Here is a 115,343-nt window from a genome sequence, read left to right on the forward strand (position 1 = left end):
CGGTCAATCCGTTGTTGTCATCAAATTGATAACCCTCCCATTTCGTGTTTATACACTTATAGGGAAACGTGTCGCACTAATAGCGTTTTTATTATGATAACTTCAAATAATTACAATTACAGTAATGTTGTAATATTCATTTTCAACCTCCGAAATCCTGCAAATATAACTCGTCAAAATATGCATTGGGCAAATTAACATATATCGCCAACTTTAGACAAAGTTTATAAAGGACATTTCAGTACATATCAAGAATTAAGAATAAGAAGATATGTAAGGGAGGATGAATTATGACTGAACACGTTTTATTTTCTGTTAGTGAAAACGGCGTTGCATCAATTACTTTAAACCGCCCAAAAGCACTTAATTCTTTATCTTATGACATGTTACAACCGATTGGGCGAAAACTGAAAGAATGGGAAAATGATGAGCGAATTGCGCTTATCGTATTAAAAGGAGCTGGCACAAAAGGTTTTTGTGCAGGCGGCGACATTAAAACTCTTTATGAAGCACGTTCAAATGAAGCTGCATTGCAGCATGCGGAACGTTTTTTTGAAGAAGAGTATGAAATTGATACATATATTTATCAATATAAAAAACCGATCATTGCTTGTTTAGATGGAATTGTAATGGGCGGTGGTGTCGGTCTTACAAATGGTGCGAAATATCGAATTGTAACTGAGCGTACGAAATGGGCAATGCCAGAGATGAATATCGGCTTCTTCCCAGACGTCGGTGCTGCTTATTTCTTAAATAAAGCTCCAGGGCTTGCTGGCCGCTATGTTGCTTTAACGGCATCTATTTTAAAAGCTGCTGACGTTTTATTTATAAACGCTGCTGATTACTTTATGACATCTGATTCATTACCAAATTTCCTTACTGAATTGGAAAGTATAAATTGGCATAAAGAAGATGATGTACATACTAATTTAAAAGAAGTCATTCGTACATTTGCAACTGCTCCAAGCTTAGAGAGCCAACTTGCTCCTATATTAGAAGAAATGAATTCACATTTTGCATTCGATACAATTGAAGAAATCATCCATTCATTGGAGAAAGATCACGGTTCCTTTGCTTTAAAAACGAAAGAAATACTATTATCAAAATCCCCTATTTCGTTAAAAGTAACATTAAAACAGTTTATTGATGGACAAGATAAGTCCGTTGAAGAATGTTTCGCTACCGACCTTGTACTTGCTAAAAACTTCATGAGACATACAGATTTCTTCGAAGGAGTACGCTCTGTTGTCGTTGATAAAGATCAAAATCCGAATTATAAATATAAGCAGTTAAGTGATGTTTCAGAAGAAGATGTAAATCGATTCTTTAACTTACTTAATGCATAAAGTGAAAATTTAATAAATGGGGAACATCCCCATTCATACGGGATAAACCTGAGGCTATATAGTCGTGTGATTACGCGACTATATAGCCTCTTTCCTATTTAATAATTTTTAATAAAATTTAATTTTATTAAATCGAGATATGTGCTACACTATTTTTAATCAAATATTCTAAAAATAAAAAAGGAGGAGCGACTATGATTGAAAATTTTTTTCTTTTCATCGTTATGTCCATTTGTCTTATTATTTTACCCGGTCCAGATACAGCAATGGCCACGAAAAACACATTAGTTGCCGGTAAGATTGGTGGAGTGAAAACAGTGTTCGGTACATGTGTTGCACTTTTGATTCATACGTTAGCAGCAGTAATCGGACTCTCCGCACTTATTGTAAAGTCAGCTCTTTTATTCTCTATTTTCAAGTACGTTGGAGCTCTATATTTAATTTATATTGGTATTAAAGCCCTTTTAGCAGTAAGAAACAAAGAAGGCGTTGATACGAACGATATATCTTTGAATAATGAAAACGAGCATACTTCTTGTTTTCGCCAAGGGTTTCTTACAAATTTATTAAACCCTAAAATTGCAGTCTTCTTTTTAACTTTTTTACCGCAATTTTTAAATCCAACTCATAATACGTTTATCCAACTTCTCGTAATGGGCCTTACTTATCTCATTTTAACAGTTATATGGTTCGCTTTTTATATATTTTTAATTGATAAAATTAGTGCTTTTATGAAAAAACCGAAGACGCAACGTTATATTCAAGGGTTAACAGGAATCGTCTTAATTGGTTTTGGTATTAAACTAGCTTTTGAAAAAAGTAATTAACAAGACGAAAAACACCACATCTTCAAAGTGGTGTTTTTCATTTAACAATTTATTCGACTGGTCTAGGCTACTAATTAATTGTGAGGAAACAATCCCTCTACTCTCTATTAAAACCAGCGCTCAGTTACAACTTTTTTACGTGTATAGAATTGAACGCCATCTGTACCATTTGTACCTAAATCACCATAGAAGGAAGCTTTATTTCCTGCAAATGCGAAGAATGCCATTGGTGCTGGAACGTTTACGTTTACACCGATCATACCAGCATCGATATTATCACGGAATGTTTGTGCATGTTTACCATTTGACGTATAAATAACCGCACCATTTGCGAATTTAGATTGATTTGTCAGTTTAATACCTTCTTCTAAATCTTTAACTCTTACAATGCTTAATACTGGAGCAAAGATTTCATCTTGCCAAATTTTCATTTCTTGATTTACACCATCAAAGATTGTCGCACCTACAAAGTAACCTTCTCCAACTTCTTCCTTAATTTTACGACCATCTACTAATAAAGTTGCTCCATCTGCTACACCGCTATTAATATAGCCTAGTACACGCTCTTTATGAGATTCACGAATTAATGGTCCAACATAATTATCTTCGTGGAAACCATCACCTACTTTTAACTTCTTCGTTTCTGCTACTAGTACGTCGATGAATTCATCAGCAATTTCATCAACTACTGCTACTACTGAACATGCCATGCAGCGCTCTCCGCTGCTTGCGAATGCCGATCCAATTACACCCTGTACTGTTTTCTCAAGATTGCAATCTGGCATTACAATCGCATGGTTTTTCGCACCAGCTAACGCTTGTACACGTTTCCCATGTTTCGTACCTGTTTCATATACGTAACGAGCTACCGGCTCAGATCCAACGAACGAAACAGCTTGAATATCTTTATTTTCTAAAATGCTATTTACAACATCTTTTCCACCTTGTACTAAATTTAATACCCCTTTTGGAAAACCAGCTTCATAGAATAACTCTACAAGTCGCTCTGCTAAAAGTGGCGTTCTTTCAGATGTTTTTAATACGAATGTATTACCGCAAGCAATTGCAAGTGGGAACATCCATAATGGAATCATCATTGGGAAGTTAAATGGCGTAATACCAGCCACAACTCCAATTGGATAGCGCCAAATCGATCCATCAATGCCGCTAGCAATATTCGGTAGAGCTTGTCCCATCATTAAATTTGGTGCTGATGTTGCAAGTTCTACTGCTTCAATACCACGTTGTACTTCACCAGTTGCATCCGTTAATGTTTTACCATTTTCTAGCGTAATGATTTTTGCAAGCTCTTCTTTGTTTTCTTGTAAAAGCTGTAAATATTTATACAATTGTCTTGAACGATTCGGAACTGGTACTTTAGACCATGTTTCGTATGCTGCTTTTGCTGCTTCAACAGCTTTTTCAACATCTTCTTTCGGAGATAGCGGAACGTAAGCGATAATTTTTCCAGTCGCCGGATTTGGAACTGCTTCTACTTCTGTACCAGTAGATTCTACCCACTCACCATTAATATGATTTTTTACTCGTTTAATTTCAGTTGTAATCATTATATTCTCTCCTTTTTTATAATGTATATAAGTCTATTATTTTTGATTAGAAATTAATTGTTCACTAACTTTCTTATATAAAGCAGCCATATCGTTTTCACCATACCCAGATTCACTTGCTTCTTCATATACGTTTAATAGCATTTCACTTACTGGTAAGTGAAGTTCGCTTTCTTTCGCTAAATCTACTGCAAATCCTAAATCTTTCTTTAATAAATTCACAGTAAAGCCTGGATCGTAGTTTTCAGTTGCAATGAAACTTTTATAATTACGCTCATAAATTCTACTTTGACCGTAACTTACATTTAAAATATCAAACAATTTATCTAAATCCATATTATTCTTCTTCGCTAATGTTAAAGCTTCACTCACACCAGCTGTATAAAAACCAATTAATAAGTTATTAATTAATTTAACTGTTGTACCACTATCAATTTGCTCACTAACATGGAAAACATTCGCGCCAAGTACGCCCATGATAGATTCCGTTTTCTCATATACTTCTTTCGATCCACCAACCATAAACGTTAATGTACGATTTTCAGCTCCAATTACCCCACCACTAACAGGCGCTGCTAAAAAGTCTACTTTCTTTTCCTTTGCAGCTTCCTCTAACTGTTTGTTTAATTGTGGAGATACAGTACTTGTATCAATTAAAACTACATTCGAGTGACTATTTTCAAATAATCCTTCTTCCCCAAAATATACCGCTTCAACAGCGCGAGGTGAAGGTAAGCTTGTAAAAATCACATCGCATGTTTCTGCTAGTTTTGAGATTGATAAACCGATAATTCCTCCTTCATTTTCAAAGGAAGCTTCAGCCCCTTTATTTAAATCCACACCGTATACTGTGTAACTTGATTTAACTAAATTTTTAGACATTGGAAGGCCCATGTTACCTAAACCGATAAAGCCAATCTTTTTCATATCGCTTTCCTCCTATTTACACAATATACTTTCCACGATTTATAATAACTTTCGCAATTTCTCTCTTTTTCGTAAACACGTTCGTGTATAAAGGCACTAATAATTGACGAATTTCAGCTAAAATTACGTGTCTATCTTGTTCTTCTGTGACAGCCGCTGAAAGTATAGAAATCGCCGCTTCTTCTACTTTACGATAGCCTTCTTCACAAATAACGTCAGTTATCATTTGTTTCGTACGCTCTTTCTCTTCACCATTTTTACTAATTGCTTTACTCGTACGTAAAAATGCTGATTCCATGACGTAGACGTCCGTTAACATATTTGATAATACACGTGAATATTCTTGCTCTTGATCAATTTTTAAACCTGGAGTTTTAGAGAGCGTTTTCAAAGATTGTTTCAACAATTTTTTCGCTAATAAAATGTAACGATGGTTTCTTTCAACATTTGCTACATCAATCTCTACTTCAGTATCTTCAATTTGTTCCATTTGCTTCATTAACATTTTAGCTACTGTTAATCTATTAATTTCATTCGTTCCTTCAAAAATACGACTAATTCTAGCATCACGATATAATCGTTCTACCTCGTACTCTTGCATATAACCGTAACCACCATGAATTTGTACAGCTTCATCTACGATATGACCAAGTGTTTCAGAAGCATTTACTTTATTAAGTGCACATTCAATTGCAAATTGGGACATTTTTTTCATAAGGTCCTCATCACTCTCATGAATGGCTTCATCAATTACACCTGCTGTACGGTAAGCTGCACTTTCTGCTCCATATGTAGAAATAATCATATTGGCAATTTTCTCTTGAATCATCGTAAAGTCCACTAATTCAGTTTGGAACTGTTTTCTCTCTTTTCCATATTGAACCGACAAACCGATTGCTTGTTTTGCTGTTCCAATATTTCCAAAAGCAAGTTTTAGTCTAGCGAAGTTAAGAATATTAAGAGCTACGTGATGCCCTTTCCCAACTTCCCCTAAAACATTTTCAGCAGGGATGAAAACATCTTCTAAAATAAGCGTCGCTGTTGAAGAACCTTTAATCCCCATCTTCTTTTCTTCTAATCCTATTGATACACCTTCACATGTTCTTTCGACAATAAACGCTGTCATTCCTTTATTTGTCTTCGCAAAAACAACGTATACATCTGCCATATGAGCATTTGTAATCCACTGCTTCTCACCATTCAACTTCCAAGCAGTACCTTCTTCATTCAATACTGCACTCGTTTTTGCACTTAATGCATCAGAACCAGCATTTGGCTCAGTTAAAGCATAAGCCCCAATCCATTCTCCCGATGCGATTTTTGGTAAATATTTTTCTTTCTGTTCTTTCGTTCCGTAATATATGTAAGGCAATGTACCTACACCGGCGTGTATATTAAAAGAAACGCTAAATGCACCAGCGTAGCCCATTTTCTCTGCTACAAGACCTGAGACAGCCTTTCCTAACTCGAACCCGCCATAATCTTCTGGTACCTCAATGCCTAATAATCCAAGTTCCCCAGCTTTCTCAAATAATTGACGAGAAACTTTATAGTTATGTTGTTCAATGTTCTCAATTTGTGGAACAATTTCTTGTTTAACGAATTGTTCTGTCGTTTTTGCAATTAAATCTTCATCACCTGAAAAATCTTCTGGCGTAAAGAAAGCATGATTCACATCTTTATTAAGTGAAAAAAATTCATCCCACGGTAACTTCGTTTTCTCCATCTGAATCCCCCTATCATTTCGGCCTTACTTGCTACTACGTATGCTCGTCTACGATGAGTGGAATTTCTTATTTTTGAAAACAGAAGGCGATGAATTTTCACATCAAGCAGTTCGTTTTGCCAAAGATGTATTCTCATCGCCTTAGTTGTTTTATCTATTGATCCTCTGATAATACTGTTTTTGCAATTCCAGTATCTAATTCTTCAAAGTCATGATATGAAATTGTTTCATATAACTCACTTCTCGTTTGCATACTTGAAAGTGCATCTTTTTGAGAACCTGTTTCCTTAATTAAAGTAAACACATTCTCATATGCTTTCGCTGCAACACGAAGTGAAGTTACAGGATAAATAACCATTTGGAAGCCCATATTTGCAAATTCCTCTGCACTATAATACGGCGTTTTTCCGAACTCAGTCATATTCGCAAGTAAAGGCGCATTTACTTTACTATTAAATAGACGGAACTCTTCTTCTGATTGAAGCGCTTCAGGGAATATTGCATCTGCACCTGCTTTTACATAAGCGTTCGCTCTTTCGATTGCTTCATCTAAGCCTTCTACACCGCGAGCATCTGTACGTGCTACAATATATAAGCTTGGTGCAACTTCTTTAATCGCTTTAATCTTTTGAACTAATTCTTCTGTCGTAACAAGTTTCTTACCATTTAAATGTCCACATTTCTTTGGTAATTGTTGATCTTCAATTTGAACAGCTGCTACTTTCGATTCCACCATTTCTACCGCTGTTCTCGCTACGTTTAATACACCGCCAAATCCTGTATCAATATCGACAAGAACTGGTAAATCTGTAGCTCTTACTAAATCTCTTGCTCTCTCTGCTACTTCAGTAGACGTCACGATTCCTAAATCTGGTAGCCCTTTACTTGCAGTGTAAGCAGCTCCCGATAAATATAGTGCTGAAAAACCTGTATTTTTCGCAACAAGAGCTGCCATTGCATCATGAGCACCTGGAATTTGCAAAATTTCATTTGCTTCTACTAAAGCTCGGAAGCGATTCGCAAGCTCTTCTTGTGTTGACTGTTTATTCACAACCCAAGCCATTCTAGATTCCCCCTATTATTAAATTAAGAATAGATCTACAAATTCGTTTACATTCATATTTTCTAGTTTTTCTTCATTTAAACAAACTTCATGAATTTGTTCTTGTTGCTTACTAGAATAATGACCTGCCATATTTGCAGTGAATTTTTGAACAACTTTTGGAATCGCTTCGTCTCTACGGAAACGGTGACCAAGTGGGTATTCACATTCCACATTTTCTGTTACAGTACCATCTTTAAAGTGAACTTGAACAGCGTTGGCGATTGAGCGCTTGTTCGGGTCAAGATAATCTAAACTGTACTGCTTGTTTTCAACAACAACCATCTTATTACGTAATTCATCTACACGTGAATCATTTGCTACTACATCCTCATAATCGTCTGCAACGATATCTCCTTTTAATAAACCGATTGCCGTAATATATTGTAAGCAATGATCACGATCAGCTGGGTTATTTAATGGACCTTCTTTATCGATAATACGAATTGCTGATTCATGAGTTGTAATTGTAATACGATCAATTTCATCTAATCTTTCTTTAATTTCAGGATGCAACTTCACAGCACACTCTGCAGCTGTTTGTGCATGGAATTCTGCTGGATATGACACTTTAAATAATACATTTTCCATTACATATGACTCTAGTGGTCTTGCTAACTTTAACTCTTGTTTATTGAATAATACATCTTGGAATCCCCAACCTGGTGCAGATAATGCTGTTGGATAACCCATTTCACCTTTTAGAGCAGTCATTGCAAGATGAACACCGCGACTCGTCGCATCACCTGCTGCCCATGATTTACGTGATCCAGTATTTGGAGCATGACGATATGTACGAAGACTAGAATTATCAATCCACGCATGTGATAATGCATTAAAGATTTCTTCACGTGTTCCGCCAAGCATTTTCGCAACTACAGCAGTTGTTGCTACTTTTACGTATAATACGTGGTCAAGACCAACACGGTTTAAACTATTTTCTAAAGCTAATACACCTTGAATTTCATGTGCTTTAATCATCATTTCTAATACTTCACGTACTTTTAATGGTTCTTTTCCTTCTGAAATACGAACACGGCTAATATAATCTGCAACTGCTAAAATTCCGCCTAAGTTATCAGATGGATGTCCCCACTCTGCTGCAAGCCAAGTATCGTTATAGTCTAACCAACGGATCATACATCCAATATTAAATGCACCTTTCACTGGATCAAGCACATATGACGTACCTGGTACACGTGTACCATTTGGCACGATTGTTCCTGGTACAACTGGTCCTAGTAATTTCGTACACTCTGGATATTGTAGTGCTAGAATTCCGCATCCAAGCGTATCAAGTAATACGTAACGAGCAGTACTGAATGCTTCTGCGCTAGTTACCTCTTTATTTAATACATAATCCGCAATTTCTTCTAATAATGCATCTTTTTGTTTAATTTCATTTGTTTTAATCATGCTATTCTTCCCTTTCTGTCGAAAATTCGTTATTATTAATGATGGGTGTCGGTCAAACACCCATCTGGCGGGCGGCGCTAACAACTCCCCAGTTGTTCTTACTTACTAAGTACATGTCGCTCGCCAATATAATTTACACGCGGACGGAACAAACGATTATTTGCATGTTGCTCAATAACGTGCGCACATAATCCCACTGTTCTAGAGCTAAAGAAGATTGGTGTGTAAAGTTGAATTGGAATACCTAGCATCCAATATACTGGAGCTGCATAATAATCAAGGTTTGGATAAATTCCTTTTTCCTTCTCCATAATCTTTTCTCCAGCTTCACACATTTCATATAGTGTATAATCACCTTTTACATCACATAACTGTTTTAAAGCTTCCTTCATCATAAGTGCTCTTGGATCCATCTTCTTCATATACACACGATGTCCAAAGCCCATAATTTTTTCTTTGTTATATAGTTTCTTCTGTAACAACTCTTCAAACTTCTCAACATTACCAGCTTCTAAAAGCATGTACATAACCGCTTCGTTTGCTCCGCCGTGTAAGCTACCTTTTAAAGATGCAACTGCACCTGTTAAAGCACCATATAAGTCGGATTGAGTTGATGCAATAACGCGTGCTGTAAATGTAGAGTTTGGCATTTCATGTTCACTATATAAAACAAGGGAACGATCAAAGATCTTCTCCTCAAGTTCAGTTGGTTTTTTACCTGTTAACATATAGAAGAAATTCGCGCTATATGTTAATTCTTTAAGAGGCTCGATTGGGTCTTCATTATTTAAAATATGATAGCTATTCGCTACAATGTTTGGTACTTTACTCAATAATTTGTACCCGCGGCTTTTGTTTACTTCTAACGAGCGGTTTTCGATATCATTATCGTAACCAGCTAATGCGGACACACCTGTACGCAATCCATCCATCGGGTGCGTTTCTTTCGGTAATGCCTGTAATACGTTGAATACACCTTCTGGTACCGCGTATTCTTCTTTTAATTTCTTTTCAAGTTTTGCTTTTTCATCCTCATTTGGTAGATGTTCTTCCAATAAAAGGTGCACAATGTCTAAATACTCTTTTGTTTTTGAGAGTTCGATTAAATCATACCCTTGAATTACAATTTCACCTTTCACTGTGTCAAGAAACGAGATCTTCGTCTCCGCTGCCACTATACCATCTAATCCCGGGGAAAATTTTTCTTCAGCTTTCATCATTATTTCCTCCAATCCTAATAGATCTTCGTGCACATAACTGTAAGCCTTTACAATATCGTGAAACTACATTTCTATTTCAATGTATCAGAGTTTTTAGAAGATTTCAATTTATTTTATAATGATAAGTTTCCTATACTTTTTCCGATGTAACAATACAATTTTTTAAGAATAATTTTCATATTTTATAAAGAAAGGACAGACTTCTTTTTGTTTTTATTAAAACGAAATATAAGGATGATTCAAAAAATCCCACTAAATATATCATTCTTCCAATTTTTTTAAGAAAATAAAAAAAACGAGTTGTATACATCTACAACTCGTTTCCACATGATATTTATTTCACTATCTCTTCAATATGATTTTTATATAAAACTTATTTATTTTTAAAAAAGTTATTATTTTACATAATTAAATTGAATTTCTTCCGTTTCCTCATAGTAACATTTAACTAAATGATAGTTTTTAAAGTACCAAAGATTATAAACATCCCCAAAAAATAGAATGTCTTCTTTCTCAACTGATACGATTTCCCCATCTGATTTCTCAGAAACTATCCCTAAAGAATAGTCCGGTTGAATTGAACTATTAATACGTTATCCTTTAACCATTGCAAATCGTTAAGTTCAATTGAAATTTTCATCTTTGTTACTCCCGCTTACGCAAATTCTTTTTTACCTAATCGCTGTTTTACAAAAACGACAAAAATAATTAAAGCAAGTAATCCTGAAATTGCACTACCTGCAAATAAAATACGGTAACCAAACATTTGCGAAACAACTCCAAGTAAAATCGCACCAAGTCCAATCCCTAGATCAAATGCGGTAAAGAACGAAGCGTTAGCAACTCCTCTTTTACTCCGGTCAACAATTGTAATCATCGCTGCTTGCAATGCCGGTTGCGCTGAACCGAACCCAACACCGTATAATGCAGCGGCGATAATTACACCCATTAAACTATTTGAAAGTGTTAATACAACTATTGCGATAATAGTAATACATAGTGCTGGGAGTATGATAAATACTTCGCCATACTTATCTAATAGTTTTCCTGAAATTGGTCGTACAATTGTTAAAGCAACTGCATATACAAGAAAGAATGTCCCAGGATTCACATCAATTGACGATGCAAATAGCGGTAAAAACGTCGTAATCCCTCCATATGCAAATGATAAAAAGAAAACAACAATCGTAATGGATAGAACCGATTTTTCAAACAACTGCATTTTCCCTTTTTCTTTTTGGGGTGTGAATGGCATTTTCGTCATGAACGATAATAGGACTGCCATAAAGGATAAAAGAGTTGCTAACAAGAATAGGCCGTGAAATGAATAATGTTGTACAACCGATAATCCAATCATTGGGCCGATGGCCATTGCAATTGTCATGGCCATCCCGTACCACCCCATCCCTTCACCACGGCGTGAATCTGGAATAATATCAGTTATCGCTGTTCCAACAGCTGTTGTAGAAACAGCCCATGTTACTCCATGAATAACCCGCAAAACAGCTAAAAGGACAATAGTCGACGCTAAATTATAAGAATACATCGTTAACCCAAAAAAGATGAGTCCGAAAATAATAAAAGATTTTCTACCATATTGATCTAACATTCCTCCGATAATTGGTCGTATTACAACTGCTGCTATTGTAAACATCCCCATCATAAGTCCAACTTGTGATTCATTCCCACCTATCTCTTTAATAAAGAGAGGGAGCGTTGGTACAAGTAAATAAAATCCTGTAAATAAAAATAACATTGCGAAAGTCATTTGAATAAATGATTTCGTCCATAATCGTTCCATTAAAATTCCTCCATAAACACGTAAGTTATTGCAATTAACACCTCCATTTTACATTTTCTTAACCCCTTTGCCCTCCGTAAATAGACGTATCTTTTTATAATAAATAGTCCATCATCCATTTAAATTAGTCTTACAACTTTATACGTATACCTTAGCCTAAAGTCCTATCTAGAATGTACCTTTATACGTGTGAAAAGAATATACTACTTTATTATCACAACTTAGGAGTGATTATTTTTATGTGGATATCATCAAGAGTTACTGCCGTGGTTGTTCCTTCGATTCCCGAAATACACGCTCCCGCCGTTCATACAGCTAGTTCTGATGTCGGTATTGAACTTCCCGCAACTTGGCAACAATATCAAATTCCCGGTCAAGTTACTCCCTCATTTTGGCATCATGGCGCACATCCAAGTAGTACTACCTTTTACAATCCCAGTTATACTCCATTGCCTCAGGCTCAAGTTTTTTATCATTTTCCATCAATTTATTTTCAAAATTTCTACGGTACTTTTAACATTTAAATTCATCATTGCATTGCTTCATTTTAACGAAAATAATATGTCAATTTATTTTCAATATACAAAAAGTCGAACTCCTAATAACTCGGAATTCGACTTTTTATGTAATTTACATACATAAATACACTGTTAATAAAATACATGAATCAAAGATTTAACTACAAATCTTACTGTTTCAAAGATTTATGTGATCCATCACAATTAGTCCCTTTTTGAGACAGTCCGCACGTACAATCATTTAGTCCCTTACCATCCAAAATCCTCTCCATATATTTTTCTATTCTGGATGTTCGAGTTTTAGTTTGTTTAGCTTGCGAAAAATAAAGGATGTATGCTCTTTGGCGTCCCGGTGTAAGCGACTGAAAGGCAACTTTAAAAGTAGGTATTTCATCAAATTTATTTTGAAGCTCTTCTGGAATTATAGTTTCTTTATGCTCTTTCTTTTCTATTTTCAAACCTCTTTTTTCAACTTCAATAGCTTCAGTAATATATTTCTTCAAAATGGATTCCATTTCAATGATTTCTTGTATATTAGTAAACCGAATCTGACGCGCCGCTTGTGTATTTTCCGTTTGTTGGACTAAAATCCTATGAGTATCCTGCAACAATGCACCTTTATGAAACTGAAGCGCACAATATTCTTTAAATCCATGAATTAAAACTATGTTTTTTTTCGCAAACGTGTAACAAGGATGCATCCACTTAAAATCTTCCGTTAATTCACAGTCAAGAACAATACTTCTTAACTTCTCGTATTCTTCTCTCCATTTTTTTGCGCCATTTAAAAATTCATCAACTTTAGGATTCATTCTGCTATTTGTCAATATGAAACGCCCCTCTATCTTTTCAAATCATTTAAAACTTTGTATACTAGCTTTTTCAACATATATGTAATAAGGCAATTCTCTTTTTCAGCTGAAATTCACATATCCAAGTGTAAAAGAACATATAAAGCTCGTCAACTAATAGTATGGAAACTATTTAGCGATTTCACATAACAACTATTTATTCCTTATCCCACATACAGGACTTACTATAGAGTTTTCTGTAGTAAAGCGCTAATTAACATTTTGATTTTAACGATAAAAAAGCACTTAAGATCGTAATTCTTACAAATCTTAAATGCTTTTTTATATTTTTCACAAATTTTTCTTATTGTACATTATTAGCAGGAGCTTCTCCTGTATTCCCGCCAGCATCTGGTTGTGTGGTCGCTGGTGGAGTTGTATTCCCTTGACCTCCTCCATTATTTGCTGGAGGTGTCGTATTTCCTTGACCTCCTCCATTATTTGCTGGAGGTGTCGTATTTCCTTGGCCTCCTCCGTTATTTGCTGGAGGTGTTGTATTTCCTTGGCCTCCTCCGTTATTTGCTGGAGGTGTTGTATTCCCTTGGCCTCCTCCGTTATTTGCTGGAGGCGTCGTTCCTTGGCCATTTCCGTTATTTTGTTTCTTTTCTTCTTCTTGTTTCTTTTGCTCTTCTAGTTTCTTTTGTTCTTCTTGCTTCTTCAGTTCCTCTTGTTGCTTTTGTTCTTCTTGTTTTTTAAGTTCTTCCTGTTTTTTTAATTCTTCTTGCTTTTGCTCTTCTTCAGTTTTTTGCTGCTGATCTTGTTTTGGTTGCTCTGTTGTATCCGGTACGCTCGTATTTGGAGAAGAATCACGTTTTTCACCTTTTATACGTAGCTCACTACCTTCTTGAATAACACTACTTGGCATTTTAAATCTTGATTTGTCAGTAGCAAACTCACTCATCATTTCTTTGAAGATCAACTGTGCAACTTTCGTATTTTTACTACTAATATACTCGTCTTTACCATCTTTCATATATCCAGTCCATACTGCCATCGTATATTGTGGTGTATAACCCGCAAACCAACTATCACGAGTTGCACTTTCTGGAATGTTATATTTCGCCAATTGTTTTGAATCATAGTTTGTTGTACCCGTTTTACCAGCTACATCTAAAGAACTAATATTTGCCGCTGTACCAGTACCTGATGTCACTACTGAACGAAGCATATCAGTAATCATATATGCTGTAGAATCAGCTATAACTTGTTTTGGTTTTTGCCCAAAACTTTGTGACTTGCCGTCTGGATAAACTACTTTCTTAACAAAATGCGGTTTCGTATACTTACCACCATTACCAAATGTCGCATAAGCACCCGCCATTTCAGTTGGTGATACTTCGTTCGTACCAATAGCTGTAGATTCTGCCGGTGGTTTATTAAATGTAATACCTAATTTCTCAGAGAATTCCTTTGATTTATTAAGTCCTACTTCTTTTGCAGTTTTAACTGCCGGAACGTTACGCGACATTTTTAACGCTTCGCGCATAGTAATTGGGCCTAAATGATTTCTGTCCGCATTTCGAAGTTCTTGTCCCGTTGAATATTTAAATGGAGAGTCATCAATTTGATGATACGTAGCCCATTTTAAATATTCAATTGCAGGACCGTAATCAAAGATTGGCTTCATAGTTGAACCAGCTGCACGATCTAATTCAATTGCCATATTATGCCCTTTAAATACTGCTTTATTTTCACCGCGCCCACTACCTATAGCACGAATCTCACCTGTTTTCGTATCCATAAATGTGAAAGCACTTTGGAATTTATCATTTGGATAATTAATAATATTTTCATCTAATATCCTATCAGCAGCCTTTTGTGCTTCTATATCTAAAGTTGTATAAATTTCTAAACCGTCAGAACCAATGTTAGCATCTGGCAATTCTTTTTCAACTTCTTTCACAACCGCATCCATAAATGCAGGATATGGCATTGCTTGTACAGTTGCAGTTTTAAGTCCATCTGTTACTTTGACTTTCGAAGCTTCTTCCATTTCTGTCTTCGTAATATAACCATGTCGATTCATTAATTTTAGTACAACATCTCTTCTTTCTGTTGCTCTTTGAATATTTTCTGTTTTCGTTGGATCATAGTTATTCGGTGCTTTCGGTAAACCTGCAAGCATCGCAACTTCTGGTAATGTTAAATCTTTCAATTCTTTACCATAGTAGTTTTGTGCTGCTGTTGCGATACCATATGAACGGTTTCCTAAATTAATTTTATTTAAATACATTTCTAAAATTTCATGTTTTGAATACTGTTGTTCTAACTTATACGCTAAATATATTTCCTGAACCTTACGTTTTGATGTTTTTTCCATCGATAAGAAGTAGTTTTTAATAACCTGTTGCGTTATTGTACTTCCACCTTGTGAACCATAATCTCCTTTAAGACTCACCAAAACAGCACGAGCAGTACCTTTAAAGTCTACTCCACTATGCTCATAAAAACGTGCATCCTCTGTTGCTAAAAATGCATTTTCTACTAATTTAGGAATTTGATCATACGTAACATTCGTCCGTTTTTCTTTCCCGTATTCATATACCAAATCGCCATTTTTATCATAAATTTTTGAGGATAACGGATTAACAAGTTTTGCTTTCTCAAGTTTTGGTGCATCCTTAATCATTACGAAAAAGGTAGCAACCCCCGCCACTAAACCAACAATGCCAAGTAATAAACATGTAATTAAAAACTTACGAAAGAATGATGTTTTACCTTTTGGTTTTTTTGCTTTAGAAGCTGGTTGTTTTTTCTTTTTAACTTGTCGTCGCTCCTCTCGAGAACGATAATTTTCTGACATGTTACTTTCTCCTGCCTTTCAATTCTCCCGTTGATTTACTTAAAAATATTGAGGTCACTTTCTAAACTGAAGTTAATTAAGAAAGTATATTGACCTGGAGCATTCAATATTTTCCTAATTCACAGATTATAAATTTTAGAATACTTCTTATACAAACTATTTTCACTTCTATTTTTCCTAATAATGCTGCCCCTTTAAGCATAGAATGTAAAAAGTGAATTTTTCATACCTCGTATAAATAATATACCTTTTTTTCAAATGGTCAATATTTTCTTATTTATAAATCAAAGGTGAAATAAAAATAGCACAACGATATGTACTTCGTGTGAACTTCCTTATAATTACGTATAACGAACATTTAATATATTGCATATAAATATAATACCTCTTTAATTATAGGGATTTCAACACCACAACCTCAACATTTACAAGAAATTATTAAAAATAAAAAGTGAGGCGTTGCGTAATGATGAAGCTATCTCCCGTGATTTCAAAAAATATAGTTGCTGTTGGCTATAATCCTTTTTCTATGATTTTACGCATTCAATTAAAGAATGGAATGTATGATTTCTTTAACGTGCCTGAAAATATTTACACCGGTTTATTAAACGCACATTCTAAAACTAATTATCACAATACTTATATTAAAAATTCTTACCGCTATACTAAAATTTAAACTTAAACAGCATAAAAAAAGAAAGGAGGTAGTCCCCCTTTCTTTTTACAATCATTTCACGACTTAGCTATCTTCTATTCCTCTTATTAATTTCATCATATGCTTGAATTTGTTTTTTTAATCTCCGGTCTGCTTTTTTATCATGTACAACTAATATCGCATGAATAACTCCTGGAACCCAAAATATTAATGTTAATATGAAGTTAATTATTGCTTGAAATGGCTTTCCGCAAATTAATACGGCTACAGGTGGTAGTAGAATTGCCAATAAATACATCATCTCTTGAAAACTCCTTGTTTTGTATTTTTTTATCTCTCTTCTCTTCGTACACTAATAAAACCAATTATTTTTATTTTCCACTAATATCTTTTCTACTGCTATACATTCTATTCTAATACCAAAAAACCTACCACTTCAACTTTTCTACTTATGTAAAATTGAAATTTTACATACCTCCTTTACATGAACAATTTCATACTTTTATTTTTTTCTACTCTTTCTTCTTTTTCTATTATAGTTAATCCAATCGCAGAAATAGCAGTGCCTATCGCTTGTATCCAAACACCAATGAGCGCTATTATTCTCTCATTCTTCTTATCAACCATACTGTCTTCATGTTCTATTTCGTTCTTTGATACATTAATAATCCCTTGATACGCTTGAAGTCCAGCGCCTAAACTTTGCAAAGAATTGCCTAGTATTATAATTCTTTGTATTGCTTTCATCTGAAGAAAAGCTGCTTCTACTCCTAAAAAAGCACCTATCGATTGTAAACTGTTCCCGACAATAATGAGATAATCATTCTCTTTCAATTGTTCATTTATATTAAAATATGTTCCTATTACATTCGATATATTTCCTAAGGCTAATAACTCAATGCCCATTTTATCGAGCATTTCACTTTTATTCTCCAAACACATATTTTGATTTTCATCCTCTTCCTCGGTATCATTACTCGCTATAATTTGCAATATATACCCAAGGGCTTGTAATGAGCCTCCTACAATTACAAGATCTGATTCAATTTTCTCTTCCCCAATAAATCCTCTTGTCGTCCCAATAGCCGCCGTAAGATTCCCTCCTACTTGAAACCATGCTCCCGTCACTTTTAAACCACTTGGATTCATTCTTATCACCTATTTAGAAATTTTCTACTGCTTTCGAAATACATAAATGGCATCCTCTTTCTCATATTTATTTTCTATATGTAATTTTGTGCATTCTATAATGTGTTAAAAATACAAAAAAGCACCTTTAAGCTACTTTTTTAGACAAAGTGTGTATCACTAAAAATATGCCCAGAATGTATATTTACATACATTCTGGGCATGTCAATGAAGCTCCATTTTTATCTATTGTTATATTTAATATATATTTAATCGCATTACGCGACCACATTTCAGGTGTGGGTGATTCATTTACATACTGTGGTGCACATGAATACAGCATTGGAGTGCTAATGCTGCCGCCTGGATCTAAAGCGACAACAGCCATGCCATAGGGCAATTCAAGTGCCATAGATTTCGTGATACCTTCAATTGCAAACTTTGAGGCACAATATGGCGCCAGCTCAGCTTCTCCCTCTCGGCCCCAACTAGAACTCATATTAATAATCATTCCTTCTTTCCTAGCTACCATCGCTGGGACAAATGCTCTAATTACATTTACTACACCATTTACGTTTACATTCATTACATTTTCGAATTCTTGAGCTGTTACTTTCCACAGCGGCGCATTTTTATTAACAATCGATGCATTATTTATTAACAAATCAGGTGCTCTATATCTATGAAGTATATAATTTGCCCAATTACTTACTTGATGGGAGTCTGAAACATCAAGTATTTGAAAATCATGTATATTACCGTAATATTTTTTCAATTCTTCGATTTTATCTTTTGAACGTCCACAGCCATATATATTCCATCCCAATTCATGAAATCGATCAACCATTGCACGACCTAATCCTTGCGTCACTCCTGTGATCATTACAATTTTTCCAGTTTCGTTTTGCTTCATATACCTCTCCTCCTTTATAAAATTTTACACTCTTCCTTTTCGTTCAGCCATTTACTAAAGTATCAACTCATTTCATACTTTAGTAGGAATTTTTATGTAAGCAAAAAGAGTAACCATAACAGTTACTCTTGCTTATATATCAAAAAAATCATTATTTATTTCGTTATTGCTTTTATATTTCAGCTTCTTTTTTCCGCATTTCTAACACCGATACATATAAGCTACACCTAGATTACCTACTTTTATTTAAATTCTCAATCTCATTTTGCAACTTTTTGAATTGTTCAAAATGCATAGTGATAGATTGACTGTTACCATAATCAACACTATGCTTCACAAATAAAACACCAGTGTCATGAAAAATTGCTTCCAATTCTTTTCTGATGGATACTTTCATTATATGTGCTGTTTTAATTGCCGATAAAATTGCAATTTCATTAAACTTTAATTTTATTTCATTTGGACAAAATGCTTCTTCAACCAATATAACTTCATTGCTATAAATAATTGCAACAAGATTACTTGATTTTGCATCTGTTAAATCTACTTTTTTTATAACATTATTCATTACATTTTGCCTCCTTTGCTTTCGCATATATTAATTATACAATAATTATTTTTAATTACTCAACCTTACATTAATTTTAACATACTTTTATTGCGGGATTGGATTAAACTACACTTCAAACGTTTTACTATTCCACAATTTTTATTCCATGAACCATTTGGACTATAACACCATATAGTAGTGTTAACAAATGATTGTAAAGCGGGTGAAAACTATGCCATCAGTTGTAGGGAATTTAGTTGTACAAAATAGTAACGGTTCATTTAACTTAGGTGATTTCTACAACGTTTCTCCGAAAGAAAATACGAAGGCTTATAATGGATCTGGTGCTTCAAACGTTGGTTTTGTTGTTAATACTTTTAGTGGCGTGAGCGCGACTAATACATTTGATTCTGACCTTGCAGATCAAAACCAAGTTGGTACCGCCTAGTCCTATTTTTTCATCGTTCTGTTTAGGAATTTTAAATTTGTCTATACTATAATCAGGCTGTTACACAGCTATTGTTGATTTTTTGAGTACCCTATCTTTTTCTCCCTTTCCCTGGGGCTTAGCAGCTAGTATGAAGCTAGCTGCTTTTTCGTTTCAATTTTTCTCTTCCTCATCTAACAAAAATAAAAAGCTAAAATTTAAATTTCAGCTTCCTTTACGTTATTTCAATAATATCCGAAGTATTAAATACGTAAGTTTTATAAAATGCGTCAGTACATATTACAATGCGCTTTAGCGGGTTTATATGCACAACTGTCATATAGCTTGTAAGTATGTAGCCCTCTTCAAAATATGTCACTAATATTTCTTTCTCAGACAATAACGACGTTAATAATTTATCAGAAATTCTCTCTTTTGCTTCTTTTGTTAAGAGTGGTTTTTGTACTTTAAACTTTTCTCCAACAATCTTTTGCATACTTAACAACTGTTCCGACATTGCTGTAAATGGAACCCATTCTTTTTCTGCTTTCTGCACCTTTACATCATTCATTTCTTTATCTCCTTGATCATTTATCCATTCTATTTCACATATATTGTTCCTTGATTATTCTTTCATAATACTAGGCATATTTACCCCGCATTAACAGGTAGTAAAGCTCCCATCTCAAAATTCGGCACATGTGAGGTATATAAGTCGAGAATCATCCGCCCGTAAACGCCCGATTGGTGAAAGCTCATAATCACTGGACGATGAACACCCCTACTGATTAAAGTTTCACTTTATTTCTAAATCGTATACTATCTGCACCAAAAGGAACATTCGTTCTAATTATACACGAACATATATTCTTTTGAGAAGAGATATAATTATATTTTCAACAAAATATAATTCAAATCATTTCCTTATACATTTATCCACCATTGATTTTCTTCTTCATCAAATGAGCTTTTCACTTCCTATTTAAAAGGAAGTTCACATATCTACTAAAAAAGCGACTTCATACAAAGTGAAGTCGCTTTTTTCTAATAACGTAAATTTCTATATTTATTTTTCTATCCTGACAAGTGTTCTTTCCGGAATACAAATTTCATCTATATTAAAATGATTTATTTTTAATTTTAATTCTCCTACTCGTTCCTTATCTTCATCACCAACCCAACAACTGAATAATTCAAAATAATCCCCATCATTTAAATACCCTTCCATAATCGAGCATAAAGCTAATAGCTTTTTCTTAGCTTCTTTCTTCTCCTTTTCATTTTGCCACTCATCAAGTTCAATGCCCCACATTGTTGAAATTTCATACGTGTAACTTGTTTGAAATTGAAACTCTTGTACAATGTTAAGCATACTTTCATCTGAAAAACACGGTCCAAAAACAATTACACCATTAGAATCTGGATCCGTTAACGGAATTTCTATATTACACCCTATATAACTTGCTAAACTCATTTTTACTCCTCCAATATCCGTATACAAAATACCTTATATGAACATTTATCTACTCAAATATAAAATCCCTGCCTAAACTAAAAAGTTTTAATTTTTCGAGTTTATTAACCATCTATAAATGAAAGCATATATTATAAAGAACGAACTCACAAAATTTAAGGGATTTATAACAGAACACAATGCGTTCCTTATGAATTTCTATGAAAAGAGAGCAATTTAAACACTCTCTTTTCGTACATACTGTATAAAACTATTTATAAATAATTGTCCCTTATTATTACATATATTTTGGTTGTACTATTATATGTAACTCCCTCTCTGTTACTGCTTTTTTCGGGTTACGAAAATACTCTAATTCGTATTTTAATACTTCATATTCAACCATCCCAATCTTAATCCCTTTCGTTTCTTTTAAAATAGCTAATAAGTTGCTTATATCTTCATCATACGATTCAAAAACCTTCCCTCCACTTTCTCTTTGAAAAATTACTTTCATATTTTCTCCTCCTACGTAATATATTTATCTATTAAATAATTTGTTTAAAAGCATTCTTTCTTTATTCTAAAAATTTCATACTAAAAAGAACATCCCTTTTAGTAGAATGCTCTGCTTTTCACTTCATTTAGCATCAATATTTTTTCAATAATATTGTATGTTTCATTCTGCAAATTATGCTTATCCAATTCAATAAAGTAAAATTTAAATCAATTAGGATTTTGTTCATTCTCGACTAATAATTAGCCTACACCAATCAAATTGCCTGCAAATAGTGGGATGGAATTAATAAATTTGCTTTATATTTAATGAAATTAAGCAAACAAAACATTATAATATCAATATTCTATGAAGTATTGATCATTCCACTTTGATAAATTACATAATTTTCTATTGTAATTCTTAATATTTAAATGTAATATTGTATTGTCTTACTATCTATTTATAACTCACACACTAATTAGAAAAAGGGAACCTATATAGGTTCCCTTTTTCTAATTACAATCATTATTTCTTTTCTAAAAATTCAAATGTGTTTTTAAAATCCTTATCATTCACCTTAATATCAGCATCTTTCAATAAATCATTGACTACTTGTTGTTTCCATTTACCTGTCGTATCTTGTAGTCTTTGCTGTTCTAAATCTTTACGAATTTGATCTTTTACTTCATCAAATGGCTTCAATTCTTTTTTATCCGTCACTTTAATAATATGGTAACCGTAAGTTGTTTTTACTGGCTCACTTACTTGTCCTGCATCTAATTTATATGCAGTTTCCTCAAATTCTTTCACCGTTTGCCCTGGAGCAAAGCCAGTTATTTCCCCGCCTTGTTCCTTTGAACCAGTGTCCTCTGAATATTGCTTCGCCAAAGCCGCAAAATCTTCACCATTATTTACTTTCTCTTTCACTTCTTTAGCAGTCTTTTCATCTTTCACTAAAATGTGACTTACCTTCATCTCTGGTTTATAGTTATCTTTTACATCTTTTTCTGTGACAGTCGCTTTAATCGCTTTCTCAAATGCAATTTCGGGTTTCATTTTTTCTTTTAATTCATCTTCATTTTTCAATCCAACTTGTTCTAAAGTCGATTTGAAGTTGTCACCCATTTTATCTTTTGCTTCTTCTACTTGTTTTTTGGCTTCCTCATCTGAAACTTTATATTTATCTAGCAACGCCTTACTTAACACCATTTGGTATAAAGTACTTTCTCCATATTTTTGTCTTAATTCTTTACTTAATTCTTTCTCTGTAACATTTCCTACTTTTGATGTTACTACGTTGTCTGAGGAACCACATGCAGATAATGCCAGTACTACGCATGAAATAATTGTTCCTAAAAATAGCTTGTTTTTTTTCAATTCAAAATACCTCACTTTTATTATTATACAAGAATAACTATACAGTGTACTTGTGTAAACAGTGTGTTTTCCACATGTAATTCATTTCATTTGAAAAACTATGTATCATGTTCTTTTGTTCAAAAAGTAAAAGGTCATCTTACTATGTATCAGTAAGATGACCTTTTACTTTTTTCTAAAAACATGTAACTACTTATAGATACTTAATAGTTACATGTTCTTCCGGTATCCAATTATTTTGCCCGATATCTACCGCATTTTTCGCTCTGCCCCACACACGAAAAGATTTTGATCCATCAATATTCCCTTTATAATTTATACATTCAGGCTCTGCATAATAATTTACTCCATACCCATCAGGATATTTTGAGGATGCATAAAACCATTTCACATCAAAATGTTTTACATATACCCACTGTTTATCATTTCCTAAGCAAATCATATCTTTATCTGCGCCTCCCCAATAACCATGTAAGACTGAATATGGAGTTTTTTGAGTGATTGTACCTGTAAACTGAGGATTCGCAGGATGTTCATATAAGTTTATAGCATACCCATCAGGATATTTTGAAACTGCAATACCAATACCATTCGATTGCTGTGTATTTTCTTTGTTAAATTGAATAGATTGATTTACTTGATCCGAACCTATAAACCAAGAAAGCGCCTTATTTCCTATTAATTGATTTAAATCACATTTCCCAATACCAGGAACATATCCCGAATCAGTATATTGCCAAATATCACATGGATATGCTGGCTTATTCCCACCGTAACGAGGAATCCATACAAAATCAACTTCAATATTACGTGCTCCAAATGATACATACGTGTGATGTCCCACATATAGCCCTACTTTTTTCGCACCTAAACGGCGTAATTCGTCTATAAATGTTTGTGTCCCCCCTTGCATATCCATCATCGTTTGAATTTCTACGTCCACCACCCAAAACTTAGCAGATTTATCGCCGCGACTCCAAAAATCTTGTGCCTCTTTCCTTGCATCAGCAATAGATATAAAACGACAAAATGCATAATTACCAAATGGAATACTGCGTTTCTTCATTTCATTCACATAATTTTGATACATAAAATCTACCGTATTCGAACCATCTTGAACTCTAGCAATAACTAAATCTAGCTGAGATGCTGCAATATCCCAATTAATCGTTCCATTCCATTTTGAAATATCGATAATATACCCCAATACAATTCAACCCCTTTTTATTATCATATTCAAAGCTAGCTTTATTGAAAGCCCCTTATGCCTAACACTAGCTAGCTATAATATAAATAAAGAGAATCTATATTATTTTTTCAAAACATATAATCTTTTAATTAAACTTCCACTAATTTTATTTATATTTCATACGGTTCATTCACAAATTCGAAATATGCACTAACATCCATTAGTAAATAATATCAGTTAATCAATCTTCCATTAGCGCTAATATTAGAAATGTTTTCAATATTACTACTCATCGGTATTCACCTTCTTTAGACTAAGAAACATATGTATGACTGCTAACTTACTGTGTTTCTTGCGATTATTCTATATTCACGAAAATGATTTCCCTCTCATTTCTTATATATTTTCAATTCAAACAGACTACCTTTACATGCTATACAAGATCCAGTAACACTTTTATTAGTGGAAGTTTCGTTCATCACCCGCAATTTGCTCGACAAAGTAACGTTAATGCATACAAAAAAGACATTTTCTATTAATGAAAATGTCTACTTACAATCTAGTAAAACAGTTTTGGTGTTAAATCTGCATTTTGTAATTGTGCACTCTCACCGCTCAGAACACAGCTTGTGGAGAATAAAATTGGGATATCACAAACGTCATCGTTCATTACATCATGAAATACATTTGCAGCAACACCAGTAAATGTTTGACATAAATTTGAAATATCATCGTTAAAAAATTGAATTACTTGCGCTGCAAAAACTGGAAAGACAACATTTGATCCACCAGGGAGCTGCGGCTGTACAACAACTTGTTCAAAATAAGGATTATTTTCTAACGCCACTTGAAATAAATGAGCAATTTCAAATGCATCTAGTGGGCATGGAAGTGGGTTTACAATGTTATTTTCATTATTCGTTACAATAACCGTTACACTTACATTCCCAAATTCTACAAAAGATTTTAAAAGCGTCGCTAACGCTATCGCTTTTTCATTACTTAACGCGTGCACCAAAATAATATAATTCCCGCCAACTGGAATCAGCGGACCAACTGTAACAGTTGGATCAGCACCAATTGAATTTTTCAACTCATTGAAATATGTGACCCATGGTGGTGAAAGCTGAGGTTGAGCTTGTACATTTTCTTGCACTCTTTCATTACCTCCTAATACAATTCTTACTATTATAATATGCAGTAAGGAAAAAAGTGTATTAGATAAATTACTTATTTTTCACTTTTACCTATTATATCGATTAAACATTTATAGAACATTCTCAGCTTCTACTGTATTTCCACATTTTTACCACACCATAAAATTCCATATCATTATCAACTCAACTAAAATTTCATATTATATTAATACGTCTTTATCATCTGAACGAAAAAACGCAGTATACGATACTGCATATTAGGAGCTGATTTTATGGAAAAAAAACCTATCGTGTTCAAAGTTCCACCAAATTCAAAACTAAAAGTTACATTTTTCGGTCCTTGTAACGAGGTAATTACAAATGTTTCTATAATTAATCAACTTTCCACAACTAAGTGTCATACTATTACGCAATATCCAGACTATAAGAAATACGAAATTGAAGTGCGATCATTATCCAGTTGTTAATCTGTTCTATTTACAATCCTTACAATTTGGTTAATTAGACGACCTCGGTAATAGACTAAAATTACTCATTTCATGATATTCCATTGATAATCTATTGATTTTTCACACGTTTTTATTAACCGAGCATATATTATCGTATGGAGATTATCCACTCATAAAACCTATCTTTCTTTAGAGCGTACTTTTTATGTATGCTCTTTTTTTATTTATCTCTCATTCTGTGCACATAAACCTGTTTACTTTTATATTTCATGAGTGGTAAACCCCTCTGGTACTTATACACAACCTAATCAATGTGTATTCAGCAATGCTCCCTTATTTATTATACGTTCACTATTCTGTTAAATTAGTGTATCGATTCAATCATCATTCATTCATATATTCCCCTTCTAAATTGACCAAATATGCATTAAAATTCTTTATATACTCAAGGAGGTCAAATATGTTCAAGTTGCATCCCATACTACTCATCTTAGTATTTATTTTATTTTTATATAGTGTAATCACCTTAATGTTATTCCTTTCCATACATTAGCAATACCTACATATACCTATGTTAAATATGTAATTTTTATATAGCAAAGAAAAAGCCCGTAAAACAACTAGCAAATGTGATGCTAAAGAACTTTCACCACCATATTACTTATTTTCGTTGTACTCTTTTTATTATCTGTAGAAGATCAAATAGCCCTTTCAATCTCAAAAACTACAAAAAATAATTTTGAAACTTTATCTTTTATTTTATATGTTATACCTCATTGCTGTTTTTATTTTCACTTTCATCATTACATCCTAGCATGCGAAATGCTCCTGAAATAAACTACATTTAACCTATTTACTTATATATTTTAGAAAAGCAATAACAATCCCCCACCATTTGGTGAAGGGGATTAACTAAACCTACTGAAAAGTACTTTATTGTCTTCGTTATTTAATTGGAGACGGAAATCTTGCAGCTTCAAAGTGAACCGTATTTAAACCATTAACATTTTGAACAATCACTCCAGCAACACTACTCTCAGCAAAAATTTCAACTGAATCCCCTGCTTCTAATTGAAGAATAGAAGTTACTGAAACATCATTATTAAAAAATACCCCAGTCCCAAAGAAATCATTATCTATTGCTATTGCTGGATTTCCATTCACACGAATTTCTACTCGAGCTCTGTAATTTACATTAAAATCATTTGGAGAGAACGTTATATTCCCTAATACACTATATACTCCTTTAGTCTTCGGAATAAAAATAGATGTTACTGGATTATATTCATTCGCTAAATCAAACTGTTCGGCTTGGAACAATACTTTAACAGAAGTATTTTCCGGAACAGGTTGATTCATTGTATTAACAGCTCTAAATGCAGACGCCCTAACAAGCTTTTCTTTCTTATCCTCACAACATTTCACTTTTACATACTTTCTATCACATTGACTATTTTTTCTAAAGCAATCATGACTTTTCTTTTTATAATCCTTACAATACTTACAGTAATAATAAGACGTAGTAAGTCCCCCTTTAAACTTATTATTACATACTATGTAACTTGGATAAGAATAGTTTGGACAAACTATTCCTATTTTCAATAGAATAAAATATCCCCACCATTTTGGTGAGGATTATCCTTTAGCTTCCATATATTCATAGTTTACCAAATTTATTTAATTGGAGAAGGGAATCTTGCAGCTTCAAAATGTGAGCCATCTTCCGAAGAACTTAAAACTCCATCTATGCTACTTTGTGCATAAACCTCAACTTGGTCTCCTTCATCCAATTGAACGATCGTCGAAACACTTACTACATTTCCAAAACTTATTGGACCAAAAAAGTCATTATCTATAGCTATTGCTGCGTTTCCATTCACACGAATTTCTACACGAGCTCTATAATTTAAGTTAAAATCATTTGGAAAAAAACCAATCGTTCCAATAATAGAGTAAACCCCTCTAGTCTTCGGAATAAAGATAGACGTTGCTGGATTATACTCATTTGCTAAATCAAATTGTTCATCTTGGAACAATACCTTTACAAAAGTATTGGCAGGAACCGTTTGATCCACCGTATTTCTAGCCCTAAATGCTGATGCCCTAACAAGCTTATCCTTGTTGTCATTACACTTACTCGTGTTCTTACAACAGTCATGCTGTTTCTTTTTATACTCTTTACAATACTTACAGTAGTTATAGCAAGACATACTAGTTCCCCTTTCATGCTTATTACTACATATTATGTAAGAGAGATTCTCAATGTTTGGACGAGTTATTGCTTTAGCCCTATACTTGTCGCCTATTTATATACACATAAGGGGAAAACATATCAATAAAAACACAACCTAGATGTATAGTACACTCCATTAAAAGTTGATAGATTCTTCTCTTATCTATTTTACTTTCAATACATAAAAAAAGAGCGAATCTACATTCGCTCTTTCCCACATATTTATGGCCCAAAGCTTATCATCCAACCTAACATAAATCCAAATACAGCAAACAGTAGTATAAAAACAAATAAACTACATGCCCACAATGCATATTTTCGACTTTTGCTTTTTGTGATCATACCTAAGACTGAGCACACCACTCCAATCCCAACTATTTGCAGAAAACCTTTACCTATAAATGTTTCTTGAATAAGCAATATAATGTTCAAATACAATAGCGCTAAAAAGGCAATAATTAATGAAATAGTCCCCATCCAGGTTTCCTGTTTATACATATGATTCTTTCTTTTTTTTAAGAATGCCAATTCCATAACCTCGCTTCACCTACTTTCAATTTTCTAACTTTTTCGTGACTCATCATTTTTTCAACTTCTACTTTAGGTCCAGTTACAACTGCCCCATATGTTTTTACCCCATTTTTTTCAAGGAAAGAAATGCGCTTTGACAACTCTAATACTTTCGCTCTAGATAGTTTCACTGCTAAATTTTCATGCTTCTGTAATGACTTTAAAACATCAATAAATTGTTCCTCATGGGGTGAATCACTTAAAAAAGCACCACTTGGACTTGAAATCATATCTGCTGGAAAGCCAATCGGGGCAACATACATACCCTCATCATTCTTTTGCTTCTCCTCTAATCCGGTATTAACTGCATACCAAACGATATCAATAGTAGGAAACATATCCGTTACCTCTTGTACACTTAATAATTCCCTAAAAGATACAAATGCTTCTACAACAGATTCTTGCGGAAGACCCTTTAATATCTGTGCTTCTTCGCCACTATTATAGGTCGCATTATAATTATTAGGATGAGACAATACTTCGTTATCTATATACGGGATTTCTGGAATTTTTTCATCTGTTGTATATTCACGGCTTACTTTCGTGGCTTTACTTAATAAATAATCTGTTTTCTCTTCTCCTATTCGAATATCTTTCTTTCCTACCCTTTTATACAAATCAAAATGCAATTGTAAACTAAGCGGTAACAATGTTTGCTCCATGTCCCTTTCTTTCATAAATACATTTGGTTCTGTTACACTTAACGTTTGATTTACTACATTCCGTATCTCCATCGCGTTTGTAGGTGCCAATGTATAATATAAAAGTGTAGATATATATAAAATAGGTTGAATAAGTAATAAAAAAGTAAATACAATCAAAACATTCGTAATGCGCGCTCTTTTTTTACCTATTTTCAACACTTGCTCCTGTTTTCCATCAGGAAGAGAGGCTGGTCTTTGATGAAGAGCTTCTTGTAACAATTCTTTATAATCATCTTGTTCAGAATGAGGTTTATCATTTGTCATTTTGACTCTTTTCCTCCTTTAACATTTTTTTTAATCTCTTTCTCCCGCGAAATATGTGACTTTTATAAGTATTTACCTTTAAATCTAATACAGTAGCACCCTCTTCGTACGTTAATTGATGTACGTCACATAATAAAATAGCTTGTGCCTCTACCACTGGTAAAGTATGAATAATCTGAATTAATTTTTCATAACTATTTTTTGCGACTACATACTCTTCTGTAGATTCCCCTGCCTGTATTGTCTCTAATTCTTCCGTTCCTACAAAGGTTACTTTTTTCTCTTTCCTAACAAAGTCAATAAACGTATGATATGCCACTTTAAAAAGCCATGATTTTACCTTTTGGTTTTCATAGTCTTCCAAATAAAGATACGCACGATAAAAAGTCTCCTGCATCAAGTCCTCCGCTACATGATGGCTACGAGAAAGGGAAAATAAATACCGGTACACATCGTTTATATAAACTTTATATATTTCTTCAATCTCCATTCCCCTCCTCCTTTCATATATAACACGAATAAACAAATTAAAAAGTTGCATTATTTTTCCTTTTTTATTTATAAAAAAAATTTATACATTTTAATAACTATTTACAATTATAAACAAAATATGTGATGTTATGTCTGTAAATATCCTTCAAAACCAGTTAAAAGACAGTTCGGATCTTCTCCTATTCTTGTAAGCTGATAGTCATAGGAAAATAGCCCTATACAATATAACCACAGATAGGATTTCGTTGCTGCATATCGACCTGGTTCGTGTAAGTAAATGTTCATGTATCCCCTTTCATACAAAGCCACTAACCATCATTTATCATGATACGGTAATTCCCATTCTTTCTTTAATCGGTGTCTTCTCACAAAAAAACGCCACTTGTAGTATGTACGAAGATTGTCTCATGGATTATTTACAAATTATATGTGGGGACTATTTGACGCTTACATAAACACAATTTCATCCCCCTCAATTGTGCCCGCCATTTGTAAGCAATAAGACTCACACCTCAAAACTCGGCACATACGCGAAAGTTAGGTGGGAGCCTTGCTGCCCGATTGGTAAGAGCTAATAATCGATTTGGAACCCGCTCCCAACTAATAAAAATTTTTCTTTATAGATTAAATACAGTTCCATATGGAATCGTAAGAAAAGAACTTCCATATGGTGTAATTGTTTGCATTGGATAAAAATACTCCATAGATGAATAATACGGTTGAATACCTTGTTGCTGCATTTGCATTTGTTGTTGCATTTGTAACGCTTGTTGAACAGCTTGAACTGTACTTTGTGCTCCGCTATACGTTATAGATGTACCATACGCTGGTCGCATACCAGCTTGAGAAGCAAAATATGAATAAAACATTCTCCCCACTCATTTCTATTTCATTTATTAAAAACTGTTAAGCTACTTTACATTCGTTTTATCCCCAAGAGAAATGATAAATATATTCTCCCGTTACACTTTGATTAATCCCAGTAATTCTAGCAAACCTCATTAAGTCCGCACCCTGAAGAAAATACATCGCAAGCATTACTGGCACTTGTGACCACATAAACTGATAAAGCTCCTCGATTCTCAGGTTTGTTGAAACAATTAAATCATTTACAGGTCCTTGATTCCATACAGAAGTTCGAACTGAACGAAACGGAAGATCCTTCCCATTAACCACTATTCGTGCCATACTTTGAGTTATGTCCACAACAATTCCCTCCATCATTACAAAAATCAGACCTGTGTATTTACTCCTTTCGTTATAAATATTCTTAACCTTCATAAATGTCTAAGGCAAACCTCTATTTTTCGCTTCTATTCAAATGAATTTATTTCATCCAGTAAACAGATAAACGGAAATTTTAGTATTACTCTCCCTTAACTTCCGTATCATTTAGGTCATTTACACCCTTATTCAGCTTTTACAATCCGGTATGTAAAATTACATATCTTATTATCTCAATATCACTTTATTTACTACAAGTTAACAGAAAAACATTCAAACCAATTGATAAATCAACATTTGTAATTTAATTCCTTATTTTAAATCCCACCTTTTTATTTTTAAACACTATATTCAAATAATTATATCGGAATGTCTTGTTGTATATACATCTATCTTTTTCAGGTATTATATACGAGAAGAGTAAGGTAAGAGTTACTCTTTGCCATTTTAGGAAAGGTCCTGTTGGAAACAACAGGACCTTTTTTCGTATTAGCAAAAACAATATTGATTTACTCATTCAACCCACTCATCACTTCCAAAAATATATTTTCAACCATTTCACCTTTCAATTCTCGGATTTACAATGCTACACGTTCTCTTCTATGAAATCGGCTACTCGTACTATGCATGCCTCTTTTTACATACCCAGCTTCCCGTACAGCTTGTTTCCCTTTAAAGTATTTCACGTAATATAAACAAAAGAGCCGTTCTTGTTCCTTCAGCTCTTCATCATCTAGCATCTAGTTCACCTCCTTAAAAATGCAGGATTTCCCTTTTCAATATCGAATTAGTAATGTTTGGAAAGGGGGTGTAACATGGCGGAAATTAAGGTGGGACTTACACAATTTTTAGACTTCACACTGAAAAGTAGTGCAGCAAAAACAAATTTTGTAAAGAATCTAAAATCTCAACCTGAATATCACCCAGTTTTTGATTACTGGAAACAATTACGAGAAACTGTTATTAAATTTCATAAAAACGAACTACCTTTTGAATGTTTTGAAACATTAGTACAAACTGTTGACCAGAAGAAAAAACAAAACTATATTGATGTTATAAAGCAGTACAAAAAATTCATTAAAAACAAAGACGTCTCTTGGTTTGATCCAGGTAAATCACATTGGTTATCAGATCATTTAATCGTCCGCTCATCACCTGAACTCGGTTTACTCATTAATGATGAGCCGCATCTTATTAAACTGTTTTTCAAAGGAAAAAAAGAGCGAATTGATAAATATAACATCAACTCCACACTGACATTATTAAATGAATCAACATTTTCCAATGAATATAACAATGTGAATTATACGGTCCTTAACATCCAAAAGAATAGAATGTATACGAATAACTCTATTAATAATGATCATTTAATAGCTCTTGAATCAGAAGCTCACCAGCTTTGTTATTTATGGAATAAGGTGTAAAAGGGTATAGCTATCTATTTCAATATCTTGTTCTTGCGTAATTCGGGCACAATTTTCACAAATCCAATTCGTTTCTTTTAAGTGAAGCCCATCCTGCATTGTTTCTCACAAACAATGCAGGGTGGGCGTTTTTTGAAAACAGTTTCTTTTCCCATTTCAACATCCTAATTCTCCCTCTGAAAGAATAATATAATGATCTCCTTCTACCACATCTATAATTCCCTCCTCACTTATTAACCGCTGAATAACTCCTAAGATGTTCTTACGATTTCTTTCGCTCTATACAGGACAGCAATTCCCCCTCTTGTTAGCCGCGCTTCTCTTACAACTTCACGAACAAGTTCTTATAACGATTCCTCTAAATTCATACATGTATCCCCTACATCATTTTTGGAATTCCCTGCTTGTTGTTCAATTCACTCACCCCATTTATAAGTAATGATCATCCACCGTTTTCCTTCTCTAAGTACCGGAAAAAGATTGCTTGCTTTATCCGACATTACATTACAGGTGCTTCATAAAACATCTCATAAAAATATTTGTGGAAAAGAACGTGATAGCAATGGCTATCATGAATACAATTTAATTTCCCCCACTTATAATAGTAACCTTACAATTTCAGAAGTTTGACACAGCTCACGAAAAAGCTTATAAAGAAAAGTGAGGTTCCTAATACTCATTTCTAGATTTAAGATGCATATCTGAAAATAGCAAATGAACGACTAGGACATAAAAGAGTAGAATCACACTGGATATCTACTCACATGTTATACCAGAACTTCAAGAAACTGCGGTGAATCAATTTGCAAACGAATTATTTGGAAAGAAAACTTTCGTCAGAAGTTTTCGTTTCATAGCAAATACACCAACTAAACAACCAAAAATATGAATAGTGAAAAAGGAGAAACAAAACATGAAAGAAATCAAATCTGAACAGGAATTCAAAGACATCATCGCAAGCGAGGAGCCAGTAGTTGTTAAGTTCTTTACTACATGGTGCCCAGATTGTGTTCGTATGGACAACTTTATCGGAGATGTGATGGAAGAGTTCAATAAGTTTGAATGGTATTCTATTAATAAAGATGAGTTCCCAAGTATCGCTGAAGAGTATCAAGTAATGGGTATTCCAAGTTTACTTGTATATCAAAATGGCGAGAAGCTAGGCCACTTACATAGTGCTAACGCAAAAACTGAAGAGCAAGTTACTGAGTTTTTAGAAGCATACTAGGATGAAAACCCTCTGAAAAATATTTTCTAGAGGGTTTTTATTTTGCCCAATCATCTTTCAGTTGTGTAGTATACGGATTCATCATAATAAATGTATCCCTTCCCCTATCCCCTCGATCCAAATCGCGTTTATACTCTAACTTTGCACTTTACAACATATTTTTCCTTAGCGAAACTTTGTTATCCCCTTCTTAAAAAGCTAAAAAACGTCAACAATGTTTGTATAGACCCACACGAGTTTCGTTTGGTACTCTATTTATAGAAAGAAATTCCTTGTAGAAAGGTGAGTGATTAAAATGGATACTCTTTCTCATAAAGAAGCTGATAAAGGTGCAATTGTCAGCATTATGGCCTACATATTTTTATCCTCTATGAAAATCATCATCAGTTATATTACCCTCTCTAGCGCATTACGTGCTGACGGTTTAAATAACTTAACGGATATCGGTGCTTCTTTAGCGATATTAATTGGTCTAAAAATCTCTCGTAAACCTCGTGACCCAGATCATCCTTATGGGCATTCGCGCGCAGAACAAATTGCATCACTTGTTGCTTCTTTTATTATGGCAACGGTCGGTTTAGAAGTTGTTATTAGTGCCATTCAATCTTTTTTTAATCCGAAACAAGCAGCGCCTAATGTACTTGCTGCATGGGTAGCCTTATTTTCTGCTGGCGTTATGTATTTTGTGTATTTGTATACGAAAAAGATTGCAGCACGCACAAATAGTAAATCATTAGAAGCCGCTGCGAAGGATAATTTATCAGATGCTCTCGTGAGTATCGGTACAGTAGTAGGTATTGTCGGTTCGCAGTTCCAAATGCCCATTTTAGATCCTATTGCCGCTTTAATTGTCGGCCTTATTATTTGTAAAACTGCATGGGAGATTTTCGTAGAAGCTTCTCATATGTTAACGGATGGAATCGATCCAGATAAGATGGAAGAGTACGCTGATGCTATTGAACATATTGGTGGCGTGGAAAACATCGTAGATATTCGCGCTCGTATGTATGGGAATCAAACGTACGTTGATATTACAATCGAGGTAGATGCTCGTATGGATGTTGGTGAAAGTCATTGTATTACTGACAACATCGAGGCTATGCTTCGGAAAAAGTTTGGCATTTACCATGCACACATTCATGTTGAACCAATGGAAAAAGAACCTATTATGACATAGGTTCTTTTTTAATGAACGTTTTATGAAATATAACACATAAAACGAGCCAGCTACCCCCAGCTGCCCATCCTGCTAATATGTCTGATGGATAGTGCACGCCAAGATATATTCGGCTAACTGAAATAGATAATACAACAAAGCTCGCTATAAAAATAATCAACAATTTTTTATGCAATGTAATTCGTTCTTCAGTAATGGTGACGTATGCAATAAATCCTAAAAAAGCAGTAGCATTCATCGTATGACCGCTCGGAAAACTATATCCAGTTGCCGTAACAAGCTGCGTTACATCAGGTCTTGCTCGTTCGTACCATAGTTTAAGCATACTGTTTAAATAACGAGATCCATAATAATTAATTGTTAGAAGTAATGCACTAAGCAACTTTTTTCTAACGAGAAAATACATTACAAGAATAATGAGTAAAGGAAAGTATATTCTTTTGGAACCGATAAAAGACACCCAAGTAAAGTAGGCTGTCAAGTAATCGTTTCGAAAACTTTGAATAAAATGCGCGACTATATTGTCAAATTTCTCAATACAAGCGGTATGATACGAAAGTGATAATACGACAAAACAAATGAGTAGCGTAAAACTTAACAAGTATAAATGTCGATATCGTTTCACATACATAACCTCACTATGCAAAAAAATGGAGCGGTTGTTTTAGTTTTCCTCTCCATTTCTTTTTTATGCATAGTTTATTAAAAAATATAATTGTTAATTTTTTCTTTCATCGCTGGAATATCTTCATTCGTTACTGTAAAGCGAATCACTTTCTCGTCAAGATCAAGCGCTTCTGCAAATAAACCTGCTAATCCACGAGATTTTCTGTCTACTTCCATAATAATCTCTAAGCGATCGTAAGCGCTTGGCAAGATTAATAATTCTAGTTCATCTAATTTCCCATAATACTCTCCGGAAACAGGCACAAACTCAAACTCTTGTGCAAATGGAACTTGCTTACGTAATCGATACGGTAATTCTTCACATTCTATATGACGCACTTTAAAACCTAATTGATTTACACTCTCTAACACACTATTTAATAATACATTTGGCAACACTTGAATGTAATCACGATCACTTGGATCTATACTGCGTTTAATATCAAGGCCTGTATGCACCCAAACTGTTTTCATTCCAAGTGTAAGCGGCGTTTCAACTGGCATTATAAATGAAAATGGAATTTCTTTTTTTTCATTCGGCTCAACAGAAAAAGGTTCTGTTAAACGAACTCGCTCTAAATCATATGTTGCTGTTACTTTTTTATCATCCACTTCTCGTACATATGATGTTGATAACGTTAAGTAAATGCTTTCAATTTGTTGGCTAACTGAACCACCAGTTATATGAACCTTCCCTAGTATCTCTTCTCCAACAATATACTCATCTTTTTCAAGAACTGTATCCACTTTTGCATTACCAATACCAACGCTTGCTAAAAACTTTTGAAACATGGAACCTCCATCCTTTCTAAAACAAAAGCTACATCTTTTTTTAAATCTTGTACATTCTCATAGTACGGCGTTTTTATTTGTAACATTCGCATAAGCATTTCACGGTTATACTTTTCCAAAGTTAATTCTTCATACCATGGTTTTTCATGTTTTTCATTAGATTCATAGCCTGCATATAATAAAAATAACGAGAAATGACCAAGCGCATAAAAATCGCTACGAAAGTGAACTTCTCGCATCAAAGCTTGTTCACCTTCATAAGTTGTAGCTCGTTCATCACTCTCACCCTTCAATTTAGCTAATCCAAAATCAATGATACTAATTTGATTTTCTTTCATTAATATATTCGGAATACGTAAATCTCGGTGAATGATACCTTTACTATGAAACACCGATACAATCTCTAATATTTCGTATAAAATTTTAAAAACTTCACGTTCTGTATATACATACCTATCTAGGAAAATATAATCTTCGAAATTTTTACCAGGCATATATTTCATCACAAAAAAGCTTTTTTTCTCCCATACGAAATGATCATATAAACTAGGAATTGCATGATGATTTAATGTTTGTAAAATCATTTTCTCTTGTTCAAATGATTTTCTACCAGACTCATACCTTTGTTTACTCTGCCTTAATTGCTTTAAGACTTTATATCTATTTATTTGTAAATCATTAACGACATATGTAACCCCATAACTGCCCATTCCAATTACTGATTCAATTTTATAACGTTCTGCAACGATTGTATTTTTTCGCAGTGGTCTATCAAATAAAGCTAGTATACGACGCCATTTCATCAGCTACTTGAAAAGAAGCTGCGGCTTTTACGTTTTCTTTTATAATGTTGGTGTCCATAACCAGATGAACGTCGCTTATAGTCACTACTTGAATAAGAGCGCCCTCTATGGCGATAATCACTACTCGAATACGAACGATATTTTTTCCTACCTAATAAAGAATCAATAATTTTTTTGAACATCCCTTCACCTCTTGAGTAAAATTTTCTTTTAATTATACCAACTATTTCCGACTATATTTGTGACAAGTTTGTAAAGAGTAAAAAACGACGAGTTAAGCCCGTCGTTACTTTCACTCATCCTCTTCATCAAAAACTTCATCAATCATACATTTCTCTAATAAATACTCGAATGTAATATCTGCGAGATCTTCAATTTCTTCTCGTTTTGGGACGTATCCTCTTTCAATTAGTTGCTCATAAAAAAACTCCGCAATCTCTTCCGTATCAATTACGACTTCAATTTCCTTCATGAGCATCACTCCTTTATTTCTGTTTTATGAAAAAATCTCAAAAATATGTATATGAGATTAGAAAAATAGTTTTTCTTTTTTTATAGGTCATATCCTTTGGACAAGACGCATACGATGGTAGTACAAGCTATCAAAAAGGGGGATTTAATTATGGAATACCAATATGAGGTAGAACAAGAAGTTGGGCAAACAAAAGAAGAGTTCATGCATGAAGATCAATGGGCAGACTCTCTTATCAAATGGCTTTTTATTTTTTTAATAATTGTAGGCATACCTTATACTGCATATGTTGTTGTTCAATTCGTTCTCTCTTTCTAGTTAACTATTTTTTCTCTGTCAATTTAACTAAATAATTATGAACAACATCCATAACAATTTTGTATTCTTCATCTTTAAATGTATCAAATAACAATTGATAATCGTTATAAATATCAAGTAATCCATCAATGATTTCTTGACGATTTGTCTTAACACTCACTTTTTTTGAGTTGTTAATTGACTTTAATTTTCCTAAATCTAATTTATTCATACCAGCTTTGTCTTGTTTCATTTTTTTCAAAATTGCATTTGCCGTTTGAGCATTGGCAAGTAACGTTAAATCTGATTCATCTGCTTCTAACCATTCACCGTCCGTAATTCGTGACAATTCGTATATTGTATCTTCCCATGCGTCATTTTTATATCTCCATACTTCTGTACGAAAACCAACAATTCGAAAAACATCTTTATCATATCCTGTTACTTGCACGAGATCACCAAAAGTAAAATTATAGTTTAATTCAATCCACTCAGTTTCACCTTTTTTCATATCTTGCTCTGAAACGTGCTGCAATGTTTGCTCTACGTAAAACCCATCGTGATTATTGACTTCGTATACGTAAACTCCATCCAAAACCTTCATATTTGTGATTTTCCCAACGGTTCCATATAGCGTAATCACGACTATGTCCCCTACGTTATATTTAGGTTGCTTTTTTCTTGCCATCTATATCTCTCCTTTTTTTGACGTCGTGATTTTGATAACAGTATATGCAACCTACTTAAAAACGCTTATCACAGAAGCGTATATTCATAAATTTTTTCAATAAAAAATATCACTATATAAAAAATTTATTTACAACGTAAAAAAGCTAGCAAATAGACTAGCTTCACTTCCAAAAATTCATATAGTTTTCATCTCTCTTGTATGTATAAATCCCAAGCTTCATCAAATATAGACATACTTTCTAGCATTCCGCTCAATTCTAAGTATGAACTAATTTCATCATAGTCTTCAGATTGCTTCGGAAAACTTAAATCATCATACATCGCCTCTGCTAAATCTGAAATTTCATTTCTAAATAAAGCTGCACGATGCTTCATCATATAGTGGTAAAATGTCTTTTTCAAAAATATTCCCTACCTTTCTAACTTGGATACATTATACAAGGCAAAAAAGAAAAAAACCAGCATAAAAGCTGGTTAAAAATCGAAATAATTTCTTTTTAATAGACGTGGTCTTCCCATTAATTCTTCATATGTTAGTTGTTTTGGTAAATCTTTCGTATAAATTAGAAACAATTGATCTTCTATTTCTTTCACTGTTTGATCTGCTTGATAGTCCATACCACATGAGGAACAAGAAATGCATGGTGTCTCTTGGATTTCAATGGCTTTCGTACCATCTGGTAATTCCCAATATACAGTATTCAAGCTTTCTTTCGCTTCTGTACTGTCACACCACATACAATTCATACTGCATCACCCTCATTTTTTTTGTCATTTTCCTCTAATTTAGCCATTTGCGATTGATACTTTTTATCTTTAAGTTGATCGCGCTTATCACGTTTATCTTTTAGTGATGCATGAGTGTCATTATCTTCATAGTCTTTACGACGGCTCATACGCTGTAAGTCGTCTGGAACAAGGTTAAATTTCTTATCGCTCATAAGACCTGCGATACCAACATCTGAACGTTTTTCTTCGTAGTTTGGATAGATTTCTTTAAAGTACCCTTCCGCTCTTCCTGGAATATAGCTCTCTGGCTCTGGATACGTTGTAATAACACCTTCAAAGTTACGAAGCACAACTTTATCTGCACTTTGCGAAATTAAATAGTTTGGTTGAAGCGCAATTTTGCCGCCGCCTCCTGGTGCATCAACAACGAATGTTGGAACCGCATAACCAGATGTATGACCGCGTAAACCTTCAATAATTTCAAGGCCTTTAGATACTGGTGCACGGAAATGACCAATACCTTCAGATAAGTCACATTGATAAATGTAGTATGGACGTACACGGATTTTTACTAAGTCATGCATCAGTTTTTTCATAATTGGAACGCTGTCGTTAATACCAGCTAAAATTACTGCTTGGTTTCCGATCGGAACACCAGCATTCGCTAGCATTTCACATGCTTTTTTCGACTCTTCTGTAATTTCAATAGAAGTATTGAAATGTGTATTCAGCCATACTGGATGGTATTTTTTAATAATGTTACATAAGTTTTCTGTAATACGCTGCGGGAATACTACCGGCGCTCTTGTTCCGATACGAATAATCTCGACATGCGGAATCTCTCGTAAATTTTTTAATACATATTCTAAAATTTTATCGTTAATAAGAAGACCGTCACCACCAGAAATTAATACATCTCGTACTTGTGGTGTATCACGAATGTAACCAATTGCATCATCTAATTGTTTCTTCGGCACACCCATTCCAATTTGTCCACTAAAACGACGGCGTGTACAGTAACGACAATACATAGAACATTGATTCGTTACTAAGAATAATACACGGTCTGGATAACGATGCGTTAGCCCTGGAACTGGTGAATCTTCATCTTCATGAAGCGGATCTTCTAAATCATATTTTGTTTTATATAACTCTTCCGAGATCGGTACAGATTGCATCCGAATCGGACAGCGTGGATCATCAGGATTCATTAGCCAAGCATAGTACGGTGTAATGTTTAACGGGATCGTTTTCGTTGAAATTTTAACGCCCTCTTCTTCTTCAGGTGTTAAGTTAATCACTTTCTTTAAGTCATCTAACGTTTTGATCGTATTCGTTAATTGCCAAACCCAATCATTCCATTGCTCTTCAGTAACATCTTTCCATAATTCGATATCCTTCCAGTGACGATTTGGTTTGTATACATCATGTAACATTGCTATTCCCCCTTTTTATACGCTCATCCTTTATATAAGCAATAGTTATGCCAACTTTACATTATTGATAAGTAAATGTACGGAGAACGCTATTACATAAACGAAAAAATATTTGTAAGCACTGTATGAAATCCATACATACTATCATATTCATTACTTTTTATATATGTAAACGCTCTTTTATTGGTGCAAACACACAAAAACCGCCAATTATTCGGCGGTTTTGTCGTACTTACTCAGTTTATATTGCAGCGTTTGGCGAGGGATACCTAACATTTTTGCAGCTTGTAATATATTCCCTTCCGTTTCAATTAACGCTTGATCTATTAATTCCTTTTCCGTTTGATGAAGTGCTTCTCTAAGTGGCAATATGCTCTTCTTCTTTGGCAGCTTCTCTTTCCGAAATGTACGCGGTAAACAATCGGCTGTTAGTGTATCCCCTTCTGCAATAATGACGGCATGTTCAATCGTATGTTTTAGCTCCCGAACATTGCCAGGCCATTGATAAGCTTGTAGTCTTTCTTTCGCTTCCTTATCCATTTGAAGTACACCTTTTTTATAACTTTTATTATATTCGTTCAAAAAATAAGACGCTAATAATAAGACATCCTCAGTTCTTTCACGTAGCGGCGGAATATATAATGAAAAGACATTTAATCGATAATATAAATCAGTACGAATTTTATTCTCTCTTAAACATACTTCTGGTGGCTGATTCATTGCGGTAATAACGCGAACATCTACTTTTCTCGTCTTATTATCACCAATTCGACGAATAACACCATCTTCTAATACACGTAGCATTTTCGCTTGTAAATCGAGAGGCATTGAATTCAGTTCGTCTAAAAACAATGTCCCACCATCTACAAGTTCAAATAATCCCGCTCGTTCAATTGCCCCAGTATAGCTACCTTTCGTCGTTCCGAACAATAAACTTTCTAATAGCGACTCTGGCAAAGCTGCGCAGTTTTGTGCAATAAATGGCTTGTTCTTCCGTTTAGAAGCTTCATGAATCGCTTGTACAAATAACTCTTTCCCTGTCCCTGTTTCCCCATATATTAAAACATTTGCATCAGTTGGCGCTACTTTTTGTGCTAATTCTTTCGTCTGTTTAAACCGAGCGTCATCCGTCACGATCGTCTCAAATGCAACATGCTTTTTGATTGCTTTTTTTCTAGATGACCGCTTTATTTTTGACTGCAAATCTACAATTGTATCCGTAAGTTTTTGAACTGTGGAATAATCTTTTGCAATTTCAACAGCTCCAGCAATATTTCCATCTATAAAAATAGGTAACGTCGTATTTACTGTACAAATGTCTTCCCCATTTAAATTTTGATAATGCTGAACTTGATGAACAATTGGTTTTTTTGTATCTAACACTTTCATTAACGTACTTGTTTCCCTAGATAAAGAGGGAAACGCTTCTAACAAATGTTTACCTAACACTTTTTCAATTTTTGATCCATCGTGTTTTGCAGCTACAGTATTATAGAAAATTGAAATACCATTTTCATCTACTGCGTGTATAGCCTCATCAATACTGCCCAAAATCGCTTCAATGACTTCTTGTGTCGAAACTGCTAGCAATGTCATCCCCCCTTTTGCCGAAAATCCAGCAATCATATGCCGGATTTCCGGCATACCTATGTGCGATTATAAGCATGACGATTCCGTTCTATTTTTATACTGTACTATTTAGACAAATCTTTCACCCATATATTCATATCTTCCAACTTATCGAAAATGTAGCAATTGTTCGCCAGTCTTCCTGTATACGTATAACCTAACTGATGAAAGACCGCATTCATTCCGAAAGAAAGCGATCGAGCAATTGTATAGGAGCAGAAAATCGATTTTTCTTGCAGTTCTTCTTCTAACTTAATTAGTAAACTTTTCATAAACCCATGCTTACGATATTCGGGTAAAGTAGCACAATTCGTTAATTCTGCATTTCCTTCTTTTATATTCATTTCTGCAGATGCTGTACTAATTATTTTCCCCTCGAATTCGTACACATAGTATATTGTATCGTCTTCCTTCATCGTTTGTTTTACATAACTCGCTTCGTTTAAAGGTGTCGGATACACTTCAAATACTTTTCCAAAGACAGCTGCTAATTCTTCCGCATCCTCTTCTGTCGCTTTTCTTAATAGAAATTTCTCTGGGACTATGTTTCCCTTTACTTCTTTTGCTTTAACACCGCTTAAAATAGTATCTTCCTCAGTCCAATGAATACTATTTCGTCTTTCATCATTAATAAATTTCACGAAGAAGTATGCATCGTGACCTTGAAAATAATGCGGTATTGTTGCTTCAAATAAAAAACCGAAAGAGAGCCATGTAGAAACATGCTCTCCCTTTCCTTTAATAATACATTTAGTGAAAGAATGTTTCTCTGCTAATTCGTCAATTGTTTGGATAATCCTCTCAATATTCCCTGTGTAGTGGTCTACTCGAATACGTTTATTAAAATAATCTAAAACGCCTTCTACTGTATAGCCATTCGTCTGTTCTCTAAAAGATTCATAGTATTTCATTTTTTCACCTCACACCAATCTAGTAATGTGCATGCAATAATTTTTGCGGCAGCTATCATTTTATCAACTTCTATATATTCGTTTGGATAATGTGCTACTTTTGTCTCTCCTGGACCAAATACTATCGTTGGTACACCTGCGATTTGTGTAAATAAACCTCCATCAGTCCCCCAAGGAGATGCTTCAATAATTGGTTCGTTCCCTTCGATTTCAACAAAGTTATGCTCGAGTGTTGTGATTAACTCATGATTTTCTTCTAGTTCACCAGGAACCCATCTCGCTCCAAACCATTCTACTTCTACGGGATTTTCAACAAACCAATTGTCCACATTATTTAATTCAGCGATCCAATTTTCGAACTCTTCTTTTGCTGCCTCTATAGTCTCATTCGGCGCAATACCACATCTTCCTTCTAAAATTAACGAATCAGGAACAGAACTTGGCCAGCTCCCGCCTTCAATTTTCCCAATATTAATTGGAATTGGAATCGGGATTCCTTTAAATAACGGGTCTGTAATTCGGTCATTTCTCTTCTCTTCCAATTTTCTCAAATGATCTACAACAAACATGCTTTTTTCAATTGCACTTACTCCTTCATAACGTGTACCACCGTGTGCTGCTTTTCCTTTCACATGTAGACGAAACCACATGGACCCTTGTTGTTTCGGGAAAAACTTCATATTTGTCGGTTCTGGAATAATGACACCATCTGCTTTATATCCTCGTAATATAGTCGCTAATGTTCCTGCCCCGCCGCTTTCTTCTTCAATTACACTTTGAAAATAAATATCTCCTTTTAATTCAATACCAGATTCAATAATGGCTTCCATCGCAAGCATTAGTGCGACATTGCCGCCTTTCATATCCGTTGTTCCACGACCATATATACGATTCCCTATTTGCTCACCGCTATAAGGGTGATGGTCCCACTGATTCACATCTCCTTCTGGTACGACATCAATATGCCCGTTTAGTATCATAGATTTCCCGTCGCCACTTCCTTTTAAAGTTGCCACTATGTTCGGGCTATCTGAAAAACTTGTACGCGGTGATACAAAATAAGGATGATCTTTCATTTTAGAAAATGAAGGTTCCCAAATATCAAGATCTAAACCTAGCTCACGTAATTTTTCAATCACAATTGCCTGCGCACCACTTTCATCACCAGATACGCTTTTTTCTTGAATTAATCGTTTTAAAAATTTTACGCTTTCCTCTTCATGGCTCTCGATATAATCACAAATTTTCTTTTTTAATTGCTCCATATATTCCATCTCCCCTCATTCGATTACTAGTAAGTTAGAGCCAATTTTAAAATCAGCTTCTGTATGTTGTTTTATATCTTCCACTGTGTATGGGCTCATTAATTCTTGTAAAACGAGTCCACCCTGCGTCACTTCCATAACTGCCATATCCGTAATAATTAAATCTACACATTTCTTTGAAGTTAATGGTAATGTACACTCCGAAACAATTTTTGCATTTCCGTATTTATCGACATGATTCATCACAACAACGACACGCTTCGCTTTTTGTGCCAAATCCATCGCTCCCCCAATTCCTGGAACTCGTTTTCCTGGTACAATCCAGTTCGCTAAATCACCATTCTCACTTACTTGTAATGAACCAAGAATCGTTATGTCTAATAAACCTTTTCGAATCATTCCAAACGCTGTGCAACTATCAAAATAACTCGCTCCTGTAATAAGAGAAGTCGGTAAACCTGCTGCGTTACATAAATTTTCGTCTTCATTCCCTTTTCTTGGCGTAGGTCCCATACCTACAATTCCATTTTCCGCATGAAACATAACGTTTATATCGTCAGGAAGATGATTCGGTACAAGCGATGGTATACCAATACCTAAATTTACAATCATACCATTTTGTATTTCTTTCGCCGCGCGCCTAGCAATCTTATCTCTCACTTCTACGCCCATACCCATTTCCAATTCACTCCTTCCGACGGTACGATATAATTTACAAATACTCCTGGGACAACAATTTCTTCTGGATCTAAACTCCCAAGTGGGACGATTTCTTCGGCTTCTACAATCGTTATATTCCCTGCCATAGCTACGTGAGGATTCATGTTACGAGCGCTTTTATCAAACACAAGATTACCAAATGGATCCGCTTTTTTCGCATATACAATCGCAACCTCAGCAGTTAATGCTGTTTCAACTAAATACGTCTTACCATTCATTTCAACTGTACGCTTTCCCTCTTCTACAATCGTATCAACACCTACATCAACTAATACGCCTCCAAGTCCTACACCACCAGCGCGAATACGCTCTGCTAATGTTCCTTGAGGAGAAAACTCGATTTGTAACCTTCCTTCGTTTAGCTGTCTTCCTGCATTTGGATTTGAACCAATATGTGAAGTAATTAATGATTTTACTCTTTCATTCGTAACAAGACGACCGATTCCTACATCAGGAAATCCCGTGTCATTTCCTATTAAATTTAAATTTGTAACTCCTTTTTCTAAAATCGCCTGTATTAAAGTTGGAGGGGATCCAATCCCTCCAAATCCTCCAAACATTAATGTCATATCATCGTGGAACAAAGAAATTACTTCCTCTATCTCTTTTAATTTACCGAATGTATTCGTAATAGTTGTCATGCGATACTATGCCCTCCTTTTTGCATCATTTCTTCTACACTTTTTGCAAAGATTGAAAGTAATTCATCTAACTCGGAATATGTAGTTGTCATTGGCGGTGCCACAAGCAGTGCACTATCTTCTTTTCCTGCTTGCCCTGAAACAGCTTGGTATAAAAGAAGACCATTTTTAGCTGCAACCGAAATAAGTTCTGACGCTTTTGTAAACGGTTGCAATTCTACTCCGATCAGCAACCCTTTTCCGCGCACATCAGCAATGATTGTCGATTGTTGCTGAACTTTCTGTAGTCCTTTTATTAAATACTCTCCCTTTTCTGCTGTTTTTTCAGGTAGATTATGTTTCTCCATATATTCAATCACAGCTAGAGCTGTTGCTGCAGATAATGGATTTGCACTTAACGTATGCCCACTCATTACAGAACGCGACCCACGTAATATCGGCTCCATAACACGGTCACTTACAATCGTCGCTGCCATCGGTGTATATCCAGCTCCTAAACCTTTACCAAGAGTCATAATATCCGGTTCTACCCCCCAATGCTCCATCGCAAACCATGCCCCAGTACGCCCAAGCCCTGTCATTACTTCATCAGCAATAAATAAAATATCGTAATGACTACAAATATCTTTAATGACTTTATAATATTCTTTCGGCGGAACGACTGCGCCTCCAGCTGCCCCGATAATCGGTTCAGCGATAAAAGCTGCGATATGTTCTGCACCAATTCTTTCAATTGACCTTTCTAGTTCAGTTGCACAAGCAAGCTGACAAGTTGGATATACCTTTTGCACCGGACATCTAAAACAATATGGAGCTGGAATAGTTGGATAATCTTCTAAAATTGACACGAAACGTTGTCTGCGCAGTGGATGCCCAGACATTGATAAGGCTCCCATCGTAATACCGTGATAACTCATCCATCGTGACAAAATTTTATGCTTCCCTTGAATACCTCGCTCTTGAAAATGCTGGATTGCAATTTTCATAGCTGTTTCATTTGCTTCCGTACCACTATTCACAAAAAAGCTCCAGTTCAAATCTCCTACACTTAAATCGCTTAATTTCTTCGCTAATTTTTCAGCTGGTTCACTCGTAAACTGTGATCTATAAACGAAAGCAATCTCCTCTGCTTGCTTTTTTATAACATCTGCAATCTCCTTTACGCCATGCCCAATACCTGCCGTAATTGCCCCTGACGAGCCATCAAAATATTTATTTCCGTTTTGATCATACAAATACACACCTTTTCCATGTGAAATCATTGGATACGGCTGACCAACAAGTGGTTTAATTAAGTAATCGCGCATAGCGCTCCCCCATTTCTCCAATTTGTATATATATATGAAGAAAATTGACGTTTCTTTCATAAAAAAGAACCCTCTGCGAAAGCAGTGATTTTATCAAAAAACTATTATAAAATATACAAATGAGTGCTAAATATTAATTTCAAAAACAGAAAATTCAGAACTTAAAACGAAGACCAACCCTTATCTATACGCTCAAATAACCCTCCTTTATATAAAATAAACGCTTCACTACATATTTTCTTAACATAATATCAGCTTCCCTCAATTGCCGACATTGTGTAAACTTCGACGAAACTCCCTTTAAACTCCTTCCTATTCTCCTACTTTATATTGCATATTTTCAAACAAATCTCGACAATTAATCCTACTAAATGCATAGAAATTATTTTATAGAAACCAATATTTCACATACATTCTCCTCCGTTTTATACAATAAAAAAAGAACCGATTAACCGCATTAATCAGTTCGGCACGACGCTCTTTTATTGGTTAATACTTCCCCTTGCTAACGTAAATAGAAAAAATAATGTTACAAATTCAAAATTCATCCTACATCCTAAAGCACAAAATCGTCCATAACTCCATTCACAATTCCTTTCGGGATATCCCCATCCCAATATTCCATTCCTTTCCTTATATTTAAACTACCTTTCCTTTATAATTTATGTAGGACAATTATCACTTTGTATGTGTATTTGCCCATTATTAAAAAAATCCCTAGTTTGCTAAGGATTTTTGGACATGTTTTCGATATGTCACTTGATACGCTCTTAAGGTTTTTTATTTCGAAATATAGATTGTAATCAGTACATCATCACCAAACATATATGATATATTGCTATACACTCTAGAAAACTATAGCGCTCTTTCACCTAAACTACACTTATCCATAAGCCATACTTTTTATTAATTTTCAACTTTTCTCCTTCAAAAAACAATTTTTTCGCATAACCTCTTTCTTACTTTGCATATAGTTTTAATGATGACAAAGGAGGAATGTTCATGTCTCAATCTGAAATCGAAAAATATGGACAAGAAGCTGCACGTTACGAACAGCTCGCTCGTTACTATCAATTTAATAATCCGAAAAAATATGTAGAACTATATATGAAATATTACGATACGCTTACAAAACTTGTACAGGCGTATGAAAAAAGAGATTCGCAAGAAGCTGCTTTACCGTCACACATAAGATTTTTTCACTCTGCTTCATATATACCTGCAGTTAACATTTTAGTAAACGGGCAAAAAATTATTAAAAATATTTCTTTTAAACAATTTAGTCCCTATTTAACATTAGTGCAAGGGAAATATCGTATAGATATTGTTCCTGTAGGAAATGAAACTCCCATCTTTTCAGCTTTAGTACCAATAATGGGGAATCACACTTATACTTTTGTCGCAATAAATAGTGACAATCATCTACAATTACAACCTATGCTTGATAATACACATTTACCAGCTGGTCAAGCAAAAATACGTTTTGCACATTTTTCTCCAGATACCCCTGTTGTAAATGTAGATTTAAAAGGTGGAGATCATTTATTTGAAAATGTACTCTTTAAACAAATTACAGATTTTTTAGAAGTTAGCCCTGGTACAGCAGATATTGAAGTTTCACTCGCAGATAATTCAAGTGTCTTGCTAACTTTACCGAATTTCAAAGTCGAACCGAACATCATTTATACCATTTCACTTTTAGGTTATTCAACGAAAGATCCTAAATTAGAAGCCGTTATACTTACGAATTAAAACAGTCTACACCATTCATTTGGTGTAGACTGTTTATTTTTGAAATACAATTTGAAATTCTGTCCACTCGTTATCTGAACGACACATGATGGACCCATTATGTTTTTCTACAATTTGTTTACATACAAATAAGCCAATACCAGTTCCTAACTTTTTAGTAGTTACAAATGGTTCAAAAATCGTTTCTACATTTTCAGCTGGAATCATTGGTCCATTATTTTTTATTACAATTCGAATTGCTTGATCTTCTTCAAACACATCAACGATAATTTTTCGTTCTTCTTTTATCGATTCAAGAGCGTCAATTGAGTTCATTAATATATTTAAAAATACTTGTCTCACTTCACTCCGATAACCAACAAGCGGAATTGGGTACGGCAAATTCTTTTCAATCGAAACATTTGCATTGACCAAACTCGGATATAAGAACTGTATAATATCTTGAAACAAATCATTAAGCCAAAATTGTTCTGATTCAGTCCACATTTCTTTTTTCGATACGAGTAAAAATTGCGAAATACGAAAATTTAATTGGTCTAATTCATGCGAAATAATATCTAAATACGATAAACTAGGATGATCTGCCTTTAATAATTTGACGAATCCCATAATGGAAGTAAGTGGGTTACGAAATTCATGTACAAAACTAGCTGACATTTGTCCTAAAATCGTCAGCCTTTCTTTATGTGTTTCGTTAATATATTGCTGTTTTTCCTCTAAATTTTTTGATATAATTTCCGAGTATTTTAAAACAGTATAATAGATCAATTTGTCAAAACAAGTATGTATTTGAGCCATAATTGGTTTCAATTCACGTGCGCTAACCTCTAATTCACACATCGCTTCAAAAAGCTCATTTCTTCCCACGTTTGCATTATAAACAAAATCTCCAATATTCGCATCTGCTCCTGCACGTTCAATAGCAATTTTCTCGCATAATGGCTGAAGATAATCTATATCTTTTTCTTCCATAGTAAGTTCGATAATTAACTGTAATAAATCTTCTCCATTTTGAACTGCTTCTAGTTTAAATGGATCTTTATCGGAAATTATCATTTTGTTTTTCCAGTTCTCAACGAATTGGTGCCTGTTGTTTTTCAAGTGCGAACAAAATACTTCTTTAATATCCTTATCGATTGGAAAAACCCCCATTCCCTCCATTTCCATACGACGAACACCCTTTATATTTTGAATATTAACACAAAAAGTACGATTCGTTAATAGATTATTGTCACATTTTGTTAATATGTGTTGATAAAATTTTTAATGTCTTTATTAATTGGTTAGATTGATACATTCTATTTTCCTTCTTTTTATTCAATTTTTTTAATATTCGATGCGACTTTTTTTGCATCCTGCTTCATTCTTTCGTACAATAGAAAATGAAAGGTGTGAAAAATATGGTAAATAAAAATGTGGAAGATTATCTCCAAGAAGGCATTTATGGCCAAAAGCAGAACAAACCAGAAGAACGTAATATGTATTTAACTACATTACGTGAGCGTGTAGAAATCGCTTTAACTATCGGTCAAGTAATGCAAAGTAATGTATATTCTGAAGTAGCTAGTAGTATGCGCTCTTCTCAATCATTACAAATATTCCTAAATGGTGGCATTGCTTACCCACATTTATCAAAATACATTAAATTAGCAAATGAAAAAAATGTTCCTTTTACAATTGTTCAAAATAAAGGCATAGAAACACCCATCGGTTTAGTATTATCCCATAGTACTGCTGTTGACAAAGAACAAATTTATGTAGAAGATGCTATTTTTAAACAAGAAATGAAGTAAAAGGTACACTTGATTAAATGAAATCGTATCGAGAAATGTGAAACAAACAACAAAAAACGAGTATGGAATCGTAAACATCTCCTGCTCGTTTTTTATTATGATATTTAAGCTTGATCTACTTTATTTTTTAATACACACTAATTTCATTTCTGTCATCTCTTCTATTGCATATTTAATTCCTTCACGCCCCGTGCCGCTTTCTTTCACACCACCGTAAGGCATATGATCTACCCTAAACGTTGGAATGTCATTAATCATGACACCACCAACTTCTAGCTCATCAATTGCACGCATTGCTTTAAACAAATTATTTGTAAATACACCTGCTTGTAGACCGTAACGTGAATTATTTACTTGCTCTATTGCCTCATCAAATTCTTTAAATGTATTTACTGTCATAAGTGGACCAAATACTTCTTGGCACTGAACAGATACATACTCTGGAACATTTGTTAATACAGTTGGTTCAAAAATCCTTGCATCATGTTTCTTGCCACCATATAAAACAGCTGCACCTTCCTTGACTGCTTCTTGCACCCACATTTCAATACGCTCTACATCTTTTTTCGAAATTAAAGCCGATACATCCGTATTTTCAAGCAATGGATCCCCGATAACAACTGTTTCCATCGCTTTCTTTAACTTTGAAAGAAATTCATCCATTCTCTTTTCATGTACAAAAACACGTTGTACCGAAATACAAACTTGTCCATTATTAACAAATGCTCCCCATTTTACACGTTCAATTAATTCATCTGTTAATTCTACATCTTCATCAATAATAACAGCAGCATTTGATCCTAGCTCTAACGTAACTCGCTTTAACCCAGCCTTTGTCTTAATTCCAATTCCAACTTTCGGACTTCCCGTAAAAGTAATGGAAGCAACATCATCATTTGTAACTATCGCCTCACCTACAGTTGAACCAGGACCAGAAATAATATTTAAAGCTCCTTTTGGCAATCCTGCCTCTTCAAATAATTCAACTAATGCGTAAGACGATAATGGCGTTTGATCAGCTGGTTTTAACACAACTGTATTTCCGGCAGCAATTGCAGGACCGACTTTATGTGCCACTAAATTTAATGGGAAATTAAATGGTGTAATAGCTCCTATAACCCCAATTGGTTTTCGTATTGTGTATGCAATACGCCCATCTGCACCAGGTGCTGCATCAAGTGGCAGTGTCTCGCCGTATATACGCTTCGCTTCTTCCGCTGCAAATTTGTATGTCTGAACGGTACGATCTACTTCTCCCCTCGCAGCACGAATTGGTTTTGCAGCCTCTTTTGCAATAATCTCTGCAAATTCTTCTCTTCTTTCATCCATTTTTTGTGCAACCTTCTCTAAAATAGTCGCACGATCATATGCAGATAATGTATTCATTTTTTTCATTGCATTTTTTGCAGCAGTAACAGCCTCTTGTACATCTTCTTCCGTTCCTTGTGCAATTTCCGCTAGCGTTTCTTCAGAATATGGTGCGTATAATGGTTTATAAATGTTTACAGGCTTCCAATCTCCATTTATATATAAATGCTTTTTCATAATTCTTCTCCTTCCAAACATATGCATACAATAATATTTCACCTAGTGAAAGGTCTGACTTATGTCATTGTATCATAGCCCTTATTCTGCCAAAAACATTATGCTCAAAAAAACCCTGCCATATAGCAGAGTCTACGAACTAATTTGTTCTTGAAATGGAATTTGTTTTTCATCTTCTAAAATAACAATTGATTCTACAGTTTTTGTAACTTCTAATCTCTTTATATAGTGTCCATCTAATTCTTTTACACAGAACTTATAATTTTCAATTTCAATGAAATCCTCTTCAGCAATTTCTATATTCTTCGTTAAAATCCAACCACCGATTGTATCAACACCATTATCATCAATCGTTAAACCTAATAACGTATTCACTTCACTAACAAGTACTTTTCCCTCTAGTATTGTTTTCGTCTCACTAACTTGTTGAATTTCTGGCTGTTCATCCGTATCAAACTCATCTTGAATATCTCCCACTATTTCTTCTAAAATGTCTTCAACTGTAACAAGTCCAGACGTACCACCATATTCATCTATCAATATAGCAATATGCGTTCTTTCTGTTTGCATTTTTAAAAATAAGTCGTGTATTGGGATAGAGTCGATAACTAAAATGATTGGCCTAATATATTGCTCTACTTTCTTATTACTGACTGCATTATGCTGCACAAAATCTGTGAAAATATCTTTAAAGTTTACAAAGCCTATTACGTGATCTTTGTCTCCATCTACAACTGGATATCTCGTATATTTTTCCCGAGACATTTTTTGCAAAGCTTCTTCAGCAGGCATTTCTTTACTTATAATATGCATCTCAGTTCGGGGTACCATTATTTCTTTCGCTATACGATCATCAAATTCAAAAATTTTATTTACATATTTATATTCAGACTGATTAATCTCTCCGTTTTTGTAACTTTCTGAAACTAACAACCGTAATTCTTCTTCTGAATGAACCTCATCGTGCCCTTTCGGTGGTTTCAACCCTAACAACTTCGTAATAATTCGGGCTGATCCATTTAGGATCCAAATAAATGGAAACGCCATACGATAAAAGAAAATTAACGGTTTAGCAACAAACAAACTCACTTGTTCAGCTTTTTGAATCGCGAATGTTTTTGGGGCCAATTCCCCTATTACAACATGTAAAAATGTAATAAACAAAAACACTAAAATTACAGCAAAAATGTCTGCTAGTTGAGTAGAAATGTTCAAATTTACAAAAAGCGTGTCAAACATTTGCTTTAACGCAGGTTTACCAAACCACCCAATCCCCAGAGCTGTAACTGTTATACCTAGCTGACAAGCAGATAAATATTCGTCTAAGTTTGTAATGACTGTTTTGACAGATGTTGCGCGATTATTTCCTTCTGCAATTAAATAGTCAATTCGTGAACTTCGCACTTTAACAATTGCAAATTCTGCTGCAACGAAAAATGCCGTTAAGGCAATTAAAACAATCACTATACTTATACTATATATGTCCAAATACTTCTCCTTACTTACATTGTAAGCAAGGAAGCCACCTCCTACTTAATTTTATTCAAGTGAAGTAAGCATTCTAATACTCTAACAAAATTCTACATTAGCAACCACCTTTTTATATATTATATGCATACATAAAAAAGATATTTATCATTATGATAATCTAATTCATTTCCCTTAGTCAAATAGTTCTAAATCTTAAGATAAAACATTTTATATAAACGATATATTCTTCACAGCTTCATTTCGTGAAAAAACACTTTCTTTGCCGATTCCACACTTCTTTTGTCACACTAGAAGGGAACTTCCTTCATAGATCGAAATCATTTAACAGGATATATATAGGAGGGATTATTTTGGAATATAAAACACCATTTATCGCAAAAAAATTAGGTGTTAGCCCAAAGGCTGTTGTCCGGATTGCACAACAATTAAATCTTACGATAGAAAAAAATAAATATGGTCATTTTATTTTCACACAAGGAGATTTAGATCAAATGTTAGAATTCCATCTCTCACAAATAGAGCAGTCTCAAAACTCTCACCCTACTCAAAAAACATCATCAAATGATGTTGAAGAATTAAAAACTCAAATAAATACAATTGTTCAAAACAAATCATCACATGAATTTGAGCAATTAGCAGCTCAATTAAACACTATTACGAGAAGGCTAGATCGAATGGAAGAACAAATGCAAGATAAGGCAAATGATGTAGTTACGTACCAACTTTTACAACATCGCCGTGAAATGGAGGAAATGTTAGAGCGAATTCAAAAGCTAGAAGCTGCCCTCAAGAAAGAAGAACCAATATATATCACTCCCGATACTAAACCAACATATGAACGTGAAAAGAAACCGAAGCGCCGCAAAATGATTTTTAGTATATTTGGATTATAAATTTTAGACCCTTATTAAAATAATAAGGGTCTTTTTTTCATGAAGAATGATTTCATATTAAAATAGCATTCTCTTTATTATACATATTCATTCCGCTTTATTTTGTTAACATAATGTTTTTACTGTATTCTGCAATTAATGCCTGTGCATGAGCATTCCCTTGAATCACATCTCGAAATTCCTTTAAAGAATACAAATGCGTAGCCCCTTTTCGGGCATGAATTCGTACTGGTACACCTTGTAAAGTATCATGAAACTGAAATGGCTTATCTATCGGTTCAATTGGGAAACCGAGTGTTAATAAATACATATACATTCTTTTTGTAACTGCTGCAATATACCATTCTGCTTTCGTTTCTAATGCATGCATAAATAAAATAGCTGTTAGTCTTTTGAAGTGTCCTCTCCCACGAGACGTTTTCGCAATACTTAACTTGCCTATTTCATACACATTTTTCAAATCTTTCACTAAATCATTTTTAGAAAACGGATAGAAAAACTCAGAATTTGATTGCTCTGGTTCCGTATACTTAATACATTCTACTGTACCGATATGATGTTCATCTTCTATTAATAAAAATCGTGATGGATTTAAATTACGTTCTACAAACATTAAGTTTCTTTCTTCACAAAAATCTCCCCATAGTTGCTCGAACCAAAAATGTTCTTCCTTTGTTTGAACACGCTGGAACATATTTACCCGCCTTTCCCATCGCCGCTCTGTTTTTGACAACGCTTTCACTATCTATCATATAAGAACAAATCTTCGTATGCAACTAAAAATATTTATGACTTATTATATTCTGTAAAACGAATTAAATTCCATCTTAATCGTCTTTTATCTCTCATGTACCGTTCTTCTAACAACATATTTATATTACTTTCAAATTCAAATCGCATGAAGCTGTCTTCCCTACAGCATATAATTCTTCTTAATCTAAAGAAATCCTTTATAAAAAAGGATTTCTTTTACTTCTTCATGCTTTTTAACCACTTCTCAAAAATTTGTACCATTCCATGTTTTCCAGCTAATTTCTCTTCCCCTTGTTTCGTTTTATATGGATATAATTGCAAGAACACACCACATCCAGACTCAATTTTTTTACTATGCATATGACTTCCTGGATATACACAAATGACTTCATAAATGGCCCTTCTATAATAGACTCGCTTTCCATTCTGTTCTTCTACATATTTTATAGACCAATACTTATACATTTGCTCAGTTGCTTTCGTATTTCCAACGTGCTGAAAAATATTGTACATGGGGCTATACTTGACTTCAATAATAATAGAAGATTGGTATACATATTTCCCCTCTTCTTTTACATAACAATCTAAGCGAATATCTGGCTTCTTCGTGTCTTCTCCATTATAAAAATTACTCCCTTTACTTAAAGCAATAAGCGGATGTGTTTCAATTAAATCATTAAATGCGACATGTACTCTAATATCATCTCGATGTACAACTACTGTCGTTCCATCCTGTAATCCATCTACATAAAAATGTTCTTGGATTTGTTCACGAATGGAATTTTTCGCCTCAAAACCCATTTGCTCTAACATGGAAATAACGATAAAAAAAGCGTAATATTCATACACTAAAAATGTTGGCTTATAAACAAATAATAATGATGGAGATTGATCTGTATATTGTGGAAGTACATCTAAATGCTGTAGTAGTTGTTGATGTGGTATCGGTAAATTATGTGAGTTCATGTTAACCGTTTCAACAACTTCTCTCCAAAATGGAGAATGCATTAAAGTTTGAAAATATTGTACACTATCATGTACAAAATGCGCTAATATTTTATATTCTTGTATCTTCATGGAACTTTTTCGTAAGTCCGCCTCTTTTAGTAAATGTATATTTTTATATTTTTGTTTCTCTCTATCCGTCACTGATCCATTACGCTCAATTGTTTGTATAATCGTTTTTACAGCTTGAAACTCTTCTGATTTCTTCTTTTTTGCTCTTTCTAATATTTCAATTGTTTGACGTAAAAAACTTTCAGCTTCAAGTAAATAGAAATAAAATTGCATCGCTTTAAATTTAAGAAATGCATTTTCCTTACTATTTTTTTGTTCTATAAACTTACGATTATAATATTTTGCATACGGTTTTCTTTCTGCCACTATGGCTCCTTTTCTCGTTGCTTTCCGCTCTTTTTCTTCCCATTTATATTCATGTATAAATTTTGAACTTGATTCTATTTTCTTAAAAATTTGCTTTATCTTTTTCATTTTTTGTGGCAACTTTCTAAGTAACACTAGATAAGAAGAATCTTCAATATCACTGAGTGCAGAGAAAGTCTTTTTATAATAACCTCTATCTAAAATCAACTCATTTAATATTGACTTTACATAGTTTTGAATCATTTCAAATTGATCATCAAAAAAATTTTTGGGAACGACTTGAAAAGCGCCATAATACGTTTTATCTTCTATATTCACTTCAAAATGATATAAGCCACAACGCCATGGATAAAAGAATTCCGTTTTTCCATGTTCATATATTAATACCTTTTGTTTTTTTTCATTTATTTCATATTTTGACTCTTTTATATTTTTCTGTCCCTCATATACTTTATTCCATATAAAAGTAATATTCATTGGACTTTCATAATGGTAATGCAATCTGATTGGTTTTAATTCTTGTACTTTATAAATACATTGAACTAATGCTGTAGTAGATGTACAAAGACGATTTAATAAAATATATTCCCCTTTTGCCTCAGTTCCAATGATTAACTTTAATACAAAAGGGAGTGTTTCTTTCGTATCAACGATTTCTGTTTCGTATCGCCCTTCATTTTGCATAGCCATACAACTCCAGTTCTCTACGCTTTTCTCTTATATATGCTAAAGAGTGTTCAAATGTAGATACTCTGTTTGCAAGTGGCGATTGCAAAAGAGGTAGTAATGTTGCCCCCCTTTTTACGTCTTCAGAAAGTAAAGACCCAACCATCATTTCTGTTCCTCTTATTTTCGTCAATACACGCTGCTTGATTTGTAAATCAAATCCTTCTTCTCTACTAATCATATAGGCATGATTATTTTGAAACGGTATATTTTGCAAATAAGTAGCTATTGCGTTTGCACATCGAAATGAAATTCCTTTTGACATATCGTGTGATGACAATACAACATGTAACTTATCTAATAGTTCTAACTCTTCTTCAGAAAACACCTCAATCATCGCTTTATTTCTGACCCAGCTTATACGAAATTCTCCTGCAGTTACTTTCAGAGGTGGTTGTAATACAATTTTCTCTTGTTCCATACACATCTCACAAAACGGAATCTTTTGTAACGTTATTAAATTCGTCCGATCTAATAATCGATCTGAGAGCTCTTTCGTTGTTTCATCAAAATTTACTGTACCTACAAATATAATATTTTCACCAATTTCAATTGTTGATGGAATTGGATTTTCTTTTTCTTGTACACCTTCATACAAATTTAGAATACGGTTTTGCTTTTCAAGTTGAAGAACAGATAGAAATGGAGTAAACCAATGCTCAATATGTGACATATTCATTTCATCAAAAACGATTATATATAGCTGATTTTGATTTTCTTTTGCCTTCATTAACGCCCTAACTAATTTTGTTTCACTTTCAATAAAAGTACCATTTGGGTGAAGGTAACCAAGTAAATCATGTGGTTCTTGATACGATGGTGAAATCGGAATCCAAACCAATTCTTCCCCATACTGTAATCCAAGTGCTTCTGCATAAGCTTGCACAAATCGGGATTTCCCAGCGCCTGGTATACCACCTAGAATCGTCAACATATTTGTTTTCGCACTTATATGGAAATTATAAATGTCCGTTTCATCCAAATATAGCCCTTTATTACGTACAAAACTTTTTACATACTGTAAAAAGACGGATTCACGCTCATCCCATTCCCATTCATCCTTGTGCACTTTTATTTCCTCTACTTCTACACGCTTACCTTCTTCAGTCATTCGTTTTTTTAATTGCTCATACATGTGATTACTTACAAAATACAATTGATCTTCTACCGCTATTTCTACATGCTTCCCCCAGTCATTAAAGTCTATATACTTACATTCTCGCTGCTGTTCAAAATAGGCAATTGAACTAATTGATGATGACTTTAAAGATATATTTCCATATAACCTTCCATCGTGCCACAATAATTCAGGAGGCTCAAAGTCTTTCGGATATTTTGGCATTAGAAATGACAAATAGCCATTTCCAAGTTTTCTTTCTAAAGACTCTCCTTTTTTGTATTCGGAAACTTTAGGTACTGGAATCATTTTATAGCCATTTGCTATTTCTCGCGGTTCTTCTGCATAAATTAACTCCACATATATATGTCCTCTCTCGTAATAGAGACGAAACATAACCAGTTGCTTTTCTAATTTTCGTTTCTTTAATTCCGAAAAGACTTTTTCATTCTTTTTATTGCTACATAAACCTTCAAATACATATGGTTCATTTTTTAATTGCTCTTGTAACGTGAATGGTATTGGCGATAGGCATTGTACAAAGAAGTTCTCTCCATTCTTTTCTCTCTCTGCTTTTGTGAACTTTCCGACAAACCTCATATAGTACATTCTTTTTATAAAACTTGGCTGAAGAGCTTTATGTAATTTCACCTTCGTCACCTTCTTTTTTTCATACTATTCTTAGTGTATGAAAGAAACGAAAAACTAGAAACAAAAAACCTGACGTTATCCGCCAGGTTCATAATGAAAACGTATATTAATGAGATGGAAATGCTTTTTTCTCTTGTAAAATGGCATTATGTGCAATTTTCATTTTAGCAAGTACATATCGTAATCGATCTTCAGCGTTTTCATCTGTATTTTGCTGTAATTCCGCCAAATTCTCTACAGCACTCGCTAAATTTTCAATTACTCCTCGTAGTTCAGGATGATGATTAAAAAAGGATTCTTGCACTAATACTTTCCTTACTTCACTCGCTAAATCAACAATTCTGGTTAACTGTTCTTTTTCTTCCATTTTCATCCCTCCTGAATATCTTATGTATTAAATATTCTCTAGACAAAGAAAAAAGCCCTTTATTTAAAAGGACTTTTACATTTTTATATTTCCAGTCAATAACATATAGATTGATGTGATAGCTGCAATAACAATTGCCCACATTACATATCTCTCAATACCTCTAAAACAACGATTTCCTTTTTCTTTTCTTGCATACATGTAAACAATAATCCCGATTCCATATACGATTGAAACAAGTAATAAATTTTTCAAACCTGCTGCATATAGAAGCCATACAGAATAAATAGAAGCCATTAAAGCTAACGAGCCATTTTTTACTTTTGCATCTTTTAGTTCGTTTGTAATAACTAATTTGAATTGGAATAACGCTGATAATAAATATGGTACTAAAATTGATGTTGACGCTATGAAATACATAATTTGATATGTTGATTCTGAAAACAGAACGATTATAAATATAATTTGGGCAACGCCATTTGAGATCCATAATGCCATATGTGGCGTTTGTTTTTTATTTGTTTTCGTAAAGACTTTCGGAAACACGCCATCTTTTCCTGCTACGTGGGAAATTTCAGAAACAAGTAAAAACCAGCCTATTAATGTACCTACAAGTGAAGCAACTAACCCGATGTTAATCGCAACTGCGCCCCATGTCCCAACAACATGCTCTAATACATGTCCCATTGACGGAGTTTCTAATACGGAAAGCTCTCCTCTTGTCATCGCTCCCATTGACAAGACAGAAATTAAAATATAAATAGACATTACTAAAATAAGTCCAAGTACTGTCGCTTTACCAACATCTCGGCTATTTTTCGCTCTACCAGATAAAACAACCGCTCCTTCAACCCCAATGAAAACCCAAAGAGTTACAAGCATTGTATTTTTCACTTGACCGAGTATAGAGGAAACTGATATAGTTCCTTCTCCCCAAAAATCATGTGTAAACGTATCCCAGCGAAACGCTGTTACCATTACAACAATAAATAATACGATTGGAACCAATTTCCCTATCGTTGCAATAACATTCATAATAGATGCTTCACGAATTCCAAATAAAATTAGAAAATGAAGTGTCCATAATAAAAGTGATGCTCCTACGATAGATGCAACATTATTTCCTCCTTTAAAAATAGGGAAGAAATAACCTAATGTACTAAACAGTAACATGATTGTTGCAACGTTTCCTAAAATTCCTGCTAGCCAATATCCCCAAGCGCTGTTAAATCCGATATATTCTCCGAAACCAGCACGTGCATAACTATAAATTCCGCCCTCAAGCTCCGGTTTTTGTCTTGCTAACGTTTGATATACGAGCGCGAGTGGAATCATTCCCATCGCTGTAATACACCAACCAATTATTATAGAGCCACTATTTGCTCCTACTGCTAAATCATGCGGTAAACTAAAAACACCGCCACCAACCATTGTTCCGACTACTAATGCAATTAATGGAAAAAAACCTAACTTCTTTTCTATTTGTACCACCCCATCTGTCATTCTAGGTGTTATGTTCGTTCAACTATTAAAGTCACCTTTTTCTCTAATAGACGTTTCTCTTATATTTTTTCAGGAAAACATTACTTATTCTAAAAGAAAATGAAGAAAAATGGAATACTTTTTTGAAAAAATGTATAAGTATGCACAAAAAAACCGTTCATTTTGTAATGAACGGTCATTTCATACATATAAATTTGTATATTTCTTGTAAAATTAACGAAGTAAATTCTCTTTTTGTAAAAATTGTTTTGCTACTTCTTCACTACTTTTACCATTCACATTTACTTCATAATTCATTTTTCGCATTTCTTCATCTGTAATCTTCCCAGATAATGTATTTAATACTTTTTCAAGTTCAGGATATTTCTGTAACGTCTCTTTTCTTAATAACGGTGCACCTTGGTATGGTGGGAATAATCCTTTATCATCTTTTAACACTTTAAGTCCGTATTGCTCAAGTTCACTATCAGTTGAATATGCATCAATTACGTTAACATCTCCTGATTGAATTGCACTATAACGTAGTTTCGGTTCCATCGTTTTCACATTTGAAAACTTATAGTTATATAATTTTTGCATTCCTTTATAACCGTCTTCACGATCAGCAAATTCTAATGTGAATCCTACTTTCGCATCCTGTGCAATTTTTCCTAAATCAGAAATTGTATTTATGTTATTTAGATCTGCTATTTTTTTCGGCATAGCTAGTGCATATGTATTGTTATACTCCATCGGCTTCAACATCACCATATTATATTTCTTTTCCATTCCAGCGCGAGCTTGCTCATATACTTCATCCCGATTTGTACTTTTTGGCTCTTCTTTCACGAAAGTAGATAAAGCTGTTCCCGAAAATTCAGGGTATATATCTACTTCACCTGATTTCAATGCTTCAAATACAAATGCTGTTTTTCCAAGACCTGGTTTTAATTCTACGTGTAAATCGGTATCTTGTTCAATAAGCTGCTTATACATTTGAATTAAAATTTCAGGTTCTGATCCAAGTTTGCCAGCAATAACAATATCTTTCTTTTGTGTATTCCAAAGAAATGGAGAAGCAATCATTATACAAACAATACATATCGTCAATATAACACGCTTAGAAGAGCGTTTGGGACTCTCAAGTACTCGAAGTACTACATCAAAGAATAAAGCGAGTAACGCGGCTGGTACGGCCCCTAAAATGATAAGCGCATGATCATTTCGATCGATACCAAGTAATATGAGTTTACCGAGCCCACCAGCACCTATAAGAGCTGCTAATGTAGCCGTTCCAACAATTAATACCATCGCCGTACGAATACCGGCCATAATAATTGGTAATGCAAGAGGGAGCTCTACCTTCCACAGTCTTCTCCAGCTATTCATCCCCATAGCTCTCGCTGCTTCGATTAAAGATTCATCCAACTCCCTTATTCCTGTATATGTATTTCGTAAAATAGGTAATAGTGCATACACAACTAATGCAATAATGGCTGGAAGTTTTCCAATTCCTACTAATGGAATTAAAAGTCCGAGTAATGCCAGTGATGGGACCGTCTGCATAACTGCAGAAGTTCCTATAATAAACTCAGCCATTCGTTCTTTTCTCGTTAATAAAATGCCAAGCGGTACTGCAATAATTACTGCAAAAAATAATGAAATAAGTGATATTTGTAAATGCTCACTTAATGCAGTTAGTAATTCTATTTTTCGTTCTTGGAACGTTTGTATAAAATCAGTCACTGTTTAGCCTCTTTCCTTCATTTGTTCAACAATATAATTGACAATATGACGACTTGTTAAAGCTCCAACATATTGACCATTTTCTTCAACTGGAACGACTTCGTCAGCTCGCACACGAACTAATGCTTCTTGTAAAGAAGAATGTAATGATAGTGCATCCCCTTCTATCCGCATACTTTCATCAAGTGGCAATACATCTTCTATACTTTTCCCCTCATACCAAGGTCGTCCACGATTTCCAATGAACTCCTCTACAAATTCATTTTTCGGATTATGTATAATTCCTTCTGGTGTATCTAATTGGACAACTTTTCCTTCTTTCATAATACAAATGCGATCTCCAAGCGATAATGCTTCTTGCATATCATGTGTTACGAATACAATTGTTTTTTGAATCTTTTTTTGCAGTTGTACGATATCCTTCTGAAGTTGTTCCCTACTTAACGGATCTAACGCACTAAACGGTTCGTCCATAAGAACGATTTTCGGATTTGCGGCTAATGCCCTTACGACACCAACGCGCTGCTTTTGCCCTCCTGACAATTCATCCGGCATACGATCGCGATATACGTCTGGATCTAGCCCAACCATCTGTAGTAACTCATCGACACGAGCTTTTATTTTTTCTTTACTCCATTTTCTCATTTCAGGAACAACTGCAATATTTTCGGCAATTGTCATATGCGGAAACAAAGCGATTTGCTGTAATACGTATCCTATATTCCAACGCAATTCATTAATATTATATTGTTGAATATCTTTTCCATCGATTAAAATAGATCCTTCAGTCGTTTCAATTAAACGGTTGATCATTTTCATTGTCGTTGTTTTCCCGCAACCACTCGGACCAATGAGAACAAAAAATTCTCCCTTTTTAATTTCTAAATGCAATGAATCCACTGCTTTCGTGCCATCTTCATACGCTTTTGACACATGATTAAATTGAATCACAAATACAACTCCTTTAATGTTGTTTCCTTTATTTTGATGGAATATGGAATTCATTTCAAATGATACGCATTATTGTACAAAAAAAGAGCTCACATTTGAGCTCTAACGGTCGAACAATATGGTTTTCATTATTGCAGCATATTCACGTACATACATTTTTTTCTTAGAGCGCATTGGTGTTTCAGCAGCTAGCGCCTCCATCTTCATACCTAAACGCTTTGCAATTATTTTCGTTCTATATAAATGATACGTATTACTTACAACTACCGCATGTTTCACATCATATAAATCCATGCTAAACTTTACATTCTCATACGTATTTGTAGATTGATCTTCTATTAAAATACGACTCTCATCTATACCATGTACCATTAAATAGTTTCTCATACTATGAGCTTCCGGTATATCTTCATCTTCCCCTTGACCACCTGAAACAATTACTTTCGCTTCAGGATGGGAATATAAATATTCCAACGCTACATCCAAACGGTTTTGAAGAGATACAGACGGTCTATCTCCAAATAACTTCGCGCCTAATATAAGAACGTACGGAGAGTGATTACTCAATTTTTCACGAGCAACATTCTTCATTCGAAACGTCATATAAAGAATGTATAGTGGTGGTAATAATAAGATTATAAGCAAGATCCATTTGTTCATAAATAAGTTTGCACTCCCTTTCTTTATATTATATAGAAAAAGATAGGAAGGCAGAAGTACTTTTTATACGATTGATTTATTAGAAACGTTCGTCCCTACTTTACGTTGTGAAAGTACATAATAAATAGCAATTCCTAATGAAAAGATCAATATGCAGCTTAATACGTAAAAAGGAAGCATTACCCCAGCTTTAGATACACCAGCTGTAAACAGCATTAATAATACAATTCGTATTCCTGTACCAATTAATCGAAATAAGCTGTCTACACGTCCCATTACTTCGTTTGGAATTTCCTCCATCATCAATACATTTCTCGCTACTCTTGTACCCGCATTTCCAATCGCATGAAAAATTGCAAGTCCATATAACAACATTACGGAAGGTTCAATAATCATTGCGGTAATTGAAATTACATAAATGAACATCGTCATAACGATTGAAACTTCTGTTTTCACATATTTCATTATGAGTGGTATGCAGATTCCTGCAACAACCGCTCCGACACCGTACATCATGCCCTCTATTGCATATACAGAGGCATTAGCTTTGAGTATATCCGAAATATAAACTGGTATTAAATAATTTGCCATCATGACACCGATAAACGGCATATAAGTGGCAAGTAAGAACCAAAAGAGCTTAGGACGTTTTTTCATAAAGTGAATTCCTTCGAACAATTGCTTCTTAAATGTTCCTTTCTTTTTTACTTCCTTTTTCTTTACATATGGTATACATAAGAACAGGAAAAATGCTCCTACAAAAGTTAACATATCTACTAACAAAATCCACTTCAAAGACACAATTTCAATTAGGAAGCTCGCGGCTGCTCCTGAAATAACTTGTGTTAACTGTCCTTGTATTTCCATCGTCCCACTTAAACTTTTATAATGTTCAGCTTGAAAAATTTCTTGGTTAAATGCAAAAATTGTAGGATAAAATAACAGATAGTAAAAAGATCCTGCTATATAAATAAGAATATAGTGAATAGAATAATAAGATTGCCCAGCAAATCCCCATATAACCATTATTCCGATTACGGCTATCCCGATTCCTTCGTTACATAACAATAAAGATTTTCTTGAGAAGCGATCAATACTTTGCCCAATAAACGGCGTTAATAAAAACATAATTAGAGTTGATATGATGGAAACATAGCCAAACGTTGTCTCCCCTCCACTTTCTTTAATTAACAACCACGGAATCGTTATCATTACAATTCCAGAACCAATAGCTGATAGACTATTGGCCCCCAGAATGAAATACAAGCGTGAATCTCTATACAGAGATGGCATATCACTCAACTCCTAGTTGTTTTTTCACCTCTTTATATACGCTCATATATGCTTTTAATTCTTTAACTAAATCATGAATTAATGGTTTTGCATCTTCTCCCAGTTCACCGTCTTGTACATGAAGTCCATCAAGCACAACTTGTTTTGGGATTGCATTTGCATATACCCCTCTAGCAACAGTGCGCATACTGTTTAATGCGTTAATTCCACCTTTACCGCCTCCAGCAATTGCTAATAATGCGACAGGTTTATGAACAAATTCACTGCTACTTAAGTAATCTAACGAATTTTTCAATGCCCCACTCATTGCATTATGATATTCAGGTGTACATAGTACTACCCCATCAGCAGCTTTCACTAACGCCTTTAATTTTTTTACCGCTTCTAATTCACGTTGTGATTCTTCTCCGTTATATAATGGTAACTCTTCTATCGCTAAATCATAAAATTCCCCTTCAAATTGATCTGCAATATATTTTGCCACTACGCGAGTTCTACCGAATTTTCTTGGTGTACCGTTAATAACAACTAGTTTCATCATTATTTCTCCCCTTTGTTTTCAAGTTACATTTATATATTATCAGAAATTTCTATACAAAACACAATATAAAGAGGGAACTAGCTTGATAAAATAGTATGATAGACGAAAAAAGAACTCATACTTTCGTATGAGTTCTTCACAATTACTTTTTCTCCCCTTTAGAACTCAGTATGCCTATACTACCTTTAGCTTCAAAATGGTTATACGCTTTTTCTGCTAATTTGATACGTTCTTCTGGTAAGTCTACATATTTCATTATATTGTCTATTATTTTTTCGTACGAAGTAAATACAATTCCTGGCCACTCTATCTCGTCTTCGGGATTACTATTTTCTGAAATAATAAACTTCTTATTTGCCACTGCATAAGAAACACGAGGTGTCTCAAGAATTCCTGATAAGTAAAAATGAATATTTAAAATAATTTTAGACCTAGCAATTAACTCATTTCTAGCAATTCCCCAAGCATTATTTTTAAAAACAATATTTAAATTGGGGGCAACTGCTTTTAATTGATCCAAAATAGCTTGCCGCCTCGGATTAAGAGCACCTATAAACAGTATATCAATGTCTTCAGTAATTTCATCTTCAAATGCATCTTTTTTTATTTCTAAAGTTGGTGCATAGTTCATTCCTACATGTTTTATTTCTTTTCCTATTCCTTTTTGTTTTAACCATTCTATATTTTGTTTACTATAATCCCAAATTTCCTTATCTTTTAATAATATTAAATAAAGTGGGTGCGCATAAGGGCTTCCTTCATATAGCTGTTCTAAATTATAAATAATTGCATTCTTCGGAAGTAAATTTGGATTAAATGCATATGTGTGCGCTCCAAATACAATTGTTTTTTTTACATTTTCTAATATTGTTTCTGATATAATTGCTGTATTTCCTTCCTGCTCCAATCGCCATTTCAAAGCTCGTGCAACATCTATAAAACTACCATACGTCTTTGGGCATATAAAAAGACAATAATCATATTCTTTATTCAAATAAGCTTCCATTAACCTTAAATTATTTTTATATAAATCCACATCCGGGTATTTAAGTAAAAGCTCATTTGCATGTTTTTTTGCTACTTTATATAATCCAGCATAATAAGCAGCAATGCACCTTCTTAATTCGATTCTTTGTCGATGCTCATCTGGGGCGTCCATGTTTAAAAGAAGGTTTGCGACACAATACGCTTTTAAATGATCACGATCATAATAGTAGTCTAGTAGTGGCATCAATTCTTCATACGTATTTCCATGCACAGATTCACCTAGTTCAAGCGCCCATCGTATTAACTCCATGATTACTCCACTACTCCTTTAACCAAAATTGTATTTAATAAAATTTCGCATTACTTTCTACCATATTTGCTATATGAAACGGTAACTCTTCTTTTTTCGATTCCAAATATTTTTGTGATACTGCACCTAAATGTTTTTTATGCGGTATATAAAAAGCACTTATAGAAATCTCATAGTCAAATAAGTAATCATACACATGATAATCTACAAATAGAAGATCATCTTTTGGAAAAGGAACTTCCTTCCCTTGTAAGGCATACATCAAAGCAATATTATTTTCGGATTTTAATCGATACATTCTTGCAAGTTGGTATAATGGCTCAGCCCTAGTTGGTCTATATTCCCACGCTTTTTGAAAATAAAGAACAGCTAATGCTGTATATTGCTCTTCTTGTTTCTTAGCATTTTCTTTTTCATCCGCTTCTGTTACTTCATATTGTTTATTTGCTGAACGGTTTGCTAATTGTTCATAACAAAATCCTATTCGCAATAACGAATAGAACACCTCTTCAACCCATCCCCCTGCTTCCACTCGTTTTTTATACCATTTAATAGAATCTTCAAATTGACTTAAATGAAAATAAGTTTGGGCTAAATAAAATAAATATCTTATATGCAAATCTGGCGTTGTTTCTGGATCATTTAATCCTTGTAACAACAGCCTCTCATCTCTCTCAAACTTATCAGCTTTACTACCACCATCCCCAGGATCGTTAACGACAAGCGTCTCTAGCCTTGCTACTCTTGCAATGTAGTTCGCATCAACTTTGGAACGATCTATATCCCAATACTCATGAGTAACACCTACTGATTTCCATGGTAAAGAAGCTTTTAAAAGGCGTGTAAGCCAATATTTAATATGAATATCATATTGCAATGTAAGATAATGGTCTTCCGTTAAACTAGTCTTATCAAAATCAGGATCAACTTCTAATATCATATCCGCATCTAATATTAATAAATAATCTGCTTCTGGATATGTTTTTTGTGCCAATGAAACAGCTAAACTTCTGTTATAACCAAAGTTTTGAAATGGTTCATGATGAACTGTTCCAGGGATTTCATTTTCTTTACACCAATTTTCAATAATTTCAGGTGTATGATCAGTTGATCCCGTATCGCAAATAGAAACAAAATCTACAATTGATTTTGTAGCATTTAAACACCTTTCCATAATTCTAGACTCGTTTTTAACAATCATACAAAGACATAACTTCTTTTCTTTCCCCACATTCTTCACTTGCTCATTTCCCATTTAACCACCTCATATTTTATTAACACGCTCTTCTCGTATGTAACACTATTTCATAGCTACACTGATGACATAACCATCCTTTTACTATTTATGAAAACTTCATTTTATTTATTCTTATTTTTATGTTAGGACATCTTTCATGCTTCCCTTTATATTTGATACAATCAGTACAAATAAAAAATGATTGATTGCTATTTTTAAACTATAAAAAAAGAAACTTGCGTTTATACACAAGTTTCTTTTCAAACACCATTTCCTATTTTTTCACAACTTCATGTCCACCGAACTGATTACGAAGAGCTGAAACTACTTTTCCGTGGAATGTATCATCTTCTTGAGAACGGTAACGCATAAATAATGACATTGCGATTACCGGTGCTGCCGCTTGAAGTTCAAGTGCCGTTTCAACAGTCCATTTGCCTTCACCTGAAGAGTTCATTACCCCTTTAATGCCATCTAGTTTAGGATCATCTGCAAATGCCTTTTCAGTTAAGTCCATTAACCAACCGCGGATAACTGATCCATTTGCCCATACTTTTGCAACATCTTCATAATTGAAATCAAAATCACTTTTATCTAACACTTCAAAGCCTTCAGCGATTGCTTGCATCATACCGTATTCAATACCGTTATGAACCATTTTTAAGAAATGACCACTTCCAACGCGGCCAGCATAAGAATAGCCATTCTCTACTGCTAAATCTTTAAATAAAGGTTCTAATTGATCGTAAATTTCTTTTTCTCCACCAACCATTAAGCAAGCACCGTATCTAGCTCCTTCTACACCGCCTGATGTTCCGATATCTACGTAATGTAAACCAAAGCTTTTCGCTTCTTCCGCACGGCGTAACGTATCTTTATAGAATGAATTTCCACCTTCAATAACGATATCGCCTTCCTCTAATAATGGATATACATCTTTTAATACTGACTCAACAACTTCTCCCGCAGGTACCATTACCCAAATTGTACGAGGAGCTTCTAGTTCAGCAATCATTTCTTTTAATGTATGGCGAGCAGTAATCCCTAAAGCCCCAGCCTTTTCAACAAGCTCTTTATTTACATCGTATACAACTACTTCATGCTTGTCTTCATATAAATGTTCTGCTAATGGGAATCCCATTTTTCCTAATCCAATTAAACCTAGTTTCATATTAATCAATCTCCCATTCTATACAAATATATTTAATAACGAAATTAATCCAAGTGCTACAACAGATAATATCGTCTCCATTGCAGTCCATGTTAATAATGTTTCTTTCACAGTCATTCCAAAATACTCTTTAATCATCCAAAATCCAGAATCATTTACATGCGATAAAATTAATGACCCTGCACCTGTTGCAAGTGCCAGTAACTCTACATTTACTCCTGGTGTACTTGCCGCAATCGGTGCTACAATTCCAGCTGCTGTCATCATAGAAACTGTAGCAGATCCAGTCGCGATTCGGATAAGTGCCGCAATTCCCCACCCTAATAATATCGGTGAAATATGAGATTCTTTCGCCATTTCTGCGATTGTCGTTCCAATTCCAGAATCTAATAATACTTTATTAAACGCACCGCCTGCACCAATAACTAACAGTATGTTCGCAATAGGTCCTAAGCAATCATTTGTAAATTGTAATACTTTATCTTTTGAAAAACCTTTTGCATAACCAAGACTAAAGAAAGAATATATCGTTGCAATTAATAATGCGACGATCGGATCTCCAATAAAGTGTAATACTTGTGCAAGTTGACTTGTTTTGTTTAGCCCTACTTCCGCAATCGACGCACCTAGCATTAGAAATACTGGAAGTAAAATCGTAAACAATGTATTTCCGAAACTAGGAAGTTCCTTCTTCTTATCTCTTTCAATAAATTGTTCCGCTATATCTAACGGTACTTCTTTATGTATACGAGCACCGATCCATTTCCCGTAAAGCGGACCTGAAATGATTGCAGTTGGAAGTCCGACAATTAATGCATATAAAATTGTCTTCCCTACATCTGCTTTAAAAATCCCTACCGCTGCCATCGCTGCTGGATGCGGTGGCACGAGTCCGTGTACAACGGATAGTCCTGCTACTAGCGGAATACCAATTGTAATAAGTGATACCCCAGTTTCTAACGCAATTGTAAATACTAATGGAATTAGTAGTACAAATCCAACTTGGAAAAACACCGGAATTCCTACTAAAAATGCAACGAACATCATTGCCCAGTGAACACGTTTCTTCCCAAAACGATCAATTAATGTGGTAGCAATTCGTTCAGCACCGCCAGATTCGGCCATCATTTTTCCAAGCATCGTTCCTAATGCTAAAACTATCGCTAAAAACCCTAACGTATTACCAAGCCCTAATTTAATAGAATCGATAATCCCTGGATCTTTTGGTGAAGTTCCAATCAATGGCATTCCCATTGCTAACCCTACACCAATTGCTGTTAAAATTAACGCGACAAATGGATGCCATTTTACTACCGTAATAAGTAAAAGTAGTATGACAACTGCCGCTAGTACGATTCCAACTACCATTTCTCCCAATCCCCCTATTGTTTACGTTGGAAAGCAGCTATACAATCAAATTCTTCTTTCAAGCGATTGTAAAGTCGTTCATACATATAAAACATTTCTAAATATATTGCCGTATTTTCTTTATTCGGTACATGGTGATGAACAATGTCAATCCAATCCTTTACCTCTTCAAGAGAATCAATTTTTCCTACAGCATATAAAGCAAGTGCCGCTGCCCCAAGCGCAGATGCTTCATGACTTTCAGGAACAAGCAATTCTTTTCCCATCATATCGGATAACATTTGTCTCCAAAATGCAGATTTCGCAAATCCTCCTGAAACGCGTATTTCAGTAAGTGGCCCTGTACAATCCCTGATTGCGAGTGCAACAGAGTATACGCTCATACAAACACCTTCCATGACTGCTCGTATAAAATGTTCTCGTTTATGCTGAAGGTTTATTCCAAAGAATGTACCACGAGCATTTGCATTCCAGTAAGGTGCACGTTCTCCAGATAGAAACGGTAAAAATAGCAATCCACCCGCTCCAGCTGGTACACTTTCCGCATATTTAATTAATAGATCATACGGATCAATTCCAAGCTTCCTCGCAACTTCTTGCTCCGGACTACCAAATTCATCACGTAACCATCTCAGTAAAATTCCGCCGTTATTCGTTGGTCCGCCGATCACCCAGTGCTCGTCTGTTAATGCATAACAAAACGTTCTTCCTTTTTCATCTGTATTAACACTTGATGAAATTGTTCGAACTGCACCACTTGTTCCAATCGTAATTGCAGCTGAGCCAGGCGATATTGCTCCAACGCCTACATTCGCAAGAACTCCATCACTTGCACCAATAACAACTGGAGTATCTTCACGAATGCCCATCTTTTGTGCTAATTCAGGTTTCATACCCGATAAAATATATGTAGTTGGCACAGGTGTTGATAATTGTTCTGGTGACATATGTAACATCGTTAAAACATCTTCATCCCAGTTTAATGTTTCTAAATTAAATAACCCAGTAGCTGATGCTATCGAATAATCCACTACGTAACGTGAAAACAATTGATAAATAACATATTCCTTAATGGAAATAAATTTATAAGCACTTGCATATAATTCTGGCTCTTCCTCTTTCATCCACAATAATTTAGAAAGTGGCGACATCGGATGAATTGGTGTACCCGTTCGTCTATAAATTTCATGCCCATTCATATGTTGTAATAATTTTTCCGATTGTTTCGTACTTCTATTATCTGCCCAAATAATAGAACGTGTTAATGGTGCACCGTTTTCATCTACTGCAATTAATGCGTGCATTGCTGTACTAATACCGATTGAAGAAATATCTTCTGGTAACACATTACCCTCTTCGATGGCAACGCTTACAGTTTTGTATACAGCAGCGCATATTACATCAGGATCTTGCTCAGCCCATCCGACGTTCGGTTGTATAATTGGATAATCCACTGCATGTGATGCAACGACTTTTCCTCTTTCTGTGAACACAACCGTTTTTGTACTTGTGGTACCGATATCAATCCCGATTACTCTCCCCCTTGTTTCCATGCGAATCTTCCCTTCGTTTCTAGCAAAATACGATTTAGTAAACCGTTTACATGAATTAGTATATAAAATATTTTTTCTTTAATCAAGTTTTAAGAAGAAAATTTTTTTCAAACCCAAAAAATAGGAGCTGTACAACAACTACCTCCGCAATGGAAATTTTGTGCAATTTGCTCGTTTTTATTGTATTAAGTTCACTCGTCCTTTTATCTTAATAGTCTTAGAGTGCGGATCCTACTATCACTTTATTAACTTGTAAATATATGTTCCATGCTATAAAATCTAATAGTATTTATATTTTTCAGAAAAATAAAACAATACTTTAGGCTTTATTGTATAATGTTGTAAAAAGATGTCGGAGGGATTTAATGTTACATAAAATATCTCAATTCACAATTAAGCTTTCATCAATTCTTTTATCACTGTTACTATTATTAAATTTACCTTATTTATTTATCACTCAACAAGGATTCACCTTTCAACCCATTTATTTTTTTAACCAGATCGTTACTATGTTAAAACAGGTTTTCTCACCTGAATCATTGTTGGTTATAGGATCAGACCCAAAGTTTGGTCATTTAAAAACAACACCATTATTCCCAACTGTTTTAGAACCTTACCTATATTCATTTACTATATTATTTGTAGCCTTTTTAGTTGCGCTCTTTCTATCATCTAGCATGGCATTTTTTTATTTTTTAGCAAAAGATTATATAAAAAAATGGATAAACCGAATTGTGTTCATATTAGAAGCTGTCCCCGATATGATGATAATGATTTGTTTGCAAATATTTTTCATATGGGTACTTCAGAAATTCGGGGAAGCCCCTTTCACCATTATTTCTTTTAATGAAAATCGAGCTTATTTACTCCCTATTTTATCTTTAGCTGTCTTACCTACATTACAAATGTTTCGGATGATGGTGTTATACATAAAAGAAGAACATGGAAAACATTACGTAGAGGTTGCATATGGAAAAGGCCTTTCATCAAGTTATATACTGTGCATTCATTTATTCAAAAATATATCTATCCACTTTTTCCACCATTTAAAAACGATTTTTGTTTTTTTACTTTCTAACTTATTCATTTTAGAATTTGTTTTTAATATGCAAGGCATTATTCAATTTTTATTTAAGAAGGCGTTTATTTCACCTCCAGCTGCATTTATCATACTTGTCATGATTATTTTACCGTTTTATGCCATTTTTCAAATAATTTCTCTCATGATGATTAGATGGCAAAAGCAATTGAAAGGAGCAGCTTTATGAAATCTATTTGGAAATCAAAACGCTTTTTAATCGGCTTTACTTATTTATTCATACTTGTTTCAGCTAGTTTTATTTATAGCTGGTTCTTTAAAGATAACATCCCAAAACCTCCTCAGTTACTTTACAATGACAATAACGAATTACTTGGAAAGGCCCCCTTTCCGCCATCGTTAATACCGCCTTTTGGATCTGATCGTTTTGGAGAGTCTGTTTTCTTACAAATTATAGAAGGAGCAAAATTCACTATATTATTAGCCGTGGCAATTAGCTTCTTTCGAATTTTATTCGGAACATGTATAGGAATTCTCTTAAGTTTATATGCTCCAAAATTCAAGAGATTTTTCCAGGCATGCTCAGAAGTTTTTTACTATATTCCTACTTTATTTATCGCATTTATACTCATCACGCCCGTTAATATTGTAATCATATCAAATGCTGATAGATTAGATCCAAATATTTCATTTGCGTTTTATCAAGTACTCGTACTTATTTTCGTCGCTCTGCCTACACTTTCTTTATATATATCCTCAGAGGTTGATGAGTTTATGAAACAAGATTACATTTTAAGTTCACAATTACTGGGTGCCAGCCGTTTTCATATTATCAAAAAACACTTACGAGTCTTATTACTTGACCGCTTATTTGTGTTATTCATGGAACATATCGTCCAAACACTCATACTCGTTATCCATTTAGCATTGCTTGACATTGTAATTGGCGGGATACAAATGCGGGAACTCTATGACGGAGTGCTCAAACCTGTTTCTTTATCTAATGATTGGGCAGGCCTTATTGGATTAAATCGTTATGAAATGAATCTTTCATGGTGGATTATTTTTTATACTCTCATTTCATTCTTTATTACGATTCTTTTTATTAAACTTATGACAATCGGGATTCAAGATGCACTGAAAGCACGAGATTCGCAAGCTGTAGCAATTCAAACCGTTCCGGATCATAAAAAATTTGTTAAAAATAAAGATTCTTTTTCGTTTGCAAATAAATTAAATCTTTAATCATTTCTCATTAATCGGCATTGATAAAAAAGAAGCTGATCCCTGTTGAATACAGGGATCAGCTTCTTTTTGCCGTCTAACTTTTTTACATGTCCTTTGCTAGACTCATGTTTTGTATATTTAAAGTGAATTATTTACAATCACAATTATGCTGTTTAAAATCGATTACCATACGTCCTTGAATTCTACCTTCTTCCATTTCTTCGAATACATTTTGTACTTTATCTAGAGAACACGTTTGAACAACCGGCACTACTTTTCCTTCTGCCCCAAACATGAATGCCTCCTCTAAGTCCTTACGAGTACCGACTAAAGAACCAACTACTTCAATTCCATCTAATACAAGTCGCGGAATGTTTAAATCCATAGTTTCTACTGGTAAACCTACCGCAACGACTTTACCACACGCACGTACTGCGTCAACTGCTGAGTTGAATGCTACTTTAGAAACGGCTGTTACTACAGCAGCATAAGCACCACCAAACTCATCTTGAACAATCTTATCAGCAGGACCTTGTGAAATTGGATTGATAGTCATATCCGCACCAACCTCTTTTGCTAAGGCTAATTTATCGTCATTAATATCTACTGCAATTACCTTTGCACCAAATACGTTTTTAGCATATTGAATAGCTAAGTTACCTAATCCACCACAACCATAGATGACGATAGGTTGACCAGGTTTAATATCTGATACTTTTATTGCTTTATATGTAGTTACGCCCGCACATGTGATTGATGATGCTTGAGCAGGATCTAATCCTTCTGGTACTTTCACCGCATAATCAGCTGTAACAATACATTGTTCCGCCATACCACCATCTACTGAATAACCAGCATTCTTAACTTCACGGCAAAATGTTTCTCTACCAGTTACGCAATATTCACAACGTCCACAAGATTGGAACATCCATGCAATACTTACACGATCACCTATCTTTAGTGAAGTAACATCATCAGCAATTTTCGTAACAATACCTACACCCTCATGACCAAGAATACGGCCATCTGTGTTTCCAAAATCATGATTTGCAACGTGTAAATCAGTATGACAAACCCCACAATACTCTACATCTACTAACGCTTCACCTGAGTGTAACGGACGTAATTCCTTTTCAATAACTTCAATGTTTGCTTTACTATTTTTATTAACTACTACTGCTTTCATATGTGATCTCCCCTTTAGTGTTTTAGAATTTTAATGAGTACATCTCACAACTTCTGTCTTCACTGATTTGGCTAATCATTATGCCAAATTTAAATGTTCAATCATCATTACACGTTCATCATAACATGTAATTTTAAAAGCTTATTGCTAAATATTGAACAATATTTGAATTATTAACCAAATATTTTCTTACTATATTTAAAGAAATGCAAAAAAATATAGAGGTTAAAAATATTGTTTTAAACTTTGGGAGATTAAAAGTAGTATATTTCTATAGACTATTAGAACCTTTACATTTAGCAAATATATCAACAATTATTCACCATTACCAAAAGCCTTCTATTACTATATTTAGGTCATACACTTTAAACGCAATAAAATCAAAGACAGGAACTTATTTGTTCCTATCTTTTTATAACGTGGTGAGGCTCTACATCCATCTATTTAAGAAATCCCGCCCGCCTATAATCCCTAGTATAGAAACGGAATAATTCGCCAAGTCTTGGACTGATATTGCTTATATTGTTCACCAAATAGCGTAATAAGGACTCTCTCCTCAATTTTTATACGATACGAATACACAAGGAAAAATAATATGATATTTATGATAACAGCAATGAATGAAGATGAAGATATAGCAAATCCTAAAAAGGTCAAAAAAGAGCCTAAATAACCAGGATGACGAACATATTTATAAAGACCGTTTTGAATTAACTTATGTCTCCCTTGCATTCCGACATTCCTACTGTAAAATCTACCTAAAATTTTCATTGAAGAAAATCTTATCCATACACCGATTAGCGCGATAATAACACCGAAAAACAGCAATGAATTAAGCTTATTTACTGTAAAGAAATACATAATCTCTGGAATGGTTAACATCAATGCAAATACTACTCCGATAAAAAAACTAGAACCACGATTTTGTTTTTCTTCTTTAATAGGTGAACTTCTATAAAACTCTAATAATAAATACAGAAGAATAGGTAAATAAGCTATGAGAAACATAATTATTTATCCTTTCAATACAAATATTTTATAACTAACTCTCTTTTTACCCCAATCTGATTTGTCAGTTTGTCGTTCTATTTACCAATGTTTATTTCTCTAACCCTCATTAAACATCCTCCAAGGCTTTGTCTTCCTCCCATATGCCAAACAAACGATTCAAATTTCATATCTACATTATACGAATTGAGTTGAATATTCATTCTTTTTATTCATTATGCAAACAAAAAAGGATAATCAGCCCCATAACGGACTAACTATCCTATAAGTGATTTTCTAAATTTAACATTTGAAGGACTTTTTATATTCGTTTCATCGAAATTGTTTCACGTATGCTTTGTAAATTTTGCAATGTTTCTTCTTGGCGTTGTAACGATAATCCAACATATAAAGTATCTAATAAACTTAACTGTGCTAATCTTGATGAACTAGCTTCTGTACGGAATTCCGTCTCGCGTGTAGAAGTATAAAGTGTTATATCAGCAAGTTGACTTAATGCTGATTTCTGATAGCTCGTAATCGCAATAATGCGAGCTCCCCTTGCTTTTGCTACTTCTAACGCTTCCAGTAACCCTTTATTGCTACCAGAATGAGAAATTGCAATGACCACTGCTTCTTTAGTTAGTAAACCCGCACCCATAATTTGAAAATGTGAATCTGTATGAGCAATACAAGAAATACCAGTTCTCATAAATTTATGATATGCATCCATCGCAATAATACCGGAACCACCATTTCCATAAAACTCAATACGGCTTGTATCTTGCAATACTTTTACAGCTTGCTCTAGTGCTGTATCGTTTAGCAAATGCAATGTATCTTGCAGTCCTGTAATATGCGAATGAAAAACTTTTTTAGCAACAGTTACCATACTATCTTCCGCCGATACTTCTTCATGAATATTTTGCATTGGAGTATGTACAATTTCACGAGCTAATGTAATCTTTAAATCTTGAAACCCTTGAAAACCAAGGTGCTTACATAAGCGGAATATCGTAGCTTCGGAGCTATTCGTAACTTCAGCTAATTCTGTAATAGATTTATGTACAACATCTTGTGGATGTTCCAATATATGTTCAGCAATACTTCGCAATTTCGGTGATAAACCGTTTAACGAAGCCTGAATCTTTCCAAGCCCACTTCTTGTACCTGGCATAGCATATCTTCCCCTTCCATCGTAGCTTTATCCCGTAAAAACCCAATTGTTGCGGGATAATAATCAGTGGGAATGCCCCACTGATTAAAGTTTCACTTTATTGTACCTAATTATTGAAAGAAGAAAAACCTTTATTCAAAATCACTATACATTTTTAATTACTTCTATGTATTCTGTCATAACATATGACTATATTATTCATACTTAATATTATTTCTTCTCATGCTTCACCGCATATAATGCAGCTTGCGTACGATCATCTACTTCCAATTTAGCTAAAACATTTGAAACATGTGTTTTCACAGTTTGTTCTGTAATATGAAGCTCTGCTGCAATTTCCTTATTACTTCTTCCTTTCGCAATTTCACGAAGTACCTCTTGCTCTCTTTTCGTTAACATGGAAAAAGGGTTTTCTTGTTCTTTCTTGACTGCTGATCGTCCTAATAGTGCTGGTGTTACTTTCGGATGAAAATTCGCATTTCCTTCATGTACTGCAATGATAGAAGCTACAAGTTGCTCAGGTTGTACTTCTTTTAATTGATAACCATCTGCTCCAGCTTCTAGTGCTGGTAAAACATAATCTTGCTCTGAAAAACTGCTTAATATAAGTATCTTAATTGTCTCATCATATTGTTTTATTCGTTTTGTTGCTTCAATACCATCCATCTTCGGCATTGATAGATCCATTAATACTATATCTGGCCTTTCTGCTTGGACAAATGTTAATGCCTCTTCACCATTTTCTGCTTCCCCAACAATTTCAAATTCTTCTCTCGTTTTCAAAAAGAATACAAGTCCTCTTCGAACGATATGATGATCCTCAACTAATAGTAATTTAATCTTCAATCTTCTTCTCCCCTTCAAACCGGCAATTGAATTTCAATTTTCGTACCCTTTTTTAGCTCCGTTTTTATTTGAAACGATCCCCTCATTAACTGAATACGTTCCTTCATACTTTTTAAACCGAGCGCTGTCTCTCTTACGTGATCTTGTATAAATCCTATTCCGTTATCCTCTATGTAAAAATATAGCTGGTTATTTTCTATTTTTAAAAGAATATTTACCTTTTCGCATGAAGCATGTTTTTTACAATTATGTATTGCTTCTTGACTAATACGCCATAAAACTTCTTCTATTTCATCTCCAATTGAAACCATTCCATCAATTCGAACTTCCACATGAATCCCTAACAACTTTCCGTAAGTTTTAATTGCTTCTGCTAAACCTTTCTCTAATCCTTCTGGTCTTAATTGCCAAATCAAAAGTGTCATCTCTTGTAATGCTTCCTGTGATAATTCTCCAATATAGCTCAACATCTCTTGCAAGTCTCTATCTTGCGTCATATTTAGAGTACCTTTTGCTGTTAGCATAATAGAAAATAGCAATTGTTTTACTGAATCATGTAAATCACGAGCTAATCGATTTCGTTCTGCTACAACCACGTATTTACGCTCTCTTTCCACTAACTGAATACGCTGTATTGTCGTTCCAATTTGAAATGCAATTGATTCTAATAATGCTAATTCTTCCTCTGAAAAATGTGTTTTTTGAGGAGAGGCGACATTTAATAGACCGAACTTCTCCGATCCAGATCTAAGGGGAATTGTCGCATGATGCGTAACATCTTCGGTATCTCCCCAATTACATTCAATCGCATCCTCTATTCGCTTACATTCAATAATATTTGTCGCTTTTTCCAATCTGCCATTCACAAAACGCTCTACACACCAGCAATCTCCTTCACACATCGGCTTCTTTTCTTGCCACGTAAGAGCTGGCGGTAAGTTTTGATCTACAAGCATACGGTGCTTTCCACTTTCATCAATAAAAAAGATCCACCCTGTTTGTAAATTCATAACTTGTAACAATGTATGTAACACTTTTTCTAACATGTCCTGTAAGTCTGTTGCTTCATTTAATAATTCAGCAATTGCTTTTAATGCTTCTAAACGATGCATCTCTTTTTCTTCAAAGTTCATTTTCATCACCAACTACCATTATAACATTAAGAAATTTCTAAATTCTACAAATTAAAAAGAACTGAATTCCTTCAGCTCTTTCTTTATATCAATCATTTTATTATTATTTTTCTATCCAATATTGAAAGCAAAATTCTCGTTAATAAACTGTTCTACTTTAGCTGTCCGATAAAGATTGTCCACCATGGTTATGTAAACTTTCAGTAGTAACGAACATATTGGACGCTGGCATTTGTACTTGATTCTTATGGAACATAGACATTAATTCAAATCTTACTTGTCTAGAAGTTTCAAAATAATCTTCTGGCTTTATTAAACCTGTCATACAAAATTCATATCCAACGTATTTCAGGTTCGGGTTTAAATCTGTAACACCAACATATTTAAATGGTTCAACAGCTTCATCATCTACTTTATAAAGACTTGGAGCCAATTTTTCATTACAATTCACACAAACCTCTTCTAACAATTCCTTTACTCTTGTAGGATCTTCCTGATAACTTACCGTAATCCGTTCAATTACTCGCATCCAGCCTTTATTAAAATTTTGTATCGTTCTAATCTCTCCATGTGGTATGGTAAGGAGTTTTCCTGACCATTCACGAATTTGCATAAAACGAATACTAATTTCCTCAATCGTTCCTGAGTTTGTTCCGTTAAAAGTAACAAAATCGCCAACACGAAACTCTTTGTCCGCTAATCTCGCAAAGCCTAATATAACATCTTTCAGCATCTGTTGTGCAGCAAAACCGATAACAACCCCCGCTATCCCTGCACCTGCAATGATACTTTTTATATCTACAAATTGGCTAATTAAATATATGATTAGACTGATGATAATGATGTATCTAAAAATAGATCGAATCACACTTTGAATCGTTTGCTCTACCTCTTCATCAAAAAAGCTTGATTTCCTAAAAAACCAATCAATAATACGGTTGATCACAAATGAGATAATGATTAGAACTAAAGCAAATAGTAAAAATCTTAAAAGTAAAAACTCTCTTACATAATTAAAAAATTCTTCAGTATACGTTAATACACTCATCCATCCACTTCCTTAACTAATGAAAATTTCATGCAAAACTAATTTATTTTCATAATTTTTGTTTTTTTAAAACATGTGACACACTCTTCTATAAATATACCCTTTTTCATTATCTAAAGGGAGCTGACAATTAAAATTTTTTAAATGACTTTACTTTAAGATTACACTACTCATCTTAATAAAAGGAAAACATTTACATGACATTGAATAGTTCATTTGAAAATATTTTGACTTGCGGAGGTTAGTAACAATGGGCTATATCGAAGAACTAAGAGAAGTTATTGGATCAAGACCAATCTAGCTGGCGTTGCTGTAGCTGTTTTCAATGAACAAGGACAAATATTACTTCAACAAAGACGAAGTGGTACTTGGGCTGTCCCTGGTGGATTCGTTGAACTTGGTGAATCAACAGAAGAAGCCGGAAGACGAGAAGTGCTTGAAGAAACAGGGATTGAAATAGGAACTTTACAGTTAATAAACGTATTTTCTGGACAAGAATTTTTTGTAAAATTACCGAACGGACATGAATTTTACCCTATAACAATCGCATATCTTTGCAAAGACATTACAGGCGGTACGTTAAAAGCTGATGGAATTGAATCATTACATGTACAATTTTTTGATTTAAATGAGTTACCTGAAAAAATTAGTCCGTTCATAAAAAACTAATCGAGCAAAACCTCGTCTCAATTTAAACGTAAAAAGAGGCCTTTTTAAAGGCCTCTTTTTTACTTTACTTCTGCATGTAAGCATGACTTAAAATGTCCAAGTGCAAATTCATGTCCTTGCTCATTAAAAGATGCAACCGCCTTTTCATAAACTACAATTTTAAATCCTTTATTATAAGCGTCTACTGCTGTGTGGAGAACACAAATATCAGTACAAACACCAACAAGATGAACCTCTTCTATTCCTCTTTCTCTTAACTTCATCTCTAAGTCTGTTCCTGCAAATGCACTATATCGTGTTTTATCCATATAATATACATTCTCTGCATTTTTATATGTTTCGTACACATCTTGTAATTCACCAAACAAACCTCTTCCATTAGTACCTGCTATATTATGAGGCGGGAATAACTTTGATTCTGGATGATATACATCGTTTTCTTCATGTTTATCAATCGCAAAGACAACGTAATCTCCATTTTCAATATATTGCTTCGTTATATGTACAATTTCCTTCTCAATTTCTTGTCCTGGTTTCCCACATGTTAAAGCACCTTTTTCAGCTACAAAATCATATGTATAATCAATATTAATAAGAGCTCGTTTCATAACTACTCTCTCCCCTTCTTCTGTTTCACAGTAAACAATAGAAAATTTGTTATTACGACACCATATGTTTTATTCGACATATTAAATATAAATCCTACATTTTTCTTACAAAAATTTATCTTAATCTGAGTTTATCATAGAACAGGTACACAATTGTAAAACATACAGCTCCAATTAACAAATCATAAATTTGATAATTGAGCGTAACTTCTATTGTCTCTTGTAAAGTAAACCAAATTATCGACATTATTATAATGAATAAGAAAATACGAATACATCGCTTCAAGCTTTCAATTCCTTTCTCTTATATAATAAAGAATAACAGCTTCCTATTCATACTAGAAAGTGAAACAAAGTATTCTCTATTATATTGTTCAATCCAAACAAAAAAGCACACTACTTTTTGAGTAATGTGCTTTTTATTCTTATTAAGACGCAGGTTTTGTCTCAAATGTTGCTTGATTAAAACTAATAACCTTTCCTTTTGGGTCATTGTTTTCATACTGAACTGCAGTAACCGTATGATTACCTGTCTCAAGCGTCTTGTCTTTTAATTGTACTGTTGTCTGTGTTGTACTAGTGACTTGATGTTTATCTGCATATACTTGATCTACAAATATAAATGTTTCTTTATCGTTTTGAAAATTAGAAAGCTCTAATTCAACTTGCTGAATTAAAGTATCCTTTTTGATAAACACAGCCGGGATATTTCCATTTTCAGAGGTGCCATCTGGAGTAATAACTTTCACTTTGCCTTCTCCGACTGGCACCGCTCCTTCAGGAAATACAACTATATTCTCATTACTTGCGTTTACAACTTTTTCTTCCTGCTTTGATTGTGTATCCCCTTTTTCCTGTGGAGTACCGCAACCAACTAGTAACAATACAGACAATCCAGTGATTATGAATTTTTTCAAAATTCATCCCCCCTGTCATTTCATTATAATTTATTATACAAAAATAACTTTTACATTTTAAGACTACTTTCAACACTTTCATGAACAAATAGAATATTGCTCACGATTAATGTATCATACTTTCCTTAATAGAACATTAATTTTTTTTATGAAATAAATAGTAATTCCCTCTTATCTATCATTTTAGCCCAACAAATTAATTACATACCTGTCCAAAATAAAAAGACATTGTTCATTCAATGTCTTTTTATTTTGGGCTTTAAAAAACAAATGTTGTAATCTCATCTACTTCTTTTCTTGGAAGTTTCTTCGGCTTATCTTTCGGAAAACCAAGTGAAACAACCATGTTTATTTGTTTTTCAGGCTCAATCTGTAAATATTGTCGTAGTTCATCTTGAGCTAACAATACTGGTCCTGTCATCGGACAAGTACCAAGCCCCTTCGCATGTGCAGCCAACATTAAATTTTGTGCTGCTAAACAGCTACTCTTAATTCCTTCTTCTTCCCAAACTGAATCTGGAACAAAAGCAATTGGATCAAATATCTTTTCACGAAACTTTGATTCATATGGCGTTGCCAAACATACGATTAATACTGGCGCCTCCGAGAAAGCTGTTGCATATGGTCCGAAAGAACGTGTAAGTAATTTCCCTGCTTTCTCTTCTCCGTTTTCTGCCGCTTTTGCCGCAAGTTTATGTAATGCATCCCATGTCATTTGTTCAATTTCTTTAATTTTCTCTCGGTTCATAATGACCAAGAACTCCCACGTTTGTGAGTTCGTATCACTTGGTGCATAACGAGCACAATCAATAATTTCTTTTATATCACTAGTGGATACTTCTTGTTCTGTAAACTTTCTAACACTTCGTCTACCGTGAATTACTTCTTTAAAATCTTCATAATTCATACATTAAATCCCCTTTTTACAGCGTTTTCAAAACTTGTCCTATGCTTGAATTATATCATGAAAAAAAGCTGGCGGAATACCAGCTTTTTTCTTCAATATTAATTCGTTACTTTAAACAAACGAATACTTTCTTCATATGCAATTTGAAGTTTCTTTGTAATTAGTCCTCTTTCGCCGGTTCCAAACTGTTCATCACCAATTTGAACGACTGGGAATATTTCAAGTGGTGTCGCTGTAAAGAAGCACTCATCAGCCTCATAAACTTCTTGTAGTGAAAATTCTCGTTCTTCTACTTCAATATGTAACTCTTTCGCTAATGTAATAACGAAGTGACGTGTAATGCCGTGGAGAATGAAATTGTCAGCCGGATGTGTAATCAATTTATTATTTTTCACCATAAAGAAATTTGAATGACACCCTTCAGTTACAATTCCATCTCGTACTAATATCGCTTCTTGATAGCCTTGTTCGTTTATTTTATTTTTAATCATAATATTAGGTAGCAGGTTTAAAGATTTTATATGGCAGAACTTCCAGCGTATATCCTCTTCTACAGTAACTTTTATTCCTCGTTCCATAGCAGCAATTGGTCTTGGAAACGAAACAATATTTGCAAAATATGTTGGTTGCATATTAGACTCATATACATGATTACGTGCTTGAGCACCTCTTGATATTTGTAAATATACATTCCCATCTTCTTGAAATTGATTTTTTTCAATCATTTGATGTAACTCTTCCACTAACTCCTCCTTTGTAAACGGCGGAATTAGTTTTATTTCTTCCATAGAATTAAAGAATCGTTCCAAATGTAAATCTAATAAATGTGGCTTCCCATCATATAGTCTGAATACCTCGTATATACCATCACCAAATTGAAATCCTCTCTCCTCTAATGGAATCATCGGCTGTTCTTCCTTCGTGTTTACAATTCTTCCGTTAAACAAAATCCAATCTTTATGAGTAGCTTTCATTTATTCCCACTCCTTTATTCCATGATTGGTTTAATTGTACAACTTATCCACACCTAAAAGAAGGAATTTTCTGTATTTTTATAAATAAAAAAGTACATCACCTATTTCCAGTGATGTACTCGACCATTCATTTACTTTAGAAAATATTTTTCAATATCATCTAACATAAGGTTTGCAGCTACAATACCACCTGCGGTATTCCAAATCACTTCATCTACTTGGAATACTTTATTATCTTTAGAAGCCTGTAACTGTTTAAATAGTGGATCTTCTGTCCATTCTTTCGCTAACGTGTTTCCTTCATTATTCTTATCCGCATCTTTATCCGATGTGAAATAGAATAAATAATCCCCGTCCATATTTGGAATTTGCTCTTTTGTAATTCCTTTTATCGCAAATTCATCTTTATCTTGTAATGGTGGTCGTTTAAATCCGATATCATTTAATACAACGCCTGAGAATGAATTTTTTTGATAAATACGAACATCACCAGGGACGAAGCGAATAATTGAAACTTTAGAGTTAACTTTATCACCTAATTGTTCTTTTATTCCCGCAATACGCTTTTTATAATCATTAAGAGCATTTTGCCCTTCTTTTTCTTTATTTACAGCTTTAGTATAAAGTGTAAAGTTTTCTTTCCAATCACCGCGTAATGTTTCAGCATATACTGTTGGTGCGATTTCTTTTAACTGCTCGTATATTTTTTCGTGACGCATTTTATTTCCGATAATTAAATCCGGCTGAAGCTTCATTACTGCTTCTAAATTAATGTCACGCTCAGTTCCTACTACTTTCGTATTTTTTAACTCTTTTGCTACATGAGGATACCATTCATCACCAGCTCGTGGTTTTGTCGTTCCAACTGGCGTTACCCCAACAGTTAAAAGTGCCTCAGCACCCTCATTTGTTAAAACAACAACTCTTTTTGGTGTACCACTTACTGTCGTTTCGCCCATTGCATGCTTTACACTATATGAATCTTTTGCCTTTACAGATGTATCTTTATCTTTCTTCTCTTCTTCTTTACCGCACCCTGCGATTACGACCATTAGTAACATAACGCAAAGTATAAGAATATTTTTAGTGCGTGTCATAAGTCCTCCAAGTTGAAATTGATTATCATTTACATTTAAAGACTAATGTATATCTCATACATTGTCAATAGATATATCAGAAAACTTTTTCAATATATATAATTTAGATCTCATTTTTATTCAAAATATTTTTGTACTTATTTGCTACTCACATTTTTCAACCGTAACATGTGAAAAAGAAATGGACATAAGAAAGTAATTGTAATTCCAGTCAATACATAACGTACATAATACATATCAGGTATTACTTTTTTTAGTATGAGCTGTATCATGAACATGAAACTAAGACCTAATACTGTTTTTACTACTTGTATTTTAAAATCATTATTTTCATTCATTTTAATAAAATGATTTTCTAACATGATACCCATCGTAGAACCTGTCAAAACTCCAAGTAATTTAAAATTATCTATTTGGTCTGTTATAAAATACATAATGAGTGAAACTGCCAATACAATTCGCTGTAACAATATAAATTTCCTATCACTTAATTCCCCTGTTACTCTCGTATATAAATAAACAACTATGACACTAATTAAAATGGCACCTATTATATCACTGAGCCAATGGACACGTAAATATAGACGAGAAGTAGCAACCAATATTATAAAAATAATTCCAATGATCCAAATGATTCTCTTTGTGCATATCATCATAAAAGAGCCCCAAAATGTTGTCGCTAACTGGACGTGTGTACTTGGAAAAGAATAACCTGCGGCTGATTTTTCATATAAAGCCTGAATTCCGTCGTATGTATACGGTCGCGGGATTTTCATGAATTCTTTTACCACTAGCCCTATATACCCAGAGAAACAAAGCATAACAATCATATGAAATGCTTTTCTTTTAGAGACGCACCAATATAACATTGAAATAATGACTAAATACAACGTTTCATTTGCAATATTAGATATAAGTTTAAAAAGTATTGTAAGCACACTTCCCTCCAGACTGGTCATCCATTCAAGAAATAAAATATCAAAATTAAACATACAAAAACGATACCTCCCAAAAATTTAATCCTGCTATTTGCAAGCATTTAATATAGAGTAGTTGATTCACATTTCAAATTTACACACCTACTTACGTTACAGATTAAGAATATATATTACCACATACTAATAACAGATAATATGTTGAATCATCTAATCATTTTTATAAATTCTAATAAATTTTTGAGCTTTATATACAAAAATATCTGTATCTTGTTATCCATTTATTTATATTTCATGTCAAATTGCACCTCGTTGTTTTTTGATCTATGGAACTACTATTAAATAAAGCAATATACATATGACTTTCAAAGCCATTACAATTACAAATAAAAAAACCGCCTTATGTAAGGCGGTTTCTATCATTTTGCTTTAACCAATTTAAAATAAATATATACGATTGATAGTGAATATAACGTATGCAAAATAAAAGAAATAAAAGGGCTATTCCAGTGCTACTATACAGCAAACCGAACTTCAAAAAAATATTTAAAAGCGGCGGGAAGTTCGTTATGTTTTGTAATGTAATCAGCATACAAAATAAAAAGAAAAATACAGGGGCATATTGTAATTCATACGGCTTTTTCTTCTTATTCATTCTTTTTCGAATGAACATATGGATTAGCTCTGCTACTAGAAAACACCCTCCAATTAATACAAGACCAGAAGTCATCGTCATATATCCACCTGCCTTATATTTATCTCGCGTAACTACCCATCGTTATATTTTTTTCACATATATTCCATCTTCTTCATTAAAACCAAAGCTCTCTATAAAAGATTTAGCTTGTTCCGTTAATTCCGTTTGTATTACTTTTATCTCTTTCACATTTCTTTCTTTCATCATCGTTTCAAATGTAAAATACGTATTCGTCCCATAACCATAACTTTGATAATCAAAGTGAATAATTAACTGAGATAAAACCGCACTCTCCTCTTGAACACGATAATCTATTACACCAATATATGTATCATCAACTTTCACACAATACTGTACCTGATTCTCACTTAAACTATGTGAGCGAAACATTTCATTAACAACGTTTTCATTTTCTACATTTACTTTTTCAAACGTAATCATATGTTGTCCATCCTTTTACTATTATTGTATCAATAATTCGTTCTATTTATGAAAAAAACCTTAAGATCGTATGCGATCTTAAGGTTTTTCTAATTAAACTAAGCTATACGCACGTTTCGTTTCTTCGTGGAACTTATTCGTATCGTATTTATGCTCAACATAAATTTGATGCCATACCATAAACGCAAGTACAGTCCAAATTTTACGGCTATAATCGCCTTTATCTGCACAATGTGCTTCCAGTAAGTTTAATACATACTGTTTGTCGATTAAATGCTCTGTTTTACTCTCGTTTATAATATTGATAGCCCAATCATGCATTTCGTCTTTTAACCAGTGACGAATTGGTACTGGGAATCCAAGTTTTTTACGATCTAATACGTGATCTGGAACGATTCCGCGTGCTGCTTCACGTAAAATAGCTTTCGTAGTTCCGTTAGCAATCTTAAATTCAGTTGGAATTTTAGATGCAACATCAAATACTTCTTTATCTAAGAACGGTACACGAAGTTCTAATGAGTTTGCCATTGTCATTTTATCAGCTTTTAATAAAATGTCACCGCGTAACCATGTGAACATGTCAATGTACTGCATTTTGCTTACATCATCATAATCTTTAATTTCGTTATACAATGGTTTCGTGATATCCATATAGTTAACACTTTCATTGTAATACTTCATTAATTCAACTTTCTCTTCTTCACGGAAGATTTTCGCGTTTCCGTAGTAACGCTCTTCAATTGGCGTACATCCACGCTCTAGGAAGCTCTTTCCTTTAAAGCCTTCTTTAAGAGCACCACTTAATGCTTTTAGAACGCTCTTACCTGGGCTAGGAATGTAAGAGAACATTTTTAGTGAGTTTGGCTCACGATAAATATTATAACCACCAAATAGCTCGTCTGCACCTTCACCTGAAAGAACAACTGTTACATGCTTACGTGCTTCTTTTGCAACGAAGTACAATGGTACAGCTGCTGGATCTGCTAAAGGATCATCCATATGCCAAATGATTTTTGGGAACTCATCCATAAACTCTTTCGCTGAAATGAATACGTTATGATTTTTAACGCCTAATTTCTCAGCAGTTTCTTTGGCAACATCAACTTCACTGAAACCACGTTGTTCAAAACCAATAGAGAATGTTAAAAGATTTGGATTCATTTCTCTTGCGATAGAAGCGATAATAGATGAATCGATACCACCAGATAAGAATGAACCTACTGGTACATCACTGCGCATATGCACTTTTACTGAATCATATAACACATCACGAATTGCTTGGATATGCTCCTCTTTCGTTGCGCTTGAAGCATTGAAATAAGGTTTCCAGTAGCGATGGATTTCCATCTCTTTACCGATTTCTTTTACGAAATAATGACCAGGCTCGATTTTATTAACATCAATTGTTAATGTTTCTGGCTCTGGACCATATTGGTACGTAAAGTAATGTTGTAGTGACGTTGGATTAACGCCTTTATCTTCCATCACATGCATAATACTTTTCTTCTCAGATGCGAAGAATGTAGTATCACCTTGTTGTGCGACGTATAAAGGTTTAATACCGAAGTGGTCACGTGCACCGAAAAGTTTCTTCTCTTCACGATCCCAAATCATAAATGCAAACATACCACGAAGATAGTCTACACATTTTTCTTTCATATGCGCATACAATGCAATGATAACTTCTGTATCCGATTGTGTTGCAAACGTTGCACCTTTTTCAAGTAACATTTCACGTAATTCTACATAGTTGTAAATTTCACCATTAAAAATAATTACATATCGATCATTTTCATAAGTTAGCGGCTGATGTCCTGCCTCTAAGTCAATGATGCTTAAACGGCGGAAGCCAAATTGTACATGTTCATCACGAAAATATCCTTCGTCATCTGGACCGCGGTGGAAAATCATCGTGTTCATATTTTCAAATTGATGTTTTTCTGTTTCTGAAAACTCTCTAGGGTTTTCACATAAACATCCTACAAAACCACACATACTTCTTACCCTCTTTCAGTTTTCATTCTGTCTATATACTACTATATCAACCCTATTTATACTAGCATAATCAATTGAATATGGCGACCAAAAACTATAAAAAAATCACTCCATTTCACATTTTTAACAATTTTTTATGAAAACATGAAAACTAGGCAATCACCTTTCTCCGCTTTTGTCATATGATATTGCAAATTGATTTCTAGGAGGGAATACCATGAGTGAAGAAAAAAAAGACTCTTCTCGCCCACCGGTTCGCAATTATTTAAAACAAATTGATGATTTCTTCGAGCAAACACCACTTCGCAATGTAATCGCTGATTTAAATCATTTTTTCCAAAAAGGAAACCGTTTATTAACATTCCCTGTAGATTTATATGAAGTTGGTGAAGAACTCGTTGTTACAGCTGAACTACCAGGTATACAAAAAGAACAAATTCAAATTGAAATACAAAGTGAATACTTTAAGGTCTCTGTAAAAGAAGAGATTCTAGAAGAAGCAGAGGAAGAAACATCTCATAACTATTATCGCCGAGAACGTTCTATTTCAGAAGCATCCAGATTAATTAAATTACCGTACTCAATTAATAAAAAAGCAGCGAAAGCTTCGTATCGAAATGGCGTGTTAGAAATTCGTGCACCAAAACTTCCACAACAGCATGACATTTTATCCATAGACTAATGTAAAAAAAAGAAGGGTGCTATGCACCCTTCTTTTTAATCCGCTAATCGCTTCATATCACGTATAATGTCTTCGTACGGCGTATTACTAATACCACTATACTTTTTCATTACTTTTCCATTTTGATCAATTAAATAAAATGATGTACCATGCATAACTTGACCATTCTCAGGTTTATCTACAAGTGATTGGAAATTATCTTTTGCAAACTTTGTAATATCTTCTAACGAATAACCCGTTAATAAATTCCAGTTACTAGTATCCTCTGTGAACTTTTGAATGAAAGCCTTCAAATTCTCCGGCTTATCAAGGTCTGGATCTACACTAAATGAAACAAACTGAACGTCTAATTTCTCTTCTTTTGCCATCTTTTGCAGTTTTGCCATATTAGCAGTCATTGGCGGACAAACTGTTTGACAGTTTGTGAACATAAAATCTGCAACCCAAACTTTCCCTTTTAAATCTTTTGTACCAAATGACTTTCCATCTTGATTTGTAAATTGGAAAGTTTCTAAATCCCAATTCAATGGTTTACGAAGCTTTGAACCTGATTCACTACATCCAGCAAGTACAAAGAGACAAAATACAACCATAAGACCAATTATTTTTTGATAACGCTTCATTTATAAACAAACCTCTTTTCTCTATCCTAAATTTAAATAGGTTATGTTTATCATAACAAAAGTTAACACTATGAGAAAATTGTTTACTACATTTGTTCACGAAATCGTACGAATTTACGTATGTTACTTCTTTATTTCAAGCCAATTACTAGACAAAATTTATTTTTTACTATTATTTCTCTAAATAGAAGTTGCAAACGAATTTAATTGTTACTTTTGTAAATGCATCCCCCTATTTTTTAACAATTCTTTAAACATTCATCCATGTTATACACTGTATTCCTTAACAACATTTCGGTACAATACAATTACAACGATTTTAAATGAGGTGATGTTCATGACAAAACGTTATGAAAATATGGATAATATAAGCACAAAAAAATCAATTCGTTCCTTCCTACGTTGGCGAAAAGAGCGAAAACAAAATAAAAAGGATTTTTCTTTTTTAGTAGAACAATCACCTGTTAAACAAAGTAAATTCCTACAAAACAACTTTGAAAAGACGACTGTAACTTGGATTGGTCATTCAACATTCCTTATCCAAATGAATGGATTAAATATATTAACAGATCCAGTATGGGCTTCAAAATTAAAATTAGTTCCTAGACTTACAGAACCTGGTCTTTCTTTACAAGAACTACCTAAAATTGATATTGTCCTCATTTCGCACGGTCATTATGATCATTTAGATTTTTCAACGCTTCGCCAGCTAAATGATGATGTTTTATACCTAGTACCTATTGGGCTGAAAAAATTATTTACTCGCAAAAAATTTACTAACGTAGAAGAGTATAATTGGTGGGAAAATACAACAATTAGTGCGGTTTCCTTTCACTTTGTCCCTGCCCAGCACTGGACGAGAAGATCCTTATTTGATATGAATACATCTCACTGGGGTGGATGGATTATTAATAATGAAACAACGAAAGAAACCATTTATTTTTGTGGTGACAGTGGCTATTTCCAAGGTTTCAAAGAAATTGGCAAACGCTTTTCAATTGATATTGCCCTTATGCCAATTGGTGCTTATGAACCAGAATGGTTTATGAAAGTATCTCATGTTTCACCTGAAGAGGCAGTGCAAGCTTATTTAGATTTAAACGCTACACACTTTATACCAATGCATTACGGAGCTTTTGCCCTCGCCGATGAAACACCCCGCGAGGCAGTAACAAGGCTTCGAAATAATTGGAATTTACGTATGTTACCGTGGGAACAACTGCATGTACTCTTTTTAGGCCAAACTTTCACTTATAATAGCGTAACAAATGATAAGCAAACAAATGATAAGCAAACAAATGAAAAAATTGAAACATTACAAGTATAACGTAACTACTTATTTTCAATATCCAACATATACTATAGAAAGTCATAAAGTGAAACTTTAATTAGTAGGTGTTTTCTATGAATGAATATTTGCAGACTCGCTATATCATTAGCGGTAGTGCCTGTATAGCCCTTCTTATTTCTTACTTTCTATTCACATAAAAAAGCTACTTGAAATAAGTTTCAAGTAGCTTTTTATTACTCTGCTAAATACATAAATCCGATTGCACCTGGACCTGTATGAGTACTAATAATAGGTGTTGTATAGAAAATTTCTGATTGAGTAAATCCACTCACTTTTTCAACCGCTGCTTTTACACTTTCAGCTAATGGAATTGCTTTTGCATGCGGAATTGCAACAGCTTTTATAGACTTTCCTGCTGTATCTTGTTCAAATATTTTTGTTAGTGTCTTTACAATCTGTCCTTGACTACGAACTTTTGTCACTGGATTGTATGCTCCACCTTCAAGGTTAGCAATTGGTTTGATGTTCAGTAAAGAACCGATAAATGCTTTTCCTTTACCAATACGTCCACCTTTCACTAAGTTCTCCAATGTATCTACAACTACATATAAGCGAGTATTTTTTCTCACTTCATCAATTCGCTTTATAATATCTTCTAGTGAGCGCCCTTCATTTGCCATTTTTGCAGCTTCAATTACTTGATATGCTAAAGCATGTGTAATAAATTGAGAATCAACAACTGTTACTTTTGTATCAGTCATCGTTGCAGCACTATTCGCAGTTGCAACAGTACCACTCATTCCACTTGTCATATGAATGGAAAGTACTTCACTTCCATCTTCGCCTAACTTGTCATACATTTCTACAAATGTACCCATTGCCGGTTGTGATGTTTTTGGTAATTCCTCTGATTTGATCATTTCTTCAATAAATTCATCAGGTTGTAAATCAACGCGATCTAAATATGTTTGTCCATTTACAGAGATTGATAATGGTAGCACATGAATGCCATACTTTTCGATTACATCCTGCGTTAAATCTGCAGTTGAATCTGTTACAATTTTAATTTTTTGCATATTATATTCTTCCCTTTCCAATACGCTCTCCTTGTTATTATACTAGCATTCCCTGTGCTTTCAACAATTTCGAACAAATTTCACCAAATTAATTATATTTTTATACCTAAAATGAAAAAGACAGAGTTTACTAACCCTGTCCATATTCTGTATCATGCATTTTTTTCAAGGGTATTTGTTTTATATACATTTAAATAATCATTCCACTTCAAACAATTTTGCAAATATTCACGGAAAGAATACGAAAATCTTGGATGCTTTTGTTTTTGAATTTTTGCAATAAATAATTGAAGACGAGACTGAATTAGAAACGATAATGGATGCTGTGCCTGTAGGACAGGGATTTCGAATATTTTAATACAATCCCCTGTTGAATGAGTGAAATAAAAACTTTTCGTAATCACAATATCAATCCTCTTTTTCCTTGGATTTTTGAACTTCCTCTACTTTACGCTGTAACACGTTGTTTAAAGTGGAGACTTCTATGAATACAAAAGTATCCTTAGTCAATCCCTGTAGCCCTTTTGGTTAGAAGATTTATACTCTATTCATCCTCCGTCCTAAATATCCAATAAGACAGGAATCCCGTTATCCGTATATTGCTTAATAATTTTAGTATAAACTTAGCAAAGCGCAAAGTTTGTCTAAATTTTGGAGATTCTATAATTTTTTTCTTCTATATATTGTATACGTTTATGTCTAAAGTATAACAAATATATAAAAAAAGTGCCTTTATAACGAGGCACTTTTCGACTGTATTTCTTCTTCTCTTTTCTTTTTTCGTTTATTAACAATCTTTGATAAAGCGATACTAATTTCATAAATACAAATAAGCGGTACCGCTACTAAACTATGAGATAAAAAATCAGGCGGTGATATACACGATGCAATGATAATCAATGCTACGTAAGCATACCTTCTTATTTTTATTAGAAATTCCGACGTTAACAGTCCAATACTCGTTAAAAACATGACAACTACAGGTAATTCAAAAATTACAGCAAATGGAACTGTTAAATTAAGAACAAAATGAAAATACTTTTCTGTCGTAAACATCGTATTAAACATTTCATTACCTATCGTAGTTAAAAAATGAAATAAAAACGGCATTACAACGAAATATCCAAAGCATAAACCTGCAATAAATAATATAGACAATACCGGTATATACATTACTGTCATCTTTTGTTCATTTGGATGTAAACCCGGTTTTACAAATAACCAAATTTGTATAGCAGCAAAAGGAATTGTACAAACGATAGCAAATACTGTAGCAATCGAGAAAAAAATCCACAATACATCACTTGGACCGAGAACAGTTAATTTCATTGGTAAATCTTTTACAAGCCAAAAATAAATATCCTTTGTAAAAGTAAATCCAATAATTAAAAATAGTACAAAGGATAACACCGTATATATTACTCGTTTTCGAAGCTCAACAATATGTTCTACTACGCTCATTTCCCGATCTTCCATCTCGTTCACCACACTTTATTTATCCATTACAAGGAAAATACATTACAGTTTTTCTTTCTTTTCCTTTTCTTGAAATGCGTCATCTGTCAATTCTTTCGTTGATTTTTTAAACTCTTTTAACGTTTCCCCTAAAGCCTTCCCGATTTCCGGCAATTTTTTAGGTCCAAATAAAATGAGTACTGCTACTAAAATTAAAATTAACCCTGGAAAGCCAATATTTGAAAACATTTCCCCATCCCCTTTATTAGTAGTTTCCTTGTCCTACTATTACATAATTTTATTTTGTCAAAAAAGTTTGAAAACGTCAACAAATCCATTGCCTTTTGTCAAAAAAATTCAAAAATATAATCAATTATACAAATTTCATTTTCTATTGCTCTTGTGTATGATATGGTAAGGGAAATGACATATTATTTTATGATAGTAGAAAGGATTTGCATTATGACTGAAAAAATGACACGAATGACCCAATTTGTAAAAGAAGAAATTGCAAATGCAATTACACATGGTATCGGTGCCATTTTAAGCATCCCTGCCTTAATCATATTGATTATTCATGCTTCTAAGCACGGTACCTCATCAGCTGTAGTCGCATTTACTGTTTATGGTGTAAGCATGTTCTTACTGTACTTGTTTTCAACATTGCTACATAGCATTCATCATCCTAAAGTAGAAAAAATATTTACTATTTTAGATCATTCAGCCATTTACTTATTGATTGCTGGCACGTATACTCCTTTTCTACTTATTACACTTCGTGGCCCATTAGGATGGACGTTGCTTGCTATAATTTGGACACTTGCAATCGGAGGTATCGTCTTCAAAATCTTCTTTGTACGTCGCTTTATAAAGGCATCAACTTTATGTTACATCATTATGGGCTGGCTCATAATCGTTGCCATTAAACCACTTTATGAAAATCTAACTGGACATGGTTTTTCACTGCTTTTAGCAGGTGGAATTTTATATTCTGTCGGAGCTATATTCTTCCTTTGGGAAAAGCTACCTTTCAACCATGCCATATGGCACCTGTTCGTTTTAGGTGGTAGTGCGATGATGTTCTTCTGTGTACTCTTTTACGTCTTACCTACAGCATAATAAAAAAGGTTTCAGCTTATAGTAAGCTGAAACCTTTTTTATTACTTATGTAATTGTGATGCGATAACTTCCTGTGTATGCTTCGTTAATTCTTTAATATCCATATTCGCATACTCTTCAGGTGTAATCGGCTTAGAAATTGTTACTGTTGCATGAGCTGACTTCATACGATTTCCATTCGCTTCAAACATTTTATATGTACCATCTAACGTTACAGGTAAAATTGCTACACCTGACTTTACTGCAAGATGGAAACTACCAGCCTTAAACTCTCCAACTTCGCCACCTTTACTTCTCGTTCCTTCTGGGAAAATTACGATAGAATGTCCATTCTTTAATAGTTCGATTCCATCTTTAATTGCTTTAAGAGATTGACGACGATCGCTACGATCCATAAATACACAATTCATAAGTTCCATCCAAGTTGGTACAACTGGGAACTTTTTAATCTCTGCTTTTGACACGAATCCAATTGGTTTATTTAAGTAACCTAGTAAAACAGGGATATCCATATTACTTTGGTGATTACTTACAACTAGTACCGGCTTGTCTTTCGGAACATTTTCAAGCCCTTTCACTTCTACTGTCCCTCCAGCTACACGTACCATTTTCTTACCAAACCAATTTGTCGTTTTGTACACAGCATTATCTTTTTCTTTTGGCGCCATCGTATTTACTTGTCTTTTAAGACGCCACATTCTCGGTGTAATCGCAATTACAATTAAAATTAAATAAAAGATTTTAAAAAACGTTTGAATCATACAGAACCCCCACCTATTATCATTCCGACCTTCATTATACTAGACAAACGAAGGAAAAAGAAGAAAAAAAGTCCAAACATCAAGTGTTCGGACTTTTTAAGCATTCTATATTAGAAACGTTTTGCTAATTCACGAGCATTAGCAATTGCCGCTTCTTTAATTTCTTGTGCTTTTTCAGGGTTTGCATTCATACCTTCAACTGCAATATAATCAGTATCATTTACACCGACAAATCCTAATACAGTTTTTAAGTGATTGCGTCCGAAGTCTACAGCTGCGTATGCTCCTTCAGAATATACGCCACCTGTTGCTTGAATGTGAAGTGCTTTTTTACCTTCTAATAAGCCAACTGGACCATTTTCAGTATATTTGAATGTTTTACCTGCGATTGCTACGTTATCTAAGTATGCTTTTACTACTGGTGGATAGCTAAAGTTCCACATTGGAGTTACGAATACATAACGATCTGCATGCATAAATGTTTCTAAGTTTGTGTTCATTGCTGCTACTTTTTGTTGTTGAGCTTCCGTTAAAGTTTCAAAGCCTTCACCTGCTGCAAATTTACCCCAAGCAGCAAATACATCTGCATCGATTGCTGGTACAGTAGTATTGAATAGATCAATTGTTACAACTTCGTCTTGTGGATGCTCGTTTTTATAAGCCTCGATGAAAGCTTCCCCTACTGCCATTCCGAAAGAACCTTCTGCTGAATTTGGATTTGCTGTGATAAATAGTACTTTTGTCATTGTATTCTCTCCCTTTTCTCTCTTTATCTTTAATTCAAGATTTGTTTTTTAAAAGTTAATAACTTACCTTATGTAAGTATAATACAAAAAGTTTTAATCAATGTCAATAAAAAATAGCTACTTTTTTTTCGTAAGTTAATGATTTATTTTGTTTCTCTAAAATTTAGTATACAGATATTAAGAATTCTCATACAAAAAGGCTACCTCTATAAATTATAGAGGTAGCCTTTTATTACATATTATTTTTGAAAAACATGTTTTACTTTTTCAGCTGGAATGTTACTTCCGCCTCTACCTTTTACATCTTCAATCATCATTGTAATGACCATATCTGGCGAATTCAAATCAAATGCAGCGAACCAGCCTAGTTCTTTTCCTTCGGCTTCTTTAGATACTTTTAATTCCGCTGTACCTGTTTTTCCAGCAAGAGTCATTCCATCAATCTTAGCAATTTTCCCTGTACCATCCGGATCATTAATTACTTTCGTCATAGCAGTTTTTAATATATCCTGATTTCCTTTAGAAATTACATTTTCTTTCCAAGCTTTTGGTTGTTTATCTGTTTTAATAATATACGGTGATGGAATCGTTCCATCATTTACAATTGGCGCATACGTTAAAGCTAAATGAAGAGGAGTCATTAATACTTGTCCTTGTCCATATCCTGTATCTGCCATTTGAATATCATTTTTAATACCGTCATTTGCAATTTTAGAAGCAGGGAATCCATATTCAATTGGTAATTTCTCATCGAATCCGAATTTTTTCGCTTCACTCATAAACTTGTCTTTTCCGATTTTCAACGCTTCTTGTGCGAAGTAAATATTATCCGAGTATTTCATCGCCTTATCAAAATCAATCGGATTTGCATCTTTCACACGCGTTACATAATAATTACCCCAAGAAGAATCTTTTGTCCATTTTAACCCTTCAATTTTTAACTCTTCTTTTGGATCGATCGTTTTCGTTTCAAGACCAATTGCAGCTGTAATTGGTTTAAATACAGAACCTGGTACCGATAATTGTGTAAAGCGATTCGTCATCGGTTTTTTCGGATCATTATTCCAAGCTTCGCGTTGCGCTTTCGATGTTCCTCGTGCAATTAAATTAGGATCATATGCTGGACTACTTACTAGTGCAATTGTTTCTCCACTTTTCGGATTAATTGCTGCACTTGAACCAGCTTCGCCCTTCATTTCATTGTAAGTTTTTTCTTGAACAGCACTATCAATAGTTAAAGTTATGTTTTCTCCATCAACAGCATCTGTTTTTGCCAAGTTTTTAATTTCTTTTCCTTGTGCATCTTCTACAAAGACACGGCCACCTTTTTTACCGCGTAGCTTTTCCTCTAATACTTGCTCTAAACCAGCTTTACCGACTGGATCATCAGCTTGATAGCCTTTCTTTTGAAGCGTTTTTAAATCTTCAGCATTCACTTTTCCAATATAACCGGTAAGATGTGCTGCTGCTTCTCCTAACGGATATGAACGAACATTTACTGGTTTTGTTGCAACACCTGGTAAATCAATGTACGTATTTTGCGTTGCTCCTTCAGGTAAAATCCCAATTGGTACGAGATATCCTGGTTTTACCCATTTAGCAGCTAATTTTTGATCAATTTCTTCTACAGTCATATTTAACAACTTGGCTACTGTTTCTTTCGTTTGCGGAGCAGCATCGCCTAAATTTTCAGGAACCAATCCGATTTCAGAAGCTTTCCCATTCGTTGCAAGACCTTTTCCATTACGATCGTATATTTCACCACGTTTTGGTTGTGTCGTTTGCATACGTACTTTACTATCTTTCGTCATACCTGGGAATATAAAGTCAGGAGTCCAATCTATTTTCCAAGATTCTTTATCTCCATCTTTTTCTTTCACCATTTTTGCTTCATAACCAAAAGTGATTTTACCACCAACTGTGTCCATGCTTACTTTAAAAGGAACAGGACCTTCATCTTTTTTATCTTCTTTTACTTCCCCTGTTTCTACTTTTAAATCTTTCACTTCAATACCAGAATAAATCTTTTCATATTTCTCAGTGAATTCTTTCTTTGAAATATCTTTTTTTGCCTTTTCTGACAATTGATCATACATATCTGCAAATTTTTGTTTATTCCATGCTTTTGTATATGTATCAAACGCTTCTTGTGGTTTTTCTTCTTTACCGCATCCAACTAACATGAACGTTAAGCAAAGAAAAAGAATCCCCCATATCTTTCTCAATCGATTCTCCTCCTCTTTCTATAGGAATACTTTTGAAAATTTTAGCATTTTTACATGCTAGATTTCATTATAGCACTATTGAATATCATCTATAAACTTATATTAATGAATACAAATAAAAAGATTGATGTGAATACCACATCAATCCTTATTATTATTGTTGCTTCTCATATACATGATAATAGTACGTATACGGATTCTTTTCATCCGTTAAACCTTTTTCAACAAAAACTTCTTTCCAATTTGTCATATCCATTTCTGGGAAGAATGTATCTCCTTCAAATGCATGATGGATTTTTGTTATATATAACTTGTCTACGTAAGGTAAAAAGAGGTCATAAATTTGCGCTCCACCAAAAATAAAAATCTCCTCTTCATTTTTGCATAATTCAAACACTTCTTCTACAGAATGTGCTACTTCACAACCTTCAACATGATACCCTTCATTACGAGTTACAATAATATTACGTCTTCCAGGCAGTGGTCTACCAATCGCTTCGTAGTTCTTTCTGCCCATAATAAGTGAATGGCCCATCGTTGTTTTCTTTACATACTGCAATTCACTTGGTAAACGCCAAGGTAAATTATTATCTTTGCCAATTACTCTATTCTCGTCCATTGCGACCATAAATGAAACAATCATTTTTTCATCTCCTCTACAATTATACTGCAACCGGTGCTTTAATTGCTGGGTGTGGATCATATCCTTCAATCGTTAAATCTTCCATTTCAAAATCAAACACAGATTTCACATCTGGATTTAATGTAAGTTTCGGGAATGGACGTGGTTCACGTGCCAATTGCTTTTCTACTTGTTCAAAATGATTCGTATAAATGTGTGCATCTCCAATTGTATGAACAAATTCTCCCACTTCAAGACCACATTCATGTGCAATTAAATGTGTTAGTAAAGAGTAACTTGCAATGTTAAATGGAATTCCAAGGAATATGTCACCACTTCTTTGATATAACTGACAAGAAAGTTTGCCGTCCGCTACATAAAACTGGAATAGCGTATGACAAGGTGGTAATGCCATACTTGGTACATCTTCAGGATTCCAGGCAGAAACAATTAGGCGACGGGAGTCTGGCGTTTTTTTAATCATTTCAATTACATCTTTTAATTGATCAAGCGTCTCACCAGCCGTCGTTTTCCAGGCACGCCACTGCTTTCCGTATACATCTCCTAAATAACCATATTTATTCGAGAAATCATCATTTTCTAAAACGTTCTTTTTAAACAATTCCATTTGCTCATCGTACTGCACTTTAAATTCCTCATCTTGTTGTGAGCGAAGACCGAAATCAGTCATATCGGGACCAGTATACTCATCGCTTTCTACCCAGCTCTTAAACGCCCATTCATTCCAAATATTATTATTATGCTGCAATAAATAACGAATATTTGTATCACCTTTCATAAACCAAAGCAGTTCACTTGCTACAAGGCGAAACGGCACTCTCTTTGTCGTTAATAAAGGAAAACCTTTACTTAGATCAAAACGCATTTGATATCCAAATACAGATACAGTGCCTGTCCCTGTACGATCTTCTTTCTTCGTACCATGCTCCATTACATGGCGGCATAAATTTAAGTATTCATATTCAGCATGTTTCATATGTAGTAAAACCTTCTTTCAATCTTATATGAAATTTATCATAACATGAAAAACAGTGAATTAAATAATCCTAATGAATAAAAAATATTTCTATATAAACAGAATTCTACTTCAATATATTTTTACAAAATGTAAATTTATAATCGCCTGACCCTAAATCCCTTCCAACGTCATATTCTACTTTCCAATTTGTTTCGTCTATCCGTAATGTAGCGCTTGTATTAGGTGGTACAGAAATATGTAAAAAGGCTTGTTCCTTTTCTACCCGCCACTCAATCTTAATTTCTCCATAAGCTGTCTCACGTTTTACTTTAACCCATTCTATATTCGAATCAAAATGTGGTTGTACATAAAAATGTTTATATGCAGGTTTTGTCTCATCCATTTCTAATCCAATAATATATCGGTATATCCATTCAACAATAGAGCCATATGCGTAATGATTATAAGAATTCATACTATCATTCCACAGTGTTCCATCCTCTTTCACGCCATCCCAATGTTCCCAAATCGTTGTGGCACCTTTTTTCACTTGGTATAGCCATGATGGATAATCTTCATAAAATAGAAGATTACAAGCAAGGTCATGCCGGTCAAACTTGCTTAATATTAAATTCAAATACGGTGTTCCTATAAAACCTGTTGTTAAATGATTTTTATTTTCTTTTAATAACTCAATTAAGCGATTAAATACTTTCGCCTTCACATCATCTTTCACTAGTTCAAAAAGAAGTACTAATATGTGGGCTGTTTGTGTATTTGAAATTAACCTACCATTTGGTGTAACGAATTCATTTTGAAATGCTTGAACAATATTCCCATGTAACTCTGCATAAAACTTAGCATCTGTATTTTCACCTAAAATTTCAGCAATCCTTCGTAAAAGTGATGTAGAATACGCATAATAAGCTGTCGCAATAAAATGCTTGTCTGTTCCGCCTTCATATACATCTGGTTTCGTATCTAATGCGAGCCAATCCCCTAAATGATAGCCTGTATCCCATAAATACTCGTTCTCACCTTGTGAACGTATGTAATCTATATACTTCTTCATGCTGTCATATTGTTCTTTTAAAATCGATACATCTCCGTAATGTAAATAATGAACCCACGGACATATAATTGCTGCATCGCCCCAACCACCAGAAGTATGTACATCAAAATCCGCTCTTTTCCCAAAAGCATCTGGAATGACTAAAGGCACAGCTCCATTAACATTTTGATCTAATGATAAATCTTGGAGCCACTTTTTAAAGAACAATTGTACATTCATAATTTGCGTAGCTGTCCCAATGAACATTTGTGCATCTCCGGTCCATCCAAGTCGATCATCTCGCTGCGGACAATCTGTTGGCACATCAAAAAAGTTCCCTCTTTGAGACCATTCCACATTATGATGAAGTTGATTGATTAATGGATTAGACGTTTCAAATTCAGTTGCTTTTTCCATATCCGTATGTAATACAATCCCTTCAAAATCTGCTATTTGAGGCGGCTGGGTTAATCCACTTATTTTCACATACCTAAAGCCTTGATATGTAAAATGAGGTTCAAACGTTTCCTCTTCTTCTCCTTTTGCTATATACACTATTTTTTGTTTTGCCTTTCGGAGATTTCCGGTGTAAAAACTACCGTCTTTATTCAAGATTTCAGCATGATGCAATTCTATCTTTTGGCCAATATAAACATGACGGACTGTAAATTGAACCCAACCTACCATATTTTGCCCCATATCAATGAGCCATTCGTGATTCGGTAGTTTTGAAATAGAAATCGGTTTAATAATTTTCATTTTACGAATCGCTTCGTTTTCTTGCGCAACAATTATTTGTTTGGAATGCTCAATTACTTCAACACCTTCTAGCCCTTGCCCACTTTCTTCTAGCCTAGCGTCGTAAACCTCCCCTTCATAAATTTCTGAATACAAAATTGGGCTTGGAGTTACCTTCCATGCTTCGTCTGTTACAATTTTTTCTTTCGTTCCATCTTCATACGTTATATGCACTTGAGCAATTATCATACGTCTTCTACCGTAATAATTACGTACATGATGCATGGTAAGTGGCCCCTTATACCAGCCATTACCTACCAGAACCGAAATAGTATTGTGCTCACCCTTTAATAAATGCGTTATATCATACGTTTGATACAGTACCCTCTTATCATAACTTGTCCATCCAGGGGTAAAATAACAATCTCCAATACGCTCTCCATTTATAGAAGCCTCGTATAATCCTAAACTTGTGATATATAAACGCGCTTTTTTAACTACTTTTTTAATAGTAAAATTTTTATTAAAGGACATAACTTGCGCTCGTTCTTTTTTCACAGCGATCCAGTTTCCACTCCAATTATCTTGCCCTTGTAACCCAGTCTCCCAAAATGCTACTTCTGACCAAGATGATTCTTCTCCGTAATTATCCCATACCTTTATCCGGTAAAAATAACGCGTTTCTGCTCTGTATGAAAATGAATTGATTGGTATATGTAAACTTTGATCTGTTTCTACTTTTTGCGAATCAAACATTATAATCTCAAAATCTCTATCCTTCGCAACCTGCAATTGATAAGCAAGTTGTTTTACATTTCGGTTACTCGACTCAAGTATCCAACTCATTTTAACAACTTTTGAATCTATACCAATCGGATTTTTTTTATTATCGCAAAGCAATTTCTTTATTGTTAGCATACTTCTTCACCATCTTTTCTAAATCTTAATTTAAATTAATTATAATAAAAATAAAATTCTAAATAAATAATAATTTCATTCATTCTTACAAAATTATTAACTTTCCACATTTAAAAAGGTTTTCATTTTCTATTACCGAAAGTATAGTGCGGTAGGGAAAAATTTATAGTTGGAGGTTAGATGTATGTCTAAAATTGAAACGCCTGTTATGAATTCTTTACAAACGACAGTTGAAAAAATGATGAAGGATTTAAATGTTCCTGGAGCTGCTGTGGCTGTTATAAAAGACGGTGAAGTCATTATTTCAGAAGGATTTGGCTATCGAAATCTAGAGACAAAAGACGAGGTTACACCGAGTACTCGATTTGCAATCGGTTCCTCAACGAAAGCTTTTGGCACACTTTCATTAAGTTTGTTAGCACAGCAAAAAAATTTTAATTGGGATACTCCTGTTCAGTCTTATATACCTAACTTCTCTTTATCTGAACTACTTGCTAGCTCACAAGTTACAGGACGAGATTTAGCTTCTCATCGTACTGGGGTAAGTCGTCATGATGCTCTTTGGTACAGCTCTTCCTTATCTCGAAAAGATCTCGTTGAAAAAATAAAACATTTACCACTTGATGCACCGTTCCGCACAGCATTTCTATATAACAACTTAATGTATGCGACAATTAGCTATATTGTAGAAAACATCACGAATCAAACGTGGGAACAATATGCTACAGAACATATTTTAGAACCTTTAAATATGAGGCATACAAACTTCTCTGTTACAGATTCACAAACTACAAATGATTATGCTTTACCTTACATCGAAAATGACGGTGAAATAAAAGAAGTTCCATTCCGCAACATCGATACGGTTGGCGCTGCTGGTTGTATCAATTCTACAATTGAAGATATGGCAAATTGGGTCCTTCTTCACTTAAAACAAGGAAAGTTTGGAGATCATGAATTAATTTCTCCAGAATTATTACAACAAATGTATACACCACACAATTCAATTCCAGATCAACCAGCTTTATCACTTCCTGAATCGCCATTAAATAGTTATGGGCTTGGTTGGTTTATTAGCGCTTATCGTGGTTATAAAATGATTCATCACGGTGGTAATATCGATGGATTTTCAGCGTTTGTTTCATTTATGCCAAATGAAAATGTAGGTCTTGTCATATTAACAAATGCTGGAGGTACATTACTTCCTATTTATCTAGCAAACCAAATTTACGACGAACTACTCGGATTAGAGTCTATCGACTGGCATAAACGTGCTGTAGAAGATAGTGAAAAAATGAAAGAAATGATGAAAGAAGCAACTGAATCCATTCCAGAACAAATTAAAGGGACTACACCTTCTCATAAATTAGAGGATTATACTGGTACTTTCGAACACCCTGCATACGGAACATTACAAGTATACAAACGAGATGATTCATTATTTGTACAATTTATGGAGATGGACATTCAATTAACGCATCATCATTACGACATCTTCTCTGCAAAAGTTGACTTATTCCGAATGAAAATGAGCTTATTATTCGCTTATGAAATGAGTGTGAGTGGTGAATTTCTATCCCTTCAGTTACATGTGCCAGCTACGCTAAGTACTCAGCCACTTGTTTTTAAGAAAGTTAAATGAATTTTTAATAGAGGGATGATAACACTTCCCTCTATTTTTCATTACAATCTCCATCCAAATAAAGGATAATACGGAAAGGATACAGAATTCTATTATTCAACTAATTAAATTACCAGGAGGAAAAGCCGTGTATACAGGAATTTTCAAAGAAATTGTTTCAATTACTCATCACGATTATTCAGGCTGTATAGATAAGAAAGGATGGGACGATCCTGCTACTTATTTACAAACAGTTGCGAAACTAGAGAAACTCGGAAAACTAACACCAATACAATTTACTGAAATTGTACGTGATTACTTACTAGACTTTAAAGATAATCATATGTTTTTCAAAATTCTCACTAACAATCAACCTCTTAACAGTGTTGGCTTCCAAGTGAAAAGGTACGAAGACCGCCTATATATTACATCCACTTCACAAGAAATAAGAGTGAAAAAAGGGCAGTCTATTCTGGCATTAGATAATATGAAAATTCCTGAGTTATTAATAAAATATAGTAAGTATTTAAATGCGAATACATATGAACGTGAAAAATGGGATTTTGTTTTATTACAATCATCAACTTGTACACTTATAGATGAAGACGGCGTAACCGAAACCATTACTTTACAACAGTATAAACAAAATGAATACACGCCTATTTATTCATTTAAACAGCATAATAAAGACACACTCTTACTTACTTTGACTGATTTTGCAAATACTGAAGCTATTAATAAATTATTAGACTCACACAAAAATGAGCTCAATTCTTTTCCGAACTTAATTATTGATGTGCGTTTGAATCGTGGTGGAAGTGATGATGCATTTTTCAAATTACTTCCTTACTTATTTGAAGACAAAGAGATCTCTCTTTTAGATTCTTCAGATACAATGCAATTGAATCATACAGAACGAAACTTTCATTTACGTATGAAAGACATCGAAATGGAAGATTATGATTCTTTAGACGAACTTTCCAAATTATTCACTGATATATTTATTCAAGATTTAAAAAGGAATTATAAAAAAGGATTCGTTACATTTGATACTTCTGAGTTACCAACAGAACTTCAATCATTAAAAATACACGGAAGCAAATCACCTAATAGAGTAGTTATATTAACAGATGTTACATGTGGAAGTTCTGGTGATTCTTTTGTAGAAGTTGCAAAAAAATCATTGAAAGTAAAAATAATAGGTCGTCCTACTGCTGGTTTAAATGATTATTCTAATTTAGCGGTAATGGAATGGGCTGATACATTCGCTCTTTACTATCCTACTTCACGGCTTTCCATTATAGATAAAGGCGAAGGAATGTCCGGAATTGGTATACAACCGCATATACATATCCCGTGGACTCCGGAACATATACAAGAAGATATAGATTTAAAATTAGCATTACAACTGCTTCAAAACGAAGAATGGTAAAAAAATAAAGGTAGATGTGAATCACACCTACCTTTTCTATTTCATATCAATCTTTTCTGGTTGAAACCAGATTGGCTTTAATAACTCAAAGTTTTTATGGTCCTCTAAAACGATAGTAAGACGTTCTAACGTATCATCTAACATATGTGGTGCTGCTCGTAATGACCAGACAACTGATGAGAATACTGTCATGCCAACGTACACCGCATATAATTTCCAGAACTCCTCTGGTATGCTCCCACTAAAGTATCCTTCTATTTGTCCAATTGAATACGGAATACTAATGTCCCTTGCAAACAGTGCAATTTTTACGAAATCATGAAGTGGATCGCCCCAGTCATAGCCATTAAAATCAACAACACCTACATATTTCCCATCTCGCACAATTATATTTTCTAAATGAAAATCATCATGTTGAAATCGATTTGGGCGGTTCTTTAAATATATTTCATTTTCATCTATAAACTTTATGATTTTATCATCATTTTTTATTTTTATTCCACATGTTTTATATGCCTCTACATATTTTTGATGTTTTTTCATTGCTCTTTCATACCATGGTAGAATATCATCAGGAGCTTCATATGTATGCATTTTTGCTAAATCTTTTCCTGCCTCTATACCAATCTCATATTGTTCTTTTGGTGAATACGTAGGCAATAGCTTCTTCGCATCTTCCCCTTCTAAATATGAAAAAATCCCATAACATAAACCTTCTTCTGCCAACAAATCCATTTCAATTGGCTTTTGCGCTTGCACACTACGGTTTTGCATTTCATTTAAAATTTGAAACTCTATTTTCTTTCTTTCATACTCTTTTATATCGCCTGTCCGCAATAAATATTTTTCTTTATTCGCATTCGTAATTACATATTTCTTATCAGGAGAGAAACCTTTAGAAATTTCTTCAATATTTGCTGCATCTTTTATTATTTGTATATTGTTTTGCCATGCTGTAACTGTTTTCATTTTTATTCCCCTTACATTTCTACATTTGGTGTATACGCTACTTCTCTATTAACAGCTTGTTATTTAGGCCCTAACGTTCTTACGATTTCTTCGTCTACTTCTTTAAAGTATATTTCGCTTTCTCCTGAACTATAAGATACTTCCTTTAACTTTCCCCATCCAATTATGGAAAATAAAATATCGTAAAAAGAAATGGATTCCTCTAAATTTGCTACTCAAAATTCAATATGATCAATACCTGCTCGAAGTGTATGCATATTAAGAATACGCCCCTTGCACTACTTGCACAATTTCCATCGGTGTATTGACCATATAATCCGGTGCATCTTTTTTCACTGTTTCAATAACATCATATCCCCAAGATACCCAAATTACATTCACCCCAGCTTTTTTACATGCTGCTACGTCTCGCTGTTCGTCACCAACATATAACATATCTTTCTCTGTTATCTTTTTAGATTTTAAAAACCGTTTTATCATTTTATCTTTCCCGAACAAATTTTTTGAACAATACACTTCTTGAATATTTTCTATATCATTATTGTGTAAAAATGCTCGAATATGCTCTTCCGAGTTCGATGATATGACTGCGATTCCGTAGCCTTTCTTATGTAGTTCATCTAATACATCCTTCATCCCATGGAACAAAATGAGATCTTTTATAGCAGGTTGATACAATTTATAAAACTCCAATGCTAATATAGGTAGTTTATACAGTGGTACATCGAGTTGTTTACATCTCTCCGGCATCGTTAATTTACGTAAATACTCAATTTCTTCTTCTCTTACGGTTTTATATCCATGCTTTTCAGCAAGTTGATTATAAATTGGTACAAATATATTTTGTGAATCTACTAATGTGCCATCAAAGTCAAAAACAATATATTTTTGCATTCCCATTCTCCCTTTGCTTCTTTTTTCTAAACCTATCTTATTCAACAACATAGTTGTCTTACCCTTCTATAAGCATAAAAAAGAACAAGATTTTCTCTTGTTCTTTTTAAGAAAGCCATTTCGGCGGTACATTCGTATTCCAATAAATATTTCCTAGCTCATGGTGTCCTGAGTACCCATCATCAAATCGATGATAGTGGAAATTAAAATAGTAACCATCTTGCGGTGGATGATCTCGTCTTACATGAAATCGTAATAAATCATTTCCTGATTTCGTGTCATAAACGTGAAAAATCTTTTCGTTATTTCCACCAGCTGGTCTTTGAGAAATCGCTAATGATTGCAGCGAATCTTCTGGTACATCATTGGCAAGCTCAGCAATTGCCTCTTCAATTTTCGGTAATATTACATCTTTAAACTCATCTTCGATTACTGGACCAATTTTAGTTCCAAACTTTTGCATCGACTGCTTCTCTGCTTCTAGCATTGCATAAGTAATAAAAGTATCGGTGGTTAACCTGTCATTCGTTTCTTCATATGTATAGGACGTACTCTCCAAATTTTGTTGCCCAGCTGTACTCGTAGGCTTGTCCGCAGCTTTGGCATTATCAAGCAATATGGAAGGAGGCGTCACTAAACCAAATGTAAATACGGTAATTAATGCGACTAAGGTTTTTCTAAACCAATTTGGCATCTATGTTCCCTCCCTTTCACTCATTATATTTTATATAACGATTGTTTCTTCTATTATACAAAATGATTGTAATTTTTGCACTTTACAATTTTGTTAACGTTCACATATTTTTCACTTGAATATGAAATTGTAAGGTTTCATACAATAAAAATACAACAACAATGAGGAGGCAACCAGATGACTTTAGATGTCTTGTATTCCGCCGCAAGTATACTCGTTTTAGTATATTTTATTTATCAATGTGTGACAGATTAGAAAAAGAGCCGTCATTGGCTCTTTTTTAATGGTAAAAATACAATCCACACAATTAATAAAATAAAAACAACGCCGCTGACCACAGCTGCTAATAAATAAAAATGAGAAAGTATAACTATTCCATACAAAAGTATTACTGGAAGCAATAAATAGCGATTTGCCTTCCATCTTAACAGTAGTAATTTTCCTTCAGCACAATATAAATGAAGAAACATTTTTTTCGTAAATTCATTCCAATAATCACGTGCATAGCGAGAAATTGCAACTAAAGCAAATACAAGAATAATAGCTGCAATCCACCTTGGACTCATAATAATACTTACAGTGCTTATACATACAATTTGAATATAAAATATTCGCGCACTACTTGTACGGAAAAATTCTTTTAAAAAGGATTCAACAATACGAGAATCAGTTTTCTTCCCTAAAAACTTTTTAGAACGAGGAAACATCCACGGTTTTTTATTCGAACTACTCGGTTTCGACGCATGACCACCAACTTGCATAATCCCACTCGTCCAGCGCATACTTTCTTCTTTCTCTTTCTCAACTTCTTTAAAAAAGCAATTTTTATAGTTTAGTTTTTCTTTTATCAATACGAGAATTAGAAAAGCTGCTAGTCCAATACATAGTATAGAATAGAATGGATTTTTATAAATAAGAAACAGGCTCAATCCAAAAAAGGATAGACTTATAGAAAATATTACATTTTTTATTATCCATAGTAGCCAGCGTTTCCCCACACGTACATGAATAAATCTCGTTAATAACGACATCATAAATCGAAATGCAGTAAAGAATAGCCAAAATAATACGATTTGTACCTTCGTCACTCCAATACTTTTCATCAACACTGGTAACATAGAAACTACTACCACTGCATTCGTTATCGCTATTCGAATAAACGTATATGTCATACCATACTGGATTAACTTTTGCATGTGAGCGGGATACGAAATTAAAAATAAACTATCCGCTTGTTCAAAAAATGAACGAACTCCTCTCGAATATGTAATCATATAAAATGCGAATAGACCTAACCCGAAATAAACTGTCTCTCCCATCGATAATTCTTCTATCCATAGCGAGCGATAATAAATCCCCATAAATATAAGTGCTGGAATTATAATATATAGCGCAACTGTCCAGTCAGTTATAGAACGTATGGACTTCCATTTACGTCTCAGTTCATGACGCAATCTTTTATAAAATTGTTGTTTAATCATGCTGTTCACGCCTTACGATTACATCAAAACAGTCTAATAGTGAACTCCCTGGCATTTCCGCTAACGTTTGGATAGATTCTAAATGTCCATCTGCGACTAATGTACCCTGTGAAATGAGTAAAAATCTCTCACAAATTCTTTCAGCTGTATCTAATACGTGCGTACAAAGTAAAATTCCTGCCCCACGTTCTTTCTCTTTATATAAATAACTTAAAAACTCTTTCGTAGCTACTGGATCTAAGCCGATAAAAGGTTCATCAATGATATAAAAATCTGGTTCAGTTAAAAACGCCAAAATGAGCATCGATTTTTGTTTCATTCCTTTTGAAAACTTTGATAAATACTCATGTTTATGTTTATCCATTCGAAACATATGTAATAATTCTTCCGCTTTCCTTTCCCAGCTTCCTATCTCATTCTCACGAGCAGCCATTAATAGTTCAATATGTTCCCAAAGCGTTAAATAATCATAATATGTCGGATGCTCCGGCACATATGCATATGGGTTCTTTTTTTCACCGAATGATATTTCACCATTCATATTTACAAGTAAACCGAGCATCGTTTTAATCGTCGTACTTTTCCCGGCACCATTTGCACCAATAAGAGCAACTAATTCACCTTTTCCAATAGAAAAAGCGATATCATAAATTGTTTTTTCTCCTATTTCATATCCAGCAGAGCAGATATTTACTTCTAACATACATTCCCCTTCTTTCCATTCCCAATACAAACAAGGAAAAGAATAACATATAACTATCTATATATCATTATAAAATATTTATTTTCATAGCAGGAATAAATATTTTTTAACAGAATACTTAATGTTTGATTACATTTTATTGGAGTGGATAATATGTCTTTTCAAATTCGTGAAGCTACGATAGACGATATAGATGCACTTTGTTCTTTAACCACAGAATTAAAAGGTTCCTCTATTTCTTATGAAGATATGAACAACCGGTTGCAATTCGTACAAATGAGTCCTTTTGATTTTTTATATGTTTATGAGGAAGAAGAAACTATATGTGGATTACTTGGGTTTCGTATACGTGAAAATTTAGAAGATGTAACTCGGTATGGAGAAATTTCAATTATTAGCGTTGATTCTACAATACGACGAAAAGGCATTGGACAAGTATTAATGGATTATGCAGAGCAATTAGCAAAGAAGCATAATTGCATTGGCACATGGCTAGTTAGTGGAACAAAAAGAGTAGAAGCTCATCCTTTTTACAAAAAATTAGGATATGAAGTAAATGGTTATCGATTTGTAAAACATTTTTAAACTACTTTTTAATTGAAAGGACTATAAATATGACAAACATTAAAGCAATTTTCATTGATCGTGACGGTACAATTGGCGGCGACACTACTATACATTATCCAGGAGCATTTACATTATTTCCTTTTACAAAAACATCCTTACAAAAACTAAAAGCTAATAATATAAAAATTTTCTCTTTCACAAATCAACCAGGTATTGCGGATGGAATAGCGACTATAGCCGATTTTTCACAAGAATTAGAAGGCTTCGGTTTTGATGATATTTACGTATGTCCTCATAAACATGGTGATGGTTGTGAATGCCGGAAACCAAGTACAGGTATGCTTCTGCAAGCAGCGGAAAAACATGGACTTGATTTAACACAATGTGCTGTAGTTGGTGATCGCTGGACTGATATCGTTGCAGGAGCAAAAGTAAACGCGACAACGATTTTAGTACGAACAGGCGCTGGATATGATGCTTTACATACACACCGAGACAAATGGGCTCATATTGAACCAAACTACATTGCAGAGAACTTTGAAGATGCCACAAATTGGGTTCTAAAACAACTATAATACAAATTAAAAAAGACGTTTTCACAATGAAAAAGTCTTTTTTAATCTTATATTTTTTTAAAATGTTAATTCATAATGGAAATAACGATTATCTCTCAAATAACCATTTTCAGCATATAATCGCTGTGCTGATAAATTATCAATCTCTGTTTGTAATTTTACACCTTTTGCACCATTTTCTAATGCAAATTCTTTAGCAGCTTCTAATAATTTTTTACCTGTTCCTGCTCCGCGCTTAGTTGCTTGTACAAATAAATCATTTAAAATCCATAATTCTTTCATCGAAATGGAAGAAAATGATGGATATAATTGTGTGAATCCAATATATTCACCGTCTTCAACTGCCACAAAAATAACGGATTCTTTTCTCTCAATTCGATTTCGTAAAAATACTTTTGCTCCTTCTATATCGGAATCTTGTCTATAAAACATACGATAGTTATTAAAAACTGATGCTAGTCCATCTAAATCTGCAATTGTTGCCTCATATATTCTCATTTTACTCCATTCCCCTTCCAATACTGTCTCATTATATCTGTTGCCCATTTAGGCTGTAGAATTGCTTCTTTCGGCATAAACTCTTTCATTATCGGCTTTATATCCAATATAGGTGTGCCATCAATGGCATCTAACCCCTCAACAATAATTGATTTTCCTTCTCTTTTGATTACCTTTACAATTGTTGCTCCTATGCGATTCGGACGATTTTTCCCGCGTTGTGCAAAAATGCCTACTTTAGGATAATCATTATTATTTCTAGGATGTCTAGCAAAATATTGAATTTGTTCATCAGTTACTTTATGAAAATAAAAAACAACTTCAATATGAGAAAAATCTTCAATCCCTTGTATACTTTCCTCTGTATACATTTCAGTTAAAGTAATATAGGATC

The 115,343-nt window shown here is 34.0% G+C and carries 116 protein-coding genes and 5 pseudogenes (1 of these 121 running past the window's edge); 24 read left to right on the plus strand and 97 right to left on the minus strand.

From position 1 onward, the window contains the following. Nucleotides 1-290 precede the first annotated feature (290 nt). Nucleotides 291-1,346 (plus strand): enoyl-CoA hydratase/isomerase family protein, encoded by a 1,056-nt coding sequence (locus KVT31_RS04985; RefSeq protein ID WP_088096358.1) that lies wholly within the window; start codon nucleotides 291-293, stop codon nucleotides 1,344-1,346. A gap of 194 nt (nucleotides 1,347-1,540) precedes the next feature. After that, nucleotides 1,541-2,173: a LysE family translocator gene (locus KVT31_RS04990; RefSeq protein ID WP_088096357.1), complete on the plus strand. Its 633-nt coding sequence runs from the start codon at nucleotides 1,541-1,543 to the stop codon at nucleotides 2,171-2,173. Nucleotides 2,174-2,280: 107 nt separating this feature from the next. Here KVT31_RS04990 and KVT31_RS04995 read toward each other — a convergent pair whose 3' ends face one another. The 8 genes and pseudogenes from KVT31_RS04995 to KVT31_RS05030 all read right to left on the minus strand — a co-directional run bounded on the left by KVT31_RS04995 (nucleotide 2,281) and on the right by KVT31_RS05030 (nucleotide 11,933). Further along, the gene (locus KVT31_RS04995; protein ID WP_088096356.1) at nucleotides 2,281-3,741 is read right to left on the minus strand and encodes a CoA-acylating methylmalonate-semialdehyde dehydrogenase; all 1,461 of its coding nucleotides are present in this window, start codon (nucleotides 3,739-3,741) and stop codon (nucleotides 2,281-2,283) included. 36 nt (nucleotides 3,742-3,777) lie between these two features. Next, nucleotides 3,778-4,668, minus strand: a complete 891-nt coding sequence (locus tag KVT31_RS05000) for an NAD(P)-dependent oxidoreductase (protein ID WP_088096355.1) — start codon at nucleotides 4,666-4,668, stop codon at nucleotides 3,778-3,780. Nucleotides 4,669-4,684: 16 nt separating this feature from the next. After that, nucleotides 4,685-6,394, minus strand: a complete 1,710-nt coding sequence (locus KVT31_RS05005) for an acyl-CoA dehydrogenase family protein (protein WP_088096354.1) — start codon at nucleotides 6,392-6,394, stop codon at nucleotides 4,685-4,687. A 154-nt stretch (nucleotides 6,395-6,548) separates the two neighbouring features. Continuing rightward, nucleotides 6,549-7,457, minus strand: coding sequence for a methylisocitrate lyase (gene prpB / locus KVT31_RS05010; protein ID WP_088096353.1), 909 nt, complete (start codon nucleotides 7,455-7,457; stop codon nucleotides 6,549-6,551). Nucleotides 7,458-7,475: 18 nt separating this feature from the next. Further along, a complete protein-coding gene (gene prpD / locus KVT31_RS05015; protein ID WP_088096352.1) occupies nucleotides 7,476-8,912 on the minus strand; it encodes a 2-methylcitrate dehydratase in 1,437 nt (478 codons plus the stop codon). 98 nt (nucleotides 8,913-9,010) lie between these two features. After that, complete coding sequence (mmgD, locus tag KVT31_RS05020) at nucleotides 9,011-10,132, minus strand: citrate synthase (protein WP_140392451.1); 1,122 nt, start codon at nucleotides 10,130-10,132, stop codon at nucleotides 9,011-9,013. Between the two features lie 395 nt (nucleotides 10,133-10,527). Further along, nucleotides 10,528-10,719: pseudogene (locus KVT31_RS05025) on the minus strand (hypothetical protein); the annotation flags it as partial. Nucleotides 10,720-10,787: 68 nt separating this feature from the next. Next, nucleotides 10,788-11,933: an MFS transporter gene (locus tag KVT31_RS05030; protein ID WP_088096350.1), complete on the minus strand. Its 1,146-nt coding sequence runs from the start codon at nucleotides 11,931-11,933 to the stop codon at nucleotides 10,788-10,790. A 239-nt stretch (nucleotides 11,934-12,172) separates the two neighbouring features. Here KVT31_RS05030 and KVT31_RS05035 point away from each other — a divergent pair, with 239 nt between their 5' ends. After that, nucleotides 12,173-12,457, plus strand: a complete 285-nt coding sequence (locus KVT31_RS05035) for a hypothetical protein (RefSeq protein ID WP_088096349.1) — start codon at nucleotides 12,173-12,175, stop codon at nucleotides 12,455-12,457. A 164-nt stretch (nucleotides 12,458-12,621) separates the two neighbouring features. Here KVT31_RS05035 and KVT31_RS05040 read toward each other — a convergent pair whose 3' ends face one another. Then, on the minus strand, nucleotides 12,622-13,278 hold the full coding sequence (locus KVT31_RS05040; RefSeq protein ID WP_088096348.1) for a DUF1801 domain-containing protein: 657 nt from the start codon (nucleotides 13,276-13,278) through the stop codon (nucleotides 12,622-12,624). 328 nt (nucleotides 13,279-13,606) lie between these two features. Continuing rightward, nucleotides 13,607-16,105, minus strand: coding sequence for a PBP1A family penicillin-binding protein (locus tag KVT31_RS05045; protein ID WP_088096347.1), 2,499 nt, complete (start codon nucleotides 16,103-16,105; stop codon nucleotides 13,607-13,609). Between the two features lie 466 nt (nucleotides 16,106-16,571). Between KVT31_RS05045 and KVT31_RS05050 the strand changes: the two genes are divergently transcribed. Further along, complete coding sequence (locus tag KVT31_RS05050; RefSeq protein WP_140392450.1) at nucleotides 16,572-16,781, plus strand: KTSC domain-containing protein; 210 nt, start codon at nucleotides 16,572-16,574, stop codon at nucleotides 16,779-16,781. A 67-nt stretch (nucleotides 16,782-16,848) separates the two neighbouring features. Here the strand turns inward: KVT31_RS05050 and KVT31_RS05055 are convergent, their stop codons facing one another. From KVT31_RS05055 to KVT31_RS05070, 4 genes are all read right to left on the minus strand, one after another. After that, entirely contained in the window at nucleotides 16,849-17,061 is a 213-nt protein-coding gene (locus KVT31_RS05055; protein WP_088096346.1) for a YqaE/Pmp3 family membrane protein, read from the minus strand. Nucleotides 17,062-17,240: 179 nt separating this feature from the next. Beyond that, a complete protein-coding gene (locus tag KVT31_RS05060; RefSeq protein WP_088096345.1) occupies nucleotides 17,241-17,909 on the minus strand; it encodes a DUF6944 family repetitive protein in 669 nt (222 codons plus the stop codon). 184 nt (nucleotides 17,910-18,093) lie between these two features. Beyond that, nucleotides 18,094-18,801 carry an SDR family oxidoreductase gene (locus KVT31_RS05065; protein ID WP_088096344.1) on the minus strand — a complete coding sequence of 236 codons (708 nt, stop codon included), beginning with the start codon at nucleotides 18,799-18,801 and terminating at the stop codon, nucleotides 18,094-18,096. A 232-nt stretch (nucleotides 18,802-19,033) separates the two neighbouring features. Next, nucleotides 19,034-19,369, minus strand: coding sequence for a hypothetical protein (locus KVT31_RS05070; RefSeq protein ID WP_088096343.1), 336 nt, complete (start codon nucleotides 19,367-19,369; stop codon nucleotides 19,034-19,036). Nucleotides 19,370-19,583: 214 nt separating this feature from the next. On the opposite strand from KVT31_RS05070, the gene gerPF reads away from it, so the two are divergent. Next, nucleotides 19,584-19,799 (plus strand): spore germination protein GerPF, encoded by a 216-nt coding sequence (gerPF, locus tag KVT31_RS05075; protein ID WP_001141569.1) that lies wholly within the window; start codon nucleotides 19,584-19,586, stop codon nucleotides 19,797-19,799. A gap of 214 nt (nucleotides 19,800-20,013) precedes the next feature. On the opposite strand, the gene KVT31_RS05080 is transcribed toward gerPF, so the two are convergent. The 6 genes from KVT31_RS05080 to KVT31_RS05105 form a co-directional block, all read right to left on the minus strand. Next, entirely contained in the window at nucleotides 20,014-20,349 is a 336-nt protein-coding gene (locus tag KVT31_RS05080; protein ID WP_088096342.1) for a YolD-like family protein, read from the minus strand. A gap of 495 nt (nucleotides 20,350-20,844) precedes the next feature. Continuing rightward, nucleotides 20,845-21,252 (minus strand): hypothetical protein, encoded by a 408-nt coding sequence (locus tag KVT31_RS05085; protein ID WP_088096341.1) that lies wholly within the window; start codon nucleotides 21,250-21,252, stop codon nucleotides 20,845-20,847. A gap of 277 nt (nucleotides 21,253-21,529) precedes the next feature. Then, the gene (locus tag KVT31_RS05090; RefSeq protein ID WP_088096340.1) at nucleotides 21,530-21,748 is read right to left on the minus strand and encodes a hypothetical protein; all 219 of its coding nucleotides are present in this window, start codon (nucleotides 21,746-21,748) and stop codon (nucleotides 21,530-21,532) included. A gap of 507 nt (nucleotides 21,749-22,255) precedes the next feature. After that, complete coding sequence (locus tag KVT31_RS05095; protein WP_088096339.1) at nucleotides 22,256-23,107, minus strand: peptidylprolyl isomerase PrsA; 852 nt, start codon at nucleotides 23,105-23,107, stop codon at nucleotides 22,256-22,258. A gap of 193 nt (nucleotides 23,108-23,300) precedes the next feature. Then, complete coding sequence (locus tag KVT31_RS05100; protein WP_088096338.1) at nucleotides 23,301-24,314, minus strand: glycoside hydrolase family 25 protein; 1,014 nt, start codon at nucleotides 24,312-24,314, stop codon at nucleotides 23,301-23,303. Between the two features lie 541 nt (nucleotides 24,315-24,855). Beyond that, on the minus strand, nucleotides 24,856-25,452 hold the full coding sequence (locus KVT31_RS05105) for a hypothetical protein (RefSeq protein ID WP_088096337.1): 597 nt from the start codon (nucleotides 25,450-25,452) through the stop codon (nucleotides 24,856-24,858). 273 nt (nucleotides 25,453-25,725) lie between these two features. Here KVT31_RS05105 and KVT31_RS05110 point away from each other — a divergent pair, with 273 nt between their 5' ends. After that, entirely contained in the window at nucleotides 25,726-25,920 is a 195-nt protein-coding gene (locus KVT31_RS05110) for a hypothetical protein (RefSeq protein WP_088096336.1), read from the plus strand. 927 nt (nucleotides 25,921-26,847) lie between these two features. Here KVT31_RS05110 and KVT31_RS05115 read toward each other — a convergent pair. From KVT31_RS05115 to KVT31_RS05155, 9 genes and pseudogenes are all read right to left on the minus strand, one after another. After that, nucleotides 26,848-27,459, minus strand: coding sequence for a hypothetical protein (locus tag KVT31_RS05115; RefSeq protein ID WP_088096363.1), 612 nt, complete (start codon nucleotides 27,457-27,459; stop codon nucleotides 26,848-26,850). Nucleotides 27,460-27,575: 116 nt separating this feature from the next. Next, nucleotides 27,576-28,112 (minus strand): C1q-like domain-containing protein, encoded by a 537-nt coding sequence (locus tag KVT31_RS05120; protein ID WP_088096335.1) that lies wholly within the window; start codon nucleotides 28,110-28,112, stop codon nucleotides 27,576-27,578. Nucleotides 28,113-28,357: 245 nt separating this feature from the next. Next, nucleotides 28,358-28,669, minus strand: coding sequence for a hypothetical protein (locus KVT31_RS05125; protein ID WP_088096333.1), 312 nt, complete (start codon nucleotides 28,667-28,669; stop codon nucleotides 28,358-28,360). Continuing rightward, a complete protein-coding gene (locus KVT31_RS05130; RefSeq protein ID WP_088096332.1) occupies nucleotides 28,651-29,673 on the minus strand; it encodes an anti-sigma factor in 1,023 nt (340 codons plus the stop codon). The genes KVT31_RS05125 and KVT31_RS05130 overlap by 19 nt, the downstream gene beginning before the upstream one ends. Then, entirely contained in the window at nucleotides 29,663-30,163 is a 501-nt protein-coding gene (locus tag KVT31_RS05135) for a sigma-70 family RNA polymerase sigma factor (RefSeq protein ID WP_088096331.1), read from the minus strand. The genes KVT31_RS05130 and KVT31_RS05135 overlap by 11 nt, the downstream gene beginning before the upstream one ends. 128 nt (nucleotides 30,164-30,291) lie before the next feature. Then, entirely contained in the window at nucleotides 30,292-30,450 is a 159-nt protein-coding gene (locus KVT31_RS05140; RefSeq protein WP_140392449.1) for a transposase, read from the minus strand. 332 nt (nucleotides 30,451-30,782) lie between these two features. After that, on the minus strand, nucleotides 30,783-31,034 hold the full coding sequence (locus KVT31_RS05145; RefSeq protein WP_088096330.1) for a DUF3947 family protein: 252 nt from the start codon (nucleotides 31,032-31,034) through the stop codon (nucleotides 30,783-30,785). A 58-nt stretch (nucleotides 31,035-31,092) separates the two neighbouring features. Further along, nucleotides 31,093-31,446: a hypothetical protein gene (locus KVT31_RS05150; protein ID WP_088096329.1), complete on the minus strand. Its 354-nt coding sequence runs from the start codon at nucleotides 31,444-31,446 to the stop codon at nucleotides 31,093-31,095. A 455-nt stretch (nucleotides 31,447-31,901) separates the two neighbouring features. After that, nucleotides 31,902-32,129, minus strand: a pseudogene (locus tag KVT31_RS05155) (terminase small subunit); the annotation flags it as partial. Between the two features lie 75 nt (nucleotides 32,130-32,204). Between KVT31_RS05155 and KVT31_RS05160 the strand changes: the two are divergent. The 4 genes and pseudogenes from KVT31_RS05160 to KVT31_RS05170 all read left to right on the plus strand — a co-directional run bounded on the left by KVT31_RS05160 (nucleotide 32,205) and on the right by KVT31_RS05170 (nucleotide 35,218). Continuing rightward, nucleotides 32,205-32,813, plus strand: a complete 609-nt coding sequence (locus tag KVT31_RS05160) for a hypothetical protein (RefSeq protein ID WP_088096328.1) — start codon at nucleotides 32,205-32,207, stop codon at nucleotides 32,811-32,813. A 480-nt stretch (nucleotides 32,814-33,293) separates the two neighbouring features. Next, a pseudogene (locus KVT31_RS30180) lies at nucleotides 33,294-33,702 on the plus strand (site-specific integrase). Between the two features lie 24 nt (nucleotides 33,703-33,726). Beyond that, nucleotides 33,727-34,041: a thioredoxin family protein gene (locus KVT31_RS05165; RefSeq protein ID WP_000658777.1), complete on the plus strand. Its 315-nt coding sequence runs from the start codon at nucleotides 33,727-33,729 to the stop codon at nucleotides 34,039-34,041. Between the two features lie 295 nt (nucleotides 34,042-34,336). Beyond that, entirely contained in the window at nucleotides 34,337-35,218 is an 882-nt protein-coding gene (locus tag KVT31_RS05170) for a cation diffusion facilitator family transporter (RefSeq protein WP_140392448.1), read from the plus strand. Here KVT31_RS05170 and KVT31_RS05175 read toward each other — a convergent pair. The 5 genes from KVT31_RS05175 to KVT31_RS05195 form a co-directional block, all read right to left on the minus strand. Beyond that, complete coding sequence (locus KVT31_RS05175; protein WP_000833365.1) at nucleotides 35,208-35,843, minus strand: phosphatase PAP2 family protein; 636 nt, start codon at nucleotides 35,841-35,843, stop codon at nucleotides 35,208-35,210. The two genes, KVT31_RS05170 and KVT31_RS05175, sit on opposite strands and share 11 nt — an antisense overlap. 77 nt (nucleotides 35,844-35,920) lie before the next feature. Beyond that, the gene (locus KVT31_RS05180; protein WP_088096326.1) at nucleotides 35,921-36,676 is read right to left on the minus strand and encodes a sporulation protein; all 756 of its coding nucleotides are present in this window, start codon (nucleotides 36,674-36,676) and stop codon (nucleotides 35,921-35,923) included. Further along, nucleotides 36,658-37,479 (minus strand): serine/threonine protein kinase, encoded by an 822-nt coding sequence (locus tag KVT31_RS05185; protein ID WP_088096325.1) that lies wholly within the window; start codon nucleotides 37,477-37,479, stop codon nucleotides 36,658-36,660. The genes KVT31_RS05180 and KVT31_RS05185 overlap by 19 nt, the downstream gene beginning before the upstream one ends. Next, nucleotides 37,479-37,661, minus strand: a complete 183-nt coding sequence (locus tag KVT31_RS05190; RefSeq protein ID WP_000473374.1) for a hypothetical protein — start codon at nucleotides 37,659-37,661, stop codon at nucleotides 37,479-37,481. Before KVT31_RS05190 ends, KVT31_RS05185 begins: the two co-directional genes overlap by 1 nt. A 110-nt stretch (nucleotides 37,662-37,771) precedes the next feature. Then, entirely contained in the window at nucleotides 37,772-37,951 is a 180-nt protein-coding gene (locus tag KVT31_RS05195; RefSeq protein ID WP_000658451.1) for a YozD family protein, read from the minus strand. A 150-nt stretch (nucleotides 37,952-38,101) separates the two neighbouring features. Between KVT31_RS05195 and KVT31_RS05200 the strand changes: the two genes are divergently transcribed. Next, nucleotides 38,102-38,269 (plus strand): DUF3930 family protein, encoded by a 168-nt coding sequence (locus KVT31_RS05200; protein WP_088096324.1) that lies wholly within the window; start codon nucleotides 38,102-38,104, stop codon nucleotides 38,267-38,269. Nucleotides 38,270-38,273: 4 nt separating this feature from the next. Here the strand turns inward: KVT31_RS05200 and KVT31_RS05205 are convergent, their stop codons facing one another. The 10 genes from KVT31_RS05205 to KVT31_RS05250 form a co-directional block, all read right to left on the minus strand. Further along, nucleotides 38,274-38,936 carry a hypothetical protein gene (locus tag KVT31_RS05205; RefSeq protein ID WP_000101496.1) on the minus strand — a complete coding sequence of 221 codons (663 nt, stop codon included), beginning with the start codon at nucleotides 38,934-38,936 and terminating at the stop codon, nucleotides 38,274-38,276. A 188-nt stretch (nucleotides 38,937-39,124) separates the two neighbouring features. Then, nucleotides 39,125-39,340 carry a YozE family protein gene (locus KVT31_RS05210; RefSeq protein ID WP_002171816.1) on the minus strand — a complete coding sequence of 72 codons (216 nt, stop codon included), beginning with the start codon at nucleotides 39,338-39,340 and terminating at the stop codon, nucleotides 39,125-39,127. Nucleotides 39,341-39,412: 72 nt separating this feature from the next. Further along, nucleotides 39,413-39,685 carry a YokU family protein gene (locus tag KVT31_RS05215; RefSeq protein WP_000995761.1) on the minus strand — a complete coding sequence of 91 codons (273 nt, stop codon included), beginning with the start codon at nucleotides 39,683-39,685 and terminating at the stop codon, nucleotides 39,413-39,415. Then, nucleotides 39,682-41,103, minus strand: a complete 1,422-nt coding sequence (gene kamA, locus KVT31_RS05220; RefSeq protein ID WP_088096323.1) for a lysine 2,3-aminomutase — start codon at nucleotides 41,101-41,103, stop codon at nucleotides 39,682-39,684. Before kamA ends, KVT31_RS05215 begins: the two co-directional genes overlap by 4 nt. A 210-nt stretch (nucleotides 41,104-41,313) precedes the next feature. Then, a complete protein-coding gene (rocR, locus tag KVT31_RS05225; protein ID WP_088096362.1) occupies nucleotides 41,314-42,699 on the minus strand; it encodes an arginine utilization transcriptional regulator RocR in 1,386 nt (461 codons plus the stop codon). Between the two features lie 98 nt (nucleotides 42,700-42,797). Beyond that, nucleotides 42,798-43,643, minus strand: a complete 846-nt coding sequence (ablB, locus tag KVT31_RS05230) for a putative beta-lysine N-acetyltransferase (RefSeq protein WP_088096322.1) — start codon at nucleotides 43,641-43,643, stop codon at nucleotides 42,798-42,800. Further along, entirely contained in the window at nucleotides 43,640-44,908 is a 1,269-nt protein-coding gene (locus KVT31_RS05235; RefSeq protein ID WP_088096321.1) for a peptidase, read from the minus strand. The genes ablB and KVT31_RS05235 overlap by 4 nt, the downstream gene beginning before the upstream one ends. A gap of 15 nt (nucleotides 44,909-44,923) precedes the next feature. Continuing rightward, the gene (locus tag KVT31_RS05240; RefSeq protein WP_000525267.1) at nucleotides 44,924-45,586 is read right to left on the minus strand and encodes a CoA transferase subunit B; all 663 of its coding nucleotides are present in this window, start codon (nucleotides 45,584-45,586) and stop codon (nucleotides 44,924-44,926) included. Beyond that, a complete protein-coding gene (atoD, locus tag KVT31_RS05245; protein WP_088096320.1) occupies nucleotides 45,571-46,269 on the minus strand; it encodes an acetate CoA-transferase subunit alpha in 699 nt (232 codons plus the stop codon). The genes KVT31_RS05240 and atoD overlap by 16 nt, the downstream gene beginning before the upstream one ends. Beyond that, nucleotides 46,266-47,576 carry an aspartate aminotransferase family protein gene (locus KVT31_RS05250; protein ID WP_001205889.1) on the minus strand — a complete coding sequence of 437 codons (1,311 nt, stop codon included), beginning with the start codon at nucleotides 47,574-47,576 and terminating at the stop codon, nucleotides 46,266-46,268. Before KVT31_RS05250 ends, atoD begins: the two co-directional genes overlap by 4 nt. 1,002 nt (nucleotides 47,577-48,578) lie before the next feature. Here KVT31_RS05250 and KVT31_RS05255 point away from each other — a divergent pair. Continuing rightward, on the plus strand, nucleotides 48,579-49,328 hold the full coding sequence (locus KVT31_RS05255) for a DUF4397 domain-containing protein (RefSeq protein WP_088096319.1): 750 nt from the start codon (nucleotides 48,579-48,581) through the stop codon (nucleotides 49,326-49,328). A 33-nt stretch (nucleotides 49,329-49,361) separates the two neighbouring features. Here the strand turns inward: KVT31_RS05255 and KVT31_RS05260 are convergent, their stop codons facing one another. Next, nucleotides 49,362-50,495 (minus strand): BA2291 family sporulation histidine kinase, encoded by a 1,134-nt coding sequence (locus KVT31_RS05260; RefSeq protein ID WP_088096318.1) that lies wholly within the window; start codon nucleotides 50,493-50,495, stop codon nucleotides 49,362-49,364. 233 nt (nucleotides 50,496-50,728) lie between these two features. Between KVT31_RS05260 and KVT31_RS05265 the strand changes: the two genes are divergently transcribed. Further along, nucleotides 50,729-51,121, plus strand: coding sequence for a YueI family protein (locus KVT31_RS05265; RefSeq protein WP_000247570.1), 393 nt, complete (start codon nucleotides 50,729-50,731; stop codon nucleotides 51,119-51,121). A gap of 120 nt (nucleotides 51,122-51,241) precedes the next feature. On the opposite strand, the gene KVT31_RS05270 is transcribed toward KVT31_RS05265, so the two are convergent. After that, nucleotides 51,242-52,666, minus strand: coding sequence for an aldehyde dehydrogenase family protein (locus KVT31_RS05270; protein ID WP_088096317.1), 1,425 nt, complete (start codon nucleotides 52,664-52,666; stop codon nucleotides 51,242-51,244). A 132-nt stretch (nucleotides 52,667-52,798) separates the two neighbouring features. Continuing rightward, nucleotides 52,799-54,154 (minus strand): hemolysin family protein, encoded by a 1,356-nt coding sequence (locus KVT31_RS05275; RefSeq protein WP_088096316.1) that lies wholly within the window; start codon nucleotides 54,152-54,154, stop codon nucleotides 52,799-52,801. Nucleotides 54,155-54,507: 353 nt separating this feature from the next. Between KVT31_RS05275 and racA the strand changes: the two genes are divergently transcribed. Then, nucleotides 54,508-55,050: a chromosome-anchoring protein RacA gene (racA, locus tag KVT31_RS05280; RefSeq protein ID WP_088096315.1), complete on the plus strand. Its 543-nt coding sequence runs from the start codon at nucleotides 54,508-54,510 to the stop codon at nucleotides 55,048-55,050. Nucleotides 55,051-55,147: 97 nt separating this feature from the next. On the opposite strand, the gene KVT31_RS05285 is transcribed toward racA, so the two are convergent. From KVT31_RS05285 to gntK, 15 genes are all read right to left on the minus strand, one after another. After that, nucleotides 55,148-55,744, minus strand: a complete 597-nt coding sequence (locus KVT31_RS05285) for a hypothetical protein (RefSeq protein ID WP_088096314.1) — start codon at nucleotides 55,742-55,744, stop codon at nucleotides 55,148-55,150. 275 nt (nucleotides 55,745-56,019) lie between these two features. Then, on the minus strand, nucleotides 56,020-57,870 hold the full coding sequence (locus KVT31_RS05290; protein WP_088096313.1) for a hypothetical protein: 1,851 nt from the start codon (nucleotides 57,868-57,870) through the stop codon (nucleotides 56,020-56,022). After that, nucleotides 57,860-59,680 (minus strand): AAA family ATPase, encoded by a 1,821-nt coding sequence (locus tag KVT31_RS05295; protein WP_140392447.1) that lies wholly within the window; start codon nucleotides 59,678-59,680, stop codon nucleotides 57,860-57,862. Before KVT31_RS05295 ends, KVT31_RS05290 begins: the two co-directional genes overlap by 11 nt. A gap of 106 nt (nucleotides 59,681-59,786) precedes the next feature. Beyond that, nucleotides 59,787-60,047: a hypothetical protein gene (locus tag KVT31_RS05300; protein WP_000391452.1), complete on the minus strand. Its 261-nt coding sequence runs from the start codon at nucleotides 60,045-60,047 to the stop codon at nucleotides 59,787-59,789. Nucleotides 60,048-60,122: 75 nt separating this feature from the next. Next, nucleotides 60,123-61,550 carry a basic amino acid/polyamine antiporter gene (locus KVT31_RS05305; RefSeq protein WP_088096311.1) on the minus strand — a complete coding sequence of 476 codons (1,428 nt, stop codon included), beginning with the start codon at nucleotides 61,548-61,550 and terminating at the stop codon, nucleotides 60,123-60,125. A 213-nt stretch (nucleotides 61,551-61,763) separates the two neighbouring features. Further along, a complete protein-coding gene (locus KVT31_RS05310; RefSeq protein ID WP_088096310.1) occupies nucleotides 61,764-63,275 on the minus strand; it encodes an ABC transporter permease/substrate-binding protein in 1,512 nt (503 codons plus the stop codon). A gap of 3 nt (nucleotides 63,276-63,278) precedes the next feature. Further along, entirely contained in the window at nucleotides 63,279-64,226 is a 948-nt protein-coding gene (locus KVT31_RS05315; RefSeq protein WP_088096309.1) for an ABC transporter ATP-binding protein, read from the minus strand. A gap of 102 nt (nucleotides 64,227-64,328) precedes the next feature. Further along, on the minus strand, nucleotides 64,329-64,886 hold the full coding sequence (locus tag KVT31_RS05320) for a YdcF family protein (protein WP_088096308.1): 558 nt from the start codon (nucleotides 64,884-64,886) through the stop codon (nucleotides 64,329-64,331). A gap of 63 nt (nucleotides 64,887-64,949) precedes the next feature. Continuing rightward, nucleotides 64,950-66,179 (minus strand): MFS transporter, encoded by a 1,230-nt coding sequence (locus KVT31_RS05325; protein WP_088096307.1) that lies wholly within the window; start codon nucleotides 66,177-66,179, stop codon nucleotides 64,950-64,952. A 1-nt stretch (nucleotide 66,180) separates the two neighbouring features. After that, nucleotides 66,181-66,717 (minus strand): NADPH-dependent FMN reductase, encoded by a 537-nt coding sequence (locus KVT31_RS05330; protein WP_088096361.1) that lies wholly within the window; start codon nucleotides 66,715-66,717, stop codon nucleotides 66,181-66,183. Nucleotides 66,718-66,862: 145 nt separating this feature from the next. Next, nucleotides 66,863-68,017: a CgeB family protein gene (locus tag KVT31_RS05335; protein WP_088096306.1), complete on the minus strand. Its 1,155-nt coding sequence runs from the start codon at nucleotides 68,015-68,017 to the stop codon at nucleotides 66,863-66,865. 34 nt (nucleotides 68,018-68,051) lie between these two features. Beyond that, nucleotides 68,052-69,272 carry a tetratricopeptide repeat-containing glycosyltransferase gene (locus tag KVT31_RS05340; protein ID WP_088096305.1) on the minus strand — a complete coding sequence of 407 codons (1,221 nt, stop codon included), beginning with the start codon at nucleotides 69,270-69,272 and terminating at the stop codon, nucleotides 68,052-68,054. A gap of 256 nt (nucleotides 69,273-69,528) precedes the next feature. Beyond that, nucleotides 69,529-70,425: a phosphogluconate dehydrogenase (NAD(+)-dependent, decarboxylating) gene (gene gnd, locus KVT31_RS05345; protein WP_000765992.1), complete on the minus strand. Its 897-nt coding sequence runs from the start codon at nucleotides 70,423-70,425 to the stop codon at nucleotides 69,529-69,531. Between the two features lie 18 nt (nucleotides 70,426-70,443). Further along, entirely contained in the window at nucleotides 70,444-71,793 is a 1,350-nt protein-coding gene (locus tag KVT31_RS05350) for a GntP family permease (protein WP_140392446.1), read from the minus strand. Nucleotides 71,794-71,807: 14 nt separating this feature from the next. Further along, nucleotides 71,808-73,346 carry a gluconokinase gene (gntK, locus tag KVT31_RS05355; RefSeq protein ID WP_088096303.1) on the minus strand — a complete coding sequence of 513 codons (1,539 nt, stop codon included), beginning with the start codon at nucleotides 73,344-73,346 and terminating at the stop codon, nucleotides 71,808-71,810. Between the two features lie 365 nt (nucleotides 73,347-73,711). Between gntK and KVT31_RS05360 the strand changes: the two genes are divergently transcribed. After that, nucleotides 73,712-74,614 (plus strand): ABC transporter permease subunit, encoded by a 903-nt coding sequence (locus KVT31_RS05360; RefSeq protein ID WP_088096302.1) that lies wholly within the window; start codon nucleotides 73,712-73,714, stop codon nucleotides 74,612-74,614. Continuing rightward, nucleotides 74,611-75,630: an ABC transporter permease gene (locus KVT31_RS05365; RefSeq protein ID WP_140392445.1), complete on the plus strand. Its 1,020-nt coding sequence runs from the start codon at nucleotides 74,611-74,613 to the stop codon at nucleotides 75,628-75,630. The genes KVT31_RS05360 and KVT31_RS05365 overlap by 4 nt, the downstream gene beginning before the upstream one ends. A gap of 130 nt (nucleotides 75,631-75,760) precedes the next feature. Here KVT31_RS05365 and adhP read toward each other — a convergent pair whose 3' ends face one another. From adhP to KVT31_RS05395, 6 genes are all read right to left on the minus strand, one after another. Beyond that, complete coding sequence (gene adhP / locus KVT31_RS05370) at nucleotides 75,761-76,798, minus strand: alcohol dehydrogenase AdhP (protein ID WP_000649117.1); 1,038 nt, start codon at nucleotides 76,796-76,798, stop codon at nucleotides 75,761-75,763. A 471-nt stretch (nucleotides 76,799-77,269) separates the two neighbouring features. Then, nucleotides 77,270-77,806, minus strand: a complete 537-nt coding sequence (locus KVT31_RS05375; protein ID WP_088096300.1) for a methyltransferase family protein — start codon at nucleotides 77,804-77,806, stop codon at nucleotides 77,270-77,272. Nucleotides 77,807-78,107: 301 nt separating this feature from the next. Continuing rightward, nucleotides 78,108-78,962, minus strand: coding sequence for a MurR/RpiR family transcriptional regulator (locus KVT31_RS05380; protein ID WP_088096299.1), 855 nt, complete (start codon nucleotides 78,960-78,962; stop codon nucleotides 78,108-78,110). Nucleotides 78,963-79,172: 210 nt separating this feature from the next. Continuing rightward, nucleotides 79,173-79,808: a two-component system response regulator CasR gene (gene casR / locus KVT31_RS05385; RefSeq protein WP_088096298.1), complete on the minus strand. Its 636-nt coding sequence runs from the start codon at nucleotides 79,806-79,808 to the stop codon at nucleotides 79,173-79,175. Between the two features lie 14 nt (nucleotides 79,809-79,822). Beyond that, nucleotides 79,823-80,941, minus strand: coding sequence for a GAF domain-containing sensor histidine kinase (locus KVT31_RS05390; protein ID WP_088096297.1), 1,119 nt, complete (start codon nucleotides 80,939-80,941; stop codon nucleotides 79,823-79,825). Between the two features lie 157 nt (nucleotides 80,942-81,098). Continuing rightward, on the minus strand, nucleotides 81,099-81,989 hold the full coding sequence (locus KVT31_RS05395) for a mechanosensitive ion channel family protein (protein WP_088096296.1): 891 nt from the start codon (nucleotides 81,987-81,989) through the stop codon (nucleotides 81,099-81,101). 250 nt (nucleotides 81,990-82,239) lie between these two features. Here KVT31_RS05395 and KVT31_RS05400 point away from each other — a divergent pair. Further along, a pseudogene (locus KVT31_RS05400) lies at nucleotides 82,240-82,684 on the plus strand (NUDIX hydrolase). Between the two features lie 33 nt (nucleotides 82,685-82,717). Here the strand turns inward: KVT31_RS05400 and KVT31_RS05405 are convergent. The 10 genes from KVT31_RS05405 to asnB form a co-directional block, all read right to left on the minus strand. Then, entirely contained in the window at nucleotides 82,718-83,266 is a 549-nt protein-coding gene (locus KVT31_RS05405) for a cysteine hydrolase family protein (protein WP_088096295.1), read from the minus strand. Nucleotides 83,267-83,381: 115 nt separating this feature from the next. After that, complete coding sequence (locus KVT31_RS30680; protein ID WP_226545510.1) at nucleotides 83,382-83,561, minus strand: hypothetical protein; 180 nt, start codon at nucleotides 83,559-83,561, stop codon at nucleotides 83,382-83,384. 133 nt (nucleotides 83,562-83,694) lie between these two features. Beyond that, nucleotides 83,695-84,183 carry a putative periplasmic lipoprotein gene (locus KVT31_RS05410; RefSeq protein WP_088096294.1) on the minus strand — a complete coding sequence of 163 codons (489 nt, stop codon included), beginning with the start codon at nucleotides 84,181-84,183 and terminating at the stop codon, nucleotides 83,695-83,697. 259 nt (nucleotides 84,184-84,442) lie between these two features. After that, nucleotides 84,443-85,090, minus strand: coding sequence for a nitroreductase family protein (locus tag KVT31_RS05415; protein ID WP_088096293.1), 648 nt, complete (start codon nucleotides 85,088-85,090; stop codon nucleotides 84,443-84,445). A 98-nt stretch (nucleotides 85,091-85,188) separates the two neighbouring features. Further along, nucleotides 85,189-86,064 carry a D-amino-acid transaminase gene (gene dat, locus KVT31_RS05420; protein WP_088096292.1) on the minus strand — a complete coding sequence of 292 codons (876 nt, stop codon included), beginning with the start codon at nucleotides 86,062-86,064 and terminating at the stop codon, nucleotides 85,189-85,191. Nucleotides 86,065-86,195: 131 nt separating this feature from the next. After that, the gene (locus KVT31_RS05425; RefSeq protein ID WP_088096291.1) at nucleotides 86,196-87,161 is read right to left on the minus strand and encodes an ABC transporter substrate-binding protein; all 966 of its coding nucleotides are present in this window, start codon (nucleotides 87,159-87,161) and stop codon (nucleotides 86,196-86,198) included. A gap of 137 nt (nucleotides 87,162-87,298) precedes the next feature. Then, nucleotides 87,299-88,153 (minus strand): phosphatase PAP2 family protein, encoded by an 855-nt coding sequence (locus KVT31_RS05430; protein ID WP_088096290.1) that lies wholly within the window; start codon nucleotides 88,151-88,153, stop codon nucleotides 87,299-87,301. A 343-nt stretch (nucleotides 88,154-88,496) separates the two neighbouring features. Continuing rightward, a complete protein-coding gene (locus tag KVT31_RS05435) occupies nucleotides 88,497-88,826 on the minus strand; it encodes a hypothetical protein (protein WP_088096289.1) in 330 nt (109 codons plus the stop codon). A gap of 48 nt (nucleotides 88,827-88,874) precedes the next feature. Beyond that, on the minus strand, nucleotides 88,875-89,234 hold the full coding sequence (locus KVT31_RS05440) for a GNAT family N-acetyltransferase (protein WP_088096288.1): 360 nt from the start codon (nucleotides 89,232-89,234) through the stop codon (nucleotides 88,875-88,877). A gap of 93 nt (nucleotides 89,235-89,327) precedes the next feature. Further along, on the minus strand, nucleotides 89,328-91,229 hold the full coding sequence (gene asnB / locus KVT31_RS05445) for an asparagine synthase (glutamine-hydrolyzing) (protein ID WP_000333826.1): 1,902 nt from the start codon (nucleotides 91,227-91,229) through the stop codon (nucleotides 89,328-89,330). A 217-nt stretch (nucleotides 91,230-91,446) separates the two neighbouring features. On the opposite strand from asnB, the gene KVT31_RS05450 reads away from it, so the two are divergent. Beyond that, complete coding sequence (locus KVT31_RS05450; RefSeq protein ID WP_088096287.1) at nucleotides 91,447-91,911, plus strand: Hsp20/alpha crystallin family protein; 465 nt, start codon at nucleotides 91,447-91,449, stop codon at nucleotides 91,909-91,911. Between the two features lie 35 nt (nucleotides 91,912-91,946). On the opposite strand, the gene KVT31_RS05455 is transcribed toward KVT31_RS05450, so the two are convergent. Further along, nucleotides 91,947-92,534, minus strand: coding sequence for an SCO family protein (locus KVT31_RS05455; RefSeq protein WP_088096286.1), 588 nt, complete (start codon nucleotides 92,532-92,534; stop codon nucleotides 91,947-91,949). A 337-nt stretch (nucleotides 92,535-92,871) separates the two neighbouring features. Between KVT31_RS05455 and KVT31_RS05460 the strand changes: the two genes are divergently transcribed. Continuing rightward, complete coding sequence (locus KVT31_RS05460; RefSeq protein WP_088096285.1) at nucleotides 92,872-93,861, plus strand: MBL fold metallo-hydrolase; 990 nt, start codon at nucleotides 92,872-92,874, stop codon at nucleotides 93,859-93,861. 197 nt (nucleotides 93,862-94,058) lie between these two features. Here the strand turns inward: KVT31_RS05460 and KVT31_RS05465 are convergent, their stop codons facing one another. From KVT31_RS05465 to KVT31_RS05480, 4 genes are all read right to left on the minus strand, one after another. Beyond that, nucleotides 94,059-94,901 carry a DegV family protein gene (locus KVT31_RS05465; protein WP_088096360.1) on the minus strand — a complete coding sequence of 281 codons (843 nt, stop codon included), beginning with the start codon at nucleotides 94,899-94,901 and terminating at the stop codon, nucleotides 94,059-94,061. A gap of 152 nt (nucleotides 94,902-95,053) precedes the next feature. Continuing rightward, nucleotides 95,054-95,305 carry a DUF2535 family protein gene (locus tag KVT31_RS05470; protein ID WP_000629012.1) on the minus strand — a complete coding sequence of 84 codons (252 nt, stop codon included), beginning with the start codon at nucleotides 95,303-95,305 and terminating at the stop codon, nucleotides 95,054-95,056. A 328-nt stretch (nucleotides 95,306-95,633) separates the two neighbouring features. Then, nucleotides 95,634-96,377: a twin-arginine translocase subunit TatC gene (gene tatC / locus KVT31_RS05475; protein ID WP_088096283.1), complete on the minus strand. Its 744-nt coding sequence runs from the start codon at nucleotides 96,375-96,377 to the stop codon at nucleotides 95,634-95,636. A gap of 42 nt (nucleotides 96,378-96,419) precedes the next feature. Beyond that, nucleotides 96,420-96,605, minus strand: a complete 186-nt coding sequence (locus KVT31_RS05480; RefSeq protein WP_000492442.1) for a twin-arginine translocase TatA/TatE family subunit — start codon at nucleotides 96,603-96,605, stop codon at nucleotides 96,420-96,422. 213 nt (nucleotides 96,606-96,818) lie between these two features. Between KVT31_RS05480 and trhA the strand changes: the two genes are divergently transcribed. Further along, nucleotides 96,819-97,475 carry a PAQR family membrane homeostasis protein TrhA gene (trhA, locus tag KVT31_RS05485; RefSeq protein WP_029442213.1) on the plus strand — a complete coding sequence of 219 codons (657 nt, stop codon included), beginning with the start codon at nucleotides 96,819-96,821 and terminating at the stop codon, nucleotides 97,473-97,475. A 41-nt stretch (nucleotides 97,476-97,516) separates the two neighbouring features. Here trhA and KVT31_RS05490 read toward each other — a convergent pair whose 3' ends face one another. The 6 genes from KVT31_RS05490 to KVT31_RS05515 form a co-directional block, all read right to left on the minus strand. Further along, a complete protein-coding gene (locus KVT31_RS05490; protein ID WP_000616582.1) occupies nucleotides 97,517-98,236 on the minus strand; it encodes a lysophospholipid acyltransferase family protein in 720 nt (239 codons plus the stop codon). A 110-nt stretch (nucleotides 98,237-98,346) separates the two neighbouring features. Then, entirely contained in the window at nucleotides 98,347-98,982 is a 636-nt protein-coding gene (locus KVT31_RS05495) for an FMN-dependent NADH-azoreductase (RefSeq protein WP_000170028.1), read from the minus strand. A gap of 239 nt (nucleotides 98,983-99,221) precedes the next feature. After that, complete coding sequence (gene pbpC / locus KVT31_RS05500) at nucleotides 99,222-101,207, minus strand: penicillin-binding protein 3 (protein ID WP_088096282.1); 1,986 nt, start codon at nucleotides 101,205-101,207, stop codon at nucleotides 99,222-99,224. A gap of 154 nt (nucleotides 101,208-101,361) precedes the next feature. Beyond that, the gene (locus tag KVT31_RS05505; RefSeq protein WP_000637214.1) at nucleotides 101,362-101,850 is read right to left on the minus strand and encodes a dihydrofolate reductase; all 489 of its coding nucleotides are present in this window, start codon (nucleotides 101,848-101,850) and stop codon (nucleotides 101,362-101,364) included. Between the two features lie 19 nt (nucleotides 101,851-101,869). Continuing rightward, on the minus strand, nucleotides 101,870-102,826 hold the full coding sequence (locus KVT31_RS05510) for a thymidylate synthase (protein WP_088096281.1): 957 nt from the start codon (nucleotides 102,824-102,826) through the stop codon (nucleotides 101,870-101,872). A gap of 106 nt (nucleotides 102,827-102,932) precedes the next feature. Continuing rightward, entirely contained in the window at nucleotides 102,933-105,515 is a 2,583-nt protein-coding gene (locus KVT31_RS05515) for an alpha-L-rhamnosidase (protein WP_088096280.1), read from the minus strand. A gap of 184 nt (nucleotides 105,516-105,699) precedes the next feature. On the opposite strand from KVT31_RS05515, the gene KVT31_RS05520 reads away from it, so the two are divergent. Beyond that, the gene (locus tag KVT31_RS05520; RefSeq protein WP_088096279.1) at nucleotides 105,700-107,157 is read left to right on the plus strand and encodes a serine hydrolase; all 1,458 of its coding nucleotides are present in this window, start codon (nucleotides 105,700-105,702) and stop codon (nucleotides 107,155-107,157) included. Between the two features lie 127 nt (nucleotides 107,158-107,284). Next, nucleotides 107,285-108,568: a S41 family peptidase gene (locus tag KVT31_RS05525; protein ID WP_088096278.1), complete on the plus strand. Its 1,284-nt coding sequence runs from the start codon at nucleotides 107,285-107,287 to the stop codon at nucleotides 108,566-108,568. A gap of 36 nt (nucleotides 108,569-108,604) precedes the next feature. On the opposite strand, the gene KVT31_RS05530 is transcribed toward KVT31_RS05525, so the two are convergent. The 6 genes and pseudogenes from KVT31_RS05530 to KVT31_RS05555 form a co-directional block, all read right to left on the minus strand. Then, complete coding sequence (locus tag KVT31_RS05530; protein ID WP_088096277.1) at nucleotides 108,605-109,537, minus strand: aminoglycoside phosphotransferase family protein; 933 nt, start codon at nucleotides 109,535-109,537, stop codon at nucleotides 108,605-108,607. Nucleotides 109,538-109,599: 62 nt separating this feature from the next. After that, a pseudogene (locus KVT31_RS05535) lies at nucleotides 109,600-109,794 on the minus strand (VOC family protein); the annotation flags it as partial. 1 nt (nucleotide 109,795) lies between these two features. Further along, nucleotides 109,796-110,431 carry an HAD family hydrolase gene (locus KVT31_RS05540; RefSeq protein WP_001174998.1) on the minus strand — a complete coding sequence of 212 codons (636 nt, stop codon included), beginning with the start codon at nucleotides 110,429-110,431 and terminating at the stop codon, nucleotides 109,796-109,798. Nucleotides 110,432-110,537: 106 nt separating this feature from the next. Beyond that, on the minus strand, nucleotides 110,538-111,125 hold the full coding sequence (locus tag KVT31_RS05545; RefSeq protein ID WP_001134411.1) for a YpjP family protein: 588 nt from the start codon (nucleotides 111,123-111,125) through the stop codon (nucleotides 110,538-110,540). Between the two features lie 266 nt (nucleotides 111,126-111,391). Further along, a complete protein-coding gene (locus KVT31_RS05550) occupies nucleotides 111,392-112,606 on the minus strand; it encodes an ABC transporter permease (RefSeq protein WP_088096276.1) in 1,215 nt (404 codons plus the stop codon). Next, nucleotides 112,599-113,309 carry an ABC transporter ATP-binding protein gene (locus tag KVT31_RS05555; protein ID WP_088096275.1) on the minus strand — a complete coding sequence of 237 codons (711 nt, stop codon included), beginning with the start codon at nucleotides 113,307-113,309 and terminating at the stop codon, nucleotides 112,599-112,601. The genes KVT31_RS05550 and KVT31_RS05555 overlap by 8 nt, the downstream gene beginning before the upstream one ends. A 153-nt stretch (nucleotides 113,310-113,462) precedes the next feature. Between KVT31_RS05555 and KVT31_RS05560 the strand changes: the two genes are divergently transcribed. Further along, complete coding sequence (locus tag KVT31_RS05560) at nucleotides 113,463-113,894, plus strand: GNAT family N-acetyltransferase (protein WP_088096274.1); 432 nt, start codon at nucleotides 113,463-113,465, stop codon at nucleotides 113,892-113,894. Nucleotides 113,895-113,923: 29 nt separating this feature from the next. Then, entirely contained in the window at nucleotides 113,924-114,451 is a 528-nt protein-coding gene (locus KVT31_RS05565; protein WP_088096273.1) for an HAD-IIIA family hydrolase, read from the plus strand. Nucleotides 114,452-114,508: 57 nt separating this feature from the next. On the opposite strand, the gene KVT31_RS05570 is transcribed toward KVT31_RS05565, so the two are convergent. Beyond that, nucleotides 114,509-114,949 carry a GNAT family N-acetyltransferase gene (locus KVT31_RS05570; RefSeq protein ID WP_073518498.1) on the minus strand — a complete coding sequence of 147 codons (441 nt, stop codon included), beginning with the start codon at nucleotides 114,947-114,949 and terminating at the stop codon, nucleotides 114,509-114,511. Beyond that, nucleotides 114,946-115,343, minus strand: the 3' portion of a protein-coding gene (locus KVT31_RS05575; protein ID WP_088096272.1) for an SAM-dependent methyltransferase. 76 nt of this gene lie beyond the right edge of the window; 398 of the gene's 474 nt are visible here — the last part of the coding sequence; its start codon lies beyond the right edge, outside the window; the stop codon is at nucleotides 114,946-114,948. The genes KVT31_RS05570 and KVT31_RS05575 overlap by 4 nt, the downstream gene beginning before the upstream one ends.

The organism is Bacillus sp. GbtcB14 (assembly GCF_019091205.1).
In the GTDB taxonomy this organism is placed as follows: Bacteria; Bacillota; Bacilli; order Bacillales; family Bacillaceae_G; genus Bacillus_A; species Bacillus_A cereus_AG.

Excerpts from the sequence above, each read along its gene's own strand:
- gnd (WP_000765992.1), bottom strand. The coding sequence starts at position 70,425 with ATGAAACTAGGTTTAATTGGATTAGGAAAAATGGGATTCCCATTAGCA.
- atoD (WP_088096320.1), bottom strand. The coding sequence starts at position 46,269 with ATGACAACTATTACGAATACATTCGGTAAATTAAAAGAGATAGAGGAA.
- asnB (WP_000333826.1), bottom strand. The coding sequence starts at position 91,229 with ATGTGTGGTTTTGTAGGATGTTTATGTGAAAACCCTAGAGAGTTTTCA.
- KVT31_RS05305 (WP_088096311.1), bottom strand. The coding sequence starts at position 61,550 with ATGACAGATGGGGTGGTACAAATAGAAAAGAAGTTAGGTTTTTTTCCA.
- KVT31_RS05465 (WP_088096360.1), bottom strand. The coding sequence starts at position 94,901 with ATGCAAAAAATTAAAATTGTAACAGATTCAACTGCAGATTTAACGCAG.
- KVT31_RS05455 (WP_088096286.1), bottom strand. The coding sequence starts at position 92,534 with ATGAAGCGTTATCAAAAAATAATTGGTCTTATGGTTGTATTTTGTCTC.
- KVT31_RS05325 (WP_088096307.1), bottom strand. The coding sequence starts at position 66,179 with ATGCCATCTCTGTATAGAGATTCACGCTTGTATTTCATTCTGGGGGCC.
- KVT31_RS05125 (WP_088096333.1), bottom strand. The coding sequence starts at position 28,669 with ATGGAATTGGCATTCTTAAAAAAAAGAAAGAATCATATGTATAAACAG.
- KVT31_RS05375 (WP_088096300.1), bottom strand. The coding sequence starts at position 77,806 with ATGTTTCTCATAGCTTATTTACCTATTCTTCTGTATTTATTATTAGAG.
- KVT31_RS05045 (WP_088096347.1), bottom strand. The coding sequence starts at position 16,105 with ATGTCAGAAAATTATCGTTCTCGAGAGGAGCGACGACAAGTTAAAAAG.
- KVT31_RS05235 (WP_088096321.1), bottom strand. The coding sequence starts at position 44,908 with ATGGAGCAATTAAAAAAGAAAATTTGTGATTATATCGAGAGCCATGAA.
- trhA (WP_029442213.1), top strand. The coding sequence starts at position 96,819 with ATGACTGAAAAAATGACACGAATGACCCAATTTGTAAAAGAAGAAATT.
- KVT31_RS05030 (WP_088096350.1), bottom strand. The coding sequence starts at position 11,933 with ATGGAACGATTATGGACGAAATCATTTATTCAAATGACTTTCGCAATG.
- KVT31_RS05335 (WP_088096306.1), bottom strand. The coding sequence starts at position 68,017 with ATGGAGTTAATACGATGGGCGCTTGAACTAGGTGAATCTGTGCATGGA.
- KVT31_RS05550 (WP_088096276.1), bottom strand. The coding sequence starts at position 112,606 with ATGATTAAACAACAATTTTATAAAAGATTGCGTCATGAACTGAGACGT.
- prpD (WP_088096352.1), bottom strand. The coding sequence starts at position 8,912 with ATGATTAAAACAAATGAAATTAAACAAAAAGATGCATTATTAGAAGAA.
- KVT31_RS05135 (WP_088096331.1), bottom strand. The coding sequence starts at position 30,163 with ATGGAGATTGAAGAAATATATAAAGTTTATATAAACGATGTGTACCGG.
- KVT31_RS05185 (WP_088096325.1), bottom strand. The coding sequence starts at position 37,479 with ATGAAATGGCGTCGTATACTAGCTTTATTTGATAGACCACTGCGAAAA.
- KVT31_RS05195 (WP_000658451.1), bottom strand. The coding sequence starts at position 37,951 with ATGAAGGAAATTGAAGTCGTAATTGATACGGAAGAGATTGCGGAGTTT.
- KVT31_RS05390 (WP_088096297.1), bottom strand. The coding sequence starts at position 80,941 with ATGAACTTTGAAGAAAAAGAGATGCATCGTTTAGAAGCATTAAAAGCA.
- KVT31_RS05170 (WP_140392448.1), top strand. The coding sequence starts at position 34,337 with ATGGATACTCTTTCTCATAAAGAAGCTGATAAAGGTGCAATTGTCAGC.
- KVT31_RS04990 (WP_088096357.1), top strand. The coding sequence starts at position 1,541 with ATGATTGAAAATTTTTTTCTTTTCATCGTTATGTCCATTTGTCTTATT.
- gntK (WP_088096303.1), bottom strand. The coding sequence starts at position 73,346 with ATGGAAACAAGGGGGAGAGTAATCGGGATTGATATCGGTACCACAAGT.
- KVT31_RS05555 (WP_088096275.1), bottom strand. The coding sequence starts at position 113,309 with ATGTTAGAAGTAAATATCTGCTCTGCTGGATATGAAATAGGAGAAAAA.
- KVT31_RS05480 (WP_000492442.1), bottom strand. The coding sequence starts at position 96,605 with ATGTTTTCAAATATTGGCTTTCCAGGGTTAATTTTAATTTTAGTAGCA.
- KVT31_RS05435 (WP_088096289.1), bottom strand. The coding sequence starts at position 88,826 with ATGACTTCTGGTCTTGTATTAATTGGAGGGTGTTTTCTAGTAGCAGAG.
- KVT31_RS05405 (WP_088096295.1), bottom strand. The coding sequence starts at position 83,266 with ATGAAACGAGCTCTTATTAATATTGATTATACATATGATTTTGTAGCT.
- KVT31_RS05330 (WP_088096361.1), bottom strand. The coding sequence starts at position 66,717 with ATGAAACTAGTTGTTATTAACGGTACACCAAGAAAATTCGGTAGAACT.
- KVT31_RS05290 (WP_088096313.1), bottom strand. The coding sequence starts at position 57,870 with ATGCAAAATGAAGGGCGATACGAAACAGAAATCGTTGATACGAAAGAA.
- KVT31_RS05190 (WP_000473374.1), bottom strand. The coding sequence starts at position 37,661 with ATGTTCAAAAAAATTATTGATTCTTTATTAGGTAGGAAAAAATATCGT.
- KVT31_RS05285 (WP_088096314.1), bottom strand. The coding sequence starts at position 55,744 with ATGTTCCAGCGTGTTCAAACAAAGGAAGAACATTTTTGGTTCGAGCAA.
- KVT31_RS05300 (WP_000391452.1), bottom strand. The coding sequence starts at position 60,047 with ATGGAAGAAAAAGAACAGTTAACCAGAATTGTTGATTTAGCGAGTGAA.
- dat (WP_088096292.1), bottom strand. The coding sequence starts at position 86,064 with ATGAAAGCTACTCATAAAGATTGGATTTTGTTTAACGGAAGAATTGTA.
- KVT31_RS05205 (WP_000101496.1), bottom strand. The coding sequence starts at position 38,936 with ATGGCAAGAAAAAAGCAACCTAAATATAACGTAGGGGACATAGTCGTG.
- KVT31_RS05495 (WP_000170028.1), bottom strand. The coding sequence starts at position 98,982 with ATGACAAAAGTACTATTTATCACAGCAAATCCAAATTCAGCAGAAGGT.
- KVT31_RS05450 (WP_088096287.1), top strand. The coding sequence starts at position 91,447 with ATGAGTGAAGAAAAAAAAGACTCTTCTCGCCCACCGGTTCGCAATTAT.
- KVT31_RS05250 (WP_001205889.1), bottom strand. The coding sequence starts at position 47,576 with ATGCGCGATTACTTAATTAAACCACTTGTTGGTCAGCCGTATCCAATG.
- KVT31_RS05270 (WP_088096317.1), bottom strand. The coding sequence starts at position 52,666 with ATGAAAAAGCATTTATATATAAATGGAGATTGGAAGCCTGTAAACATT.
- KVT31_RS04985 (WP_088096358.1), top strand. The coding sequence starts at position 291 with ATGACTGAACACGTTTTATTTTCTGTTAGTGAAAACGGCGTTGCATCA.
- KVT31_RS05065 (WP_088096344.1), bottom strand. The coding sequence starts at position 18,801 with ATGAAGCAAAACGAAACTGGAAAAATTGTAATGATCACAGGAGTGACG.
- KVT31_RS05350 (WP_140392446.1), bottom strand. The coding sequence starts at position 71,793 with ATGGTAGTTGGAATCGTACTAGCGGCAGTTGTCATACTACTTTTACTT.
- KVT31_RS05540 (WP_001174998.1), bottom strand. The coding sequence starts at position 110,431 with ATGCAAAAATATATTGTTTTTGACTTTGATGGCACATTAGTAGATTCA.
- KVT31_RS05510 (WP_088096281.1), bottom strand. The coding sequence starts at position 102,826 with ATGAAACATGCTGAATATGAATACTTAAATTTATGCCGCCATGTAATG.
- KVT31_RS05080 (WP_088096342.1), bottom strand. The coding sequence starts at position 20,349 with ATGAATGATGTAAAGGTGCAGAAAGCAGAAAAAGAATGGGTTCCATTT.
- KVT31_RS05060 (WP_088096345.1), bottom strand. The coding sequence starts at position 17,909 with ATGAATCCAAGTGGTTTAAAAGTGACGGGAGCATGGTTTCAAGTAGGA.
- KVT31_RS05340 (WP_088096305.1), bottom strand. The coding sequence starts at position 69,272 with ATGGGAAATGAGCAAGTGAAGAATGTGGGGAAAGAAAAGAAGTTATGT.
- KVT31_RS05085 (WP_088096341.1), bottom strand. The coding sequence starts at position 21,252 with ATGAGTTTAGCAAGTTATATAGGGTGTAATATAGAAATTCCGTTAACG.
- KVT31_RS05055 (WP_088096346.1), bottom strand. The coding sequence starts at position 17,061 with ATGATGTATTTATTGGCAATTCTACTACCACCTGTAGCCGTATTAATT.
- KVT31_RS05120 (WP_088096335.1), bottom strand. The coding sequence starts at position 28,112 with ATGTCTTGCTATAACTACTGTAAGTATTGTAAAGAGTATAAAAAGAAA.
- KVT31_RS05360 (WP_088096302.1), top strand. The coding sequence starts at position 73,712 with ATGTTACATAAAATATCTCAATTCACAATTAAGCTTTCATCAATTCTT.
- KVT31_RS05260 (WP_088096318.1), bottom strand. The coding sequence starts at position 50,495 with ATGGAAATGGAGGGAATGGGGGTTTTTCCAATCGATAAGGATATTAAA.
- KVT31_RS05425 (WP_088096291.1), bottom strand. The coding sequence starts at position 87,161 with ATGACACGCACTAAAAATATTCTTATACTTTGCGTTATGTTACTAATG.
- KVT31_RS05430 (WP_088096290.1), bottom strand. The coding sequence starts at position 88,153 with ATGTTTAATTTTGATATTTTATTTCTTGAATGGATGACCAGTCTGGAG.
- KVT31_RS05380 (WP_088096299.1), bottom strand. The coding sequence starts at position 78,962 with ATGCCAGGTACAAGAAGTGGGCTTGGAAAGATTCAGGCTTCGTTAAAC.
- KVT31_RS05265 (WP_000247570.1), top strand. The coding sequence starts at position 50,729 with ATGGTAAATAAAAATGTGGAAGATTATCTCCAAGAAGGCATTTATGGC.
- KVT31_RS05165 (WP_000658777.1), top strand. The coding sequence starts at position 33,727 with ATGAAAGAAATCAAATCTGAACAGGAATTCAAAGACATCATCGCAAGC.
- KVT31_RS05320 (WP_088096308.1), bottom strand. The coding sequence starts at position 64,886 with ATGAACAAATGGATCTTGCTTATAATCTTATTATTACCACCACTATAC.
- KVT31_RS05000 (WP_088096355.1), bottom strand. The coding sequence starts at position 4,668 with ATGAAAAAGATTGGCTTTATCGGTTTAGGTAACATGGGCCTTCCAATG.
- KVT31_RS05365 (WP_140392445.1), top strand. The coding sequence starts at position 74,611 with ATGAAATCTATTTGGAAATCAAAACGCTTTTTAATCGGCTTTACTTAT.
- KVT31_RS05090 (WP_088096340.1), bottom strand. The coding sequence starts at position 21,748 with ATGAAAGTAATTTTTCAAAGAGAAAGTGGAGGGAAGGTTTTTGAATCG.
- KVT31_RS05560 (WP_088096274.1), top strand. The coding sequence starts at position 113,463 with ATGTCTTTTCAAATTCGTGAAGCTACGATAGACGATATAGATGCACTT.
- KVT31_RS05160 (WP_088096328.1), top strand. The coding sequence starts at position 32,205 with ATGGCGGAAATTAAGGTGGGACTTACACAATTTTTAGACTTCACACTG.
- KVT31_RS05565 (WP_088096273.1), top strand. The coding sequence starts at position 113,924 with ATGACAAACATTAAAGCAATTTTCATTGATCGTGACGGTACAATTGGC.
- rocR (WP_088096362.1), bottom strand. The coding sequence starts at position 42,699 with ATGACATTGCTAGCAGTTTCGACACAAGAAGTCATTGAAGCGATTTTG.
- KVT31_RS05395 (WP_088096296.1), bottom strand. The coding sequence starts at position 81,989 with ATGAGTGTATTAACGTATACTGAAGAATTTTTTAATTATGTAAGAGAG.
- mmgD (WP_140392451.1), bottom strand. The coding sequence starts at position 10,132 with ATGATGAAAGCTGAAGAAAAATTTTCCCCGGGATTAGATGGTATAGTG.
- KVT31_RS05240 (WP_000525267.1), bottom strand. The coding sequence starts at position 45,586 with ATGGGTATGGGCGTAGAAGTGAGAGATAAGATTGCTAGGCGCGCGGCG.
- KVT31_RS05180 (WP_088096326.1), bottom strand. The coding sequence starts at position 36,676 with ATGTTTCAAAAGTTTTTAGCAAGCGTTGGTATTGGTAATGCAAAAGTG.
- KVT31_RS05530 (WP_088096277.1), bottom strand. The coding sequence starts at position 109,537 with ATGAAAACAGTTACAGCATGGCAAAACAATATACAAATAATAAAAGAT.
- KVT31_RS05035 (WP_088096349.1), top strand. The coding sequence starts at position 12,173 with ATGTGGATATCATCAAGAGTTACTGCCGTGGTTGTTCCTTCGATTCCC.
- KVT31_RS05520 (WP_088096279.1), top strand. The coding sequence starts at position 105,700 with ATGTCTAAAATTGAAACGCCTGTTATGAATTCTTTACAAACGACAGTT.
- KVT31_RS05215 (WP_000995761.1), bottom strand. The coding sequence starts at position 39,685 with ATGAATTGTATGTGGTGTGACAGTACAGAAGCGAAAGAAAGCTTGAAT.
- adhP (WP_000649117.1), bottom strand. The coding sequence starts at position 76,798 with ATGAAAGCAGTAGTAGTTAATAAAAATAGTAAAGCAAACATTGAAGTT.
- KVT31_RS05505 (WP_000637214.1), bottom strand. The coding sequence starts at position 101,850 with ATGATTGTTTCATTTATGGTCGCAATGGACGAGAATAGAGTAATTGGC.
- KVT31_RS05255 (WP_088096319.1), top strand. The coding sequence starts at position 48,579 with ATGTCTCAATCTGAAATCGAAAAATATGGACAAGAAGCTGCACGTTAC.
- KVT31_RS05460 (WP_088096285.1), top strand. The coding sequence starts at position 92,872 with ATGACAAAACGTTATGAAAATATGGATAATATAAGCACAAAAAAATCA.
- KVT31_RS05110 (WP_088096336.1), top strand. The coding sequence starts at position 25,726 with ATGGAAAAAAAACCTATCGTGTTCAAAGTTCCACCAAATTCAAAACTA.
- KVT31_RS05545 (WP_001134411.1), bottom strand. The coding sequence starts at position 111,125 with ATGCCAAATTGGTTTAGAAAAACCTTAGTCGCATTAATTACCGTATTT.
- ablB (WP_088096322.1), bottom strand. The coding sequence starts at position 43,643 with ATGAAATACTATGAATCTTTTAGAGAACAGACGAATGGCTATACAGTA.
- prpB (WP_088096353.1), bottom strand. The coding sequence starts at position 7,457 with ATGGCTTGGGTTGTGAATAAACAGTCAACACAAGAAGAGCTTGCGAAT.
- KVT31_RS05005 (WP_088096354.1), bottom strand. The coding sequence starts at position 6,394 with ATGGAGAAAACGAAGTTACCGTGGGATGAATTTTTTTCACTTAATAAA.
- KVT31_RS05145 (WP_088096330.1), bottom strand. The coding sequence starts at position 31,034 with ATGTTTTATTCATATTTTGCTTCTCAAGCTGGTATGCGACCAGCGTAT.
- KVT31_RS05050 (WP_140392450.1), top strand. The coding sequence starts at position 16,572 with ATGATGAAGCTATCTCCCGTGATTTCAAAAAATATAGTTGCTGTTGGC.
- KVT31_RS05200 (WP_088096324.1), top strand. The coding sequence starts at position 38,102 with ATGGAATACCAATATGAGGTAGAACAAGAAGTTGGGCAAACAAAAGAA.
- KVT31_RS05140 (WP_140392449.1), bottom strand. The coding sequence starts at position 30,450 with ATGAACATTTACTTACACGAACCAGGTCGATATGCAGCAACGAAATCC.
- tatC (WP_088096283.1), bottom strand. The coding sequence starts at position 96,377 with ATGGAAGATCGGGAAATGAGCGTAGTAGAACATATTGTTGAGCTTCGA.
- KVT31_RS04995 (WP_088096356.1), bottom strand. The coding sequence starts at position 3,741 with ATGATTACAACTGAAATTAAACGAGTAAAAAATCATATTAATGGTGAG.
- kamA (WP_088096323.1), bottom strand. The coding sequence starts at position 41,103 with ATGTTACATGATGTATACAAACCAAATCGTCACTGGAAGGATATCGAA.
- KVT31_RS05150 (WP_088096329.1), bottom strand. The coding sequence starts at position 31,446 with ATGAAGGTTAAGAATATTTATAACGAAAGGAGTAAATACACAGGTCTG.
- KVT31_RS05490 (WP_000616582.1), bottom strand. The coding sequence starts at position 98,236 with ATGATTCAAACGTTTTTTAAAATCTTTTATTTAATTTTAATTGTAATT.
- KVT31_RS05130 (WP_088096332.1), bottom strand. The coding sequence starts at position 29,673 with ATGACAAATGATAAACCTCATTCTGAACAAGATGATTATAAAGAATTG.
- KVT31_RS05515 (WP_088096280.1), bottom strand. The coding sequence starts at position 105,515 with ATGCTAACAATAAAGAAATTGCTTTGCGATAATAAAAAAAATCCGATT.
- KVT31_RS05415 (WP_088096293.1), bottom strand. The coding sequence starts at position 85,090 with ATGAATTATGAAGATTTTAAAGAAGTAATTCACGGTAGACGAAGTGTT.
- KVT31_RS05570 (WP_073518498.1), bottom strand. The coding sequence starts at position 114,949 with ATGAGAATATATGAGGCAACAATTGCAGATTTAGATGGACTAGCATCA.
- KVT31_RS05070 (WP_088096343.1), bottom strand. The coding sequence starts at position 19,369 with ATGAATAATGTTATAAAAAAAGTAGATTTAACAGATGCAAAATCAAGT.
- KVT31_RS05440 (WP_088096288.1), bottom strand. The coding sequence starts at position 89,234 with ATGATTACGTTTGAAAAAGTAAATGTAGAAAATGAAAACGTTGTTAAT.
- gerPF (WP_001141569.1), top strand. The coding sequence starts at position 19,584 with ATGCCATCAGTTGTAGGGAATTTAGTTGTACAAAATAGTAACGGTTCA.